Here is a 115,343-nt window from a genome sequence, read left to right as displayed (position 1 = left end):
CTGATCTTCGGCCTGCTCGCGGGCCAAGCCGTTGCGGCTCCCTATCTGCCCCTTGCGACGGATCATCGCAACGGCCAGGAGCAAACCGCCAGCAACGCCTGGTTGGAAGTGGATCTGGGCGCCTTTGAACACAATATCCAGACCCTCAAGGATCGCCTCGGCGACAAGGGCCCGCAGATCTGCGCCATCATGAAGGCCGACGCTTATGGTCATGGCATCGACCTGCTGGTCCCCTCCGTGGTCAAGGCCAATATCCCCTGCATCGGCATCGCCAGCAACGAAGAGGCGCGCGTCGCCCGCGAGAAGGGCTTTACCGGCCGTCTGATGCGGGTGCGTGCTGCCACCCCGGATGAAGTAGAGCAGGCCCTGCCCTACAAGATGGAGGAGCTGATCGGCAGTCTCGTAAGTGCCCAGGGTATCGCCGAGATCGCCCAGCGCCACCACACCGCCATTCCGGTGCATATAGCGCTCAACTCCGCCGGCATGAGCCGCAACGGCATCGACCTGCGTCTGGCCGATGCCAAGCAGGATGCGCTGGCCATGCTCAAGCTAAAGGGGATCACCCCGGTCGGCATCATGACCCACTTCCCGGTTGAGGAGAAAGAGGACGTCAAGATGGGACTGGCCCAGTTCAAACTGGACTCCCAGTGGCTGCTGGAAGCGGGCAAACTGGATCGCAGCAAGATCACCATCCACGCCGCCAACTCCTTCGCCACTCTAGCCGTGCCGGACGCCTACTTCGACATGGTGCGCCCGGGCGGCCTGCTCTACGGTGACTCCATTCCCTCCCACACCGAATACAAGCGGGTGATGGCATTCAAGACCCAGGTCGCCTCGGTCAACCACTATGCAGCGGGCAACACCGTCGGTTATGACCGCACCTTTACTCTCAAGCGTGACTCCTGGCTCGCCAACCTGCCGCTGGGCTACTCCGACGGTTATCGCCGCTCCCTGAGCAACAAGGCCTATGTGCTGATCCAGGGTCAGAAGGTGCCGGTGGTCGGCAAGACTTCCATGAACACCATCATGGTGGATGTGACGGACCTGAAAGGGGTGAAACCCGGCGACGAGGTGGTGCTGTTTGGCCGTCAGGGTGACGCCGAAGTGAAACAGGCGGATCTGGAGGAGTACAACGGCGCCCTGCTGGCGGACATGTACACCATCTGGGGCTACACCAACCCCAAGAAGATCAAACGCTGATCACGCGATATGAAAAAGGGCTCCCGCGGGAGCCCTTGTTGTTATTGCTTCATTGTCTGCCGCGCTCAAGCGGCCTTTTTACGGGTCACAAACAGACTCAGCCCCATGGATGCCAGCAGGATCAACGCAACGACACCAAGCGCAATGCCGGTCGGGATCTTGAAGATATCCAGCAGCAGCATCTTGACCCCGATAAACATCAGGATCAGCGCCAGACCGTATTTGAGCAGGGCGAAGCGATCAGCCACGCCGGCCAGCAGGAAGTACATGGCACGTAGACCCATGATGGCGAAGATGTTGGAGGTCAGCACGATGAAGGGATCCGTGGTCACCGCGAAGATGGCCGGGATACTGTCCACCGCGAAGATGAGGTCGCTCACCTCCACCAGCACCAGAATGAGCAGCAGCGGGGTGGCATAGCGCACACCGTCCCGCCAGACGAAGAACTTCTCCCCTTCCAGGGTCTCGGTCACCTTGAAGCGACGGCGCATCCAGCCCAGCAACGGGTTGTTGGCGAGATCAGGCTCCTTGTCGGCCGCCCACAGCATCTTGGCACCGGTCAGCAGCAGGAAAGCGCCGAACAGATAGAGGATCCAGTGGAACTGCTCGATAAGCCAGCTGCCCGCAAACACCATACCGGCCCGCATCACGATGGCACCCAGTACACCGTAGAGCAGCACCCGGCGCTGCAACTCGGCCGGAATGGCAAAGTAGCCGAACAGCATCAGCCAGACGAAGACGTTGTCTACTGCCAGCGCTTTCTCGATGAGGTAGCCGGTGAGGAACTCCAGCCCTTTCTGGTTGGCAATCTCACGGCCCGCGCTGTGATCGAGCCAAAGCCAGATGGCCAGGTTGAAGAGCAGGGCAACACTGATCCAGATAAGAGACCAGACACCCGCCTCTTTGAGGGACACCTTGTGTGACTTGCCGCCACCGACAAAGCGTATGTCTATCCATAACAGAACCAGCACTATGCTGAAGAAACCGGTCCACATCCACCATTCACCCATTTTCACTTCTCCCAAAAACGACAAAACCCACGACCGAGAGGCGTGGGTTTGCGTTTGGAGCAGATACACCTTGCCTCTCGGCAAGGTCTCACTTACAGCTGATTTGCATCAACTGCCCGGCTGCCGGGTGCACTGCAGGAAATGGGTGCACCGTAATGACGACAAACCGGCGAGAAGTTACTCCCCTTGTTGCGCGGATAGTAGCAGCGGTAAAAGATAACGCCAAGAGGCATCTTCACTGCCGTCAAAAATAAATCGGGGCCCCATCAAGGAGCCCCGCAAGCAGGTTCAACACATCCCCATCAGAGCGGGTCGACCTTGAGGCAGGAGACCGCGTGATCGAAGTTCCCCTCCAGTACTGGGCGGGTCTTGGCACACTCGGGGCCAGCCACCGGGCAGCGGGTGCGGAACACGCAACCGGACGGCGGATTCATCGGCGATGGCAAGTCCCCCTCCAGGATCTGGATCACCTTGTTGCGCTCCAGCTCAGGATCCGGGATTGGCACCGCAGACATCAGCGCCTTGGTGTAGGGGTGCAGCGGATTGGCAAAGATCTCCTTGCGGGTCCCCAGCTCGACGGCGTTGCCCAGATACATCACCAGCACCCGATCGGAGATATGCTTGACCACCGACAGGTCGTGGGCGATGAAGATAAGCGACAGCCCCATCTCCTTTTGCAGGGATTTGAGCAGGTTGACCACCTGCGCCTGAATGGATACGTCAAGCGCCGAGACCGGCTCGTCGCAGATGATCATCTTGGGCTCGAGGATCAGCGCCCGGGCAATCCCGATCCGCTGGCACTGGCCACCGGAGAACTCGTGGGGATAGCGGTTGACCAGGTTGGGCAACAACCCCACCTTGCTCATCATGGCGCGCACCTTCTCCTTCACCTCTTCCCGCGGCAGGTTGGGATAGAAGGTGATGAGCGGCTCGGCGATGATGTCGCCAATGGTCATGCGCGGGTTCAGAGAAGCCAGCGGGTCCTGGAAGATCATCTGGATCTCTTTACGCTTCTCGCGCAGGGCATTCTGATCGAGCTTGGTGAGATCGTCACCCAGCCACACCACCTTGCCATCGGTGGCCGGAACCAGACCGATGATGGCGCGGGCAAAGGTCGATTTGCCGCAGCCGGACTCCCCCACCACACCGAGGGTTTCACCCTCATAGAGACGCAAGGTCACGCCATCGACCGCCTTGAGATCGGACGGTTTGGCCCAAGGCCACGCCTTGCCACTCTTGATACTGAAGTGGACCTTGAGGTCAGACACTTCCAACAGCAATTTTTTGTCGGCACCCATTTAGTTGGCCCCCTTGTTCATGGCATCCGAAACCCAGTGCCAGTGGCAAAACCGCTCCCGACCGTCGTTGAACGGCTTCAGAGGCATGGATGATTGCTGGCCGCAGTTAACAGCATTCATACGCTTACCTCCTTGGCGTTGATGGCATCAGATATCCAGTGACAAGCACGCTCCCGACCGTCGTTGAACGGGGTCAGGATCGGTGACTGCTGGCCGCAAATCTCGCTCACACGGTGGCAACGCTCCTGGAAGGGGCAGCCGGTGGGCAGACGCAGCAGGTTGGGCGGATTGCCCGGGATGGTGGGCAGCACTTCCCCTTCGGTATCGAGACGGGGAATGGCGCGCAGCAAGCCTTCGGTGTAGGGGTGGCTCGGACGATAGAAGATATCGTCTACCTTGCCGTACTCCATGGTACGACCGGCATACATCACCAGCACCTTGTTGCAGATACCGGCGACCACGCCAAGGTCATGGGTGATCATGATGATGGCGGTGTTGAACTCGCGCTTGAGCTCGTTCATCAGAGTCATGATCTGGGCCTGTACGGTCACGTCGAGTGCGGTAGTCGGTTCGTCAGCGATCAGCAGTTGCGGCCGGCAGAGCAGCGCCATGGCGATCATCACCCGCTGGCGCATGCCGCCGGAAAACTCGTGGGGATACATGCCCATCCGCTTGCGTGCTTCGGGGATCTTCACCGCATCAAGCATCCGTACCGACTCTTCGAACGCTTCCGCCTTGCTCACCCCTTTGTGCAGCATCAGCACTTCCATCAGCTGATCCTGCACCTTCATGTAGGGGTTGAGCGAGGTCATGGGGTCCTGGAAGATCATGGCGATCTTCTCGGAGCGGATCTTGTTGAGCTTGGACTCCGGCAGGTTGAGGATCTCCTCACCCTGAAACTTGGCGGAACCGGTAATAATGCCGTTTTTGGCCAACAGCCCCATGATGGCAAAGGCCGTCTGGGATTTGCCGGAGCCGGACTCGCCGACGATCCCCAGGGTTTCACCCGCAGAGAGAGAAAAATTGAGGTCGTTGACCGCCACCACATTGCCGTCCGGGGTCTTGAACTCGACCCGCAGATCTTTCACATCCAGTAACTTCATATAAAAACTCCTTATCGATCTTTCGTGATGCTTTCCTGTCGATCCGATGCTCGATTAACGATCTTTCGGATCGAGGGCGTCACGCAGACCATCCCCGAGGAAGTTGAAGCAAAACAGAGTCACCACCATAAAGCAGGCGGGGAACAGCAGTTGCCAGATGGCCACTTCCATCGACTTGGAGCCTTCATCCAGCAGGGCACCCCAGCTGGTCATCGGTTCCTGAACCCCAAGGCCCAGGAAACTCAGGAAGGATTCAAACATGATCATCCCCGGCACCAGCAAGGTGGCGTAGACGGCCACGATACCGAGTACGTTCGGTACGATGTGACGGGTGATGATCTTCCACTTGGAGACGCCACAGACGTGGGCCGCCTCGATAAACTCCTTGCTCTTGAGGCTGAGAGTCTGGCCGCGCACGATCCGCGCCATGTCGAGCCAGCTCACCGCCCCGATGGCGATAAAGATGAGTGCCAGATTGCGGCCAAAGAAGGTGACCAGCATGATGACAAAGAACATGAAGGGGAAGGCGTTGAGGATCTCCAGTACCCGCATCATCAGGCTGTCGACCCGCCCGCCGATAAAGCCGGAGGCCGCGCCATACAAAGTACCGATGATGACCGCCACCATCGCGCCCATGATGCCGACCATCAGGGAGATGCGACCGCCCAAGAGGGTGCGCACGAACAGATCGCGCCCCAGACTGTCGGTTCCGAAGTAGTGACCCGCTTCCATATCCGGCGGCGACTGCATGGCGCCCCAGTCCGGATCGTCAAAGGTGTATTGGGACAAATGGGGGCCAAAGATGACCGCCAGACCGATGATGGTCAGAATGATCAGGCTGGTCAGGGCCGCCTTGTTGCGCAGGAAACGGCGACGGGCATCCTTCCACAGGGAGCGCCCCTCCACCACTTCCACTTTTTGCGCGAACGCCTCAACGGCATCGCGTTTTTCAGTTGAAACAACCATGATGAACTCCCGAATTAGTAACGGATCTTGGGATCGATAAAGGCGTAGAGAATATCGACCACAGCGTTAAAGGTGATGGTGAGGGCGCCGACCAGAATGGTCAGACCGAGCACCATGGAGTAATCACGGTTAAGGGCACCGTTGACGAACAGCTGACCGATCCCCGGCAGGCCGAAGATGGTCTCGATCACCACGGAACCTGTGATGATGCCGACAAAGGCCGGGCCCAGATAGGAGACCACCGGCAGCATGGCCGGACGTAGCGCGTGTTTCAGGATGATGTGGCGCAGCGGCAACCCCTTGGCACGGGCGGTACGGATGAAGTTGGAGTTCATGGTCTCGATCATACTGCCCCGCATGATCCGCGAGATGGCTGAGATGTAGTACATCATCATGCCGAACACCGGCAGCACCATAAACTGGATGCCACCCCCCTGCCATCCACCGGCAGGGAACCAGCCAAGATGAATACTGAAGAACAGCACCAGCAAGGGCGCCAGCACAAAGCCCGGGATCACCACCCCGGCCATGGCCGACGACATCAGCAGATAATCGATGATGGTGTTCTGTTTCAGTGCCGCTATGGTGCCGAAGGTGACCCCCAGCAGCACGGCGAAGAAGAAGGCCGTTGTCCCGATCTTGGCGGAAACAGGCAGCGCCTGACTCACCAGATCATTGACGGTGAAATCCTTGTATTTGAAAGAGGGGCCTAAATCACCCTGCACCAGGTTGCCCAGGTAAGTGAGATATTGCATGCCAATGGGTTTGTCGAGACCATATTTGGCCTCGATATTGGCGATGACTTCGGGGGGCAGTGAACGCTCGCTGGTAAAGGGGTTACCCGGGGCGAAACGCATCATGAAGAAAGAGACAGTGATCAAGACCAGCAGAGTCGGGATCGCTTCCAATAGCCGTTTAAAAATGAATTTCAACATAGACATTTCCTGTCCTGTACTGCTTCCAAATGGTCGCGGTTGTAATAAAGGCCCGCCGTCCGGCGGGCCCTGCTTGTTATGCGACTTGTTGCTTTAAATCAGTGAGCAATGATGTACATATCTTTGCTGTAGAGGTTATCCAGCGGGTTGGCCGGATAGCCACCCACATAGGATTTCACCATGCGCGGAGTAACGTATTGATAGATAGGGGCGATCGGCATGTCCTTGGCAAGGATGGCCTCAGCCTGGGCATATATCTTGTTGCGGGCCACATCGTCAACCTGATCGCGAGACTCATCCATCAGCTTGTCATACTCCGGATTGGAGTACTTGCCGTCGTTGGTGCCGTGGGTGGTCTGCATCAGATCCAGCATGGAGGAGGCTTCGTTGTAGTCAGCGTTCCAGCCGGCACGAGCTACTTCAAACTGCCCCTGTTTCTTGGTTTCCAGGTAAGTTTTCCACTCCTGGTTGACCAGGCTCACCTGCACACCCAGCTTCTTCCACATGGAGGCCACGGCCACGGCCACTTTCTTGTGGTTGTCGTCGGTGTTGTAGAGCAGTTCGAGCTTGAGCGGCTTGCTGGCATCGAAACCGGCTTCTTTCAACATGGCTTTCGCTTTGGTATCACGCTCGGCCTGGGTCATCTTCGACCAATCGGCGACCACTGGCTTGAAACCATCCACATAGTCTGGGGTCAGACCGTAAGCCGGAGTCTGGCCCTGACCCATTACCTTGTCGGCGATCACATCACGATCGATGGCGTAGGAGAGCGCAGTACGGACACGCACATCGTCAAACGGTTTGTGCTTGAAGTTGAATTGGTAATAGTAAGTGGACACCAAGCCGGTCACCTTCAGCTCATTCGGGTAATCCTTCTTGAGCTGCTTGAAACGTTCGATAGGAGTGGTGTAAGTCAGATCCACCTCACCCGCCAGATAGCGGCTCAGATCGGCGTTGGTAGACTGGATCGGCAAATAGACCACTGTATTGATCACTGTCTTGCCGTCGTCCCAGTAATTCTTGTTGCGCTCAAGCTCTATCCGCTCGTTGACCACCCATTTCTTCAGCACATAGGCACCATTGGATACCATGTTCTCCGGCTGGGTCCACTTGTCACCAAACTGCTCGACTACCTTTTTCGGTACCGGATAGGTGGTGGTGTGGGAGAGCATGCTGACGAAGTAAGGGATGGCTTTCTCAAGCTGCACTTCGAAGGTGTAGTCGTCGGTCGCCTTCACACCCAGCGTATCAGCGGGTTTCTTGCCAGCGATAATATCGGTGGCGTTGGCGATAGTCGGCATCTCCAGATACCAGGAATAAGGAGAGGCTGTCTTCGGATCAACGGCACGCTGGAAAGCAAAAACGAAATCGTGGGCAGTGACCGGGTCACCGTTGGACCACTTGGCATCTTTGCGCAGATGGAAGACGTAGTGCTTGTTATCCTTGGTTTCCCAGGATTCTGCTACGCCAGGCAGTACTTCACCTTTGGGACCAGAAAGTACCAGACCCTCGAACAGGTCACGAAGAATATTGGATTCGACCGTTCCTTCGGTCTTGTGCGGGTCAAGGGTCGCAGGCTCGGAGCCGTTGCCTTTTACCAGTTGCTGGACTTCAGCCAGCTTGGTTCCCGCCGGGACATCGGCAGCCTGAGCCACATTGACGCCACCAAACAGTGCAGCCACCAGCAATGTGTTAATCATTGTTTTTTTATGAGTCATTTCCCTACTCCAACAAGAACATTCCATGCGTTTTTTAAAGTGACGGGGTTAAAACCCGCTCCCAGCATAATTCCCTGCCAATTCCGATAATGCAACAGATATTGTCAGGGTAATCGTCATTTTCTGGTCAAAAAATCAGCTAGCACGCGCTTTTTCAGTATTAAAACACCAACAAAACGCTCATTTTTCACACAAACGACCGATTCTAGAAAAGACCGGGCAAAAAGCAACCAATAAAAAGCCGGTCACGAGGACCGGCTTTCATAAAGCGGAGCTGGCTCACATCAGACTGGGGAAAACCCCCTTGATACCGGCCACCATGATCTCGATACCGAGCGACATCATGATAAGACCCATGATACGGGTCACCACGTTGATGCCGGTGTTGCCCATGATCTTGAACAGCAGCGGCGCGGCGCGAAAGATGAGCCAGGAGCAGAAGGAGAAGACAACGACAACCACTGACATGCCGAGCAGCTGCTGCCAGTGACTCTGGCTGGCGTAGACAATCACCGAGGAGATGGCACCGGGGCCTGCCATCAGCGGCAGCGCCAACGGCACCACGGCGATAGACTCGCGCACCGCCAGTTCACCCTTCTCCTGTTTGTTGTGCTTCACTTCGCCCAGCTTGCCCTGCAGCATCGACCAGGCAATCAGGGTAATCAGCGACCCACCGGCGATCCGGAACGATGCCAGCGAGATGCCAAAGCCATCGAGGATCAGCTGCCCCATATACATGGAGACCAGCAGGATCACCATCACCGCGATATTGGCGGTGGTATTGGTTTTCATCCGCTCGGCCTGGGTATGGTGGCTGGTCAGGCTGACAAACACCGGCAACAAACCAAGCGGGTTGATAATTGCGAACAAACCGACAAAAAACTTCAGATACAACGAGACGTCAATTGCTGCCATAGGCGCCTTCCAATAGAGTTTCGGGCCCAGCGGGCCAGTCCATTAATTTCGTGCGTAAATTTACATCATAGCCAGAGCGGGCACCAATCAAATAATCTCACCATTTTGAGGGTTTTTTAGTTAGTTCATCTAATGCATCCGCGCTAATTGGCATAAATCGATGCCAAAAGCCCTTTCTACCGCCCGACACGCGTCAGAAAAGTGAGCGCAAACCTGTTTAATCATGACCAGAGAGTCCGACGATGACTGACCGAATGACCTAGCGACTCGAGAGAATCCAGGCTTTGCCTTCCCACTATTTCAGGCCAGATATCACGTCATTGACTCGGCAAAAGAGCCACAATGCAAAAACCGGGAAAGCGGGCAGAAATGGCGTCCTCGGGGAATAAAGCGGATTAGTCATGGATTAAAACAACAATCATTTTCGCAACAAACGCTGGAATTAAGTGCGTTTGTCGGTGATTTTGAAACCAATTCACTCATATTTGCTAACCTATACCGCCAAAATAGCTCTGCAATCCTATGTTTAATTGCAATTAACCACTTGATAAATGTGGTTTATTACCTTGCATTAACAAGTCTCTCACCTTTCCCTTTGATGCACATTCCGATAACATCAGTCAAACAAGGATTGTGAAATAAAATTTCTTTTGTTCTTTTGTTACACATGATCCAGATCAAGTTTTTCTGAGTCAGCCCCGCTCTATAATCGACTCAGAAAGCGATTTAGTAAGGCATGTGAAAAAGCTGTTGCAATGATACCGTCTTGACAGGGCGACTATAATTGCCGGGCATTGCCAACGTCTTACTAAACAGTTTTCAAATAATCAGGAGATAAACATGGCAGTAACCAATTTGGCTGAACTGGATGCACTGGTCGCCCGCGTTAAGGAAGCCCAGCGTGAATTCGCCAGCTTCTCTCAAGAGCAGGTAGACAAGATCTTCCGTGCCGCCGCCCTGGCCGCCAACAACGCCCGTATCCCCCTGGCCCAGATGGCCGTGGAAGAATCCGGTATGGGTATCATCGAAGACAAGGTTATCAAGAACCACTTCGCCTCCGAATACATCTACAACAAGTACAAAGACGAGAAGACCTGCGGCATTCTGAGCGAAGATGATCAGATGGGTACCATCACCATCGCCGAGCCGGTAGGTATCATCTGTGGTATCGTTCCGACCACCAACCCGACCTCTACTGCGATCTTCAAATCCATGATCGCACTCAAGACCCGCAACGCCATCATCTTCTCCCCGCACCCCCGTGCCAAGAACTCCACCAATACCGCTGCCAAACTGGTACTGGATGCAGCTGTTGCAGCTGGTGCACCGAAAGACATCATCGGCTGGATCGACCAACCGTCTGTTGAGCTCTCCAACGCCCTGATGAAGCACGAAGACATCAACCTGATCCTGGCTACCGGTGGCCCGGGCATGGTGAAAGCAGCCTACTCCTCCGGTAAGCCTGCAATCGGTGTGGGTGCCGGTAACGTACCTATCGTTATCGACGAAACCGCCGACGTGAAGCGTGCCGTTGCCTCCATCCTGATGTCCAAGACTTTCGATAATGGCGTGGTCTGCGCTTCCGAGCAGGCAGTCATCGTTGTTGATGCCATCTACGACCAGGTTAAAGAGCGCTTTGCATCCCACAAGGGCCACGTGCTCTCCAAAGAAGATGCTGACAAGGTACGTAAAGTCATCCTAATCAACGGTGCCCTGAACGCCAACATCGTTGGCCAGCCAGCCACCAAGATTGCCGAGATGGCAGGCGTGACTGTACCGGCTGATACCAAGATCCTGATTGGTGAAGGCGTCAAGCTGTGTGCAGAAGATGAGTTTGCTCACGAGAAATTGTCCCCGCTGCTCGGTATGTTCCGTGCTAGCAGCTTCGAAAACGCCGTTGATATGGCCTGTGACATGGTCAACATCGGTGGTATCGGCCACACCTCCGGTCTGTACACCGACCAGGACCGCAACGCTGACCGCATCAAGTACTTCGGCGACAAGATGAAGACCGCGCGTATCCTGATCAACACTCCGTCTACCCAAGGCGGTATCGGTGACCTGTACAACTTCGCAATGGCTCCGTCCCTGACCCTGGGTTGCGGCTCCTGGAGCGGTAACTCCATCTCCGAAAACGTGGGTCCGAAGCACCTGATCAACAAGAAGACAGTCGCAAAACGGGCAGAAAACATGCTGTGGCACAAACTTCCGAAATCCATCTACTTCCGTCGTGGTTCCCTGCCGATCGCTCTGAGCGACCTGGAAGGTAAAAAGCGTGCCATGGTCGTGACCGACCGCTTCCTGTTCAACAACGGCTACGCCGATGAACTGGTCAGCTTGCTGAAAGCACAGAATATGGAAGTGGAAGTGTTCTACGAAGTAGAAGCTGACCCGACCCTGGCTGTGGTTCGCAAGGGTGCCGAGATGGCCAACTCCTTCAAACCGGACGTTATCCTGGCGCTGGGCGGTGGTTCACCGATGGATGCTGCCAAGATCATGTGGGTGATGTACGAGCACCCGAACACTGCGTTCGAAGATCTGGCCATGCGCTTCATGGACATCCGCAAGCGTATCTACAAGTTCCCGAAAATGGGCGTGAAGGCCGAACTGGTCTGTATCACCACCACTTCCGGTACCGGCTCTGAAGTCACTCCGTTTGCGGTAGTAACCGATGAAGTGTCTGGTCAGAAGTATCCGCTGGCTGACTACGAGCTGACCCCGAACATGGCCATCGTTGATGCCAACCTGGTCATGGGTATGCCGAAGTCCCTGTGTGCCTTCGGTGGTATCGATGCCGTGACTCACGCCATGGAAGCCTATGTTTCCGTACTGGCTAACGAGTACTCCGACGGCCAGGCGCTGCAAGCCCTGAAAATGCTGAAAGAGTACCTGCCGTCCAGCTACCAGAACGGTGCCAACGACCCGATCGCTCGTGAGAAGGTGCACAATGCTGCCACCATCGCCGGTATCGCGTTCGCCAACGCCTTCCTGGGTGTGTGCCACTCCATGGCTCACAAACTGGGTGCCGAGTTCCACATTCCGCACGGTCTGGCTAACGCCCTGCTGATCAGCAACGTCATCCGCTACAACGCGAACGACAACCCGACCAAGCAGACTGCGTTCTCCCAGTACGACCGTCCGCAGGCTCGTCGTCGTTACGCCGAAGTCGCTGACCACCTGGGTCTGACTGCTGCCGGTGACCGCACCGCCGCCAAGATCGAGAAGCTGCTGACCTGGCTGGACGAGCTGAAGGCTACCCTGGGTATCCCGGCCTCTATCCGCGAAGCTGGCGTGACTGAAGCTGACTTCCTGGCCAAGGTTGACCAGCTGGCGATCGAAGCTTTCGATGACCAGTGCACCGGTGCCAACCCGCGCTACCCGCTGATCAGCGAGCTGAAGCAGGTTCTGCTGGACTCCTACTACGGTCGTCCGTTCACCGAAGCCGCTCCGGTAACTGCTGCCCCGGTTGAAGCCAAGGTTGAAGGCAAGAAGAAATCCAAGGCCTGATAACCGGTCCTGAGATAACAAGCCCGCGCACTGCGCGGGCTTTTTTTATCTGCCACTTGCCACTAATCACAGCCATCATCTCCCTGCCGATTGCGCTAGTGCAGCCCCTAACTTCCCAACCAACTCGCCCCAGCCAATCCGTTATCGGCAGCCCAACCTGTGACTCAGCATTGATGCCCTCGGTGATAACAAGAGCACGCTCCATCACCTCCTATCCCCTACCCGCAACGAATTACCCTGACGGGCAGATGTGAGCAGTCAACGCCATCTCAAGAGCTATGGGTGTGATAAACAGGATAAGCGGAGCCTCGCTAACACAACGCAGCAGAACTGCCGACTGGCATACGTGCAGGGCCAACCTACTGGCAGGGACAGATTAATGATAATTCGCGGAGAAAGCGGGAAAGATTGTAAGTGAAGAGAGTTGTAGCACCGGTTGCGCAACCGACACATCAGCAGTTGCCACGATGCAAAGATAAAAAAATGGCAGCCATCAGGCTGCCATCGGGAGAGCACAATTCAGCGATCAGAGGGTCGCAGCGACTTCATCGGAGATTGAGCCGTTGTGGTAAACCTCTTGCACGTCGTCCAGATCTTCCAGCATGTCGATCAGACGCATCAGCTTGGGTGCAGTTTCTGCATCCAGCTCCGCTTCGGTGGAGGGGATCATGGTCACTTCGGCGCTCTGGGCCTTGAAGCCGGCAGCTTCCAGACCATCCAGCACGGTACCGAAGTCGTTCGGGGTGGTGTACACCTCGATGGTGCCATCCTCTTCGGTGACCACGTCATCGGCGCCCGCTTCCAGCGCGGCATCCATCAGGGCATCTTCGTCTACGCCCACGAAGGTCAGCAGACCTTTCTTGCTGAACAGATAGGCGACGGAGCCGTCGGTACCCAGGTTGCCACCGCACTTACTGAAGGCGTGGCGCACTTCGGCAACAGTACGGTTACGGTTATCGGTCAGGCACTCTACCATCACCGCAGAGCCAGCCGGGCCGTAACCTTCGTACACGATGGTCTCGAGCTGTTCGCCATCGCCACCACCGGCGCCACGCTGAATGGCACGGTTGATGGTGTCGCGGGTCATGTTGTTGGTCAGGGCGGCAGTCACCGCAGCACGCAGACGCGGGTTGTTGGCCGGATCGGCATCACCCAGACGCGCGGAGGTAGTGATTTCGCGGATCAGCTTGGTGAAGATCTTGCCACGCTTGGCGTCCTGAGCGGCCTTGCGGTGTTTGATGTTGGCCCATTTACTGTGACCTGCCATAGAGACTCTCCGTTATTTTTTAAATGTCAGTAACACTGATCATGACTAACCCAAGGGAAACACAGAGGCCGCACGGCGGCGGCCTCCGGTGCCGGTATCGGCTTACTCGTCGCCCTTGACGGTGGTTGCAATCGCCAGCTCACCCAGTTGGGCTGCGTTGGCAAGGCTGGGGGCGTCTGTCATCAGACAGGCGGCCGCGGTCGTTTTCGGGAAGGCGATGACGTCCCGAATGTTTTCGGTGCCGGTCAGCAGCATGCTGAGACGGTCCAGACCGAAGGCCAGACCGGCGTGCGGCGGGGTACCGTACTTCAGGGCATCCAGCAGGAAGCCAAACTTCAGACGCTGCTCGGCCGGGGTGATACCCAGGATGTCGAACACGGTGGACTGCATCTCGCTGTTGTGGATACGGACAGAGCCGCCACCCACTTCGTAGCCGTTGATCACCATGTCGTAGGCGTTGGCGTAAGCACCCACCGGGTTGGCTTTCAGCTCGGCCGGGCTCATGTTGCTTGGCGCGGTGAACGGGTGGTGCATGGCGGCCAGACCACCTTCACCATCTTCCTCGAACATCGGGAAGTCGATGACCCACAGCGGTTTCCAGCTGTTCTCCAGCAGGCCCAGATCGCGACCCACTTTCAGACGAAGGGCGCCCATGGCATCGCAGACCACTTTCTTGCTGTCAGCGCCAAAGAAGATGATGTCGCCGTCGGCAGCGCCAGTACGAGCCAGGATCTCGCGCACGATGGCGTCAGAGAGGAACTTGGCAACCGGAGACTGCACGCCTTCGATACCATTGGCCGCTTCGTTGACCTTCATCCAGGCCAGGCCCTTGGCACCGTAGATGCCGACAAACTTGGTGTATTCGTCGATCTGCTTGCGAGAGAGCTCGGCACCGCCCGGGACTTTCAGGGCAGCCACACGGCCTTTAGGATCGTTGGCGGGGCCCGCGAACACGGCGAACTCGACAGCAGTCAGCAGATCAGCCACATCAACCAGCTCCATTGGCAGACGCAGGTCCGGCTTGTCGGAGCCGTAGCGACGCATGGCTTCGTCGAAGGTCATGATCGGGAAGTCGCCCAGATCCACGTTCAGGATGTGCAGCCACAGTTTGCGGATCATCTCTTCCATCACTTCACGCACTTGCGGCGCAGTCATGAAGGAGGTCTCCACGTCGATCTGGGTGAATTCTGGCTGGCGGTCGGCACGCAGGTCTTCGTCACGGAAGCACTTGACGATCTGGTAGTAGCGATCGAAGCCGGACATCATCAGCAACTGCTTGAACAGCTGGGGTGATTGCGGCAGAGCGTAGAACTTGCCCTTGTGCACGCGGCTCGGCACCAGATAGTCACGGGCACCTTCCGGGGTGGCCTTGGTCAGCATCGGGGTCTCGATATCGAGGAAGCCGTGCTCGTCCATGAAGCGGCGTACGAAGGCGCTGGCCTTGGCACGGGTCTTCAGGTACTTGGCCATCTCGGGACGACGCAGATCCAGGTAGCGATACTTGAGGCTGATCTCTTCGCTGTTGACCTGATTGAAGTCCAGCGGCAGCGGCTCGGCACGGTTGATGATGTTGAGTTCGTGGGCGAACACTTCGATGGCGCCAGTGGCCATGTCGCTGTTGCGCTGGGACTCGGGACGGGTGCGCACCACGCCGGTCACCTGGATGCAGAACTCGCCGCGCAGCTCGGAGGCCAGGGCGAACGCCTCCGGCTTGTCCGGATCGAAGAACACCTGAACGATCCCTTCCCGGTCGCGCATATCGATAAAGATCAGACCGCCGAGATCACGACGACGATGAACCCAACCGCACAATGTAATGGTCTGCCCTGCATGGGCCTCATTGACCTGTCCGCAATAGATAGAGCGCATGGACTTCTTCCTTCGAAATTGTAGAGAGACGGTTAACCTTGGGCCGCCGGGCACGACTGGCAAGCACCGTCTGTCTCACAGCTGGCCAGATTCTTTTTCTTACCCGGTTTGAAATCAGTCTCGTACCATCCGGTTCCCTTGAGCCGGAAGCCTGCCGCCGATATCAGCTTGACCAGATTCGGCTTGCTACAGGCCGGACAGTCGGTCAGGGGGGCATCGGAAAGCTTTTGCAGTTTTGCCAATTCATGGCCACAGACGTCGCAACGATATTCGTAGATAGGCATGGGTCACAAGAAATTGAAAAACAAAAGGGCTGGCATTATAGAGGAAAACCCCCTTTTGGGTAAAATGGCCAGCAGCCTCCTTTCGCCAGTTTTTTGCACTCGATGGCAAAAAGCGGGCAAAAAATCGGCACGAATGCACCAAGAGCGAAGAGAATAGCCATCATGAGCCTCTATTTGGGCCTGCCGCAGTGGTCCCACCCCAGCTGGCCCGGCCAGTTGCTGGGCCTTGGCGCCAAGCCTGCCGAACACCTCGCCCACTACGCGACCGTCTTCAACTCGGTGGAGGGTAACACCACCTTCTACGCCCTGCCGACACAGGACACGGTACAGCGCTGGGCCGATGCGGTGCCTAATCACTTTCGTTTCAACTTCAAGTTTCCGCAAACCATCAGCCACCAAAGCGATCTGGTGAGCGCAGACAAGCAAGTCGCCGACTTTATTCGTCTGCTCGCGCCACTACACGACAAGCTGGGGCTGCTCACTCTGCAGTTGCCCGCCCGTTTCGGGCCACAGGGGCTGGCCAGACTGGCGGCCTTCATCGATCGGCTGCCGCGGGAGTTTCGCTACGCCCTCGAAGTGCGTCACCCCGACTTCTTCGCCAAGGGGGAGGCCGAGCGGGCATTGAACCGGCTGCTGATGGAACAGGGAGTGAACCGGGTGATGCTCGACAGCCGGCCACTCTTCTCGGTGCCAGCAACCACGCCAGCCCTTGTCGATGCCCAGGGCAAGAAGCCACGCCTACCGGTACATCTACTGGCCACCGCCAACGCTCCTATGGTGCGCTTTATCGGCCTGCCGGATCCGGCGGCCAATCACCCCTTCCTGCCCAGCTGGCTCCCCCACTGGCGCCAGTGGCTCGCGGAGGGGAAAGACCTCTACCTCTATATACATACTGCCGACAACGCCCAGGCACCTGAGCTGGCCCGTCAGATCACCCGCTTGCTGGAGCAGGAGATGGCCCCCTGGCCGGGGGAAAACGATCGCGCACGGCAGGGAGTGCTGCGCTTTTAGCCAACCCATTCTGCGGCCATCGTTTCGCTGCAAAAAAAGTGCTTTTTTGTGGCGTGGCAAGCCCTGGCGTCAAGACAAACGGCCATCAATCCTCTACACTACCGCCCCAAGTAAGGGTCCGGAACATGGCCCGTACGAACAGGACAGGTCCAAAGGATTTCACGACCAGCCACCCCGTTCGTAAACAGGTGATAAATCTACTCTGATGGGTGTCACCCAACGACTCAATTGAACAATACAGCCGGGTGATGTCCCGACTGTCAGGCTGCGCCAGCATGCATACCAAAGATCAAATTTTTGCCGCCCCGATCGCCCGATTGGGTGACTTCTGTTTTGACGAACAGGTCGTCGACGTGTTTCCCGATATGATCCAGCGCTCGGTGCCGGGTTACAGCAACATCATCTCTGCCATCGGCATGATGGCTGCCCGCTACGCCCAACCCGAGAGCCGACTCTATGATCTCGGCTGCTCACTGGGCGCCGCGACCCAGGCGATGCGTCGCCATGTCAGCCAGCCCGGCTGCCGCATCACCGCGGTGGATCTCTCCCATCCGATGATTGAGCGCGCCCGCGCCCACCTCTCCGGTTTCAAATCCGAGGTGCCGGTGGAGCTGGTGGAAGCAGATATCTGCGACATCGAGATCGAGAACGCCTCCGTGGTGGTGCTCAACTTCACCCTGCAATTTGTCGAACCAGAGAAACGGGCCGCCCTGATCCAGCGCATTCACGATGGGCTGCGCTCGGGCGGGATCCTGATCCTGAGCGAAAAGTTCCGCTTCGAAGATGAACCGGTCAACGAGTTGCTCATCGATCTGCATCTCGACTTCAAGCGGGCCAATGGCTACAGCGAGCTGGAGATCAGCCAGAAACGCACTGCCCTTGAGAACGTGATGCGCACCGACAGCCTGCCGGTGCATCAGGCACGCCTGCGGGATGCCGGTTTCGTCCATCAGGATCTCTGGTTCCAGTGCTTCAACTTCGGCTCCATGATTGCCATCAAATCCAGCGACGCCCAGCCATGATCGACTTTGCCAATTTCTATCAACTGATTGCCAAAAACCGGCTGAGCCACTGGCTGCATACCCTGCCAGCCCAGCTGCACGCCTGGCAACATGACAACCAGCATGGCGACCTGCCGCGCTGGAATCGCGCCCTCAACAAGCTGCCGCAAGTGGCTCCCGGCAACATCGAGCTGAAAAGCCGGGTCGAGATTGGCTCGGCCGAGAGCCTTGGCGAAGGTGAGCGCAAGAAGGTCGAGAGCCTGCTGCGCCACTTCATGCCCTGGCGCAAGGGGCCGTTCACCGTGCACGGCATCCATATCGATACCGAGTGGCGCTCTGACTGGAAGTGGGATCGGGTGCTGCCCCATATCAGCCCGCTCGAAGGCCGTTATGTGCTGGATGTGGGCTGCGGCAGCGGTTACCACCTCTGGCGCATGGTGGGTGAAGGGGCTCGGCTTGCAGTCGGCATCGACCCGAGCCCGCTGTTCCTCTGCCAGTTCGAGGCCATTCGCCACTTCGCAGGCAATGATCAGCGCGCCCACCTGCTGCCGCTCGGTATTCAGGAGCTGCCGGAGCTGCGTGCCTTTGACACCGTCTTCTCCATGGGGGTGCTCTATCACCGCAAATCCCCCATCGAACATATCGAGCAGCTGCGCAATCAATTGAAAGATGATGGCGAGCTGGTGCTGGAGACGCTAGTGATTGATGGCGGGGTCAACGACGTGCTGATGCCCACCGACCGTTACGGCAAGATGCGCAACGTCTGGTTTATTCCCTCAAGCCGCGCCCTCAAGCTGTGGGTCGAGCGCTGCGGCTTCACCGACGTGCGGATAGTAGACGAGAATATGACCAGCACCGACGAACAGCGTCGTACCGACTGGATGATTAATGAATCCCTGAGTGACTATCTGGATCCAGACAATCCGGCACTCACGGTAGAAGGACACCCGGCGCCGAAACGTGCCGTACTGATTGCCCGCAAGGCCAAAGACTAGCCGGTGGCGCTTGTGGAAGTTACACTGACCCAATTCCAGGAAGCACAGTTAAATGAATGACATGAAAAGCAAATTAAAAGGAATGACCCTGCTCTCCCTGCTTAGTCTCGGCGGGTGTGTCAATATGGAAAAAGCGCCTCAGGTCCCTGCTCTGACGCTGGCCGAGCTTCGTAGCGAGCTGAGCCAGAGTGAGCAGCGCCTGCAAACATCCATGGAACAGCAACAGAAGCAGTATGTGCAGCAACAGCACCTGCTGGTTCAGCTCAACACAGATGTCACCAATATGAAAGAGTCCGTCAAGCAAGTAGACCACAAGCTCGCCACCCTCCCCTCCGAGCCGCCCAAGCCGATGTCCATCCCCACCGAGAAGTGCCCGGCCCCCAATCAGGGTCACACCATCGATGGCAAACTGATGGTCGGTGAAGCCGAGTGGATCTGGGTTGATGCGGCCAACGACGCCTTCCAGGCGCGGGTCGATACCGGAGCGACCACCTCCTCCATCAGTGCGCAGGAGATCACCATTTTCGAGCGCAACGGCAAAAACTGGGTGCGCTTCTTCCTGAGCCATCAGGAAGTGGACGACAAGATCCAGATCGAAGCGCCGCTGGTACGCCATGTGCGGGTGCGTCAGGCCTCTGCCGACGATCTGGACCGCCGTCCGGTAGTGCGTCTGGCCGTGCGCATTGGCGACATGACCGAGAAAGCCGAATTTACCCTGAAAGACCGTAGCGACATGACCTTCCCTGTGCTGCTGGGTCGCGAATTTTTGAAAGACATCGCCGTGGTTGATGTGGCCCGCGAATATATCCAACCCAAACCCAAGCTCAAGGATGTGAAATAATCCATGGTTTCCCGTAAGCCGTTCTATTTGCTGGTAGCCCTGCTGTACATTGTCGGCCTGGGGATGACGATCTATCACCATATCGCGTTGGATGTGCCGCTGACGCCCGGTGAAAAGCGCCAGATCTGGTCCATCGAAGCCAAGCTGGAGTTTGAGGCGACCGGTGAGCCGGTGATCGCCTCCCTGGCCATTCCGGGCACCCAGCCCGGTTTCACCCTGATGAACGAGAACGCCGCCAGCCCCGGCTACGGCCTCTCCTTTGTCGAGAAAGATGGCGATGCCCGTGCCGAGTGGTCCATCCGCACCGCCTCTGGCCGTCAGGAGCTCTATTACCGCGTCGACATGATGGCGGATGCCCACGCCAAACCGGCCGCCAATCCGCAGCCGCCTGCCATCGAGAAGCAGATCGAGAGTGAGCCTTATGCCACCGCGATGAAACAGATCCTCGAGCGGGCGCAGGAGCGCTCTGCCGATGGCTACACCCTGACTCGCGAGATCATCAAGGAGATCGAGAAGCAGGAGCAGAATGCCGAGCTGCTGAAAAAGCACAAGAGCCGCGCCAACCTGATCGCCGAGCTGCTCAACAATGCTGACGTCCCCACCCGCGTGGTGCATGCCCTGAATCTGGAAGATGGCCGCCGTCGTCAGGAGCTGGTGGATTACCTGCAGGTATTCAACAGCCCGACCGACTACAAGCTGTTCAACCCGCAAACCGGTGAACAGGGCCGTCCGGCCAACCTGCTGCTGTGGGAATACAACTCCGGCGCCCTGCTGGACGTGACCGGTGGTCACAACTCCCGTGTCAGCTTCTCGATGATCGAGCAGGAGCAGCCGGTTAGCGTGGCACTGGCGCAGAAGTTCGAAAAATCAGAGATGATGAACTTCTCCATCCACAGCCTGCCGCTGGAAGAGCAGACCCTGTTCAAGGGCTTGCTGCTGATCCCGATCGGCGTGCTGATGGTGGTGTTCCTGCGGGTTCTGGTGGGGATCAAAACCTCCGGTACCTTTATGCCTGTGCTGATCGCGGTCGCCTTTATCCAGACCTCGCTGGTCACCGGTCTCATCGGCTTCCTGCTGATCGTCGGCACCGGTCTCATCATCCGCTCCTATCTGTCGCGGCTTAACCTGCTGCTGGTCGCCCGAATATCGGCCATCATCATCATGGTTATCTCGATGATCGGTATCTTCTCCGCGTTCGCCTTCAAGCTGGGGCTGACCGACGGTATGAAGATCACCTTCTTCCCGATGATCATCCTCTCCTGGACCATCGAACGGATGTCCATCCTGTGGGAAGAAGAGGGCCCGAAAGAGGTGTTCCGCCAGGGTGGTGGCTCTCTGCTGGTTGCCGTCATCGCCTATCTGGCCATGGATAACGAGCTTATTCGTCACCTCACCTTCAACTTCCTCGGCCTGCAGCTGGTGCTGATGGCGACCGTGCTGTTGATGGGTAACTACACCGGCTACAAGCTGAGCGAACTGAAGCGCTTCAAGCCGCTGGTGGACGAAATGAAATCTGGCGTCACCCCGGGTAAGGACAAGTAACCGATGTGGTTCTGGGAAAAATACACAACCCCGTGGAGCCTGTCCCAATCAGGCATCCTCGGCATGAACAAGCGCAACCACTCCTATATCAGCCGCTACAATCCGCGCAGCCTCTATCCGCTGGTGGATGACAAGCTGCAGACCAAGCAAATTGCGCTGGATGCAGGGGTCACCGTGCCTGAGCTGATCGGTACCATCCGTGCCCAGCACGATGTGGGTCGCATCACCGAGCTGGTAAAAGATTGGCCGGGCTTCTGCATCAAGCCGGCCCGTGGTTCGGGCGGCAAGGGGATCCTGGTGATCCTGCGCCAGGAAGATGGCCTCTTCTACAAGCCCAACGGCAGCGCCTCCAACGGTCAGGATCTGGAGCGCCATGTCTCCAACATTCTGGCGGGGCTCTATTCGCTCGGCGGCAAGCCAGACGTGGCACTGGTCGAAGGCCTCATCAACTTTGATGATGTGTTCGACGGCTACTCTTTTGAAGGGGTACCCGATGCCCGGGTGATCATCTTCAAGGGGTTCCCGGTGATGGCGATGATGCGCCTCTCCACCGCAGCCTCCGATGGCAAGGCGAACCTGCACCAGGGCGCCGTGGGGGTGGGTCTGTGCCTGCGTACCGGTCGTGCCCTGCGGGCGGTGCAGTTTGGCAATCCGCTGCGCCACCATCCGGACACCGGCCTCGATCTCTATGAGCTCAAGGTGCCCCACTGGGATACCCTGCTCACCCTGGCCGCCTCCTGCTACGAGATGTCGGGTCTGGGTTATATCGGTACCGATATGGTGCTGGACAAGTTCCGCGGCCCCATGCTGCTGGAGCTCAACGCCCGTCCGGGTCTTGCCATCCAGATCGCCAACGGTCGCGGCCTGGTGCCCAATCTCAAGACCATCGAGAAGCTGGGGCAGGTGAAGATGAACGTGGATCAGCGGGTCAATTTCGCCAAGGATCACTTCGGGATCTTTGAGGAATAACACCTCCGCTTGTGAACTGAGCGCGCCTATGGCGCGCTTTTTTTATGGCGATTGTCTGTCGGCATATCCCCCCACCCAGCCATTCGGATCAGCACCTCATTTCGAAACAACGAGTACGCCAGCGAACAGCTGCTTGGAATAGCGATGGAGCGAGAAAAGTGTGACCGGCGATATCAGGGGGATAGATGACTCACAGGTATAAAAAAACCGGCGCCAAGACGCCGGTTCTTCAAGGAGAGTACAACTCGATTACAGGGAGTCAGCGTTCTCGGACAGGTACTTGGCAACGCCGTCCGGAGAGGCTTGCATACCTTTTTTGCCTTTTTCCCACTGAGCCGGGCACACTTCGCCGTACTCTTCGTGGAATTGCAGGGCATCGACCATGCGCAGCATCTCGTCGATGTTGCGGCCCAGCGGCAGATCGTTGACAACCTGGTGACGAACGACACCGTTCTTGTCGATCAGGAAGGAGCCACGGAACGCCACGCCGGCTTCCGGATGCTCAACGTCATAGGCTTTGCAGATTTCGTGTTTCACGTCGGCGATCAGCGGGTACTTGACCTGACCGATACCGCCATCTTCCACTTTGGTGTTGCGCCATGCGTTGTGGGAGAACTGTGAATCGATGGAAACACCGATCACTTCCACGCCACGCTTCTGGAACTCTTCATAGCGGTGATCGAAGGCAATCAGCTCGGACGGGCAGACGAAGGTGAAATCGAGCGGATAAAAGAAGACAACGGCAGCTTTGCCTTTGATGTGGGATGACAGGTTGAATGAATCAACGATCTCGCCATTACCCAAAACAGCTGCGGCGGTAAAATCGGGTGCGGGACGGCCTACCAATACCATATTCAATTCCTCTTTATGTGAAGTGAACAATCCGGTGAGGATTGGGCTACCTAGAGCCAAGTCCATCTAATTCAAGCGACAAACTATAGACCCGGTGGTAGATTAGTTAAATCAAATTAAATAGATAGCATTAATCGGGTTTTTCTATGCAACGTTGGCCCAGCCTCAAACAGCTGCAATATCTGGTCGCTCTCGATGAGCACAAGAACTTCAACCGCGCCGCCAAGGCCTGTCATGTCAGCCAGTCGACCCTGAGTACCGGGATCCAGACGCTGGAGGACATGATGAACCTGCAACTGGTGGAGCGGGACCACAAGAGCTTCATTATGACCCCGGTCGGCATGGAAATCGTCGAGCGCGCTCGCAATTTGCTCTCCGATGCGCGGGATCTCATGGAGCTCGGGCAACATCAGGGCGGCGTGATGCAGGGGACGGTACGTCTTGGCTGCATTCCCACCATCGCCCCCTTCCTGCTGAGCAAGCTGCTGAAAGAGTGCAGCAAAACCTATCCTGACCTCGAATTGTTGCTGCGTGAAGACACCACCAGCAATCTGCTCAAGCAGCTGGAACAGGGTCAGCTCGACTTGCTGATCCTCGCCCTGCCCATCGAGATCGGTGGATTTCACTGCAAGACCGTCGGCCAGGATCCGTTCCACATGGTGATGCCCGCCAGCATGGCGGCCGGTCTGCATACCCCGTTCGACTACAAGGAGCTGCCCAACCAGAGCATCTTCCTGCTGGAGCGGGAGCACTGCCTCACCGAGCACGCAGTGAGCGCCTGTCGCCTGCGGGACAAGAGCAAGATCAACCCGTTCGCCGCCACCAGCCTGCACACCCTGGTACAGATGGTGGAAGCGGGTCTTGGCACCACCTTCCTGCCGCAGATGGCCATCGATGCAGGCATTCTTGCCAACTCCGATCTGGTGGCCATCCCGCTGCCGGGAGAGACCTCCTATCGCGAAATCGGGTTGGTCTGGCGCCCCAGCACCACCCGGGTGCAGACCTTCTACAAGCTGGCCGAGCTGCTTAAACCGCTGATCAGCCACAACGAGTGACAACAAACGCCAGCCCTCGGGTTGGCGTTTTTCAGTTCCCCACCACATTTTTCCTCTCGGAGACTAGGTCTGGAGCCAGATCCTTGTTTATGATGGAAAAGTTGTCGCGCCCCCTACCGCCAAAACGATTTGGCAGGATATGGCGTTCGATAAATGTCTCGTTTGGTAGACCTGTCCGTGGAGAGAGCCCGATGTATCGCAAGCTGCTGCTATCCCTGCTGACTCTGCTGCTGGCCGCCTGTTCCAGCACGCCGGAGCCGCCTCCGGCCCCCCGGCAGAGCAGTGCCTTTGATGGCTTCTACCAACAATGGCGCGGTGTTCCCTACCGCATGGGCGGCGCCAGCCGTGCCGGGCTAGACTGCTCCGCCTTCACCCAGCTCGCCTACAGTCAGGTGCTGGGCTTCAACCTGCCAAGAACCACCGAATCTCAGGCCAGCATTGGCAAACCGGTGGATCGCTACCGGCTGCAACACGGGGATCTGGTCTTCTTCAAAACCGGCTGGCAACAGTACCATGTGGGGGTCTACACAGGTGCCGGCGAGTTTATTCACGCCTCCACCAGCAAGGGAGTGATCCGCTCCCGCCTCGACAACGTCTACTGGAACAGTCGCTACTGGCAGGCACGTCGGGTGACCCAGTAGCCGCTCAAACGCCTGCTTGCGGCACAAGTTGCGTGCCGATACTCTCCGTCAATCCCTGTCGCGATGTCGGGACACACAACCCGCGCTTATAACTCAATTGGACCCAAAGCCTGCATATCACACCATTTTGTGATAAGGTGGTGGCCAATTTTTAACACTTTTGCCTTTTTCTCATACGCTCTCTGTCCTGATTGACAACACGCGCGGCGACAACAAGCAGCGCGCGGCGAAAGTGGAGTGTGGCGCAACACTGCCGGACGGGTGTCCCACAGCTGCAGTATCAAGGGTTAAATAGATAAGGAGATCGTGCAATGAAACAGTATCAAAGCTGGCTGGGGCAATACCTGATGAGTCGCCGTGACGGTGACCACGCCATGGCATGCGAGATGGCGAGTTCCATCTGCGAGTTCTGGCAGCAGCAGGGTGATGAAAACGAACTGGACAAGTGGCAGCAGATTTACCAGAACCATCTGGAAAAGACCACCTGATCCCGACCGTTGCCTTGCTGCCAGCCACGGTTGGCAGCAAGGCTATTCCGCTGACACTCTCCCCTATTTCCCGCCATGTTAAACCGCTACCTCCGTTAACTCGCATGTTGCCGCCGCCATTTTGTTCTCTCGCCTGACAACAGCGGCTCATTCCATCTCGGCAGCCATTTCCTGCGCCCAGTCGATAAAGGCCTGGATCTTGGGACACGCCCGATTGGGCAGGGTCGCCATGTAATAACGCTGCTCGCACTTGATCTCCAGCCCGGCAAAAGGGGCCACCAGCTCGTTGCGTGCCAGTCGCTTGCTCACCAGATTCTTGCGCCCCATGGCGATCCCGGCGTGATTCATGGCGGCGATGATGGCGAGATCCGAGCGATCAAAACCCATGCTCAGCTGGCATGCCTCGAGGCTGACCCCGGCGTGGCGAGCCCAGCTGCTCCATTCGTCGGTATCCGAGTCAAATCCCCATGCCTGCCGATCATGAAGCAGACGGCACAAGGACAAGTTGGCGGGATTACCGACAAGCCTGTGCTGCTCGGCATATGCCGGGCTGCAGACCGGCAGCATGTACTCATCCATCAGCGGGTGGATGGCAAGCCGCTCCGGACTCTTCTCATCGAAATAGAGGGTCAAATCGATGCCATAACCATGCAGGTTGATGTTCTCGTTGCCGGTGATGATATTGAGCTCGATCTGCGGATGCAGGCGGGAGAAATCCGCCAACCTGGGCACCAGCCAGCACTGGGCGATGGAGGGACGCGAATAGATGGTCAGGGTACCGGAGAGCTCCTGATTCTTGATCTCCAGGATCTCCTGATTGATGAACTCCAGCGAGGATTTGAGCGCCCAGAACACCCGCTGCCCATCCGCCGTCAGTACCACCTTGCGGTGAAAACGCTCAAAGAGCTTGAACCCCAGCTCCTCTTCCAGCGCGCTGATCCGGTGACTCACGGCACTGGGACTCAGCGACAATTCATCAGCTGCCATGGCAAAGGATCCGTGGCGGGCGGCCGCCTCGAAGGTGTGCAACTTGGCCAACTGGTAGCCGCTCAACAGCTTGTTGCGCGATATGTAATTATCCCCGTTATACATTCATCCCCCTCTTCGCAATGGCCGCCGATGATACACCCACAGGCCACTTTCAGGATGAAACCAAAAGACCCAAAGAGTGTGATTTCGATAAATTGTGACCAATGTAGCGCTCTTGCATCACCTCGGCTCACCCAAGTGGTCGATTTCATCATTTGTCAGCCCCGCCTCATTTTCATTCAATAAGCGCATAAACAATCACACACAACAGATGTCGAGGCGCAGTATGAGTTCAGAGGTATGGGTCATCGCTACCTTGCTAAGTAGCATCGTTCTTATCGTGGTCACCATAGTGAAGGGCAAGGTGCATCCTTTCCTTGCCCTGCTGCTGGCTAGCTTCTATGTCGGCACCCTGATGGGGATGGAGCCCCTCAAGATGGTCAGCGCCATGGAAGATGGCATTGGCGGCACGCTAGGCTTTCTCGCCGCCGTCATCGGTCTTGGCACCATACTCGGCAAGATGATGGAGGTGTCAGGGGCGGCGGAGCGCATCGGCCTCGCCCTGCAGAAATGCCGCTGGCTCTCGCCACAGGTCATCATGGTGCTGGTGGGTCTGGTGTGCGGCATCACCCTGTTTGTCGAAGTCGGGGTGGTGCTGCTGATCCCGCTCGCCTTCTCTATCGCCCGCAAGACCAGAACCTCGCTGCTGACCCTGGCCATTCCGCTCTGCACCGCCCTGATGGCCGTGCACTGCATCGTACCGCCCCACCCGGCAGCCCTCTACGTCACCAATCAGCTGGGCGCCGATGTGGGATCCGTCATCGTCTATGGTCTGGCGGTCGGGCTGTTTGCCTCGCTGGTGGGCGGTCCGCTGTTCCTCAAGCTGCTGGGTAACCGGATTCCATTCAAGGAGGTACCCGCTGCCTTTGCCGACATCAAGGCCCGCGATGAAGCAACTCTCCCGACCTTAAGCGCCTCGCTCTTCACCGTGCTGCTGCCCATCCTGCTGATGCTGGCCAAGACGGTCGCCGAGCTCAACATGGATCACGCCAGCCACCTCTATACCGTGCTGGAGTTTATCGGCAACCCCATCACCGCCATGTTCATTGCCGCCTTCACCGCCTACTACGTGCTGGGGATCCGCCAGCAGATGAAGATGGAGGGACTGCTTAACAAGACCGAGGAGTGCTTCTCCTCCATCGCCAATATCCTGCTCATTATCGGAGCGGGCGGCGCCTTCAACGGCGTACTCAAGGCGAGTGGGCTGGGCGACTCTCTGGCCACTATCCTCTCCCAGTTGGATATGCACCCGATTCTGCTGGCCTGGCTGGTGGCTATCGTGCTGCACGCCGCCGTGGGCTCCGCCACCGTCGCCATGATGGGCGCCACCGCCATCGTCTCCCCCATCATGGTGCACTACCCGAACATCAGCCCGGAGATCATGACCCTGGCCATCGGCTCCGGTGCCATTGGCTGCACCATAGTGACTGACTCTCTGTTCTGGCTGGTCAAGCAGTATTGCGGCGCCACCCTGAACGAAACGCTCAAGTACTACACCACCGCCACCTTTGTCGCCTCCCTGATGGCGCTGGCCGGTACCTTCTTGCTCTCCTTTATCGTGTAACAAGACCGAGAACACTATGAAAAACATCGACGTCCAACAGCTCACTGCGCAATTTCCACTAGTGCAATCCCTGATCGCGCTTGAGCCAGTCACCTGGTTCAACCCCAACACCACCACTCTGGCTGCCGGTCTGCCCTATGTGGGGCTCGATAACCGCAATGTGGCGGACGCTTCCGCTCGGCTGGCCCGCTTCGCCCCCTACATGTGCGAAGCCTTCCCCGAGACCCGCGCCAGTAACGGCATTCTGGAGTCCGAGATCGCCGCTATTCCGGCGATGCAGGCTACGCTCAACCGGCGCTACGGGGTTGAGGTCACCGGTCGACTGCTGCTGAAAAAAGACAGTCACCTGCCCATCTCCGGCTCCATCAAGGCGCGCGGCGGTATCTACGAGGTGCTGGCCCATGCCGAGCTGCTGGCCATCAAAGCCGGTCTGCTGCGAGAAGAGGATGACTACAGCAAGCTCTTTAGCGAGGAGTTCCGCCAGTTCTTCAGCCAGTACAGCATCGCGGTAGGCTCCACCGGCAATCTTGGCATGTCCATCGGCATCATGAGCGCCAAGCTGGGCTTTACCGTCACCGTCCACATGTCGGCCGACGCGCGGGAGTGGAAAAAACGCAAACTGCGTGAACATGGCGCCATCGTGGTCGAATATGCCGAAGATTACGGGGTTGCGGTGGAACAGGGGCGCAAAGAGGCCGAGCGCGATCCCAACTGCTTCTTTATCGATGACGAGAACTCCCGCACCCTGTTCCTCGGCTACTCGGTGGCGGGCGAGCGGGTGAAAACGCAGTTCGACCAGATGGGCATCAAGGTGGATGCCGACCACCCGCTGTTCGTCTACCTGCCCTGCGGCGTGGGTGGCGGCCCGGGCGGCGTGGCCTTTGGTCTCAAGCTCGCGTTCGGAGACAACGTCCACTGCTTCTTCGCCGAGCCCACTCACTCCCCCTGCATGTTGCTGGGGGTCCACACCGGATTGCATGATGCCATTGCGGTGCAGGATCTGGGCATCGATAACCTCACCGTAGCCGACGGCCTCGCTGTAGGTCGCGCCTCCGGCTTCGTCGGCCGCGCCATGGAGCGGTTGCTGGCGGGCTTCTACACCCTGAGCGATCAGGAAATGTATGACCTGCTCGGACTGCTGGCGCGCGATGAGCAGATCAAACTGGAACCCTCGGCGCTGGCCGGTATGGCTGGCCCTTGGCGCGTAGCGGCAGATCCGGCATGGCAAACTGCGCAGGGACTGGACGCTGCGACCATGGCCCGCGCCACCCATCTGGTGTGGGCCACTGGCGGTGGCATGGTGCCCGCCGAGGAGATGGCAAAGTACCTGGCCAGCGCCAAGATCTAGGCTGTTTCGCCACATTTATCTGCAAATCAACCCGCCATCACGGCGGGTTTTCTGTTGTGGGAACAAGGGGATGGGGCTGTTCTGTCGCAGTCCATGGCGACAATTTCCCCAAGTTGGTCAGTTTGTGCTAAAATGGCGCTCATTTTTTGACATCTCGCGTCACGTTCGCCGCCAGATTGCCCATCGGGCTCTCTGCCCGGGTCGTGAATTTGCACCATCATGCCTGATGATGTCCCCCCCTGGATGAGCCGACAGGCTCCCGTCACGGTGGGCACCCTCAAGGGCACATGAGATAAGGAGATCGGGTAATGAAACAATATCAAAGCTGGCTGGGAGATTATCTGATGAGTCGACGTGACGGAGATCACGCGATGGCTTCGGAACTTGCCAACACCATCTGCGCCTTCTGGAAGGCCCAGGGTGATGAAGCAGAAACCAGCAAATGGCAGCAACGCTATCAGCAACACGTAGAGCAGGCGCAGTAAGCCCCTTCACTCTTTCGCGATAAAAAAACCGGCGCACATGGCGCCGGTTTTGCGTTTCTGGCAAGCAGCAGATTACATCTGCTCGATCATGTCCTGAGCAAACTGGGAGCAGGAGCGCAGGGTGGCCCCTTCCATCAGACGCTCGAAGTCATAGGTGACGGTCTTGTTGCGGATCGCCGCTTCCATCCCCTTGATGATGAGATCGGCCGCTTCGACCCAGCCCATGTGGCGCAGCATCATCTCGGCGGAGAGGATCAGGGAGCCCGGGTTGACCTTGTCCTGACCGGCATACTTCGGTGCAGTACCGTGGGTCGCTTCGAACAGGGCCACGCCGTCACCGATGTTGGCTCCCGGTGCGATGCCGATACCGCCTACCTGAGCGGCCAGCGCGTCGGAGATGTAGTCGCCGTTGAGGTTCATACAGGCGATGACGTCATACTCGGCCGGACGCAGCAGGATCTGCTGCAAGAAGGCATCGGCGATGACATCCTTGATGACGATGGTCTTGCCGGTTTTCGGGTTCTTGAAGGAGCACCAGGGGCCGCCGTCAATCAGCTGGGCACCGTACTCGTTCTGGGCCAGAGCATAACCCCAATCCTTGAAGGCACCTTCGGTGAACTTCATGATGTTGCCCTTGTGCACCAGAGTCACGGAGTCGCGATCGTTGTCGATGGCATACTCGATGGCGGCACGCACCAGACGCTCGGTACCGGCTTTGGACATGGGCTTGATGCCGATACCGCAGGACTCGGGGAAGCGAATTTTCTTCACGCCCATCTCGTTTTGCAGGAAGGCGATCACCTTGTTTGCTTCGGCGCTGTCGGCCTTCCACTCGATACCGGCGTAGATGTCTTCGGCGTTTTCGCGGAAGATCACCATGTCGGTCAGATCAGGACGTTTCACCGGGCTCGGGGTGCCGTCGTAGTAACGCACCGGGCGCAGGCAGATGTAGAGATCCAGCTCCTGACGCAGAGCCACGTTGAGGGAGCGAATACCGCCACCGACCGGAGTAGTCAGCGGGCCCTTGATGGCCACGCAATATTCACGAATGAAATCCAGGGTTTCGGCCGGCAGCCAGGCACCTTCGCCATAGACATGAGTCGACTTCTCGCCGGTATAGATCTCCATCCAGGCGATCTTGCGCTCGCCCTTGTAGGCTTTCTCGACCGCAGCATTCACCACATTCAACATGGCCGGGGTTACGTCAACACCGATGCCATCCCCTTCAATAAACGGAATGATCGGATGGTTGGGAACCTGCAGCTTGCCGTTGGCATCGACTGTGATTTTCTGACCCTGGGTCGGGATTACTACTTTGCTTTCCATCGGCATCTCCTAACTTCCGTTTGTTATCAACTTGTTTGTTGCGCGCGGCCATCTTAGCCCATTCATTTTCATAATAAAACGACAAGAAAGCATGTCAGACCAAAGAGGTAGCCACCCGCCAGTGCGCCGTCACCACGCCTTCCCGACCCAGCCCAGTTATCCCTCCAGCTCGCTGGCCACCGCCTGCGGCTGACTCAGGGAACGATACTGGGAAGGGGTCAAGCCGGTCTTCTGTTTGAACACCCGGCAGAAGTAGTTCACGTCACTGTAACCGCAGCGACTGGCCACCTCTTCAAGACGAAAACGGTACTTTTTCAGCATGAATTTGGCCCGATCGATCCGCACCCAGCTGATGTAATCGGCAAGGCGCATATGACCCTGCTCGCGAAACAGGTGGGAGAGATGGCTGGCTGAAACGTTGAAGCGGTGGGCAATGGAGTCACGGGTGATGGGACGGTGAAAGTTCTCCTGGATATAGATGCAGATCCCGTGAAAGAGCTCTGCCCCCCGTGGCCGATCCGTGGCGGACTCCAACAACAGCTGACGGGCACTCGCCAGCAGGGCCTGCAGCAGGTGATCATCGGTGGGGGAGCGACCTGGATCCTCGGTCAGTACGTTCAGCGCCGCCAAAATGTGTTCGATCACATGGCCCGCCCGCGCCATGATGCTGTGCTTTTGCACATCGAAGAAATCGGGATCTTCACGGCGCTTGCTCACCAAGCTGAACCCCAGCTGGCGTTTGCCAAACAGCAGGCTCAGCACCGAGCAGTCGGTGGTCCAGAGCGGCTTGTTCCAGCCGTTGGGGGGAATATAGAGCGCCTGCCCTGGTAACACGCTGATCTCTCTGACCCCCTCCTCCCTGTCCCAGATCTGGTTGAGATACTCGCCACTAAAGACCAGCTCGAGGCGGGGAAAGTTGACCTGATAACTGAAACTGGGTGGCACCCCCTGTTCACTGGCAAACCAGATTTGGTCAAATGGAACCTGTTCGCTCAGGGCTCCGTCGAGCAGTTGGCTGAAGATGAGAGACATGGTGATCCTGATCAAGAGAGAGGCAAGCGGTTGCGGCGCGCACGACCGCCCATGTTATAGTCCGGTCCACAGCAGTAATGCCACCCTTTTCTGCACCCGATTTTCTTCAAACTAGACGAGGCGTCCCTTATGAGCAGTAGCGATCTGCCCTCCTTTCTGTTGATGCAAAACCCGATTCAAGGCTATGACTGGGGCAGTCATGACTCCCTCACCACCCTGTTTGGCATTCCCAACCCGCAAGGCAAACCCCAGGCCGAGCTCTGGATGGGCGCCCATCCCAACGGCTGCTCCGAGGTGACGCTGGCGGGCAGTGTGCAAAAGCTCTCTTCGGTGATCGACAGGGCTCCGGCCGCCGCGCTGGGTGAGGCCACCTTCGCCCGTTTTGGCAGCCTGCCGTTCCTGTTCAAGGTGTTGTGTGCAGAGAAGGCTCTCTCCATTCAGGTGCACCCGAGCAAGGCTCAGGCCGAAGCGGGCTTTGCCAAAGAGGAGGCCGCAGGCATCGATATCAAGGCGAGCAATCGCAACTACAAGGACCCGAACCATAAGCCGGAGCTGGTCTTTGCCCTCACCCCCTATCAGGCGATGAACGGCTTTCGCGCCATTCCCGCCATTCTGGCACTGTTCGAGCGGGTCAATCTGGCGGCCATCGCCGATCTGACCGCAGCCCTTGCCGCCAGCCAGAATGAAGCAGGCCTGCAGCACTTCTTCCACCAGCTGCTGATACTGGAAGGGGCGCGCAAGGAGGAGGCGCTGGCGGGGCTGCTGACCTATGCCGCCGCCCATCAGGATGAGGAGATGTTTGCCCTTATCACCAGTCTGGCGGCCCAGTACCCGGGAGATGTGGGCCTCTTCTCGCCGCTGCTGCTCAACGTGGTGACCCTCCAACCCGGTCAGGCGATGTTCCTCGATGCCTGTACCCCGCACGCCTATGTGCGCGGCACGGGTCTCGAGATCATGGCCAACTCAGACAACGTGCTGCGCGCCGGCCTCACCCCCAAATACATCGATGTGGCAGAGCTTTTGGATTGCACCCTCTGCTTGCCCAAGCCGGACGACCAGATCCTGCTGTCCCCCCGCTGTGATGGCGCGGTACAGCACTTCGACGTGCCGGTACCTGACTTCACTTTCAGCGTCTACCCGGCTGGCGAGCATCAGCTCACCACTGCCAGCGCCGAGATCCTGTTTGCCATCGATGCAACCGTGATCCTCAAGCAGGGCGAACAGTCACTGCGTCTGGAAAAGGGGCAATCTGCCTTTATTCCTGCAGCGACTGGCAGTTATCAACTGCTGGCCGAAGGGCGGGTCGCACGCGCCGGCAACCGCTGCTAATCAACATAAGAGCCGACTCTTGTTGGAGGGGGAATATGCCTCCCCCTCCCAACAGAGCAATATGGCCTACCAGTCAAGTCCGTCTCTATCTCTACTGCACTCTTATGCCTTCCTTCAGGCATCTTGCTCTGAAGCCCATCCCTGACTGCATCCTGCCCACAACCAGCTCCACAGGTTTGTCGCCTGAGCTTGGCGCTACCCTGATGCAGATGACTGGGTCTGCTGAAACGAAGAAAATTCCAGCCTGCACAAGCAACGACGACACTCTGAGTGTCCGGCTAAAATGGAGGAAATAAAAAAACAACTCTATCCTCTACTATTTTCACCCCCTAATGAAAACTAAAACAGCGCATAGATGCATCATCATTAAATCTTTCCCCAGCTATCATCATTCGGCCTGTAAACATTTAGCACACGTAGTCATACAGAACCATTGGTAATGAAAACGAAAGGAATCTCTTTTGATTTTTCGAGATGCAGCCCTATTTTTTAGTCGTTCTATAATTTAATTCCAAGCAGACCATTCACTCTCTGTCGAAAGCAACAACTTAAGAAAAACAGTAAGATCATGATATGTAACACATTTCTCTTTGCACCATACCTTCCGTTGACGTAATCCGTAAAAAAAGCCAGGCCGCATGAACTGACAATTAAATCAATTTAAAATCAGGGTAATGAGAGATTTGATATTTATTTTTTGATATGCCAACCAAACCTCATCGCAGTAAAGAAATAGACCTTAAATACCCTCTGTGATTAAGATCTCTTTTATTTGATTTATTTTTAAGGTATCACATCTATTCGCTGCTATAAATTTCACACAAAGATCCCCTGACAAAAATAGATAAAAGAGGATATATGCTGACAAAAATGACAATTGGGCAAAAGCTGACCATGGCGTTTACCACTCTCGCTTTGTTGATGCTGGGCTTTGCCTGGTTTGCCACTTTACAACTCTCCAATATTTACCGTGACGCCAGTGAGGTCAGCGACAATATCGTTCCCTCCATCCGGGCATCCAGCCAGATGCATGTGTCCTTGCTGGACGCTCGCCGTGCCGAACTGAACATGGTGATAGATGCACTGGGCAAGGATCCCGACTCCCTCAACAGCAGCACACAGTCTTTCGAAGCGGCAAAGAGTCAGTACATGGCCGCCGAGCAACGGTATGGATCGATGCCTTTTGTGTCGGAGCGAGATCGCAACATGTTTGCAGAGCTGAAAACTGCAGCAGCCAAATATTTTTCAGCCCATGGTGACTTGGAAACAGCCATACGGCAGGGAGATATTGCCAAGATGCAGTCGCTGATCAAAAACGAATCCCGCGCAGCCCTCGAGCAGGCAGGACAGGATGGTCTGGAGCTTCGCAAGGAGAACGATCGGGTTGCCAACCTGCTGACCAAGCAGAGTGAGGCCTCCTATGAACGGGCAAAACTGCTGAGCACTACAGTCGGTGCGCTAACCTTGCTGTTCGTCGTTATTGTGGCCTGGCTGCTTATCCGGCAGATCCGCAATCCAGTGATGACCCTGCTGGAGCAGACCCGCCAGGTGGCGGCAGGCAACCTCACCAGCCAACTCGACATGAAGCAATTCTCCCATGACGAGCTGGGTAAGCTGGCTCAAGGGTTCAACGAGATGCAATCCAATCTGCGCATGCTGGTCAACGAGGTTTCCGGCTCGGTAGTGCAGTTGGGTGCGGCCGCCGAAGAGATCAGCGCGGTGGCACAGCAATCGGCCAACAACATGGGCGCCCAGCAACATGAGCTCAATCAGCTGGCCACAGCCATGAACGAGATGCAAGCCACGGTACAGGAGGTGGCCCGCAACACCAACGACGCCGCCAGCGCAGCAACGTCGGCCAGCGACACAGCCGCACAAGGCAGCGAGACCGTCAATGACTCAATCGGCAAGATTGAAAAGGTGGCTACCGCCATCGAAGAGACTGCTCTGGTGATCCGCCAGCTGGGTGATGACAGCCGAAATATCGGCATGGTGCTTGAAGTCATTCAGGGGATTGCCGAGCAGACTAACCTGCTGGCACTGAACGCGGCAATCGAGGCAGCCCGAGCCGGTGAACAAGGTCGTGGTTTCGCCGTGGTTGCAGATGAAGTCCGTACTCTGGCCAAACGAACTCAAGACTCCACTTCCCAGATCAACCACATCATCTCCGAACTGCAGCAACGTGCTAACGAAGCGGGCGTCACCATGCAACAGAGTCAGGATATGATGTCCGAGACGGTCCACACAGCTCGTGAAGCGGGAGCCTCTATTGCCGAAATAAGCAGCTCGGTTAACAGTATCTCCCACATGAATATTCAGATTGCCACCGCAACCGAAGAGCAAGGCGCGGTAAGCGAGGAGCTCAATCGCAATGTAGTCAACATCAGCAATGCCTCGGAAGAAGTGGCGACCGGAGCCAAACAAATGGCTCAGGCTTGCAACGACCTCAACCTGTTGGCAACACAACTGCAAGAGGTTGTACGCAAGTTTCGGACATAACGCCCGATTCTCCTCCCCTCATTCATCAGCTCAATAAGGCTGAAGCACTAAACAGCCCGCCATCCATAAAAGTGGCGGGCTTTGTTAAATAAGGGCTCATGCAAAACCCAAGGACACCGATGATGAACATAACAAGTGATCAGTGGAGGGATTAACTCACATCAAGAGCTGCTCTCCCTCTTTCTGATTGTTCTCTCAACGCATTTTGCCAGCACCTTCACATTTTCCACCCCCAAAGCAGCACACAAATCTCCATACCTCCGAAGGCGAAACCTTTTTGCCGCACTCATGCAAGTAGCAAGATGCATTCACAATCCATTGTTTTTATTTAAAAAAATAAAAATTCAGGTATGGATTGGCTTTCATGATGATATGCGAGCTGGGTCACATGACGACTTGCGCAGCACAAAAATCCAGTAAACGGCACATTTGTCCGATTTCGGCACCGCGCCAACGGGAGAACAATATCCAGGTCAATTGTTCCCCCCCATCATGCGGCTCGGCAACGGAGCCAGGAGAGTAATATGTTACCCACCATGACCAACGGCAGACTCATCTGCCTGGAGTTGAAGGCCACCAGCAAGGAGGCCCTGTTCGACGAGATGGCACAGATGCTGGCGCGCGATGGCGCCGTGTCTGACCAACAACAATTCGTCAAGGATATCTGGGCCCGCGAACAGCTGGACTGCACCGGCTTCGAGCAGGGTGTCGCCCTGCCCCACGCCAAGAGCAAGGCGGTCAGCCGTCCGGCCATTGCCATCGGTGTCAGCCGTCAGGGTATCGAGTACGGCGCCGAAGATGGCAAGCCGACCCAGCTGATCTTCATGATCGCCTCCCCGGATGGCGGCGCCAACCACCACATCGAAGTGCTGGCCGAGCTATCTACCCGTCTGCTGGAGCCGGGCTTTATCGAGCAGATGAAGGCCACCACCACCGTTGAGCAAGCGCTGACACTGCTCAAACAAGGCCCGAAAGAGCAAAAGCCGACCCCGGCCGCCAAACCGGCTGCCACTGCTCCGGCTGCCCCCGAAGAGCGCACCTTCAAGGATCGCCTCAACACCATGAAGCAGCACCTGCTGTTTGGTACCTCCCACATGATCCCCTTCATCGTGGCGGGTGGTGTCCTGCTCTCCCTGTCAGTAATGCTGAGCGGCAAGGGCGCCGTGCCGGAAGCGGGCTTCCTCAAAGACATGGCTACCATGGGTATCGCCGGTCTGACTCTGTTTACTGCCGTGCTGGGTGGCTACATCGCCTACTCGCTGGCTGACAAGCCGGGCCTGGCCCCGGGCATGATCGGCTCCTGGATTGCCGTTCAGCACTATCAAACCGGTTTCCTTGGCGCCATTCTGGTGGGCTTTATCGCAGGTTTCGTGGTCAATCAGCTCAAACGGATCAAGCTGCCTGACTCTATGACCTCCCTTGGTTCCATCTTCATCTATCCGCTGATCGGTACCTTCTTGGTGTGTGGCATCGTGATGTGGGGGATCGGCGCCCCGATCGCCGCCATGATGGAAGGGATGAACCACTGGCTCTCCAGCATGGCGGGCTCAGGTAAAGTGATGCTGGGTGCCATACTGGGTGGTATGACTGCCTTCGATATGGGCGGCCCGGTCAACAAGGTTGCCACCCTGTTTGCCCAGACTCAGGTCAACACCCAGCCCTGGCTGATGGGTGGTGTCGGTATCGCCATCTGTGTGCCGCCACTGGGTATGGCACTGGCCACCTTCATGTCTCCGAAGCGTTACAAGAAAGAGGAGCGTGAATCCGGTAAAGCAGCCGCCATCATGGGCATGATCGGTATCAGTGAAGGTGCCATTCCATTCGCCGCTGCTGACCCCATGCGTGTTATCCCGGCCATCGTCGCAGGCGGCATCGTCGGCAACATCACCGGCTTTATGATGCACAGTATCAACCACGCCCCCTGGGGTGGCTGGATTGTCCTGCCGGTTGTTGAAGGCAAGATGGGCTACATCCTGGGTACCATCCTCGGCGCCCTGACCACCGCCATCATCGTCAACCTGCTGAAAAAGCCAGTGAGCGAAGAAGATGACGTCACTACCACCCAAACCAGCTTCGAAGTCATTGAAGCGGAAGGGGAAGCGGACGTACTGGCCATCACTGCTTGCCCGTCTGGCGTTGCCCACACCTTCCTCGCCGCCAAGAGCCTGCAGAAGGCTGCCGCCAAGCAGGGGATCAAGATCAAGGTCGAGACCCAGGGCGCCAACGGCATCATCAACCGCATTACCGCCAAGGATGTCGCCAACGCCCGCTGCGTCATCTTCGCCCACGACGTGGCTATCAAGAACCGCGAGCGCTTCACCAATATCGAGGTCATCGATGTGAAGACCAAGGAGGCGATTCACAATCCGGAAGCACTGTTGGCCCGCACGCTGGGCAACAAGGCAAACGCCGCCTGATAGCAATCAGACCAACCAGTACAAGGGGCCCATCGCGGGCCCCTTTTCGTTGCCTGCCGAGCAACCGCATATCATCCCACCGACCAAGCCACTGATTTAAAACATATTAACCAGTCACATCACGGATCTTGGCGAGCCGTCACAGAACTGTGACGTGTAAAAAAACAGCAATTGAAGCGCTGGTCAGATCTCATGTCAAATGGCTCCGTCTACTAAACTGGATCATCACAAAAATGATAAAAATCAATAAATTGGTTCTGGCTGTTACCCTCACCCTCACTGCCACCCCCTTGCTGGCAGCCCACTGGACGTGTGGCGGCCACGTGCGCTTTGGCCTCCCCTCCGAATCGGATCAGAAGCTCTGCCGTGAAGGGTATGCGGTCGGCTACAACTACGACTACAAGGTGGCGGACTGGGTCTCCTACCGGATGACAGCCCAGAGCGCACAGGGCACAGTGCCGCGCAAGGATGCCTTCGCCGAGGACGGGGAGATCCCGGTCGCCTACCGCGCCACCCTCTCCGACTACAAGGACTCGGGCTACGACCGTGGCCATCAGGCCCCGGCGGGGGACATGAAATCGAACAAGAACACCATGAAAGAGAGCTTCCTGCTGAGCAACATGACACCGCAGGTCGGGGTGCTCAATCAGAAGGCGTGGCGCGTGCTGGAGGACAAGGTGAACAAGTGGGCAGTTTCCCGCAAGGATGTGCAGGTGATCACCGGCCCCATCTTTACCGGCTCTGAAGAGTCCATCGGTCAGGGTGTGGCGATCCCGAGCGCCTACTACAAGATCGTGATGGACCCGGCCAGACTGCAGGCCATCGCCTTTATCATGCCGCAGGAAGAGGTGCCTATCAGCCAGATCGCCGACTACCGGGTCTCGGTGCGCGAGGTGGAAGAGCAGACCCAGCTCAACTTCTTCAGCGATATGCCCGAAGAGCAGCAAGAGACGCTGGAAGCCCGCATCTCCCCGATGTGGAACTGACTACGAACACTCGCCAACAGATGGATTGACACTCCATCTGTCTTGCATCGCAACAGAGGGAGGGGGAGTCTCGCTCCCCCTGCCCTTTTCAGATGGCAGCTGACCCGTTGCGGCCACTGTTGCGGCCATTTTTGCGGCCACTAGTGTGGCATCACCCGACGACTCGCCCCGACTCACAGTTTGCCGTACCGTTCACTGGTATATTGCCTCTCTTTGGCACTAACAGACTGAATTGACGCATATTTGCCTTATCCCATCGGCCCACACGCCGGCGCACTAAGGCGCGATTCAGCCCGACAGAGGACCTTTTGATGAAACAGACCCTTCTTGCCCTCACCCTCGGCGGCCTGCTGGCGCTCTCGCCCCTCGCCCTGCAAGCGGCCGAGAGCTCGATGCAGATGGAGCACGACCTCAATACCCTGGTCAGCAAACGCCAGGCGGTGGACATGCTGCTCGGCGAAGCGCTGCAGATCTACAAGTCGCCAGCCAAGATCTCCCACGCCGGTTTTACCGCCAAGATGCCGAGCAATATGGAGCTGGTGACCGAGCGGCTGCTGGCCGCCTACCAGCTTGAACCCTACCGCACCGACCTGCTCATCTCGGCGGCCAACGCCCAGATCTACAACGGCAACCTGAGCCGCGCCATCACCTTGCTGGAGCAGGCGCAGGCCGTCGCCCCCGATGATCTCGACATCAACAGCTATCTCGCCATCTGGCAGCTGGTGAAAGGCAACAAGGAGGCCTCCCGCAGCTATCTGGCGAAAGTGGCGGATCGCAACAGTGGCCGCGCCGCCGATCTGGAGGAGATCATCGCCCGGGTGCAGCGGATCACCGCCGCCCCGCTGCAGACCGAACTGACCGAGGATCAGGTCAAGGCCAGCAGGGAGGGCAAACGCGCCATCGTCACCCTGGGCTACGCCCTCAATCCCGACGGCAGCATGGACAAGATCCTGCTGGGCCGTCTGCAAACCACCCTTGATCTGGCCAAAGCCGACCCGGAAGCGCTGCTCATCCTGACCGGCGGCGTGCCCCAGAACCGCCAGACCGAGGGCAAGCTGATGGCTGACTGGCTGGCCAACCACGGCATCGACCGCAGCCGCCTGATTGAAGAGAACTACGCCACCAGCACGGTGGACAACGCCCTCTACAGCGCCTATGCCCTCGCCCGCCACCAGATTGACTATGCGGTGCTGGTAAGCTCCGCCAGCCATGTACGTCGCGGCCAGACGGTGCTGGAAATCGCCTGCGACCAGATTGGTCCGGCCAACATCAAGGTGGCGAGCGTCAGCTACCCCGACAAGCCCCTCGAGGAGCTGGCCACCCCGAGCGAGAGCGAGCTGCTCGGCATCTACCGCGACGCCCTGCGCACCTACGGCATGTGGAGCTACCGCTCTGCACCGCTAATCGAGCGTTGATCGGCCATCAAAACGAAAAAGAGAGGGAGGCGTGATGCCTCCCTCTCTATTTATTGACCGATGATTGGCCAAGCCGCGCCCGTTAGCTGACGATAAAGCCCTGCGAGGGGGCCGCTTTGGGATCGTCACCGAAGCGGTTTGGCCCCTGCTGACCGTTGCAAACCATAAAGTAGATAAGCACCAGGGTGCCGATAATTGGGATGAGCCCGAGCAGCAGCCACCAAGCGCTGCGGTCGGTGTCGTGCAGGCGACGGGCCGCTACCGCCAGCGATGGCAGCAGCACCGCCAGCGAATAGATGGAGCTGATCAGCTCATTGTCGCCGCCGATCAGCTTGTCCACCATGCCGAGCAGCAACATGACGATGACGTTGCACAGCACGAACATCCAGTATTCGGTGCGACGGGCCCGCCCGCTGAATACCGCATATTGCTTGAGGACCGAGATATACCAGTTCATTGCGCCTCCTGAGTGGCCTTTATGCCTATGAATAAAAAAGAGAGTCGATAAAACAAGTAGTTAAGAGCTTAGCGCGATCATCTCCCCGAGTCGACAATGATGCCCGAACGTCTCCCAAACTAATCAGCTGCGGCAATCATTGACCGACCGAGCCGGAAGATAATTTGCCCTGCAACAGGGCAAATCACCCCCATCAGCGCATCACTCTCGTCACAAGCAGGAAAATGGTGCTTAATAATCCATTAGCAATCGTATGGACTCAGCGTGAGGATAGCGGTAGATTCGGCGCCCAATCCTGAACAGGATCTGTGTCTCCCTCCCATAATGAATCCACTTATTCATTACTTCTCCTAACACAGGGATAGCCATGAGTATTACACGCAGAGATTTTCTCAACGGCGTTGCCATCACCATTGCGGCAGGCGTCGCCCCCATCAATCTGCTCAAGGCTGCCGAAGGCGGCAGCACGCTGGCGGATAAAACCCTGGCCTACCCGCCCGCCCTCACCGGGCTGCGCGGCAACCACCCGGGCTCCTTCGAACCGGCCCACAGCATCGCCCGTGACGGCAAGCAGTATGACTTCGCCAATATTCCCCTTGAGGGGGAGTACGATCTGGTGATCGTCGGCGCCGGGATCAGCGGTCTGGCCGCCGCCAGCTTCTATCAGCAACTGCTCGGCGCGGATAAGAAGATCCTGCTACTCGACAACCACGATGACTTCGGCGGCCACGCCAAGCGCAACGAGTTCACCACCCCCGATGGCCTGCGTCTGGGTTACGGCGGCAGTGAATCCCTGCAATCACCGCGTTCGGTCTACAGCCCGGTAGCGCTCGGGCTGCTCAAGGCGCTGGAGGTCAACATCGACGAGCTGGCCGCCGGTTTCCAGCAGACCTTCTATCCGGATCTGGGGCTCAGCCGCGGCGTCTATTTCGACGAGAAGCACTTTGGCGTCAACAAGATAGTGAACGGGGATCCGGGCCACAACGTGGCGGATGATATCCCGCGCGATCGCCTGAACGGCCGGCCGCTGGCAGAATTTATCGGTGACTTCCCCCTCGATGATGCCGACAAGGCCGCCCTGTTGGCCCTGCACGAATCGAAGATCGACTACCTGAGCGGCATGACCCGCGAGCAGCAGGACGAGTGGGTAACCCGCAACAGCTACACCACCTTCCTGCGCGATAAAGTGGGCCTGAGCGAACGGGCGATCACTTACTTCCAGCAGCGCACCAACGACTTCCAGGCGGTCGGCATCGACGCCACCGCCTGCGCCGATGCGCGCCTCTGCGCCTTGCCGGGTTTCGACGGCCTCAATCTGACGCCGCTGGATGCCGAGGAGCAGGCGGAGCTGGACGATCCCTACATCTTCCACTTCCCCGATGGCAACGCCGGTCTCACCCGCCTGATGGTACGCAAGCTCATTCCGCAGGTGGCGCCGGGTCACACCATGCAGGATGTGGTGCTGGCCAAGTTTGACTACAGCAAGCTCGACCTGCCTGAGCACAAGGTGCAACTGCGCCTTGGCAGCACGGCGTTGCAGGCCAAAAACGTGCGCCTCGCCGACGGCAAGCCGGCGGTGGATGTCACCTATATCAAGGAGGGGAAACTGCACCGGGTGCGGGCCAAGCAGTCGATCATGGCGGGCTACAACATGATGATCCCCTACATGGTGCCCGAGATGCCGGAGCCCCAGAAGGAGGCGCTGCGCCAGAACGCCAAGGCGCCGCTGGTCTACACCAAGGTGGTGATCAAGAACTGGCAAGCCTTCGTCAAGCTGGGGGTACACGAGGTCTACTCCCCGGCAGCCCCCTACAGCCGGGTCAAGCTCGACTATCCGGTCAGCATGGGTGGCTACGAGCATCCCAAGAGCCCGGATCAGCCGATGTGCCTGCACATGGTCTATGTGCCGACCCTGCCGGGCAGCGGCCTCTCGGCACGCGAACAGTCCCGCAAGGGGCGCGCCATGATCCTCGGCATGCCGTTCGAGCAGCATGAGCAGATGATCCGCGAGCAGTTGCAGGGGATGCTCGGCAGCGCCGGTTTCAACCATGAACAGGATATCCTCGCCATCACGGTCAACCGCTGGTCTCACGGTTACTCCTATGTCACCAACACCCTGTTTGATGACGAAGCGCAGTGCGAAAAATGGATTGAACTGGGTCGCCAGCCGATCGGCAACATCACCATCGCCAACTCGGATGCAGGCTGGAGCCCCTACGCCCACGCCGCCATCGACGAAGCGTGGCGCGCCGTCAACGAGCTGGTTGCCATGAGCAAGGGAGGTGCCCAATGAGCCGCGCCCTGTCACTGACCGCCAGCGCCCTGCTGCTGGCCCTGCCCGCCCTTGCCGCCAACGCAGCCCCCGCCATGTCTGCGGGGGAATACGTGGCCAAGCTCGGCGATTGCGCTGCCTGTCACACCAGCGAAACCAGCAAGCCGCTGGCGGGCGGCAAAGGGTTCCCGACCCCCATCGGCACCGTATTTGCCACCAACATCACCCCCGACAAGACCCACGGTATCGGCAACTACAGCCTGCCGGAGTTCATCAAGGTGATGCGTGAAGGGGTGGCCCGCGATGGCCATCGCCTCTATCCGGCCATGCCCTACACCGCCTACGCCAAGATGAGCGATAAAGATCTCGAAGATCTCTATCACTACCTGATGAAGGAGGTGCAGCCGCTAGCCATCGCCAACAAGGAAAGTGACATCCCCTGGCCCCTCAACATGCGCTGGCCGCTGATGGGCTGGAACTGGGTCTACCACGATGACAGCCGCTTCACCCCGGTCGCAGGCAAAAGCGAAGAGTGGAACCGTGGCGCCTATCTGGTGCAGGGTGCCGGTCACTGCGGCAGCTGCCACACTCCGCGCGGGCTTGGCATGCAGGAGAAAGCGCTGACCGAGGCGGACCCTGTCTACCTGAGCGGTGCGGCGCTGGATGGCTGGTATGCCCCCGATATTCGCGGCAGCCGTTACAACAAGCAGGCGCTGATCGACCTGCTGAAAACCGGCCGCAGCCAGCATGAAGCGGTCGCGGGCCCCATGGGGGAAGTGATCACTCACAGCAGCCAGTATTTCAGCGACGCCGATCTGGCCAGCATCGCCACCTATCTGACCGATCTGAAAGATGAACCGGTGGCGGAGAAAGGGGCCCGCGCCTACGCCAGTGCCAGCGGCAAGGCGGACTACGCCATGTACTGCTCCACCTGTCACGGAGTCAACGGCCAGGGCAATGACCACGTCATCCCTTCGCTGGTGAACAACCGCACCGTGCTGGCGAGCGATCCGTCGAGCCTGATCAATGTGCTGCTGCACGGCGCCGAGACCCCGGTCACCCACGGCCATCTGGGTTACCACATGCCGGGCTATGGCTGGACCATGGATGACGAGCGGCTCGCCGAGCTGGTCAACACCCTGCGCGCCTCCTGGGGCAATGAAGGCACCGCCGTCAAGGCGGCGGCGGTCAAGGCCCAGCGCGAGCTGCACGGCAAGGAGTAAGGGCTGTCAGCTCTCTCTTGGCCAAGTGCCATAAAAAACGGGCCTCTACTGGAGGCCCGTTTGCTATTGATGAACCACGTTCCGGTGCTTATCCCTTGCGGGATTTTGGCCCCGGCAGTGGCGCCGTTGGCTGGCGGTAATCGCCATAGGGGAAGATATTGCGAAACCGCTGGGCCACCGGCTCGGGGATAGATCGGGAGAAGATCAGCTTGACGCCATCGCCATCACGCTGCCCCACAATGCGACCGCGCACCGTGTCGTGGCGCAGGATCTGCTTGGCATGCTCAATAAAGGCGGGTGACACCTTGCCCTGCTTGACCACTACCTTGCCGGGTGCAAGACGGATCTCGAACAGGGCGCCACGCCCTAGCTTCATCAACCACCAGATCAGCGCAATCGCCACTATCAAGGAAATCCAGGCCATCTTCATCCCTCCCAAGCTCTTGATATAAGGCAGTATAAGCGGCCGTGCGCTCCGATTGTTTGGCGCCGATCACAGCCCCCGCGTCAGCGCAATAGCGCCCCTTTACTCAGCAATCCTTGCCCCAGCCCACCAGCGTCTCGCGATAGAGCGCCAGCAAGGCTTCATCGCGCACCGCCACCCCGACCTGCTGCGGACGATAGGCTGCCCAATCATCGTGGGAGTGGCGTTTGCCATCGAACTTTTGCAGGGTGTGGCCGATGGCCGGGCCGCTGGTAATCACCCGCACCGGCCCCTCGCGCAGGGTAAAGAGGGTCGGGTCAATGACATAGGCGATGGCGGATGGATCGTGAACGTGGCAACCAGAGAGCCCCAGCTTCTCGGAGTAGAAGCGCAGGTAGAAGCGGCTGACATCCCACAGGAAGCGGCCCGGCTCCCCCGCCTTGTCCCTGAGCTCATCCAGATAGGCGCTGCTGAAGAAGCTCTGCTGAGTCACATCCAGCCCGATGATCACTACCGGCCAATCGGCGGTAAAGACCCGGTCGGCGGCATCGGGATCGTCGTGGATATTGGCTTCGGCATAGGGGGTGACGTTGCCGCGATGGCCGTTGACGCCAAAGGCTCCTCCCATCACTACCACCTGTTTCACCAGCGAGACAATCTCGGGCGCCTGTTGCAGCGCCAGCGCCAGATTGGTCAGCGGGCCGATAGTGACGAGGGTGATCTCCCCCGGCGCGGCTTTCACCGCCTCGACTATGTACTGCCATGCGGGACGGGGATCCGGAGCGATAGTCACCTCCCCCGCCTCCATGTCGCCAAAGCCGCTCGGGCCGTGGACTATGGTGGTGGGGCCGACCGGCTCGCGCAGCAGCGGGGCGGCAGCGCCTTTGGCCACATCCGCCTTCATGCCGTACTTCTGCTTGAGCCAGAGGGCGTTGCGGGTGCCATTGTCGATGGTGGCGTTACCAAAAACAGTGGTGATGGCGAGCAGCTCGATGGCGGGGTGGGCCTCGGCAAACAGGATGGCCATGGCATCGTCGATACCCGGGTCGGTATCCAGAATGATTTTATGGGTCATGAGAAATTCCTACGGTGACAAACCCTGCGACAAAAGGGAGAGTCTACCCGGCTGACGGCCCCATATCCCGGCATGGGATCACAGAGCGGGCCTTTGCTCCCGGCAGCGGGGGCGCTGCTGGCGACAATTAGCATAAAAAACGCGGCCCTGTTGCCAGCGCCGCGCCCTTTATCGTTGTTCGTTATCTGCTATCTGGCAGTGATCTGCCTGACCGGATCCTCAGTGCTTGCGGTGCCAACGCGGTGAGGTCGCCTTCTCCCCCCAGGGGGTGACGCAGGGGAGCAGAGCCCCTTCAATCACCATCTCGCTGCCCGCCAGCGCTTCGGCGATCTTCTGGTGCAGCACCCGCAGTACCTTGCCCTCGTGCTCGGCCAGAGAGTGGCCCGCGGCAAAGAATTCCGGCTGATATTGCAGTGCCAGCTTCTGGGCGAATTCGTAGGTGTTGAAGCAATCCGGCATCCGCTCAACCACATCTTCAAGCCGGGCCAACAAGCTGTTCAGTTCCCTGGTCATAGTGCTCTCTCCGTGTAGGTTAATAGCCAAAAACTACCCCTTATTAGATAAGTCACCAACGAGCAAACCACAAAAGTGTGGGGAGACACACAGTTCTCTCTTGCGTCCGGCTCATGGTGAACGGCAGACAGCTTGCCAGCTTTACATTCCGGTAACAAACAGCTAGATTTAGACCGACTAATCAGTCGGTCATTTTTCATGCGGAGAACAACATGGGTGCGGCGCAGCTTCAACACACTCCTGAGGATATCCTCGCCATCAAATTGTCCCTGCCGGATCAGCTGGCGCGGCTCAAGCGGGCAAGCCTGGCTCACCCCATGCCAACCCTGGCAGAGCGCCGGGCACAGCTGACCAAACTCAAACAGGCGTTGCTCGCCCACAAGGGGCAGCTGTGCAAGGCGCTGGCGGCAGATTATGGTCAGCGCAGCCACTACGACAGCCTGATTGCCGATGTGCTGCCCTGCATCATGCAGATCAACTACACCCAGAAGCGGCTAAAACGCTGGATGCAGCCCCACCGCCGTCACACCGGCCTGCTGCTGGCCCCCGCCAAAGTAGAGGTGCACTTCCAGCCGCTCGGGGTGGTCGGCATTATCGTGCCGTGGAACTTTCCGGTGATGCTGAGCCTTGGCCCCCTCATCACCGCCATCGCGGCGGGCAACCGGGCGATGCTGAAACTCTCCGAGTTCACCCCTCATACCAACGCCGTGCTACGCACCATGCTCACCAGCGTGTTTGACGAAAACGAGATCGCCATCATCGAAGGAGATGCCCAGATGGCGGCGGCGTTCAGCTCACTGCCGTTCGATCACCTGCTCTTTACCGGCTCCACCATGGTGGGCAAGCTGGTGATGGCCGCCGCCGCGCCCCAGCTCACCCCCCTCACCCTTGAGCTGGGTGGCAAGAGCCCCTGTCTCATCGCCCCCGACATGCCGGTCGCCACCGCGGTCGAGCGGATGATCTTCGGCAAGAGCCTCAACGCCGGGCAGATCTGCGTCGCCCCCGACTATGTGCTGCTGCCCCGTAGCGAGGTGGATAACTTTATCGCCGCCTATCGCCGCCACTTCAGCAAGCTCTACCCGCAGGGGCTCAATAGTGCTGACTACGGCGCCATCATCAACGACCGCCAGTATCAGCGCCTCGTCAGCTGGCTGGATGAAGCCGAGCAGGCGGGTGCCCAGCTCCACCCCTGTGGCAGCCCGGCCCGCGACGACCAGCGTCGCCTGCTGGTGCCCCACCTGCTGACCGGGGTGCCGGGTCAGTGTCAGGTGATGCAGCAGGAGATCTTCGGGCCACTGCTGCCGCTCATTCCCTACGACACCCTGGAGGAGGCACTCGCCTATGTGGCTGAGCGGCCCCGCCCGCTGGCCCTCTATCTGATGAGCTTCGATCCCGAGTTGCAGGCACGGGTGACCCGGGAGACCCACTCCGGTGGCATGGCCATTAACGAGAGCCTGTTTCAGGTGGCTGCCGACGATGTGCCGTTTGGCGGCATCGGCGCCTCCGGCATGGGCCACTACCACGGCCACGAGGGGTTTCTTACCTTCTCCAAGGCGAAAACCGTGCTGACCCGCGGCAAGTTCACCACCGGCTCCCTGATCCATCCCCCCTACCACAGCTGGATCCAGAAGCTGATGATGGCCTTCTTCCTGCGCTGATGGAGATGACCATGAACCAGGCTATCCCGCAGCCACAAAACATGACCGACAAGCGCCGCCAGATCCTGGATGCCGCCCTCGCCCTCTGCGCCGAAGATGGCCTGCAGGGGGCCGCCACCGCCCGTATCGCCAAGGCGGCTGGGGTGGCCAACGGCACTCTGTTCCACCACTTTCCGAGCAAGGAGGCGCTGATCCTCGCCCTCTATCAGGATGTGAAAACCCGGATGGGGAGCGCCATCCATGAAGCAGATCCCACCCTGTCGCTGTACGACCAGACCCGCCACTACTGGCAGCTGGCGATGGGGTGGATGCTCGCGCATCCCAATGAGCTCAAATTCGTGCTGGGCTTCTTTCACTCTCCGCTGCTGGCCAGACCGGCCCGCAGCCAGATCCTGAACGATGCCCTGCGCTTTCTGCCTGCCCTGCTGGCAAAGGGGCAGGCCAGCGGCGAGCTGATGCAGGCTCCCGCACCACTGTTGCTGGAGGTGTGTCAGGGCCAGTTCCTCGCCTGCGCATCACTGTTTGTCGATCAACCGGAGCTGGGAGAGGACGACTACTGGCAAGCCAGTGCGTTCGCCCTCTTCTGGTCAGCCATCTCAGGAGCCAATCCCCATGCAAACACGGATGTTTGAACCTGCGGCCGCCCTTGGCCGCCGCCTCTGGATCACCACTCTGCTCTGGGTGGTGGGTCGTACCCTCTGCCGCGCCGCCCGCACCGATGAGGCGGTACGCCGCGAATTGGCGCCGTTGCCGGACGGGTTGGCAATCCGCCTCGAAGTGGGCGGCATCGGCTACGCCATGAACATGCACAAGCAGGGTGGCCGCTGGTATCCCGGCGCGCCAGTCGCCCCTCATGCCACCATCCATCCGCTGCGGGTGCGCTTCAAGCATCCCAATATCGCCTTTCGCGCCCTGAGTTTTCGGCTCGGGGTCAATCAGGCATTTGGCGAAAACCGGCTGCTGGTGGAGGGAGACCTGACCGTTGCCATGCATCTGGTACGGGGGCTTGAGCAGTTGCAGTCCCTGATCCTGCCCGCCTTTATCGCGCGGCCGCTGCTGCGCCACTATCCCGCCCCGACCAACAAGATCGGCCGGGCCTGCAACATCTATCTGGGTCTGGTGACCGGCTAACGCGCAAGGAGCCTTGAAATGAGCCGCTATTACGATTTCTTCTGCCCGGTCAAACTGCTGGCCGGTGAACAGGCGCTGGAGCAGCTGGCCAGCGAGCTGGCCAGCCTCGGGGCCCGTCGCCCGCTGCTGCTGACCGACAAGGGGGTCAATGCTACCGGCCTTGCCACCCTGCTGGCCAATGTGCTGGCCGAAGGGGAGCTGCCGGTCGCCGCCATCTGGGACGAGATCCCGGCCGACTCTTCCACCGCCGTGGTGGAGCGGATCGCCAAACGCTATCGTGAGCTCGACTGCGACAGTCTGGTGGCGCTGGGGGGCGGCTCAGTCATCGACACCGCCAAGGCAGTCAACATTCTCACTTCCATGGGGGGGGAGCATCTGCTCGACTACTCGGGCGCCGGTTGCCTGACCCGTCCCCTCAAGCCGCTGGCGGTGGTGCCCACCACGGCGGGCACAGGATCAGAAGTGACATTGGTGGCGGTGATCAAGGATGAGGCGAGCGGGCGCAAGGTGCCCTTCACCTCCCCCTTCCTGCTGCCCCAGCTGGCGGTGTTAGACCCGCGCCTGACCCAGGGACTGCCCCTCAATATCACCGCCGCTACCGCCATGGACGCCATGACCCACGCCATCGAGGCCTTTATCGGTACCGCCAAGAACCCGGTGAGCGATGCACTGGCCCTGATGGCGGTGGAGAAGATCGCCAGCGCCCTGCCGCAAATCATCCACGACCCGCAAAACAAGCAGCTGCGGCTGCAACTGGCGGAAGGCTCCACGCTGGCTGGCATGGCATTCTCCAACTCCATGGTGGGGCTGGTGCACGCCCTCGGCCACAGTCTGGGAGCCCGCTGCCATCTGCCCCACGGGCTGTGCATGAACCTCTTTTTGCCGACCGTGCTCGACTACAACCGCCCCGAGGTGGATAGCGAGTTGGCCCGGCTGCTTTTGCCGTTGGTGGGGGCAGAGCGCTTTGCTGCCACCCCGGCCCATCAGCGGGCGGAGGCGACCATCACAGCCATTCGCACCCTGCGCGACACCTTGTGGCAAGCGGTCAAGCTGCCGCGCACCATGAGCGAGGCTGGGGTAAGCGATCGCTCGCTACTGACCGAGATCCGCGATCTGGCGATCAACGACGGTGCCCTGCTGTTCAATCGCAAGGACGCCGACCGTGAGCAGTTACTCACCCTGCTGGAGCGAGCCTGGGTCTGATCCCTCCCCTTTGCCAACACTCTTGTGCTGACACAAACGCGGTGCCCGACTCACCATCGGGCACCTTGATCTGCATCGCGATATCGATGCGCCCTCTGTCAAAGGGGGATGATATTGACCACGGGTTCTCATTATCTGTTCTATACCTTGGCTAACAGTTATGTTGTGCCGAGAGACCCAACTTTATGCCAGAGGTGCCCACCATGAGCGACATCATCCATCAGGCCAACCAGCAGCAGTTCATCTGTATGGTGGAGGGGAAAGAGTCGAGACTGCGCTACCGGCGGCTCGATGCCAAGACCATCGACGCCTACAGCACCTTCGTACCCCCCGAGCTGCGGGTGCAGGGGATTGCCGATCAGCTGGCGCGTGCCTTCTTCAACTGGACTCAGGCGGAGGGGCTCACTATAGTGCCGAGCTGCCGCTACATTGATGTCTGGTTACGCCGCAATGCCAACAACTGAACCTCTGAACACCGTCCTCGAACAGCAATTCCAAGCCAAAACAGAAGCCCTGCTGCGGGCCGATCCGCAGCGGATGGCCTGCCTGCAAGCCGCGGCCGAGCTCAATCTGCCCGACTGGGCGCTGGGGGCCGGTTTTATCCGCAATCTCATCTGGGATCACCTTCACCACAAGGCGGTGCCCACCCCACTCAACGATATCGACCTTATCTACCTCGATAGCAGCGACCCGCAAGGGCTGGCCGAAGCAGAGCACGAAGCCTGGCTCGCCAAACGGCTGCCCGGCCAGCAGTGGGAGGTTCGCAATCAGGCTCGCATGCACACTCGCCAACTGGTAGCGCCGTTTGCCAACAGCCTTGAGGCGCTGAGCCACTGGGTAGAAGTGCCCACCTGCATCGGCGTACGCCTCACCCGGGATGGCGAGTTCGAGTGGCTTGCCCCCTACGGCTTTGCCATCAACTGGTCGCTGCAAGTGAGTGCCAACCCCAGATGTCGCCAGGACAAACAGATTTTTACCCAACGCATCAAGGAGAAACGCTGGCAGGTTATCTGGCCTGACCTTCAGGTAAACTGGCTATAACCTGATTGCAATCTTTCGATAACCTTGGGCACACTAGGGGAAAAGCTGGTTGTAACTCAATGGGTTAAATAATGCGCGACTTCTTCTCTCTCGAACGCTGGCTACCGGGCCTCGCCGCCCTGCTGCAATACCAGCGCGCCTGGTTGATACCAGACCTTCGCGCCGGACTCTCGGTGGCAGCAGTGGCACTGCCCGTCGCCATCGCCTATGCAGAACTCGCCGGGGTGGGTGCCATCGTCGGCCTCTACTCCTGCATCCTACCCATGCTGGTCTACGCCCTGTTTGGCACCTCCCGCCAGCTGATTGTCGGCCCCGATGCCGCCACCTGCGCGGTCATTGCCGCCGTGGTGACGCCGCTGGCTGCAGGCGACCCCACCCGTCACTGGCAACTGGTGATGACCATGACCGCCATGACCGGCTTCTGGTGCCTGATTGCCAGCCGCTTCAAGCTGGGGGTGCTGGCGGACTTTCTCTCCCGCCCGATCCTGATGGGGCTGCTCAATGGTGTGGCCATCACCATCATGGTGGGCCAGCTCTCCAAGATCTTCGGCTTCACTTTCAGCGAACGTTACCTCATCGAGCGGATCGCCAGCGGGGCTACCTATATTACCCAAACCCATCTGCCGACCCTGGCCATGAGTCTGGTGGCTCTGCTCACCCTGCTGCTGGCCAAGCGCTACAAACCGGCATGGCCCTCCTCCATGGTGGCCATGGTGGTGACCGCTGCGCTGGTCTGGGGCTTCAATCTCGGCCAGTTTGATATCGCCACCCTGGGGGCGGTGGGTTCCGGCCTGCCCGCGTTCCAGATGCCGGAATTTCCCCCCGGTCTGATGCGGGAGCTGGTGCTGCCCGCCCTTAACCTGGCCATGGTGAGCTTCGTCTCCATGATGCTGACCGCCCGCAGCTTTGCTGCCAAAAACGGTTACGAAATCGACGCGGACAAGGAGTTTCGGGCCCTTGGCATGGCGAACCTCGCCTCCGCAGTCTCACAGGGTTTCGCCATCAGCGGCGCGGATTCACGCACCGCGGTCAACGATGCCAACGGTGGCAAGAGCCAGCTGGTCTCTATCATCGCTGCGGCGGTGATCGCCCTCATCACCTTCTATCTGACGGCGCCGCTCAAATACATTCCCACCGCCGCCCTCGGGGTGGTGCTGGTGATGGCCTCTCTGTCGCTCACCGATTTTCGCGGTCTCTGGGCCCTGCGCCACTCCGATCGATCCGCCTTCTGGCTGGCGCTGGTCACCTTTATCAGCGTGCTCACCATGGGAGTGATCCCCGGGATCACCCTCGCCGTGTTGCTGGGGCTGTTCCAGTTCCTGCGCAATGTGATGCGCCCCACCGACCAGTTGCTCGGCATGGATGACGAGGGGGTAGTACGCACCCTGGGGGACAACGAACAGGCCAAGGCGATCCCGGGTATTCTGGTCTATCGCTTCAACTCGCCGCTGACCTACTTCAATGCCCCCTATTTCAAGCGGCGGGTGCTGGCCCTGCTGGTGCAGGATCCCCGAGCCCCCAAGTGTCTGGTGATTGATGCGGTCGCCTGCTTCACCCATCAGGACATCAGCGTGATGAGCATGGTGGGAGAGCTGCACAAAGAGCTGAAACGGCGCGGCATCCATATGGTGATGGCGGGTCGCCACGGCCAGATGACTCACTGGTTAAAGCAGGCAGGCGTGCGGGTAGGCGATGAGGGGATCATCCTCTGCCCCGACATGTATCAGGCGCTGCGCCTGACCCGCTGCTATCGCGAGCCGGTGTTCAAGGATGATGCGGTGGTGGAGAGCACCACAGATGCCATCCGCTCCAACTGGCCGCAGGATGATGCCCTGCCCGACTCGGCGCGCCTCACCCTGCCAAGCGAACAGGAGGCGGGCGCCACGCCTGCCTGATCCCTTGGCACGATCCCCTGGCCGGTGCAATCCTGCACAAGGATTGCACCGGCCTTGGCCTTGGTGTTAAATGCGCCCCCAGAGGGCACTCCCCCGTGCCCTCCCAGCTGTTGGACATGCCATGCAATCTCAATCCCACGCAGGCCCGGGCACGCTCTTTGCCCTGACCTGGCCGCTCTTTATCGATCTCGCCCTGCACTTTCTGACCGGCGCCCTCAACACCTTCATGGTGGGTCACGTCTCCTATCAGGGGGTTGCGGCGCTGGCGGTCGGCAATCAGGTGTTCGATCTTGCCATCACCCTGTTCAGCTTCGTCAGCATCGGTACCAGCGTGGTGATCACCCAGTATCTGGGGGCGGGCGATCGGGAGAAGAGCCGGGTGGTGATCCACACCGCCATTGGTTTCAACCTGCTTATCGGTCTGGTAGCGGCCATTGGCGTGATGGCGGGAGCCAGCACCATGCTGGGGCTGATGAACCTGCCTGCCAATCTGATGAGCGACGGGACGCTTTACTTGCAGATCATCGGTCTCTGCCTGTTGCCGGAAGCCGCGGCCCTCTGTCTGGCGGCGACCCTGCGCGCTCACGGCCACACCCGTCAGGCGATGTATGTGACCCTGATCGTCAACCTCATCACCTTCGTCGGCAACCTGCTGCTGCTCTACGGCTGGTTCGGCCTGCCCCAGCTTGGTGTCGCCGGTGTCGCCATCAGCACGGTCGCGGGCCGACTGGTCGGCGTGGTGCTGCTGGTGTGGCTGGTAGCACGCAAGACCGGCATTCGACTGGTGGTGCGCGATATCGTCCACCCCAGCCGGGAGATGCTGGGCAAGGTGCTCCATATCGGCCTGCCGGCGGCAGGAGAGAACCTCTCCTGGATGCTGCAGTTTATGGTGGTGACAGCCTTTGTCGGACTGCTGGGTGACAAGGCGCTGGCGACCCAATCCTACTTCTTTCAGATCTGCCTGTTTATCCTGCTGTTTGGCCTCTCCATCGGCCTTGGCAACGAGATCATCATCGGCCATCTGGCGGGAGCAAGACAGTTCGATCGCGCCTATCAGCAACTGCTCAAAAGCCTCAAGCTGGGGCTGGCAGTCACCTGCGTCATCGCCGTAGCGGCGGCCCTCAATGGCCGCACCATCATCAGCCTCTTTACCGATGATGCCGACATCATTACCCAGGTGGCGCAACTGTTTCTTATCAGCCTTATCCTCGAGCCCGGCCGCACCTTCAATCTGGTGGTGATCAACGCCCTGCGGGCCACCGGGGATGCCCGTTTCCCCCTCTACATGGCGTTGCTCTCCATGTGGGGAATTGCCGTGCCACTCTCCTATTTCCTCGGTATCATGCAGGGTTATGGACTGGTCGGTATCTGGCTGGCGCTGGCCTGCGACGAGTGGGTGCGCGGTCTGGCCATGTTCTGGCGCTGGCGCAGTCGTCGCTGGCAAAACAAAATTCTTGTTGAAACAAAAGCGGAATCACAATGAAGAAGATAGGACTCTTGCTGGCTGCCATCCTGCTCAGCCCCCTGGCCATGGCGCAAACTGCCCCTGCCGCTCCCAAGGCTCAAGCCACCCAGACCTGGTATGTGGCCCCCATCGCCATCGATGAAACCAGCGACGCCCAGAAGGCGCTGACCAAGGACTTCATGGCCCAGATGATCAAGACCATCAAGATCAACGAGTACCAGACCGGCAAGGCGGTGGGCAACACCAAGAAGCCCAAGTGGCTGATCCGCACCAAGCTGATACCCGCCAGCAACGAACCACTGGTCGGCAAGAAGCACCCGCAGGGTCTCACCTACGGCAAGGGCAATCCGACCCAGGAGATCGTCGGCGAGCTGTTGATGAACGGCACCCTGGTGGCCCACATCGGCCAGGGCTGGCGCGAGCCTATCGTCCCGGGCACGCCGGTGGCTGACAAACTCTCCATCGCCAACTATCGCTACGCCATCGGAGATCAGGCCAAGTCGGCGGATCTGGAGGAGCTGGCGGCCCAGATTGGCTTTGAGGCGGGCAAGGTGATCCACCGCGACGGCAAGCCGCTGCCCGAGAAGAAAAAGAAAAAAGAGCAGGCGGACGAAGAGAAAGAGTAACGTTGCCTGCATCCATAAAAAGGGGCCACTCGGCCCCTTTTTTTGATCCTGCACCCTCACGCCAACACAGCCCCTGTTGTGACTTGTCGCACAGTTTGGCTCACCATTCAGATTGACAAATCACTTATCTTGTTTTGATTCAACAAGTTATAAATATCCCGCCGAATACTCCAAATCATTGCCCCCAAATCCGATCAGGATCACATTTATCCCCGGCACTAAGGGGTAGCTTTGGTCTTACAGGCACAATCAAACGAAACCAAGGAGGCTCCATTACATGTTCCCAGAGTACAGAGAACTCATCTCGAAACTGAAGAGCAGTGATGTCCATTTCCAGAAGAAGTTTGACTTGCACAACGACCTGGATGCGGAGATTAGAAAGTTGGAAAAGCATCACGCCAGCGACTATAGCGCCGAGGTGAGAGATCTGAAAAAACAGAAACTCAAACTGAAAGAGGAGATATACGACATCCTCAAACAACATCCACAATAGATGCCTCGAAGAATATGCGGATAAGCAATTTATCCCCCAGCCCGGCCCACGCGCCGGGCTTTTTGTTGTTTCAGTCAATTAGTTGACACCCGAGCCTACCGATCTTGCCGGTAGTTTGTTACATTTTTCCCTTGGAATTCAGGGAATAACGGTGATGATAACATGAGCAGAAAACGATCTTTTTATCATCTCTTGCTGCTTTGCCTGTTCGCATTGAGCCACCCCCTGCAGGCTCAGGAGCCTGAACTGGAGCTGTGGCACTCCCAGCAAGCCGGTTACGTGATCGACGACGTGATCGCCCGCTTCAATCAGGAGGGGAACCACAGAGTGCGGGTCACCCAAATTGAGCCGGGCAAGATCAAGGCGGATCTCCTGCTGGCAGCTCAGGCCAGGGGGCTGCCCGATCTGATGCTGATCCCCTCCGATTTTATCGGCCTCTATCGCCAGATGACCCTCGCTCCCCTCCCGGCCGAGTGGTTTTCCCCCGCGCTGATGGCCAGCGCCTTGCGTTATGTCACCCTGGATCGGCAACGCTGGGGCATGCCCATGATGCAGGGCAACCATCTGATGCTGTTTTACAACAAGGCGCTGGTCTCGACTCCGGTGACCCAATGGCAGCAACTGACTGCTATCACCCCGGCCCTCAAGGCCAAGGGGGTCTACCCCGTCAGCTGGCCCTATCACGACATGTACTACTTCGCCGCCTTTTTACACACCTTTGGCGGCTCGCCGGTGACCGAAGGGCGCATCACCCTCGACAGCCCGGCCATGGTGCAGGCACTGGAGGCCTACCGCACCGTCGCCAGCGAACAGTGGGTCGATCCCGAGTGCGACTATGACACCGCCCTCGCCCGCTTCAATGAGGGCAAGAGCGCCTACCTCATCAATGGGGACTGGGCCTTCAATGATCTGGTGAAGAACATGGGGGATAAGCTGGGCGTTGCCCTGCTGCCCCGCTGGCAAAGCCATCCCATGCACTCCATGAGCGGCGCCTACGTGATGGGAGCCTCCCGCTGGGCGATGGACGATGAGGATCGCCAGCCCGTCATCAAGGCACTGATGGCCTTTATCCAGCGTCAGGATATTCAGCAGTTCATCTATCATCAGGGGGCGCTGCTGCCGGTCAATCAGCAGGCTTTTACCGCCATCAGCCGCCGTCCCACGCCTCAGGAAAAAGTGCTGCTGGAACAGTTCACCCTCAGTACCCCCATGCCCTCCGACAGCGCCATGTCCATCGCCTGGCAAGCGATGGAGAAAGGGTTCGAGCGCTTTAAAGAGGGGATCAGTGCCGCCGACACCGCCCGCTATATGCAGCAGCTGGCCGATCAGCAGTACCGGCAGGTCAAAACACCATGAAACATCGCACCTTTCGGCTCGGCCCGACCCTCATCATCATCCTGTTCACCGTCGCCCTGCTGCCAGCGCTGCTGGCTAGCACTGTGTTGCTGATCCGTCAGCACCAGATCATCGCCCAGAGCGAGCAGTCGCAGCTGGAGCGGGCCCTCACCAGCATGACCCGCGAGGCCCGCTTTCGCAGCGAACTGATCGGCACCCAGCTCAATCAGCTCAGCCAGGATCGGGTGCTCCATCAGGCCCTCGACAACTTTCTCTTCTCCAGCCATGCCCGACTGGCACTGGCCACCTTTGTCAAATCCAACAGCCTGATCACCTCGGCCTACCTCATCGATGACAAGGGGTTGGTGGTGGAGTACATCAATGGCCAGGCCTCCCACCTCGAGTCGAGCAACCTGATGCCGCAGCTGATGGCCTGGGGCAAGACCCGCGAGGCGAAACAGGGCAAGCATCTGCTGCTGCCCGTCGATGATCCCGTGCTGGTCGACGACATGGAGCAAAACCGCAGCGGCGGGCTGGCGCTGGTAGCCCCCATCTATCGCAACCACCAGCGCGCTGGGGTGATGCAGACCCCTTCCGGCTTCGTGATGGCCATTCTCCCCTGGCGACAGATGGCCCAGTTGCTGGAACCCTATCTCAAGGGGAGCGAATATCTGGTGATCTCCCAGGGCGAGAACCGTCTCTACGAAGGGGCTCACCATAACGCCAACGCCATGGATGACAGGGAGCCAAGCAAGTTGGCGCAGCCCCTGGCCATTGGCTGGCCCCAGTTGGAGCAGGAGATCACCCCCACCATCACCCTCTACAGCTACAGCAATGACAGGGTCAGCGAGCTCAACAAATCCCAACAGCTGCTGACCGTCAGCATCGCCGTCATGTTGCTGCTGGTAGCCATCGGCTGCGTCTGGCTCACCCGCTGGCTCACCCGACCGCTGCGCTCGCTGGCCGCGCTGGTGCGCAGCTATGGCAAGGGCAATTACCAGCAACGGCAGGCGCCGCTGCGCTTTGTGGAGTACGACGAGGTGCGCCAGTTGCTGCAGGAGATGGCCAGCACCATCTCGGATCAGGTGCGGGCGCTCTATCAGCAAAATGAACAGCTGCAGCAGGCCAATAGCGAGAAAGAGGCCTTCAACCAGCGGCTGCTCGGCTTCAACGACGAACTGGAGCAAGAGGTTGCCTCGCAAACGACCGCCCTGCGCTCGGCCCTGAGCCGGGAGGAGCGCAGCCGCCATATCCTGCAATCCTGGTTGCAATTCGGTCTGCACCAGCAGCTGGATATCGATATTGCCGAGCTGGCCAGCTCCGCCCTGCTGCAACTCTCGCAGCTCTATCCTGGCCACCGCTGGGGACTGGTGATCCGCCGCGATGGCCAGCCCCACTACTCCCTGACCCAGGGGGTCGATGCCCCCTTACGGGATGCCCTGCAGGAGAAACTGGCTCAACTGATGGATGAGGAGGTCAAACACTCCGAATGCCGGTGGGATAACGCACTCTGGAAGATCATGACTCTGCCCGGTAGCCAGAGCGGCGTGCTGTTTGGCTATCTGATGGTGAGCGCCGAAGGGCTGGAGTCCGAAGACAGGGCCATCTTGCGGCTGTTTGCCAAGCAGTTGGCGGTGGGCATCGAGGGGCGCCTCTTCACCGACGAGCTGGCTCGGGTCGCCCGCACCGACAACCTCACCGGGCTGCCCAACCGGCAGGCGTTCGAAGAGGCCTTCCACCACTATCAGGCGGTGCTGGCGCGCCATCCGGAGCGTCACCTCGCCCTCTTCATGCTCGATCTCAACGGCCTCAAACGTACCAACGACCAGTATGGGCACGAGGCTGGCGACGCCCTGCTGATCCAGATGGCTCGCCAGCTGCGCACCCTCTGCCGTCAGGATGAGAAGATTTTCCGCATCGGCGGCGACGAGTTCGTGCTGCTGGCGGAGGCAGATCACCTCGCCAGCCAGCTGCTGGCAGGCAGGTTGGAGGCAAGCCAGCAGCACGCCATCGTGCAGCATGGGGAGCACAGCTTCCCGCTGCGTTTTGCCATCGGCTGGAGCAGCAGCGACCAGACCCCGCTGGCGGAGCTGAGCCGGGTGGCTGACGACGCCATGTATGCCAATAAGGCGCGCTTCTATCAGGGGCAGAGATAAAAAGCGGAGGTCTGTGGCGTTGGCGAGCCTTTCGCCAACGCCCTGATCAGCTCGCAAAAATGGCGCGCAACGCTAGACGCGGCGCGGACCATGACTAAGATAGGGGCTCTTGATGTCTCGATTTGGAAGGGAGTAGGAAATGGAGTTAGTACTTGGCCCGCTGGAAGCCCGCGTCATCGGCTGTCTGATTGAAAAAGAGATCTGCACCCCGGATCAATATCCCCTCTCCCTTAATGCACTGGTCAACGCCTGCAACCAGAAGAGCAACCGCGAGCCGGTGCTGGATCTCTCCGAGCTCGATATCCGCGCCGTGGTGGACGAGCTGATCCGCAAGCGGCTGGTGGTCAACACTGCAGGCTTCAACGCCCGGGTGCCCCGCTATCAGCACAGATTCTGCAACACCGAATTTGGCGAGCTGAAATTCAGTGCCCAGGAGCTCGGCATCGTCTGCGAACTGCTGCTGCGCGGCCCGCAAACCCCGGGGGAGCTGCGCTCGCGCACCAACCGCCTCTGCAGCTTCGATGATGTCACCGAGGTGGATGCGGTACTGACCCAACTCATCGAGCGTGGCCCCTACGTGGTCAAGCTGCCGCGCGAGCCGGGCAAGCGCGAATCCCGCTACGCCCACCTGTTTAGCGGCGAAGTGGATATTCAGGCGATGATGGATGCTGCCCCCGCCGCGGCCTATGCCTCCCCTGCCGCCGACCGTCTGAGCGAGCTGGAGCAGGAGGTAAACGAGCTCAAGAGCCGTCTCGCCGCCATGGAAGCGCGGCTGGCTGCGCTGGATGGTCAGGGCTGATCGCCTTTACCATCGCCAATCTCTATCAGGGAGCCGGGGCTGATGTCCCCGGCTCCCTGCGTTTTTTTATCGTGAGGAAGTGCACGTGATCACCCTGATTAAAGAGTCTGACCACCAGAAGATGCCCTGGAAAAACCAGCAGGGCACTACCAGCCAGATCCTCGTCTCCCCCAAGGGGAGCAGCCTTGCCAAACTCGACTTTGACTATCGACTGAGCTCGGCCCCCATCAAGAGCGCGGGCCCCTTCTCCCCCTTTCCCGGCTATCAGCGCATTTTGCTGCCGGTGAGCGGGGCAGGCTTTGTGCTCAACGGTCACCCCTACGCCACCTTCGAGGCGGCGCACTTTAGCGGCGATGAGGAGACCCACTGCGAGTTGCTGAAAAAAGAGGTGACCGATCTGGGGCTTATCTACCATCCGGATCGCATCAGCGCCAACGTGCGAGTGCTGAACCTCCCCTTCCCGCTGACCCTTACCCTCGAGCCAGAGAAGACCTACCTCTGTCACCTGCTGAGTGGCCAGCTGACCGTGCAGGACAAAGAGGTGGCCATCAACGAGACGCTGGTGGTGACAGGGGAAGAGAGCATTCACTTCGAATGCCAGAAGAAGACCGCCATCGCCTTCTTTACCCTGCAGACTAAATAGCGCAAAAGTCGGCGGTGTGCAGTCATGCCACGCCACACACAAACAGCAGAGATGAAAAAGCCGGGAAATCCCGGCTTTTGCTATTGAGGCAACCGGCTCGTGCCGGTCAGCACCTTAGTTGACCTTGAAGGAGCCCTTCATCATGGCGAAGTGGCCGGGGAAGGAGCAGAAGAAGGTGAGATCCTTGCCCGCCAGACCGTCGGTCTTGAAAGTGACGCTGCTGCTCTCGCCGCCGCCGATCAGCTTGGTGTGAGCCAGTACACGGGGATCATCCTTGGGCAGATAGCCGTTCTCGGCCCCGGCGCTCATCCCGGCAGTTGCCACGGTCTGATAGTCGGCGGTGCTGGCCAGCACCCAGTTGTGACCCATGGCGGTCACAGGCAGCTTGCCGGTGTGGTTCAGGGTGACCGTCACCTCCTTGCAGGTGGCCGGCACGCTCATCTCTTTGAGGTTGTACTGCATGGCATCATTGCCTTCAATGACCAGTGCACACTCATCCGCCAGCACGGGGGCAGCCAGGGTACTCAGAAACAGCAGGGTAATCGCCTTTTTCATCATCTTCTCCTTTGATTGGCAATGGATGGCAACGACTTGGCGGATGCGGTGAACGCTTCGCAAAGATGCCGTCTAAATCGACCTTCATTTTACTCAATTGTCTTCAATCGGCTATGGCTTTTGGCTAAAGCTGCGGGCCAGGTCACCAGACGGTGCTCTACTCGCCACTCTCTCCCTCACGGATGGACGATACGACCCGCTCCCGCCACAGGTTCAAAACTGTTTAATTTTTTCTGCCCTTTTCCCTCCGATTACCCCTATCAGGGCTCGCCCGGTGGGCGCCCCTTGGCTAAGCTAGCGCCCCGATATGAACCTTCTCCAGATGAGAGCGCCGGATGATTGCGATAACCCCCGTGGCGGCCATGCGCGGCCTGCTGCTGACCCTGCTGCTGGCGCTGGCCGGCTGCCAGCCCACCCCGCCTGCCCAGACCCGTATTCAGGGCAAGACCATGGGCACCTACTATGTAGTGACCCTGAGCGATAGCTACCCCGGTGGAGAGCCCGCCCTCAAAAGCGACGTAGAGAGCCTGCTGGCCCGGATGAACAAGGAGATCTCCACCTACGATCCGGGCTCGCTCATCTCCCGTTTCAATCAGGGGCCCGCCAATACCCCGTTTGCCATCCCGCCCGCCATGGCCATCATAGTCCAGCAGGGGATTGATGCCGGTAAGCTGACCGACGGCAAGCTGGATGTGACCGTGGGGCCTCTGGTCAATCTGTGGGGCTTTGGCCCGGACAAACGGCCGGTCAAGCGGCCCGATGAGGCAGCCATCGCCGCCGCCCGCCACAAGGTGGGCATCGACAAGCTGAGCATGACCCCGCAGGGGGATCACTTCCTGCTCGAAAAAACGATCCCGGATCTCTATCTCGACCTCTCCACCCTCGGCGAAGGGGCGGCATCGGATGAAATCGCCGCCCTGCTCGAAGGCAAGGGGGTACACAACTACCTGATCGAAGTGGCCGGAGCGGTGCGCAGCAAGGGCAACAACAGCAAGGGCTCGCCATGGAAAGTAGCCATCGTCGAACCCTCCGATCAGCCGGGAGCGTTTTCCGATATCGTCATCCCCAACGGCATGGCGCTCAGCACCGCAGGCAGCTATCGCAACTACTACGAGCTGGATGGCCAGCGTTACTCCCATATCATCGACCCCGCCACCGGCCAGCCGGTCACCCACAAGCTGGTCTCCGCCAGCGTCATCACCCCGACCGCACTGGAGGCCGATGCCCTCGATACCGCGCTGATGGTGATGGGGCCTGAAGCGGGGATGGCATTTGCCAAACAGCACCAGCTGGCGGTCTATCTCATCATCAAGACCGAACAGGGGTTCAAGGCCGAGTACACGCCGCAATTTGCTCCCTATCTGGCAGAGAAAAAACGGTGAGTTCAAGGCCCTGGCAACAGGGCCTTTTTCTTTCACTCATCGCGGGCAAAAGGCGGACAAACGGAGATGGTTCGCAATCGACAACTTGGCCAATTGCCTCTTCGGGCGCTTTGGTGGCACACTTTCTCCCATCAGCCCGTAGCGCCTCGACCCAGACAGATGCAGACACCTGAACAAGAGTCAGAAAAAAAGAGCCCAGCCAAGCCACAACGCATTCTGATGGTCAATGAGCAGCGCTCGTTTCAGGTGATGATGAAGGCGATGCTGCTCAATCTGGGTATAAGCAACATTACCTACTCCAATACCGCCGAGGATGCGCGGCGCCGCTGCCAGAAGGGCAGTTTCGACATCTATCTCATCGATTACGATCTCGGGGTTGGCGAGAATGGCCGCCAACTGCTCGAAAGCCTGCGCGACAAAGACCTGATCCCGCCCCAAAGCGTGGTGATCATGGTGAGTGGCGACAGCTCCCGCGCCATGGTACTGAGCGCGCTGGAAGCCGAGCCCGACGAATACCTGATGAAGCCCTTCTCTCAGGAGCAGTTCTCGTTTCGCTTGAAACGTGCCCTCGCCCGGCGCAACGCCCTGGCCAGCGTCTTTACCGCGCTGGCCGATGACAATCTGGCAGCCCTCATTACCGCCTGTGCCGAGCGGGCCGATGCGGTGCCCCGTTTTGCCAACTACTGCCGCTGCCTGCAGGCCGATACCCACCTCAAACTGGGTCAGGCTCAGGAGGCGCGCTCCCTGATGCGCCAGCTGCTGGCCGGGCAGGAGAACAGCTGGGCCCGCCTGACGCTGGGCAAGGCGTGCAACACCCTGGGGCTCCACGAAGAGGCGGTCAGCCATCTGCAGGCGACCCTCAAAAATACCCCGTTGATGGTGGAGGCTCACCTCTGGCTGGCGGAATCCCTGCTGGCCCTTGGCAATGACGAGCAGGCGCAGCAGGAGCTCAGACGGGCGGTGGACATCTCCCCCCAGTCTGTGCAACTCTCCCGCCGGCTGGCGGAGGTGTGCCTGCAGCGCCACGACTACGCCCAGGCCAAGGATGTACTGATGTCGCTGATCGACCTGTCGCGCAACTCCATTCACCGCACGCCCCATTATCTGGGGGCCTATATCCAGACCCTGACCCTCTACGCCCTCAACAGCAACGACAGCTACCACATCGCCAACCTGCAAAAGCAGGTCAATTCCGCCCTGTCGCGCATCCGCGACTCGTTGATGATGTCGGAGTTCAACTACCCGGTGTTCGAGCAGATCTGTCAGGCCCGGGTGCAGATTGCGCTGGGCGAGCTGCTCAAGGGCAAGAAGATGCTCTATCGCGCCAATCAGAACTGGCTCGATGAACCGGCCACCATGCCCCCCGCCCTGCTTGGCGAGACCATCCTTGCCCTCTACCAGCTCGGCGAGTTTGAATATGCCGAAAGCCTGCAAGGGCTGCTGGCGGAGGACGAAGATCGGCTGCTCACCACCTGCATTCAGGCAACCCGCGATGACAAGACGGTGCTGGAGCGGCGTCAGCGCTACCAGCAGCTCAACGATCTGGGGATCAAGGCCTATCAGAGCGGCGAGCTGGAGCAGGCCCTCGGCCATTTTCGCGAGGCCCTGCGCCGCGCCCCCGCCAATACCGGTGCGGCTCTCAACAAGATCCAGGTGCTGCTGCAACTGATGCAGAAAAACCGCAAGAGTCCGGAATTTGGTGCCGAGTGCAAAGACACCCTGGACGTGCTCGACGGCATCCCCCTCAACCCGGCCCAGCAGGAGCGTTTTCGCAAGCTGCGTCAGGAGTTCAACCAGTTCAGCTAAGACGCCGCCGCGCCCCCCTTTCCCCGCCTATGCTGAAACCAGTTCGGCAATGCGAGGGAAACGAAGATGGCGATGTGTCGTTATCTGGTGGCCGATGGCCGCCACTGCAGTGAAGAGGCTGGCGAGCACGATCTCTGCCACTGGCATGATCCCCACCATACCCATCAGGAAGCCCGCAGCGCCGAGGCGCTTGAACAGTACGTTCGCGCAGGCGGACTCTGCCACGGCCTGCAGCTGTCACGGGCCAATCTGGCGGGCCTCAATCTGGTCAACAAGGAGTCCGATCAGGGATTTTTGCTGGAGCAGTGCAACCTCTATCGCGCCAACCTGCGCGGTGGTCACCTCTACGGCCTGCGCATGAAGGGCGGCAGCCTGATGAAAGCCGATCTCAGTGATGCCAACCTCCAGTGCGCCACCCTCGATGACGTCAACCTGCTCGGCATCCGCTGGCACAACACCCGGCTCGACAACATGCAGACCGGCAAACGGGTGATGCAAGATCGCAAGGGGCGCCGCGAACGGGATCCCAAACAGGCACGCATCTGGTTCAAGGAGGCGGAAGAGACCTACCGGGATCTGCGCAAAGCCTCCGAGGCGCAGGGGATCTTCACCATGTCCGGCAACTATATCCAACAGGAGCTCACCATGCGCCGCCTGCAACTGCCGTTCTGGTCGACCCAGCGCTTCACCTCCTGGGTGGTCGATCTCTTCTGCGGCTATGGCGAGGCCCCGATGCGGGTGGTGCTCTTCTCGTTGCTGCTCATCTTTATCTGCAGCATTTTTTACTTCTTCTGCGGACTGCATTTTCAGGGCGAGCACCTCATCTACCAGCCCGGTGCCCCGCTCGAGCAAAATGCCATCTTCCTGCTCGAATGCCTCTACTACAGCGTGGTCACCTTCACCACGTTGGGGTACGGCGACTTCACTCCGGTCGGCCTCTCCAGGATCTTCGCCGCCTTCGAGGCCTTCACCGGCAGCTTTACGCTGGCGCTGTTTGTGGTGGTTTTCGTCAAAAAGATGACCCGCTGAAAACCTGTCCACGATCCTACTGCGAGGCTGTGATCAAGGCTCATGTGCTGCTCGGAATCCTCATGTATACATATACAATCCGGTTCCTGCGCTGCGCTTCACCTTGCTGACAACCTCTCGCGACGGATCGTGAACAGGTTACCAAGCCGCTGCACCAGTCACAGCCCCCGAACTTGCATCCACCGCCGATTCCTAGTCCAATAGCCACTTATAAAAATGACATGAGCATCCCGGACATGAAGATCATCTCTTTCAATATCAACGGCCTGCGCGCCCGTCTGCACCAGTTGCAAGCCATCATCGACAAGCACCAGCCCGATGTGATCGGCCTGCAGGAGATCAAGGTGCACGATGAAGCCTTCCCGCTGGCCGATGTCGAGGCCATGGGCTATCACGTGGAGTTTCACGGCCAGAAGGCCCACTACGGGGTCGCCATCATGAGCAAGCAGAAGCCGGTCAAGGTGGAGAAAGGCTTCCCCACCGATGACGAAGAGGCGCAGCGCCGGATGATCATGGCCACCTTCGAACGTGAAGACGGCTCTCTCATCAAGGTGATGAACGGCTACTTCCCGCAGGGTGAAAGTCAGGATCACGAGACCAAGTTCCCGGCCAAGCAGAAGTTCTACGAGGATCTGCAGCACTACCTCGAGACCAACCACACCCCGGACGACCAGCTGGTGCTGATCGGGGATATGAATATCTCCCCCACCGATCTCGACATCGGCATCGGCGAGGCAAACCGCAAACGCTGGCTGCGGGATGGCAAATGCTCCTTCCTGCCTATCGAGCGCGAATGGATGGAGCGACTGAAAGGGTTTGGCCTGACCGACACCTTCCGCGCCGCCAACCCCACCGAGTGCGAGCGATTCTCCTGGTTTGACTACCGCTCCAAGGGCTTTGACGAGAACCGCGGCCTGCGCATCGACCTCATCATGGCCTCCGACGCCCTCAAGGACAGCGTGACCGAGACCGGTATCGACTACGAGCTGCGCGGCATCGAGAAACCCTCCGACCACGCCCCCATCTGGGCCTGCTTCGCCTGATGCGGCGCAAGATTAACCGATGAGCCGCGACGAATTCGTAAACTGTGAAGCGGCTCGCGGTTGCCTGCGATAAAAGGGCGTAAAAAAACCATCCAGACAAGGTGCCTTATGGCACCTTATTTTTTGCAACAAGGAGTGGCTGGCGTGATACGGTTGCGAAGAGCCCTGGCCCGGGATGAACATCCCCGAAGACCCCGCCCATATCGGAAAAGTCAGACTTTTTTCGTCAATCGGCAACCCTAATTGCCACTTTGAGAAGGTTGTGTTCAAGGTTGCCGCCCTATCATCTCCCATTCCAATCATAAAGAAGTTGTTTTTTTAATCATGAAGTTAATGATGTGTATGGAGAAACATGCTGAACGCAGCAGCCGAAATCGATCCAACAGGAGTGTGATGATGAAGGTGCCCAATGCCGGAAGAGAGGTTTACAAACGCAGCTTGCTGACCCTGGCGCTGCTCAGCGGTCTGAGTGCCTGTGGCGGCGAGACGACCCAGACGGCCCAGACCATGCCCGCCGTCCCTGTGGTGGTCGCCGAGGTCAAACTGACCGATGTGCCGCTCACCACCGAGATGGTGGGAGAGACCGCCGGTTTTCGCGAGATCGATGTGCGCTCCCGAGTCAGTGGCATCCTGCTCAAGCGCACTTATGTGGAAGGCCAGCCGGTTACCGCCGGTCAGGAGCTGTTTTTGATTGACCCTGAGCCCTACAAGGTGGCGCTGGAGCAGGCCAAAGGGACCTTGGCTCAGGAGCAGGCCCGTCTCAACAAGGCCCGTGCCGATCGGGATCGCATCATTCCCCTCTTCAAGCGTCAGGTGGTGAGTCGCAAGGACTATGACGACACCATCGCCAACTACGAAGCGGCCATCGCCAGCCATCAGGCCGCTCAGGCCAAGGTGAAAGAGGCAGAGCTCAACCTCAGCTACACCCAGGTGACCGCCCCCATCAACGGCATGGCGAGCAAGAGCTCCCAATCCGAGGGGAGCCTTATCTCCACCAGCGGCGACAACGGCCTGCTCACTACCATCACCCAGTTTGATCCGCTCTACGTCAACTTCTCCTACTCGGAGCAGGATCGCCTCAACTTCGAAAACTCGGTAAAGAAAGGGGTGATTGAGGCGAAGGATGCCACCACCTGGCGTACCCATATTCGTCTGGCCGATGGCTCCCTCTACCCGGAGGCGGGCAAGCTCAACTTCTCCGATAACCGGGTCGATCCGCAGACCGGCACCATCCGTGCCCGGGCCATCTTCGACAACAAGGACGGCGTACTGCTGCCGGGCCAGTTTGTCCGCATGACCATCGATCTGGGCACCCGCAAAAACGCCATCGTGGTGCCGCCGCGCGCCATCGTCCAGTCCCAGGCTGACCGCATGGTGATGGTGGTCGATGCCGACAACAAGGTGGTGCCCCGTCCGGTGACCCTGGGCGCGGCAGTCGACTCCGGCGTGCTGATCGAGAGCGGCCTGCAGGCTGGTGAGCGCTATATCGTCGAAGGCTTGATGAAGGCTCGCCCCGGCGCCGTGGTAAAACCTGTCTCTGCCGACGAGATGAAGGCGATCACCGGCAAGGTGGTCAGCCAGTCTGCGGCCAAGTAAGGAGCCCGTATGTTTTCCAAGTTCTTCATAGAACGCCCCATCTTCGCCAGCGTGATTTCGATCATTATCGTGCTGGGCGGTTTGGCGGCGATGCGGGCGCTCCCCATCGAGCAATATCCCCAGATCACCCCGCCGGTGGTCTCGGTCACGGCGTTTTATCCGGGCGCAACCCCGGAGGTGATCTCCCAGACCGTGGCTGCGCCGCTGGAGCAGCAGATCAACGGCGTCGAGCGGATGATCTACATGCAGTCGGGGTCGGCCTCCAACGGCCAGATGAACCTCAACGTCTACTTCGAGATCGGCACCGATCCGGATCAGGCCACCATCAACGTCAACAACCGGGTCTCGGCCGCCATGGCCCAGCTGCCGGAAGAGGTGAAAAAGCAGGGGGTGACGGTCAAGAAGAAATCGACCTCCATCCTGCAGGTGGTTACCCTCCAGTCACCGAACGGCTCGTTTGATACCACCTATCTGTCGAACTACGCCCTGCTCAACATCATCGACGAGCTCAAGCGGATTCCCGGCATCGGTGATACCACCTTGTTTGGCGGTACTGACTACGCCATGCGTATCTGGTTGCGGCCGGATCGACTGGCCCAGCTCGAGCTCACCCCGAGCGACGTGATCGGCGCCATTCGCGAGCAGAACACCCAGTTCGCGGCGGGCAAGATCGGAGCCCAGCCCACCACGGCCCCCATCGACTTCACCTATACGGTGCAGACCAAAGGGCGCCTTGAGGATGTGAAGGAGTTCCAGAACATCATCGTCCGCTCCATGCCCGATGGTTCCAAGATCCGGGTGCGCGATGTCGCCCGGGTCGAGCTGGGGGGCAAGGATTATGATCTGGTCGCCCGCGCCAACGGCAAACCGGCCATCGGTATCGCCACCTATCTGCAGCCGGGCGCCAACGCCGTCGCGGTCGCCGATGCGGTACACGCCACCATGGAGCGACTCAAGGAGCGCTTCCCGCAGGATATCGAGTACCAGATCCCCTATGACACCACCGAGTTCGTGAAGATCTCCATCGAAGAGGTGGTACACACCCTGTTCGAGGCGATCGTGCTGGTATTCGTGGTGGTCTATCTGTTCCTGCAGAACTTCCGCGCCACCCTGATCCCCTGTATCGCGGTGCCGGTGTCGCTCATCGGGACCTTCGCCGGCATGCTGGTGCTGGGCTTCTCTATCAACCTGCTGACCCTGTTCGGCATGGTGCTCGCCATCGGTATCGTGGTGGATGACGCCATCGTGGTGCTCGAAAACGTCGAGCGGATCATGAGCGAGAAGAAGTGCTCCGCCAAAGAGGCCGCCATCCTCGCCATGCAGGAGGTCTCCGGTCCGGTGGTCGCCATCGTGCTGGTACTCTGCGCCGTGTTCCTGCCGGTCGCCTTTATGGGTGGCATGACGGGGGTGATGTACAAACAGTTCGCCATCACGGTCGCGGTCTCGGTCGCCATCTCCGGTCTGGTGGCACTGACTCTCTCTCCGGCCCTCTGTGCCGTGTTGCTAAAAGAGGGACACCACAAACCGGCCCGCTTCTTCGTCTGGTTCAACGAAAAATTTGACCAGCTGACCCGCGGCTATGTGCGGGGTGTGGCCTTCCTGAACCGTCGGGTGGGGGTCGCCTTTGCCATTATCGCCGTGCTGATCCTCTCCATCTACGGCCTCTTCCTGAAAGTGCCGGGCGAACTGGTACCGAACGAAGATCAGGGCTACCTCATCTCCGCCGTCATGCTGCCGGATGCGGCCGCGATGAGCCGGACCCAGGCGGTGGCGGATCAGTTCGACAAGATCGCCATGGCCAACCCCCATGTGAAGGATGTGATTACCTTCTCGGGCTTTGACATTCTCTCCAATGCCATCATCAGCAACAGCGGCATGACCTTCATTACCCTGAAGGACTGGAGTGAGCGTCAGGGGGCCGGACAGGACTCCTTCTCGCTGGCCAAGACCTTCCAGGGCTTGAGCCTGATGGGGCTGGCGGATGGCTTTGTCGCCTCCTTCAACCCGCCTCCCATTCAGGGGATGTCCACCACAGGTGGCCTTGAGGCCTATCTGCAGAACCGTGGCACCGGCAACGCCCAGGCCTTCTCAGGCGAAGTGCAGCGCTTCCTCGAAGCGGCCAAGGCGCGCCCGGAGTTTGCCAGCGTCACCAGCACCTACCGCGCCAACGTGCCACAGGTCTATCTGGATCTGGACCGCGAAAAAGCCAAGGCACTTGGGCTGCCGATCAACGCGGTGTTCGACACCATGCAGGCCACCTTCGGCCAGGTCTATGTCAACGACTTCAACCAGTTCGGCCGTACCTACCGGGTGCAGTTGCAGTCCGAGGCCGACTACCGCGCCAAGAAGAGCGACATCCGCAACGTCTATGTCCGCTCCGACAAGGGGGAGATGATCCCGCTCAGCAGTCTGGTGACGGTGCGTGATGCCACCGGCCCCGAACTGGTCGAACGCTTCAACATCTTCCAGGCCGCCAAGATCATGGCCCAGCCCGCCCCCGGCTACAGCTCGGGTCAAGCCATCGCCGCGCTGGAAGAGGTCGCCAATGAGGCTCTTGGCAACGACGCCAAGCTGGAGTGGACCGGCTCCGCCTATCAGGAGAAAGCGGCCGCAGGCAGCGCAGGCATGGCCTTTGGTTTCGGTATCGTGATGATCTTCCTCATTCTGGCCGCCCAGTATGAACGCTGGAGCCTGCCGTTTGCGGTGATCACCGCCGTACCGTTCGCCCTGTTCGGTGCCCTGATCGCCACCTGGCTGGTAGGGCTGACCAACAACGTCTACTTCCAGATCGGGCTGGTGACCCTGGTCGGCCTTGCCGCCAAGAACGCCATCCTGATCGTGGAGTTCGCGGTGATGAAGCACGAAGAGGGGATGAGCCTCATCGAGTCGGCACTGGAGGCGGCGCGCCTGCGTTTCCGTCCTATCGTGATGACCTCGCTCGCCTTCATCCTCGGCTGTGTGCCGCTGGTCACCTCCAGCGGGGCCGGCGCGGCAAGCCGTCACGCCCTCGGCTGGCCGGTCATCGGCGGCATGCTGGCGGCCACCTTTATCGCCATCTTCTTTATCCCGCTCTTCTTCCGGCTCATCATGCGCCGCTCGGAGAAACGGGCCTGACCACTGCAGTCTCGCTCACCAAGCCCCTCCCTCACGGAGGGGCTTTTTTATGTCAGTCCGTTACATCGCAAACAGATAGGCCTTCATCGCCTTGAGACGCACGGTAGCCGCACCGATGATGTCGATAAAGCCAAGCAGCGGATGGGGTTTATGTGCCGAAATCCAGGCTGAGCCGGTTGCCCCAATTGGCAGGTCCACACCGTCCGGCACCAGCATGTCGAGTACCACTGTCCGGCCATGGCTCGACATGTTGTTGCCCACATGCTGCCGTACATCCTGATCCCCCTGCGCAACACTCATCTGGGCCTCCCCCGTACCAGTAAGTACTGAGTGCACCCGTGCCCGAAAGATGCGCCCGGGATAGGCATCTACATAAAACTCGGCAAACTGGCCTGGTGCTATGTTGCGAAAACTCTGATCCGGAATGCGAAACTCCAGAAACTTGCGAGAAGTGTCGTATAGGTGCATGTTGCCGGTACGGGAACCGCTGACAATATTGACTATCGAGACCTGACCATCAAACGGAGCCCTGATCACCTTCTCTTCATTCCGTCGCTCCTGCAAGGCCAGCTCTGTCTCCAGATTCAACACCTGAGCTTCAATCGCCTGAACCTTCGCTTCACTGGCACTCAGTTGCGCCAGATCGCCATCAATTTGGGTCTGCAGCTGGTCACGGCTCTGAATACTGGCAAAGTTACCCAACTGGGTCAGCCGAGCCAATTCCTTGTGATTGAGGTTCAGTCGTGACTGGATCGCTCGCTGCTGGCTTACCTCTGACGCCACCTGGGCATGCTGGGCGTCAATCTGATAGCTCAACGCCTGAGACTTACCGTTACTCTCCCAGTCCGCAAGACTATAAATGGGCTGACCACGCGCAACGCGCTGATTATGCGCAACATAAATCTGATCTATCTGATGAAACTGGTTGATGCCTAGTAAGGGTCCCAACACCGCATGAGGTGCCTTGACCGTCGCCGAATCGGTAAAATCAACCGGAGCCAAATGGCGAGAGGTAGTCAACAAACCAAGCGCCAATAACGCGCCAATTGCGGTACTCCAAAAACCCGTTTTTAGGTTCCAAGGCAATATGTTCAGCTTGACCAGCAACCAGACGATCAGGATATAGGGCAGCAGGATCTCTTTCATGATGCCTCCCCCTCATGACGGCCACGTCGAATACCATGGCCGATAATAAGGCTCATCCGCTCGCTCAGCACATCCCAACGGGCAAAGGCGATGATGACGGCAAGCACCCACCAGGTCTTGTCGATAAACAGTCCGCACAAGGAGAGCGCAAACACCAGGGTGATATGCACCGACTCAGACACCTTGGCACGATGCACAGCGATCTCATGCAGTTGCCACAGCAGATAGACCAGATAGAGGACCACATAGAGAGTGATCACAGTAATCACCCCCATAAAGATCTCGGAATCAAGCAGTACCATGATGGCTGGCAAAGCATGGTTGAACCTGGTCGCCTCAATTGGATCGATGTGGGCACCTTTCGAGAAGAAGACAACCAGAGCGACCGTGACCAATATAAACGTCAGGCGCCAAAGCCACCGCGCTAACGCAGAGGTTGATTGTGATGACATTTGATGTTGTTCCTTGAGTAACGGATGAGCAAACAAGTGGACCTCACGATCCACCCAGCTAATAACGCGCCGGATCGGCGCGACGGCTAGGATGGAGAAGCCCCCAACCAGTGAAGGCTTGCAAGGCTCACAACTCAGAACTGGTGTTGCACACCGATGTTGAAGAAGTTCAGGTAGCTGTTGTTGTAGCTACCGGACAAGTGCGGGCGACCGATCCCGTCCTGATCCACCGGCATATCACCCAGCCAGGCCAGGGTATAGCTGGCTTCCACCTTGGTGGCTGGGCTCAACTGATAACTGGCCCCCAGACCCCAGCGCCAACCAGAACCCACCGGAAGCATCACAGTACGGTACTCATCACTCACTGCACTACTGTCATAGCCTATTCCGCTGCTCAAACGCAGTGCAGGGGTGACATCAACCTGTGCCCCCAGGCTGGCATGCCATGTATCCTTGTAATTCATATCAATGGTTTGGCTGCCCATGGCAGATGCCACACCGATATCGCCAAAACGGGACCACTGCTGCCAGTTGGCACTGGCCAGCAAGGCCCACTGGTCGTTGAGCTGGTGATAGCCACTTAGCGTAATGGTCTGCGGAATCATGATCTCGACCCCTAGACCTGCCACATCAGCACGTGGGAAGAGCTGATCTTCCAGCTCCCACTTCAGTTCGGAGAAGTAGCTCAGGCCGATACGGGAGTGCTGAGCGAGCTCGTAAAGTACCCCGAAGGAGGCGCCATACGCCCAGTCGCTATTGGAGAATTCCCGCCCTTCCCCCATCCCGGACGTCAGATCCACAGAGGCTTCCAGCGAACCATTCATGGCGATCAGGCTGGCTCCCACCGACCAATTTGAGTCAATGCGGTACGCCAGACTCGGAGCAAAGGCGATGCCGGTCAGCTTGGCCGACTGGGTATAACCACGACCATCCCAGCCATCGCCATAATCGATACCCAGACCGTGACTGCCAAAGACACCGAGACCTGCGACCCATTGATCGTCGATGGCATGAGTCAGATAGAGACTGCCGAGCGGCGCGGTCTGCAGGGCATTTCCACCGTTGTTACCGCCGTTGTCCAGATCCAGCTCAAGGTCGCCGTATACCACACCGCCATTGACCTGCAACTGGGTACCTTCCAGTTTGGTCATACCGGCCGGGTTGCTTGCGATAGTATCTGCCCCTTGGGCACGGGCGGCAGACCCTGCGTTGGCCAGCGCACTGTTGGCAGTGCTGGTCTCGTAGAGGGCAAGGCCGCCAGCCATGGCTGATGGACTCAGCAAAGCGGCAAGCATCAGCGACAGCAGTCGTGGCTGCATTTCAATACTCCTGAATAGTGAACATGGTGAGCACCCGGCAAGGTGTGCTGCTCAAAAACACGGTTTGACTCTTTGATTGTCAGCATCCGGGAGACCTGCGGCTTTATACTGCTCGCTCATGGCGTCACGGGATGGATAAGGTCGGCAAGTACTCCTGCCGCAGTCATTTATGCCGGAGCAAAAGAGTGAACCATCACGCCATCGTGGTAACTGACAGGGGCATCCTAACGGGATGAGGGGCATGCTTCATTAGGGTTGGGCATACGCAATGGTTAAGCATTGCTTAAATATCCTCCCCCCAACACAGCACCTCTATCACATCACCGGCGCCATTGACCTTCACCTCGTGGCAAGGTTTACAGTCCCGCCATCTGCTCCCTAAGGATGCCCGGATTGTCACTCACCCAGCTTGCTGCAAGATTGCCCTATGTTGCTCTGGCCCGGCTATTGCTGGCGCTGCTGCTCGTCTGCAATCTGACCCTCTGCATCAGCTGGCATGGTTCTCCCCTCTCCTCCGAGCCGACCCCAAGCAGCGCCCAATCGATGGTGATGTTCGATTCATCCATGGCGATGGCGGATGGCGATATCTCTCATGCAATGCCCGTTATGGATCACCCGGGCGATGTCATGCCCCTCTCCTGCCATCAGGGAGACGAGGGGTCAGCCATGGGCGATGAGTGCCAGATGCAGACAGGCATCAATGCCCCCTCCTTCGGCGCGATGACTCTGCTTGGGGTACTGGTCGCTCTGCTGCTCTTTCCCTTGCTACTTGGCAACAACGTCGCAGCGTCACTGCTTGATAACTGGTTGCGGGATCCCTTCCTGCGCTCCCGCGGTACTCACCCTCCCTCCTGGCCGCGCCGACATCTGATGCTGTCGGTGTTACGCCACTAGAAAGTCCTTCTCTTGCGGCACAGGCAAGCTTTAACTTGCCCGTTCTCTGCCGCCTTGCCTGACCCTGTGCCCCGGCCAAACCGGTCCGCTCACAGGGAGCCGTGCGCGCTGATACAGCTGCGCCCCGTTTGCCGCCAATCCCTTGGGTGATGCCTTGTCCATCTCCCGACCGGCGGCCTGCACAAGAGAAGACGTATTATGTCACCAGCCCACTTTTCACCGTCCAAGGTTGCTGCCTTCGCGGGCGCCTTATCCTCCTGCACTTTCTGCATGCAGACCCGCGCCGGAGGCCAGTCATGAACAAGACCATCCTGATGTCGGCCCTGCTGCTCGCCCTTGGCGCCGGTGGCGGCTACTGGGCCGCCAAACAGACCTCCGATGGCGCAAGCGCCAAAGAGAAGATGCCCCTTTACTGGGTCAACCCCATGGATCCCCGCGACAAGCGCGATGCCCCTGCCAAAGACAACATGGGGATGGACTTTATCCCCGTCTATGAGGAACAAAAAAACGGCTCACCGGGCACAGTCACCATCAGCCCCGAGATCCAGCAGAACCTGGGGGTGCGACTTGCCAAGGTGGAGAAGCTGCCTATCCACCAGCAGATCGAGACGGTGGGCTACGTCGGTTATGACGAAGATCGGCTGGAGGCGGTCAACGCCCGCATGGCGGGCTGGATCCGCACCCTCGCCATCAAGAGCGAGGGACAGAAGGTGGCCAAAGGCTCCCTGCTCTACGAGATCTACGCCCCTGATCTGGTCAACGCCCAGCACGAGTACCTGCTGGCCCTCAACACGGCCAACCCCCTGCTGCTGCGCGCCGCCGAGGGCAAGCTCAAGTCCCTGCAGGTACCGGCAGATCAAATCTCAGCCCTCAAGCGCACCCGTCAGGTGCGCGAAACCATCAGCATTTACGCCCCCAGCAGCGGTTATGTCTCCGAGCTCAAGGTGCGCGAGGGCCAGTATGTGGAGCCCGCTGCGGCGCTCTTTAACATCAGTACCCTCAAGCAGGTGTGGGTCAGTGCCGAGGTGTTCGAGCGTCAAGCCGCCCAGCTGAAAGTGGGGGATCCGGTCACCATGACTCTCGACTATGCCCCCGGTCGCAGTTGGCAAGGTAAGGTGGATTACCTCTACCCGACACTGGACGCAGCTACCCGCACCCTCAAGGTGCGACTGCGCTTTGACAACCCGGACGAGTTTTTGAAACCCAATATGTTTGCCAAGGTGAGCATTCGCACCGGGCAGGGGGAACCCCAGCTGGTGGTACCGAGCGAAGCGGTGATCCGCACTGGCAGTCAGGATCGGCTGGTGCTGGCACTGGGGGATGGCAACTTCAAGTCGGTGGCCGTCACCCTCGGCCCCCAGTTTGGCGACAAGGTCGCCATCAAGGCGGGGGTAGAGGCTGGGGATAACATCGTCAGCTCTGCCCAGTTCCTGCTCGACTCCGAGTCAGCCATCGATTCGGACTTCCAGCGCATGACGGCGGTGCGCCCCGCTCAGGTGTGGACCCAGGGCGAGGTTGAAAGCATCGATCTGGCCAACCGTACCCTGATGGTCTCCCACCAGCCCATCCCCGAGTGGCAGTGGCCCGCCATGGAGATGGAGTTCACCGTCGCCGACGGGGTCGACATCAGCAAGCTGGTCGAGGGGCAGACCCTGCACCTGCAAGTGATGCAGGAGGGGGATGAGTACCGCATCACTACCATCCATCAGGAGCAAGCGCCCGCTATCGGCGACTCAGCCAAACCCTCAGCGGATGAGATGGAAGGCATGGACCATAGCCAGCACAATATGGGAGCCCAACCATGATCCCCTCGATTATTCGCTGGTCGGTGGGCAACCGCTTTCTGGTGCTGCTATTGACCCTCATGCTTACCGCCTGGGGGCTCTGGTCGGTCAAGCAAACCCCGGTGGATGCCCTGCCGGATCTCTCCGATGTGCAGGTGATCATCAAGACCTCCTATCCGGGCCAGGCGCCCCAGGTGGTGGAAGATCAGGTCACCTACCCGCTCACCACCGCCATGCTGGCGGTGCCGGGGGCCACCACGGTGCGCGGCTACTCCTTCTTCGGCGACTCCTTCGTCTATGTGCTGTTTGACGACAACACCGACCTCTACTGGGCCCGCGCCCGGGTGCTGGAGTATTTGAGCCAAGTCGCGCCCAATCTGCCCGCCTCCGCCCGCCCCCAGCTCGGCCCCGATGCCACCGGGGTGGGCTGGGTCTATCAGTACGCGTTGGTAGACAAAACCGGCAAGCATGACCTCAGCCAGCTCACCTCGCTGCAAAACTGGTTCCTCAAGTACGAGTTGCAGACGGTTGAGGGGGTCTCCGAGGTCGCTACAGTCGGTGGCATGGAGCGCCAGTATCAGGTGCGGGTCGATCCGGACAAGCTGCGCGCCTACGGCATTCCGCTCTCCCTTATCGAGACTGCCATCAAACAGGGCAATCAGGAGACAGGCGCTTCCGTCATCGAGATGGCGGAAGCGGAGTACATGGTGCGCTCCAACGGCTATCTCAAGAGCGTCGAGGATCTGAAGCAGATCCCGCTCGGCACCAATGTGCGCGGCGCCCCGCTGCTGCTGGGGGATGTAGCAGATGTGGTCACCGGCCCCCAGATGCGGCGCGGCATCGCCGAGCTCAACGGCGAAGGGGAAGTGGTGGGCGGCATCATAGTGATGCGCTATGGCGAGAATGCCCAGCACACCATAGACGGAGTCAAGGCACGGCTGGCGGAGCTCAAGAGTAGCTTGCCGGAAGGAGTAGAGATCGTCACCGTCTATGATCGCTCCGACCTTATCCAGCGCGCTATCGACAACCTCTCCGGCAAGCTGCTGGAGGAGTTCGCCGTGGTGGTGCTGGTCTGCCTCGCCTTCCTGTTCCACCTGCGCTCGTCACTGGTGGTGGTCATTACCCTGCCCATCGCCATTCTGGTGGCCTTTATCGTGATGCACCTGCAGGGGATCAACGCCAACATCATGTCGCTCGGGGGCATCGCCATCGCCATCGGCGCCATGGTGGATGGCGCCATCGTGATGATCGAGAACGTCCACAAACACATGGAGCGGGAGGCGCTCACCGACAAGAACCGCTGGCGCATCATCACCGAGGCGAGCATCGAAGTGGGGCCTGCCATCTTCTTCTCCCTGCTGATCATCACCATCAGCTTCCTGCCGGTGTTTGCGCTGGAGGCGCAGGAGGGGCGGATGTTCCACCCCCTCGCCTTCACCAAGACCTACGCCATGGCGGCCGCGGCCGGGCTCGCCATCACGCTGGTGCCAGTGATCATGGGCTACTTCATCCGTGGCAAGGTGCTGGCGGAGCAGGCCAATCCGCTCAACCGCTGGCTGAGTCAGGGCTATGTGCCGCTGCTCAAGGCCGTGCTGGCGCGCCCGAAAACCACCCTGGCCATCGCCGCCGTGGTGACGGTGGCGGGCTTCTGGCCGCTCAAGTATCTGGGCTCCGAGTTCATACCGCCGCTCGATGAGGGGGACATCATGTATATGCCCACCACAGCGGCCAATATCTCGGTGGGCAAGGCGCGGGAGATTTTGCAGCAGACCGATAAACTCATTCGCACCGTGCCCGAAGTGCAGAACGTGTTCGGCAAGGCGGGGCGTGCCGAAACCGCCACCGACCCCGCCGACCTGGTGATGATGGAGACCAGCATCCAGCTCAAGCCCCGCGATCAGTGGCGCCCCGGCATGACCCCGGAGAAGCTCAAGGAGGAGCTCGACTCCCTCATCCGCTTCCCCGGCCTCACCAACGCCTGGGTGCCCCCCATCAAAACCCGCATCGACATGCTGGCTACCGGCATCAAGACCCCGGTCGGCATCAAGATAGCGGGGCCGGATCTCAAGGTGATCCAGCAACTCGGCCAACAGCTCGAACAGATCGTTGGCAAGGTGGAGGGCGCCTCATCGGTCTACGCCGAGCGGGTGGCCGGTGGCCGCTATGTGAAGGTGGATATCGACCGGCTCAAAGCAGCCCGCTACGGCCTCAACATCGCCGACGTGCAGGCGGTGCTCGCCACCGCGGTGGGCGGCATGGAGGTGGGCCAGACCATCGAGGGGCGCGAGCGCTATCCCATCAACCTGCGCTACCCCCAGAGCTATCGCGATTCGGTGGCGAGCCTCGAGCTGTTGCCGGTGGTGACGCCGAGCGGTGCGCGTATAGCGCTGGCGGATGTGGCACGGGTCTACATCAGCGACGAGGCCCCCATGCTGCGCAGTGAAAACGCGCGGCTCAACGGCTGGGTCTACGTCGACATTCGCGGCCGCGATATCGGCTCCTTCGTCGATGAAGCCAAGGCACAAGTCGGCAAACAGCTGGTGCTGCCGGCGGGCTACGCCCTCACCTGGTCTGGCCAATACGAGTACATGGAACGGGCCAAGGCGCGCCTCACCTACGTGGTGCCGCTCACGGTCGCCATTATCGTGCTGCTGCTCTATCTGGCGTTTCGCCGCGTTCAGGAGGTGCTGCTTATTCTCATCACCTTGCCGCTGGCGGTGGTGGGGGGGATCTGGACCCTCTGGCTGCTCGACTTCAACCTCTCGGTGGCGGTCGGGGTGGGCTTTATCGCTCTGGCGGGGGTGGCGGTGGAAACCGGCGTCTTGATGCTGGTCTACCTCAACCACGCCTGGGATGACCTCGTTGCCAGCGGCAAGCCGGACAAGGCGGGGCTGCACCGGGCGGTGATCCACGGCGCCGCCCTGCGCCTGCGCCCCAAGATGATGACGGTGGTCACCATTATCGCCGGCCTCTTGCCCATCATGTGGAGCCACGGTACCGGATCGGAAGTGATGCAGCGCATCGCCGCCCCCATGATCGGCGGCATGGTGAGCGCGCTGGTGCTGACCCTCTTGGTGCTGCCAGCGGCCTATTACCTGTGGCGCAGTCGCAGCCTTGGCAAGAGCGCGAACCCGCAATCCGAATAACCCGATTTCACGATCCATATTGACTGAACGATAAGGAAACCATCATGAACTACAAGACGCTGACCCTGACATTGCTGCTTGGCCTTGCCACCCAGACCAACCTGCAAGCCGAAGAGATGATGCACCATGAAGGGCACGAGATGAGCCAGACGGGTGAGATGAACGAACAGGCCGCAATGGTGATGACCAAGGGGGTCATTACCCGCCTCGATGAGGGGAGCGGCAAAGTCGGCATCAAGCACGAGGCGATCGAGAATCTCAAGATGCCCGCCATGACCATGGTCTTTCGAGTGGCAGATCCGGCCCAGCTCAAAGGGCTCAAGGTGGGGGATGCCATCCACTTTCATGCCGAAAGCCAGAGCGGCAAGCTCACAGTAACAGCCATCCAGCCGCAATAAACGGCTCTGGCTCGCCGAAAAGGTCACGATAGACAGTGACAACGCAAGAGGGAGGCATCAGCCTCCCTCTTCTATTGGTTAACCGCTAGTGTGCAGTGGCACTCAGCTGCGGGTTGCCAGCAACTGCTCCACATCCTCGATCACCTTGAGGGCCGCCTGCGGGCCGCCGCTGGAGGTCCAAAGCGACCCGTCCACGGCGCCAAAGCGCTTGGCCTTGATCACCGGCAACTGCTGGAACGCCGGGGTCTGCTCCGCCTGACGCATGGCATCCACCGCATCACCGCTGGCGCTCAGAGTGCCGACCACCAGCCAGTCAGCATCCAGCAAGTTGAGGGACTCCAGACTCAGCGCCGGTGAGTGGGGTGCGCCAGTACCCTGCTGCTTGCTTGGGCGTACCAGCCCCATCGACTCCACTACGCTGCTGGCAAAGGTGCCCTGATACATAAAGCTCGGCCCCTTGGGGTTCCAGCGCACGATGCTGATGCTCTCCCCCTGATGCTTGGCCAGCTTGCTGCGAGCCTGAGTCAGCCGCTCGGCATACTGCAGCAAGAAAGTATCCCCTTGCTGGTCACGGTTGAGGGTGTGGGCGGTACGGCGGAAGCTATCCTGCCACGGCTCACCCCACTTGCTGGTCACCACGGTCGGCGCGATCTCCCCCAGCAAGGTCAACAGCTCGGGACGGGTCTGGCCGGTCAGGATAAGGTCGGGCTCCAGCGCAATCAGCGACTCCAGATTGGGGCTGTCGAGATCGCCGATCACCTGGATACCCATGCCCGCCTTGTTAAGCAAATAGCGGGGCAAGGTAGGTTGGCCACGGCCATTGACGGCGCCGATGGGGGTCAGCCCCAGGGTCAGGGTGCTGTCGAGTTCGAGCTCGCTCAGCACCACCACCCGCGTTGGCTGGACTGGCACCTGCACCTTCTGGCCAAACGCATCGGTCACTTCACGCATCTCCTGCGCCTGAACCAGCGGCGCGGCCAGCATCAGGATGGCTGCTGCCAGGACTGCAAAACGCTTCATCATCTCACTCCTTCTCGTTGCACGGCCCGGATAATCGGCCGCGTGAATACACTCGGTGGGCCCACAGAGCAGGCCCATATGACTCAACTCGCCGAACGCAGGGTGCGGCCATGTTCGTGGCGACGGGGCACGATAATGGGCGCCCCATCGCCGGGGGCATGCAGAATGTCAACACTGGTCTGGTAGAGCCGGTCGATTAGATCCTTGGTCACCACCTCCCGGGCCGGGCCAATGGCAGCAATGGTCCCCTCGCCGATGGCGATCAGCTCGTCACAGTAGCGGGACGCCATCGCCAGATCGTGGATCACCAGCAGCACGGTTTTGCCCTCGGCGGTGATGCGATGGATCGCCTCCATCACCTCGGTCTGGTGACCGATATCGAGGGCACTGGTGGGCTCGTCGAGCAGCACCATGTCGCTGTCCTGCGCCAGGATCATCGCAAGCCACGCCCGCTGCGCCTGCCCGCCGGAGAGGGACGCGGCGCTCTGCTGCCAGATGCTTTCAAGCTGCATTCGCTCGCAGGCGCTGCGCACCATACGGGCATCCTCTTCGCCCCACTGATTGAACCAGCCCTGATGGGGGTGACGGCCATACTGCACCAGCTGCTCCACCAGAATGCCGGCAGGCAGGGTCGGCCGCTGGGGCAGATAGGCGAGCTCCCGCGCCAGCCCCTTCATGGGGTAACTGGAAAGCGGCTTGCCCTTGAGCAGGATCTCGCCGCGTTGGGCTTTCATCTGGCCGGATAGCAGCTTGAGCAGGGTCGATTTGCCGCAACCGTTGGGGCCGACGATCCCCACCAGCTTGCCCCTCGGCACGCTGAAAGAGATGTCCCGCAAAATGGGGGTCTGCTGATAGGCGAAATGGAGGCGATTTACGGTGAGCGTCATCAGTCAGCCCTCTGGCGATCGTTAACGAGAAGAAACAGCAGCAACAGGCCGCCGAGAATACGGGTCATGATGCCGGTCGCCACCTCGTGAGGGCTGGCCAGCACCCGGACCAGGGTATCGCTGGCAAGCAGCAGCAAGGCGCCGCTGAGTGCCGCCAGCCAGAGCGGCACTACCCGGTCTTTCACCAGCCAGGAGGCAAGAATGGGGGCCGCCATGGCGATAAAGACCACGGGCCCGCCGATGGCGGTGCCGAGCGCCGCCACCAGAATGGCCTGCGCCAGAATGCCCAGTTGTACCCGATCGCCGTTGACGCCAAGCCCTCTGGCCATCTCGGGGCCAAAGCGCAGCACCGCCAGCGAGCGGGAGAGATAGACGATCCACGGGCAGAGCACCAGCAACAGGATGGCAATCGGGGTGATAGTGCTGTAACCCACGGCGATAAAGCTGCCCATATTCCACAGATAGAGGGAGCTCAGGTGCAGGAGGGCCTGGGTGGACATCACGAACTGGCCGAGCGCCTCGAACAGCTCGGAGAGGCCGATGCCGATCACCACGAACAGATAGCCCTGCTCGCCCGGTTTGCGGCAGAGGGCATAGAGCACCAGCGCCGCGAAGATGGCGCCGATGGGGGCTGCCCACCAAGGCCAGCTGCCCACGGTCAGGTAGAGGGAGAAGACGATGATGGCCAGAGAGGCACCGTTGTTGACCCCCACCATGTCGGGTGTGGCCAGCCGGTTGCGAACCAGAGTCTGCACCAGACAGCCGGAGAGCCCCATGGCCGCCCCCGCCACCACCACCCCAAGGATACGCGGCAGCCGGATCTTGAACAGGGTGAGCTGCTCAAGCCGCGTCCCCTCCCCCAGCAGGGTGTTGACCACCCCGGCAAAGCCGAGCTTGCCGCCGCCAACGCTCAGGGCCAGCAGAGCAAGCGCCAGCAACGCCACGGCCAGCAGTGCCAGCCAGCGCCAGCTGGGCAGATGGATCAGCACAGAGCGGTTGCCGGCCCGCAGGCAGAGCATATCGGTAGGTGTATGCATCAGCCCCTCACTTGACGGTCAGCAGGGTACGAAAGCCCCCGCGGTGGACAATAGCGATCAGCACAGGTGCACCGATCAGGGCCAGAATAACCCCGTTTGGCAACTCGAACGGCTGGATCAACCAGCGCGCCAGAATGTCGGCCAACAGCAGAAACAGCATGCCGAACAGGGCGGAGAAACAGACCTGCACCGACAGCTTCACCGGCTCTACCAGTCGGCCACAGTAGGCGGCCAGAAAGCCGACAAAACCGATGGGGCCGGCGATGGCGATAGCACTAGCGGTAAACAGGGTGGCGGCCAGCAGCACGCCAATTCGCACCCGGTTTGGGCGGATCCCCAGCGCCTGGGCCTGACTGTCCCCCATCTGCATCAGGGTCAGCTGGCGACAGAGCAGCAAGGTGATGACAAACGCCGCCAGCACGAAGGGCAGTACGGCAATGATGGCATCGAGATTGGCCGCCGACAGGGAGCCGAGGTTCCAGAAGCGGTACTGCTCCAGCACCATCTTGTTGGAGAGCAGCAAAAAGCTGGAGAAACCGCCGAAGGTGGCGGAGAGCGCCACCCCGACCAGAATCAGCTTGAGGGGGTTGGAGCGGCCAATCATCAGGCCGAGCCCCAGTACAATCACGTTACCCAGCAGCGCGCCGAGTCCGGCCCAGAGCAGATAGCCGTAGGCGGACTCCACCCCGAACCAGGTGAGCCCCACCACCAGCGCAAAGACGGCCCCGGCGTTGACCCCGAGCAGACCGGGCTCCGCCAGCGGATTGCGGGTCGCGCTCTGCAACAAGGAGGCCGCCAGAGATAAAGAGGCGCCGACCACCATGGCGCAGAGGGTGCGCGGCAGTCGCAAGGTATTGAGCACCATGGCGAGCTTCTCGTCGCCAGCCCAGCGGGCATCCCCCATCAGGTAGCCGAGTATCTCGCGGGCACCATAGACGCCCGCACCGGTGGCGAGCGAAAGAGAAAGCAGTATGAACAGGAGGAACAATCCCAGCCAGAACAGCGAGGTCTGGTCTCTAAACACCCTTTAACTCCTTATGGTGGCAATGCGCATGTTGTTGACATACATGTAATTGAAATAAAAGCCGTCACCCGAGGTGATACCGTGGCAACAACGGAAGCCCGCCAATGCGGGCTCCCGTTCAACCGTTACAGCTTGTAGGCCACACCAGCATAGACAGTACGCCCGTCGAGAATTTGATCGGCCTCGGTGGCAACCCAGTCACGCTTGGTATTGGTCAGGTTGTTGAGTCCGAACTTCAGATCCAGTGCCCAAGTGGCGTTCCAGACTGCCCCGACATCCAGGGTGTGGAATGCGGCGGTGGTCTCATAGGTGGTGCCGCTCATGCGCGGAACCGGAAGGATCTGGCTGCCGGTGTAGTTCCAGCCGAGCTGGGTACTCAGGCTCTCGATGACCTGCCACTCCAGCTTGGCGTTGGCGGTATGCTCCGGCGTCCGATAGAGATCCTTCCCGCTGGTCTTGTCTTCCCCGTCGATCAGGGTGACGTTGCTGGAGAGGGTCAGGGCATCGGTAATATCAAACCAACCACTCAGCTCCACCCCCTTGATGCGGGCCTTGCTGACGTTCTGATAGGTCATCACCGCCGGACGCCAGGTGGAGGTCCATGCCTCGCTCTGGATCTTGTCCTTGATATCGTTGTGGAAGGCGGTAACCCCGGCGCCCCAGAACGAACCATCATAGGCGGTGCCCAGCTCGTAGCTGACGGCGGTTTCCGGTTTCAGATCCGGGTTGCCCACCACGGCGCAGCGACCGCGACAGGCGGTTACCGCATAATCCGGGTTGGACTGGGCAATAGTCGGCGCCTTGAACGCCTTGCCAATCCCGCCCTTGACCACCCAGTTGTCCGTCAGGCTGTAGAGGGCATAACCACGGGGGCTGAACTCGGTGCCATAGGTCTCGTGGTGATCGACCCGGCCACTCAGGGTCAACGCCAGATCGCCAAAGCCAAACTCATCCTGCAGATAGAGCGCGCTCTGGTTGACGCTGACATCCCCCCCCTTGAGGTTGACGTTATGCTTGAGTTCGGTGATGCGGTACTCGGCACCGCTGGTCAGCAGGTGGCTGCCCAGATTACCGCTCAGCTGGCCATCGAAGGTGTGGTTGGTCTGGCTCACATCGCCGCTGGTCTTGCTCAGCGCCGTCATCAGTTCGGAGTCGTCAAACAGGTCAACCTGCTCGAAGGCATAGCCGACCCGGCTGTCGAACTGATCCCAACGGCCGACGTGGGTGGCGTTGAGTCCCAGTCGTTCCATCTGCTGGATGTTGCGCGGCGTCTGGCCGTAGTTGTTCCAGTGGGCCTCGCGATCGTCTTTGGCGTAGTTCATCCCTACATCCAGATCCTGACGATCATCGATCAACCATTTGACGTTGGAGAGGATCCCCAGCTTTTCACGCTGCTCGATGGCATCGGCCTTGGGGTTGATGCTCTGCTCGCTCTGCCAGGCATCCCTGTGGTTCCCTTCCACCACCAGGTTGGCCAGCAGCTTGTTGTCGATCAGCGCCCCGCCCACATAGGCGCTCGCCTTGTTGATATCCCCTCCGTGACCGTCGGTGGGGTCACTGAAGGTATAGGTGGCCGCCGCTTCAGTCTTCTCCCCGGGTTGGCGCAAGATGACATTGACCACCCCACCCAGCGCATCGGCACCGTAGAGGGAGGAGATGGGGCCACGGATCACTTCGATACGCTCGATGGCCGCCATGGGGATGGCGGAGAGATCGAAATCATTGCCATAACCGGAGGTAAGAGCATCGCGGGAGCTGATACGCCGGCCATTGACCAGCAACAGGGTGTAATCCCCCTCCAGCCCGCGCAACTTGATCTCGCTGCGGCCGTAGCTGGTAGCAGGGCTGATATTGACCCCCGGCAACTGTTTCAGAGCGCCGGTCAGATCATTGACATTGAGCTTGTCGAGCTCGGCCCGAGTCACCACAGAGACGCTGGCCGGGGCGGTCAGCTCGCTGTGCCGGGTTTTACTCGCCGTCACCACCATAGTTTCATGAGCGGTGACAGGCGCAGTCCCTTGGGCCAGAACTGGCAGGGCAAAAAGGGATAACACCAGCGGATGCACTGCAAATCGTCGGGATGATGTACGCATCATCAACACTCCACATAAAACAATCAGGGCCAACACCACCGACATCCCTGTCTGACCTCGCCAGACCCGGTGCAAAGTGATGGAGTTCATTGGCATGAACAGTCGTCCATGCCCCATCACCCCGAACATCAGTGCATTACGGCAGGCCCTGCATTGTGCTATGCCACTCGCAGCCATCAATAACAAAAGCGCCGTACCGACTGACATCGGGACGGCGCAATACTAAATGCAAATCATTTTTATTTGCAAGCGTGAATCAGGTATTCTTTCGCATCCGCTTAATTATCCATCACATCGTGACGGGTCTGGTGATAGGCCTCTTCACTCTTGCCCCGGCGCCAGTACGGCACGGCGTAGAGCGACTGGCGATCCACCTCGAGCACAGACCGAAAATGGCGGCGCAGCGGCAGCACCAGCGCCTCTTCCCCACCCAGCCAGAAGAAGCCACCATCGCGCACCAGCGGCAGAGCAATCACATGATCCAGCAGGCCGCTGGACTCGGGCTCGCCGACAAACCAGTGACAGCGAACCCCGACCGGCAGCGTCAACGGCTGAGCATCGGCCTGATCCGGCACCAGAATCGCAATTTCCCCTCTGGCATCGGCAGGCATCACCTCACACATCGCCATGATGGCGGGCAAGGCGGTGAGATCCCCTACCAGACAGTAGTGATCGGCCGGTTGCAGCATGGGGTTGGGACCACCCGGCCCGGAGAGGATTACCTTATCCCCCGGCTTGGCATGGGTAGCAAAGGCGCTGGCGGGCCCACCGTCACCGTGCAGCACGAAGTCGATATCAATTTCCTGCTCATCACGGCGAAACGCACGGATGGTGTAGGTGCGGATCACCGGCTTGTCAGCCGGGTCACTCCAGCGCGGGCCGCTCGGGGTCATGGCAGGCAGCACCGGCTCTACCTGATGGGGCTGGGCCAGCATCACCTTGATATGGGCCCCACCACAGGTAAAGGGATAGTCAGCCAACTCGCTGCCACCAAAGGTGATGCGACGCAAATGGGGGGTGATCTGGGTAATGGCTTTGACAGTCAGCAGACGGGGGCGATTGGGAGGCAGAGATGGGGACACGATGGGGCTCCTCGTTGAGTGTGTCGCCCATGCTACACGCAAATAGGAATTACTATCAAATAAGATTACTTCTCGTCTAATAGCTACAAGCTGGATTCAAACATCCCCAACCACTGGCATACACACCCCAATCCAGACATAGGCTTTATGCACGCTAGCTCCATGATTGGGCAAAGAAAGCAGCCGGACAACGCCACAGTCACAAAGGGTTCCATTTGCTTATTTCGACCATAGTTTTTCGAGATCAAATTTTATTTCCCAATAAGTTTCCTATCCTTAGTGAAGCAGTTAATGTAAGCACAGGATGCCAAACAGGATTGTATGATGGATGACCAGATCCTGATTATTGATGATGACGATCTCTCCCTCCCCGACGCACAGCAAGCGGGCTGGAAGGTGATGATTGTTGACGATGAGCCTGAAGTGCATCGCATCACCAAAATCACCTTGAACAAATTCGAGTTTGACAATCGCCCCATCGATTTTCTGCATGCCTATTCCGCGGCACAGGCCAAAGAGTTGCTGGCCACCACCCCGGACGTTGCTCTGTTGCTGCTGGACGTGGTGATGGAGGTCGACCACGCCGGCCTAGATGTCGTCAAATACGTCCGTGAAGACCTGCAAAACAAGATGGTACGTATCGTGCTGCGTACCGGCCAGCCCGGCCAGGCGCCGGAAGATGACGTGGTCACCAACTACGACATCAACGACTATAAGGATAAAACCGAGCTCACCTCCCAGAAGCTGCGCACCCTGCTGCGGGCCAGCCTGCGCTCATATCGGGATATCCGCACCCTGGAGAGTAACCGTCAGGGGCTGGAAAAAGTCATCGAAGCCTCCAAGGGGATCTTTGAGAAACGGGCCTTGCGCCAGTTTGTCGAAGGCGCCCAGGAGCAGCTCAGCGCCCTGCTCCATCTGGGGGAAACCCAGATATACGACGTCAAGCAATACGCCTATGAGGTGAAGGATCAAGTATTGGAGCCCCTGCTCCCCGGCCATCCCGCCATGCTCCTTACAGAAGCGCCGGAGATCCTGCGCCAGGCTATGAGCAAGCGCAGCAACGTCTATAACGCCACCCAGATGGTGCTCTACTGCCAGAATCCGCGCCACCACCTGCTGTTCCACATCGAGACCACCCGCCAGCTCAGCCAGATCGATACCAGTCTGCTGACCCTGTTTACCGAAAACATCATAGTGGCGCTGGAGAATATCCGGCTCAATGAGGTGATCGCCGACAACCAGCGGGAGATCATCTATCGCATCGGCGAACTGGTCGAAACCCGTTCCAAAGAGTCAGGGCTGCACGTCAAGCGGGTCGCGCTCTATACAGAACAGTTCTGCCACCTGATGGGCATGAGCGAAGAGCAGAGCGAGCTGGTGAAACGTGCCTCGCCGCTCCATGACATTGGCAAGGTGGGAATTCCCGATGCCATCTTGCACAAGCCGGGCAAGCTGACACCGGAAGAGTGGGAGATCATGAAAACCCACGCCCAGCTCGGGCAGGATATGCTCTCCGGCAGCGATCTGGCGCTGTTTCAGATTGGTGCCACCATCGCTGGCAATCACCATGAGAAATGGAATGGCAGTGGCTATCCCCGCGGTCTGAAAGGGACGGATATTCCGCTGGAGGGGCGGATTGTGGCGCTGGCTGACGTGTTCGATGCCCTGGGTTCGGATCGCTGCTACAAGAAGGCGTGGCCGCTGGACAAGGTGCTGACCCTGATTGAAGAGGAGAAGGGGCAGCATTTCGACCCCCAGCTGGTCGAGCTGATGATGGCCAATCTGGACAAGTTCCTCGAGATCCGCGAGCAGAACAAGGATGTCTATATCGGCGAACACTGATAGCCAGCATGTTCTGTTTATGAACTAAAAAAAACCGCCCTGCTTATCAGGGCGGTTTTCTATATCTGGCATCACGTCACTTCAGAGCGAGAAGTACGAGGGTTACTGCTCTGGCAGATTGAGATCCAGCTTGGCAGCAGGTTGTCCGGCTTGCTGGTTCTCGGCCTGCGCAGCGGCCAGAGCACGCTTCAGGGCACGCCGTTTTTGTATCACCACAAACCCGACCCCACCCAATACCGCCAGCAGCACACCACCACCCGCCAATGCCCAGATCAGCCAGCCCATTTCCTCCTCTGCCGGAGCTTCATGGGTCGCCTCGGCACTGGAGGCCGGTGCGGCGGCCGACACCACCTCTACAGGAGGCGGCGGTGGCGGAAAGACATTGAAGGTTTTCACCGGCAACTCGATTTTCAGCTCACGGCCGAGGCGAGTGGTGCCATAGAGGGTTGCTTTCACCTCATGCTGACCGACCTCCTTGATGTTGGAGAGATCGATATCAAGCTTGGGATCGCTGGCGGTCTCGCTGAACTCGTAGAGGCCGCCCACATTGCTGGTCACACTCCCCTTGACAACCACGGAAGCGGGATCCAGCTCATCACGGTCGATTAGCAGTGAGAGCTTGGCACCCAGCTCATCCGAAGGCGGCGACAAGTTATAGCTGAACGGATAGGGGTAAAGCAGCACATCCTGATAACGGGCACGGACAAACACCTGATTGCCCGTGCTGAACATGGCGCGGTACTTGCCACCGGGAATATCCTGCAGCGTCACTTCCGCCGTCATGATGCCATCGCCCGGTACCTCATCTAGCCCCTTGCCATCATCGCGATAGTGGCCAAGTACTTGATCCAGCACGACCTCTTTCTTATCGGCATCGCTGAACGATTGCAGCTTGACGGTCATGCCAAGATCAGAGAGATAGTATTTATCTTTCGGCGGCTGGCCATTGATCAGCAACCACGCCTTGAGCTTGACCACCTCTCCCTGATAGAGCTGCATCGGCAGGGCGGCGATATCGAGCCGGATATCGGAGAGAATGCGCACCCGGTTATCGGGATCCACATCGCCAATCGCCTGCCAGGGGCCCGGCATGGGATTGCGCAGGGTAATGAGATCATGCTCCGGCAACGCCAGCCAACCCACATCTGCGGGTTTGACCTTGCCCACGTAAAGCTTGCTGCCATCGGGGCGAACCAGGATCACGGACGGGGTGCCCGGCTTGCGCTTGATGATGAAGGTTATCTCCTTAACCCCATAATCGATGCGAAAGCGGTTATCCAGCAGCGGGATGTCGGAGGGAGCAAACACTTCGGTCGCCGTCGCCCCCAGCGAGAGCAACAGCAGCAGACCGGCACACCACTTGCTCATTGCCGCCACAGACAACTTCCTCCCTTCTTCTGTACCAGATCCAGTCTCGCCTCGTGCAGGGCCTGAACCTCGGTGCTGGCACGCACCACCTTGAGGGCGGGTCGGTTGCTCTCCAACCGGCGAATGCTGGTGTCCTGATTGTTTTCGTTTTCGTTGCTCTCGGTGGCCAGATTGAGTTTGGTCTGGCCGCCGGTCATCAGCAGGTAGACGTCCGCCAGGATCTCCGCATCGAGCAGAGCCCCGTGCAGGGTACGGTGGGAGTTGTCGATACCGTAACGATCGCACAGCACATCCAGGTTGTTGCGCTTGCCGGGGAAGAGATCCCGCGCCATCGCCAGGGTATCTGTGATGGTGCAGATATCCGCCGTCTTGAAGTTGAGTCCGAGCTTGCTGAACTCGTAGTCCATGAAGCTCACGTCAAACGGTGCGTTGTGAGCGATCAGTTCGGCGCCGCGAATGAACTCGAGGAACTCGTCGGCGATCTGGCTGAACGACGGTTTGTCACGCAGAAACTCGTCGGTGATACCGTGCACCTGGATCGCTTCCGGGTCGACCAGACGATCAGGCTTGATATAGACGTGATAGTGGTTACCGGTCAGCTTGCGGTTGATCACCTCCACACAGCCGATTTCGATAATGCGGTGCCCCAGATAGACAGGGCCGCCCGCCGTATTCATACCTGTGGTTTCAGTATCCAGAATGATCTGGCGATTCAGTTGGGGTGTGTTCATGATCCAATCTATGTCAAACTTCGGCTTTACTTACTCGCTAGTTTACCCCAAGCCTCATGTTAAAACAGATTGATTGCTCATGTTAAAACAGATTGATGTCTATACCGACGGCTCCTGCCTCGGCAATCCGGGCCCGGGCGGTTACGGGGCCGTGATGGTCTACGGCAAGCACCGCAAAGAGATTTCCGCCGGATTCAAGTTGACCACCAATAACCGGATGGAGCTGATGGCCGCCATCATGGGGCTGCGCACCCTCAACGAACCGTGCAAGGTGCGCCTCACTACCGACAGCCAGTATGTCCGCCAGGGGATCACCCAGTGGATCATCGGCTGGAAGAAGAAAGGGTGGATGACCGCCAACCGGCAACCGGTCAAGAACGTCGATCTCTGGAAGGAGCTGGATGCGGAAGTGGGTCGCCACCAGATTGAGTGGCTCTGGGTGAAGGGTCACTCCGGCCACCCGGAGAACGAACGGTGCGACGAGCTGGCCAGAGAGGCCGCCTGCGGCAAGGATCTGGCCGAGGATACCGGCTACCAGCCCTGACGGGCCATTCCCGGTGTGGCGAGGGACTTTGGCAATTGCCAGCGCCGCCTCACCGGGATCAGTGGAAAGCGCCGTTTACGTGCCGCAATCACGTATACCGATGCAAACGCCCTGCAATAATCCCGTCCGATACTCTCCCGCCACCAACTGTGCCAGCTCTGTTTCCCCATAAACGAGTAACCAAAGCGCTCGTCGAACATCACCTCACATCCTAGCAGATGCAGCCAGTCCGTCACCCGCCCCGGGGTGAACATCCGTGCCGACCAGGGCATTCTGCGCCGCAAGAACGGCACACAGTGACCGATCCCGACCAGACTCATGGGGTTATAGCCACTGATGATCAGCCAGCCATCGTCGGTCAGCACCCTTTCGGCTTCGCGCAACACCTGATGGGGATCGGCAGAGAAATCGAGACAGTGAGCCAGCAGGCAGGCATCGACGCTGCCGGTCCGTACCGGTAGATCGAGGGGGTCGCCATACATGTCGAGCAGCCGCCCGCCGGGGGCAACCCCGATCTGGTGACGAATGGAGGAGCGTTTGCAGGAGAGTTCAGCGCTCAGAGCGCCAATTTTCAGCAGATGATACCCAAACAGATTGGGGCACCAGTTGTCGAGCCGATCCTGGATCTCGGCCGCCACCCAGTCACCCATAGGCAATGCAGACCAGCTGGTCGGGATCTCGATTTGTTGTTCGGTACGTGCCACCTGCATAATAGGGCTCAACTCGGGGTTTCGAACGCCATCCTGTTATATAAGATACCCTCCCTAAAGAGAAGCAGACTCATGTATCCAGTGATCACAGTTCCAGCCTTTAATGACAACTACATCTGGTTGATCCGCCACGAAAATCACTGCCTGGTGGTCGATCCGGGCGATGCCGCACCCGTGCTGGAGCGGCTCGAGGCATTGGGTCTGGTGCTCGATGCCATCCTGCTGACCCATCACCATCACGACCATGTCGGGGGTGTCACCGACCTGCTTGCCCACTTCCCCCACGCCCGGCTCTATGGCCCCAAACTTGACCCGATGCCGGATCACCACGGTCAGTGGCTGGAAGATGGCGATCAGATCAACTGGCACGGCCTCGCCCTCGAGGTGATCCATGTGCCCGGGCACACTCGCGGCCACATCGCCTACCACGGTAACGGCATGCTGTTTTGTGGCGATACCCTCTTCTCGGCCGGTTGTGGCCGCCTGTTTGAAGGGACGCCGGAGCAGATGTACCACTCGCTGCAACGACTCGCCGCCCTGCCCGATGAGACACTCATTTATTGTGCCCACGAGTACACCCTCTCCAACCTGCGTTTTGCCTATGCGGTCGAACCGGACAACCCGGCGATCCGCCGCCAGATCGGGCTGATCAGCAAACTGCGGCAACAAGGGCTGCCAAGCCTGCCAACCCGGCTGGGTGACGAACGCACTTTCAACATTTTTCTGCGCTGCGAACAGGATTCAGTGAAATTTTCTGCTGAAAAGCATGAGCTAAAATGCGTGGAAAATCCGGTAGATACCTTCACCATCCTGCGTCAGTGGAAGGACGTTTTTTGAACAAACCTTGATCAGGGGGCCATTGCCCCTTATGATGCGAGCTGTTTTTCCTAAAAATGACCGGAACGAGATGAAGGTACGAACGGCCTTATTGGCAGCGCTGTTGCTCAGCGGCTGCCAAAACCTGAGCCATCAGGATGACCGGGCGCTAACGGCAATCGAGCCGATCAAGTCCCCCCAGGTCAAGAAAAAAGCGCATAAAAAACACTCTTCCCATTTCCTGTTTGGCGATGAACAGCTGGACGAAATGGAAGATACGGACAATCTGTGGGTGCGTATCAGCGATGATATGCAACTGGAAACTCCGGACAATCCGCGCATCCGCCAGCAACGTGAGTGGCTGTTGCGCAATGATAAGCATCTGGCGACCATTGCCAGCCGGGCTGAACCCTACCTCTATCTGATGGTAGAGGAGATTGAACGGCGTGAGCTGCCAATGGAGCTTATTACTGTCCCGATGATCGAGAGCATGTTTGATCCTCATGCCCGATCCCGCAGCAATGCCGTCGGACTCTGGCAGTTTGTGCCAGCGACAGGCAAAAACTTCGGTCTGCGCCACGACAACTGGTATGACGGACGGCGCGATGTGCTGGCCTCCACCAATGCGGCGCTCGACTATCTGGAGTACCTGAACCGCTTCTTTGACGGTGACTGGCTGCAAACGCTGGCCGCCTACAATGCCGGTGAAGGTCGGGTGCGCAACGCCATCCAGCGTAACCAGCGCGCAGGCAAACCGACCGACTACTGGTCGCTCGATCTGCCCCGGGAAACCCGGATGTATGTGCCGAAGATCCTCGCCATGGCTGACATGATCAGCAATGCGGACAAGTACAATATCCAGTTGCCGGTGCTCGCCAACGAACCGAAGCTGCGAGTGGTGGAGACCGGCAGCCAGATCGATCTGAATGTGGCCGCCCAACTGGCAGGTCTGCGCACGTCACAGCTCAAGGAGGTCAATCCGGCCCTGAGCCGTGGTGTGATGTCGCCCCGTGGTCCTTACCGCCTGCTGGTACCGGTAGAATATGCCGATACCCTGGAGCTGGCACTGGCCGATCTGCCCAAGAGCGAGCGTATTCGTACCCGCTCCTATCAGGTCACCAGTGGCGATACCCTGTCGCGCATTGCCCAGAATCATGGCGTCAGCGTGAACGAGCTGAAGCTGGCCAACAATCTGCGCAGCAACAACCTGCGTCGCGGTCAGCAACTGGTGATCCCGACCCACGGTCAGGTCAGCAGCAAGGCCAGCTCCGCCAGCAAACCGCAACAGCTGGCAAGCCGTGGCAGCAGCCAGAAGGCCAAAGTCAGTTACAAGGTGCGCTCGGGTGACAACCTGTGGAGCATCAGCCAGGCACACGGCGTCTCCCACGAAGAGCTCGCCAAGTGGAATGGTCTGAATGCCAAGTCGGCGCTCAAGCCAGGCATGAAGCTGGTGGTCTATCCCAAGCAAGGGAAGAAGAGCGACAAATCGATGGTGTATCAGGTTCGCCGTGGCGACTCCATCTCCTCCATCGCGGCTCGCTTCCAGGTGGCCATCAACGATGTGATGCGCTGGAATCAGCTGGATAAAGGGGATTACCTCAAGCCCGGTCAGGAGCTGACCCTGTTTGTGAAGAACAACAGCTAAGCCTCACCGCTTGAACCCGATAAAAAACGGGGCCAGTCATCTGACTGGCCCCGTTTTTTATTACTGCGGCTAACCGCTGCTGTGTCTGAGCCGCCGACTAAAACAAACAATGGCTTGGCGCCGCCTGCGGATGCATCACCACTCTGCAGGCAAAACTATCACCGCTATTCCCAGAGCCTTGTCGGCACCACCATCAGCACGGTGCGCTGACCGATCGCCACATTGGCATTGGGGAAGACCACCGCCTCACGCGGCTTCTCGACGATGTAGCGCAGCTCGCCATCCTCGGCCAGCACGAACCCTTGGGGGAATTCGGTGAAGTTGTCGACATCGCTGGCGAACAGGAAGCGAAAGTCCGCCGATTTTTTGGTGATCACCCGATCGATGGCAAACAGGGTGAAATCATCCGCCCGCCACGGCTCCAGTGCCACCTCATCCTGAGTGACCAGCTCCTGCAGCGCCTGACGGGTTTCGATAAAGCGGGTCATGTCGTTCTCACCAAACGGGCGCACCTTGCCCAGCTCCACCGTAAAGGCGTGGGCACCATGCTGGCGGGAGCTGTAGTAGCTGAAGGTCGTGGTCGGGCTGGCGGAGAGCAGTATGGTACGCACCCCGCAGGCGCCGAGGAACTGCACCTGCTCGCGGCAGTGAGGCCGCTCGTGGGGGAAGGGGTAGACGGCAAACTTCTCGTGGCGCGAACCGCGAATGGCGGTGTGCAGGTCGTAGTGGTAACGGGGACGAGCCGGATCGGCAAAGAAGCGGCTCACATACTGCTCAAGGCGCATGGCGCGGATCCGCTCCCGATTGCACAGCCCCTCCCCCTTGCTGTGTGCTCCGGAGAAGAGCCGGTTCATGTTCTCCTCCACCTCCCGCAGCCCCAGATTCATCGCCGCCGGATTGCCAAACAGGAACAGCACCCGATGGCGGGCGCTCAGCTCGCCTGAGAGCAGACGACTCAGCAGCTGGTTGCAGATCTCGATGGGAGCGGTCTCGTTGCCGTGGATGCCGCAGGAGAGGACGATATCCTTGCGTCCTCCCGGCTGGTCGTCCGTGCCACTGGCAGGCTCCAGACAGAGCACGCCCGTATCCCAGACGCTGACCCGCGCACCATCGGGCAGGGCAAATTCAAAGGGCTCAAGCTGCCACTCATGGCTACGGGTCAAGGTCAAAAAATCGTGCTGGGGAATCATCCGTCTCACCCTCTCGCTCTGGAATACTATGGCCGGATTATACGCAAGGCATCGCGGCTTAAAATCGTTTTTTAAACAAATTCAAACATTAACGATACAAGTGTGATAACAATCGAACGACGACAGCAATGGCAGTAGCAATGTGGAATAAAGAGGAGAGGAAAAAGGACCAACAAATAACAGGGGGAAAACGGGGGATATAAAACAGACAATGACAGACTTGGCGGCCGGGCGCCACGGGGCAGAACAGCAAACGACTCATCAGAAAAACAAGGCATCCATGCCCGGCAGATCAACCACGCCAGAACGGCTTGGTGGTCTCTTGATAACGGTCAGCTTCGTTCAGGCCGATATCTTTGAGCAGGTACTCGGGCAGCTCGGAGAGCTGGCGACGGCTGCGGCTGCGCTCCAGCCAGGTCAGAACGGTCATTTTAACGCGAGCAACCAGATTCAATTGGCTGGAATGCTGGTAACCGGTTTCGGTATAAGTCATGTTGGCCATGATGTGGCTCCTCTGAATATTTGTTTACGCACTGGGCTTTATTTGATGCGCAAAGCTTAGTCAGGGAGCAGGGCCGACTCAATTGACGAATTTTGATACGTTACATTAGGAAAACTAATAGTAAAAAACTGACTGATACAATTTTAATACTTTGATTTATAAAGAATAATTAAGTCACTATTCGACCATCAACGGCCCGCAGCATATTGTGCTGCATGGCACCACCTTACATATGCAATTTACCGCATTGCCTATGCACTCGCCAATGGATGCGCCATTGGTGGCAACCCCGTCATTACATTCGATTGTTAATTTGTCGATCTCTTTACGATCTTAAATTAACATCATGAAACATAAAACAAACTTACTTTTCCTCCCGCGCAGCTCCCTCGATGACGACCCGAAAACGCCCCTCTTGGCGCGCAACCGGCATACTGGTATGGTTATTTATACAGTAGTTTATTCCCCTGCCCTGACGCCATCGTTTATGCCGTCAGCGGCGGATGAAACCACAGGATCATCGATGGATACCTTTACCCCGACCGCCGCCCTGCGTCAACAGATGGCCGCCATTGAAGCCGCTCTCAACCAGCTGGCCGATCTGCTTGGCCAGCTCGACCTGCAGGAGGCCCATGTCTATCCTCTCCCCCCAGTTGCACAGGGGGAAGAACACGACCCGATCGAGCAAATTGAGGTGGGCTATCTCAACGGTGAAGCCGCGCTGGCGGCCACCCTCGCCGCCTATCAGGACCACAGCGTCCGCCCCGGCTGCTCCACCAAGGCGACTCATCGGCTGCCCGGCTGGTTGCGCTTTCCTGCCGCCGCAGCCCCCTTGCTGCAACCGCTGATCGACCAAATCAACCAGCGCAAGCTCGATTTCAAAGCGCTGGTACAGCAGGCGGGGGGACGGGACGAGAAGTTCGAGCTGGTACATACCGCCCTGCCCGGGGTGATCACCCTGCAGGTCTACCGCAAACTGACCCTGTTGGCGGGGGAGCTGCAATCCCTCGGCTTTACCTGGGCTGACAAGCAGACCATCAATCGTCTCAGTCGCGAGCAGGTGCTGGAGATGCTGGAGCGCAGCCGCCGCTATATACCGGCCCTCTCCAACAACGAGGAGTGGAGCAAAATGGTGGATCAGGAGGTGTACGACATTCGCCGTCTGCCCGCCGATGCCGAGCTGCGGATCCGCCGCCCGGTCAAGACTCACCCGATGATCAACCTGCTCTGGCTGGAGCGCACCCCGCGCAAGCAGCAGATCAAGGCGAGCCTGCCTCTGCTGCTCTGCTCGGATACCCCGCCTGCAGTCACCCATCTGGGCAACTATCCCCCCAAGAGCCGGCAGGCGCGGCGAGATCGCAAGATTGGCGGCGAGCCCATCATCGAGCGGCTGCACCTCTATCTCTATCAGGGGTGACTTGATCAGGGATAGCTGGTTCATGGATAACTGCGCCGCCTTGCCGCGATAAACGAGTACCCCATATCTGCGTCCCAAACGAGAAAGGGGAGAACATCTCTGGATGTTCTCCCCTTTTCTGTCTCGATAGGCGGTATGAAAGGTGGCGCCGCCAATCAGCCCATCAGCAGGGCCCGCAGGCTCTCCACATCCAGCCCGCGCACCTCGGACTGGCCGCTCAGCAACCCATCGGCCAGCGCCCGCTTCTCGTCGTGCAGGGCGACAATCTTCTCCTCCACCGTCTGCTCGCACACCAGCCGGTACACGGTCACCGGCTGGGTCTGGCCCATCCGGTGCGCCCGATCGCTCGCCTGATCTTCCACCGCCGGGTTCCACCAGGGATCGAGGTGCAGCACGGTATCGGCCTGGGTGAGGTTGAGGCCGGTCCCCCCTGCCTTGAGGCTGATGAGGAACAGCGGCACTTCCTCATGACGAAAACGCAGGATGGAGTCCTGACGGGACTTGGCGGAGCAGCCCCCATCCAGATAGCAGTAATCCCAGGATTTCTGCTCGATGCGGGCTCGCAGCAGGCTCAGCAGATCGACAAACTGGCTGAACACCAGCACCCGATGACCACCGTCGATCGCCTCTTCCAGCAGGGCCATCGCCTCGTCCAGCTTGCTGCTGGTTTGCGACCACTCGGGCATCACCAGCTCCGGCGAGCAGCAGAGTCGGCGCAGCCGGGTCAGGCCACTCAGCACATGCATCAGGGCGCGACCATCGGCGCTTTGCACCTGCTGCACCACTTCCCGCCGGGTCGCCTCGTAGAGCTGGCGCTCTTCGGGGGAGAGGCTGATGTGGTGAATGATCTCGGTCTTGTCCGGCAGCTCGGTCAACACCTGCTGCTTGAGACGACGCAGGATAAAGGGGCTGATCACCGCCCGCAGCAGCGCCATGTGCTGGGGATCCTTGACCGCCTTGCCAAAGCGGCGCTTGAACTCGCCAAGGCTGCCGAGCAGCCCCGGGTTGATAAAGGTAAAGAGACTCCACAGCTCCCCCAGATGGTTTTCGATGGGGGTGCCGGAGAGGGCGAGGCGAAAATCGCCTTCGAGCTGGAACAGCAGCTTGGCGCGCTGGGTACCGGCGTTTTTGATCTGCTGCGCCTCATCGAGCACCATGCTGGACCAGCGGCGCGCCTTGAGCGCCTCCGCCAGACTGCCGAGCATGCCGTAGTTGATGAGGATCACCTGCCCCGCTTTGGCCTCGCGAATGATCCCCTCCCGCTCGGCCGGATTCTCGAACACCACCACATCCAGTTCGGGGGCGAAACGGGTCACCTCCTCCTGCCAGTTGGTGACCACTGACTTGGGCACCACCACCAGCGCAGGGCCAAGGTGCTGGCGCATGCGCAACACAATCAGCGCCTGCAGCGTCTTGCCCAGACCCATGTCATCGGCCAGACAGGCACCAAAACCGTGATGGGCCAGGGTCGCCATCCAGCGCACCCCCTCTTTCTGATAGTCCCGCAGGGAGGTAAGCAGCTCGCCCGGGCAATCGACCTCCTGCTGCCACTCCTGCTGCAGGGATTGCCACGCCGCATCCCCTTCGGTGGTAATGACCGAGAGCAGGCGAGTGAGCGGATAGGCCAGCTTGTTGTTTATCCGCTGCTCTTCATCGAGCATGGCCCCCAGCATGGTGAGCCGTTCCACCAGCTTGTCGCTCAGCATCAGGCTGGTCTTCTCGTCGAGCTGAACGGTGCGCTGCCCCGGGGTCATCTGGCGCAGAATAAGGCGCAGATCGAGGATCTGGTGCTCATCAAGCGCCAGTGCCCCTTCGACCTGGAACCAGTCCTGCCGCCGCTCGATGCGCAGGCTCAGGGCCGCTTCATCGAGGCTCTTGAGGCGGGCGCTGTCCTGATGCCAGTGAATGACCACACCGGCATCCACCAGCTCGGGCAGGGCATTGACCAGCGCCAGCGCCTGTTCCCCCTGCAGCAGCCACTCGCTGCCGGGCAGGCCGATGGGCAATTGATTGCGCAGCAACTGGGCCTGCACCTTCTCGGCCGCGAGATCCCGCTGCCAATAGTGGTACGCCTTGATCCCCTGCCGCACGATCGCCTCCCCTTTGCCAAGGGGCTGGGGCGGCAGATCCTCAAAGCGGGTCACCAGCTTGACCGACAGCTGACCATCCTGCCAATCCAGTTGCACCGAAGGAATGCCCGGCCAGGGAGCCAGTTCGGCGTTGCCGCTAAGCCCCGCAACCTGACTGTGCCAGGGCAACTCGGGAATGGCGTCCAGGGTGCGTTGCAGCTCGGCCAGCCCCTCGGCGGGCAGCAGCGGGATGGATTCGAGCGCTGGCAAGCGGTCGAGCAGCGGCTGCGGGGTGAGGATCAGCTGCCACAGATCCTGCGCCAGCGGCATGATATGGGCCCCGCGGGCGGCCGCATCGGGGCAGAGCTGCGCGCTCATCCCCTGTTCGGTGGCCACCACCTGCAGCAGGGGGGCGCTGATGGCCAGTTGCAGCTTTTGCCCCTTGGCGTTGAACAAACGGGGGTGATCGGCCAGCGGCGCCCAGACATCCCGCGGCAGTCGTCCCATCACCCGTGGCAGGGTGCGGACCAGTGCCCAGTCGTGCTCATCGAGCATGGCGGCATACTGGGTAGAGAGCAGGGCCGGATCGACCCGGCGACCGGCGGTCCACTCCCCCTTGGTGCTCAGCTTCTGGATCTTGCACTCCAGCTCGGGGCCATCGGCATGGAGCAGCCACACCAACCGCTCCTGCGGCTTGCGTACGCCACTGGCGCGGCCCAGCCCCTGCAACCAGTTGAGCCAGCTGGCAGAGGCCGCGGTTTTGTCCTCGTCCCCGTCATCATCCTGCTCGTCACTGCCCTCTTGCGCACTCTCCTCACTGCCGCGCAGTTGGCACAAGGGTGCCCCTTTGGCCACCTCGCCCAACAAGATGCGCAGCAGATCCTGACAAAAGGCCATCAGGCGATGATGGGGCTCGGCATCGAGCAGATGGGAGAGATCCCACTTGTGCAACATGGCCACCTGCGGGCTCTGGGCACCGTGACGGGCCAGCGCGCATAGATCGAGCCAGAGATAGCCCCAGTGGAGCTCCTCCACCGGCAGCTGCAGGGTATCGAACAGGCCGACCGCCTGACCGTGGCGATCGCCCGCCCACTGGCTGAGCAGGTCGGCAAGCAGGGGGAACTGGCCAGTCAGGCTGCGCTGCCACTTCTTGCGCTGTTCGCTGGCGATGACGGGGTCGGCCTGCTGCAACCAGCCAAGCCAGAGCAGGGCGCTGAATGAACGGGGCCACTGGCCCGCCTCACCCTCATCGGTTGCCTGCCACTGGCCCAGCGCGGTGAGCAGTCGCTCGCCAAGCGGGCCGCTCTGGCTCTGCTGGGCCAGCGCCTGCAGGGCTGGCCAGCCGGGGGCGGCATCCTTGTCCTCGCCGGTTGGCGATGTGCTCTCGCCATCCCCGCAGAGCCAGCGCCACTCCGCCTCGAACGCTTTGGCCCTGGCCTGCACCTCGGGAGCGCAACGCACCAGCGCATTGGCCAGCGGCCAGCGCTCTTCATAGGGGGCATCGAGCAAGAGTTGCAGCGAGAAGTGCTCCAGCAACATTTGCTGCCAGGCGGGGCTGGAGCCCGCCAGCAACTGGTTAGCGTCCGGGGTATCGAGCAGGGTCAGCAGATCGCTGGCCGAGAAATAGGTGGGGATCTCCCCCGCCTTGCCGCGGCAGAGCTCGCGCACCACCGCATGGGTAAGATCCTGCCCGGTCAATGAGGGCACCCGGCTCCAGTCCGGCGCCGGGCAGAGACCGGCACGCACCCCCAGGATCAGCGCCAGCGTCCCCTCGGCGGTCAGGCTCCACTGCTGCTCCCCGCGCAATCTGACCAGCCCCGCATCCTGCAGTCGGGTCAGTTTATCGATCAGGGCATGGCCTATCGCCAGTTGTTCTTGCAGCAAACGGGTACTGGCAACGCGCTGCAATTGCAGGGTGGCGAGCAGGGCATAACTATCCGAAGAGAGGGTGGACGCAGACATCAAGACTCACGGGCAAGTGCAAAAGCGGAATTTTAACGGTAAAGCGCCAGCGGCTCGACCCTTTACCGTGAAATAACTCAAAAAAAAACGGCCATCCATGATGACCGTCGAAAGTAACGAAGGAAATAGCCGGATCATCCGGTTACCTCCCACAGCGGGAAAATCGGGAGCGCTAGCCCCTAATTCGTGGAGCCAATGCTAGAGGTTGGCGCCCGAAAAAGCTTTGAAGCGGATCACAGTTGAAAAGGATTTCTGAAAACGGTTTCAATTTTTGACGGCTAAAAACCATGATTTCGCGCCAAATGAGCCATGTCCCAACCCCTCCAGCTCACCCGGCAAAGCGGTGAAAACCCTTATGACAGTCGCTTGTCGAACGCCCCTGTGCGGGCAGCTGTCAGCTGTATAGCTTCATCAGAACCTGCCGCCCCTAGGCTAGATTTCAGGGCCACCGGACATGGCCGAGATGGGCCAGGAGAGCACGAATCGGCTCCCTCCCCGCCCGGTAGCTTGGCAAACCGCGCTGCCACCGTGCGCCTCGGCAATCGCCTTGACCACTGCGAGTCCGAGCCCGCTACCGCCGCTCTTGCGCGAGCGTGATGGATCTCCGCGACGAAACGCATCGAAGATACAGGCGGCGATCTCCTCGCTGATGCCCGGCCCCTCATCTTCCACACTCAGGACGCACACACTCTCCGAGCGATGCAGCCGCACGGTCAGCAGGCCCGGCAGCGCGTGCTTCTGGGCATTTTCCAACAGCGCCATCAGAGCCTGACGGATACGAAACAGATCGCAGCAAACATGAAGTTCGCTATCGAGCTCCCGCTGCAACACAAATCCGCTCGCCGCCAGAGGGCTGGCAAACGCCTCAAGCACCACGGCAAGCTCGTCGGCCAGCCTGACCTCGGTCCGCTGCAACTCCAGATGGCCGCTGTCGTTGAGGCTCAATACCCGCAAATCCTCGATCAGGTGATTGAGCCCCTCCACCTGACGCAGCAACCCCTCGAAGAGTTCGCTGCTGGGAGGAAATACCCCTTCGGCCAGCCCCTGCAAGCGGCCACGCAAAATGGTGACGGGAGTGCGCAACTCGTGGGCAATTGCGGCATTCCAGAACTCCCGCTCGCGGGTCATGCTCTGCAACCGCTCGGCCATGGCGTTGAAGTCACGCACCAGTTGCGCCGTCTCCCCGATCGCCTGCTCATCCTCCGGCACACGGGCATCGAGTTTGCCCTCGGCCACCTCGCGCAGGCTGGTTGCCACCGAGTTGAGGGGAGTCAGGATGCGGCGAGAGAGGCGCACCGCCACGTACAGCGCCATCCCCAATGCAATGAGAATGGTGGAGCCGATCCAGATCATCTCGACTCTGGAGGGCACCCAGGTCTCGGAGATGCTGCCCGGCACAAACGCCACGGCGATGCCATAAAACACATAGGTGCCGATCACCGCGAGGGAGATGATACCAAGCGTCATCAGCCCCAGGGAGCGGATGATCTGCCTGCGAAGGCCGGGCGCCGATTTCATGCATCGCCCCCGAAGCGATAGCCAACGCCCCAGACACTGGCGGGGACCCCCTGAATGCCGTGTGTCTCCAGTTTTTTGCGCAACTTGCTGATGTGGCTATCCACCGTACGCTCCTGGGTATCCCCCTCCGGCAAGCAGTGAGTCAGCAGTTCGGCGCGGCTGAACACCCGTTTCGGCGCCCGCATCAAAGAGGCGAGCAACTTGAACTCGGTCAGGGTCAGCTCCAGCACCTGCTGCTGGTCATCGTGGAAAATGCTGGCCTCGTGGCTCTCCAGATCGATCTGAAACTGGCCGACCCGCAGCACATTCGCCGTGGCCGGCTTTACGGCCCGGGTGCGCCGGAGCACGGCCTGCACTCGCGCCACCACTTCGGCCGGATTGAAGGGTTTGACCACATAGTCATCCGCCCCCATGCGCAGCCCCATCAGCTTGTCGAGATCCTGATCGAGGGCGGTCAGCATGATCACCGGCGTATCGCCGCGCGCCCGGATCTCGCTGAGCACCTGCCAGCCATCCAGTTGCGGCATCTGCACATCCAGCAGCAGGAGATCGGGTTTGAATGCCTGATGCATGGCCAGCGCTTCACGGCCATCGGCGGCGTGCAGGGAGCGCAAGCCATGACGTTGCAGGTAAGCGGCGAGGATGTCGGCGATCTCGGCTTCATCCTCTGCAATCAGTACCAGTGACTGGCCCGCCGGGCTGGCGGAAGCATTGAGATGGGACATAGTCGGACTCGAAAAAAGGTGGCGTTGAACTTTATCATCGCCTCCATGGATTCTCCACAAAGCCTCGAATCATTCGCAATAGCCCCTCGCCATAATGGCCGCTCGATGCACTCTCCGGTCACATCACACCGGAGAGACGGTTTAACGAGGTGAGTGGATGATGTTTGTCAAACAGCGGTATGCGGGCGCCCTGCTCGCCGTCATTGCCGCATTCGGGTTAGCGGGTTGCGATGTCGCGCCGCAAGAGCAGGAGGCTCCCGCCCCTCCTCAGGTGTCGGTGCTGACATTGACTGGTCGGGAGCTTGTCATCAGCGAGGATCTGCCCGCCCGGGTAGCGGCACTGCGCAGCGCCGACATTCGCGCCCAGATCAGCGGTATCGTGCAGCGCCGCCTGTTCGAACAGGGCGCAGAGATCAGCGCAGGTACCGTGCTGTTCCAGATAAACCCGGCCCCCTTCAAGGCCGATGTCGACAGCGCCGCCGCCGCATTGCAACGGGCCGAGGCCGTGCTGGCCCGCGCCCGCATCCAGATTGACCGCCTGAAGCCGCTGCTGCGCACCGACGCCATCAGCCGCCAGACCTATGACGATGCGATCTCCCAGCGGGATCAGGCGGCCGCCGATGTAGCCCAGGCCAGGGCGACTCTGGCCCGGCACCAACTGAACCTGCAATTTGCCAGCGTGGAAGCCCCCATCGCCGGACGTATCGATCAGGCGCTGGTGAGTGAAGGGGCTCTGGTGTCGCCAACCGATGCCACCCCCATGGCCCGGATCCAGCAGATTGATCAGGTCTACGTCGATGTGCGTCAACCGGCCTCGGTGCTGGAATCCCTGCGCCAGCAGGCTGGCTCAACGGCACCGGAATTGGCGGTGGAGATCCTCGGCAGCAATGGCACGCCGCTGGGGATGCAGGGGCACATCCTCTTCTCCGGCATTGAGGTCGATGCCGGAACCGGCGATGTGCTGCTGCGGGTGCTGGTGGATAACCCTGAGCGGCGCCTGTTGCCCGGCCTCTATGTGCAGGCGCGCATCCCCCGTGCCCGCTATGCCAACGCCCTGACCGTGCCCCAGCAGGCGGTAGTTCGCACCTCGGGTCAGACCAGCGTGTGGGTGGTGGATGGCCAGGGGCAGGCACAGCTGGTTCAGGTCAATACCGCTGAACTGGTGAATAACCAGTACCGCATCGCGTCCGGGCTCAGTGCCGGGCAACAGGTGGTGATCGAAGGGATCGACCGTCTGACCCCGGGGGTTCAGGTCACAGCTTCCCCCTGGCAAGCACCCGCTGTCAGCCAACCGGCTGACGGTGGCATTCGCTGAATCGGAGAGTTATCCATGCCGCAGTTTTTTATCCATCGCCCGGTGTTTGCCTGGGTGATCGCCCTGTTCATCGTGCTGGCAGGGGTCATCGCCATCCCCAAGCTCCCCATCTCCCGCTATCCCTCGGTGGCGCCGGTGTCGGTGACCCTCTATGCCACCTATCCGGGCGCCACACCGCAGACCCTGAACGATGCGGTGGTGAGCCTTATCGAGCGCGAGCTGTCGGGAGTGAAGAACCTGCTCTACTTCGAGTCCTCTGTGGACGCCTCGGGCAGCGCGCAGATCACTGCCACCTTCAAGCCGAGCACCGATCCGGAGCTGGCCCAGATGGACGTGCAAAACCGCATCAAGGCGGTCGAACCTCGCTTGCCACAAGCGGTGCGGCAAACCGGCCTGCAGGTAGAGTCAGCCTCATCCGGCTTTCTGATGATGGTCGGCATGACCTCACCGGATGGCCGCTTCGATGAAGTTGCCCTCAACGACTACATGGCACGCAATATTGTGCAGGAGCTGCGCCGCATCGACGGGGTAGGACGAGTGCAGCTGTTCGGCGCCGAGCAGGCCATGCGCATCTGGGTAGATCCGGCCAAACTCGCCGCCTACGGGCTGACCATCGGCGAGGTGGCACAGGCCATCGAGCAGCAGAACATCCAGATTGCACCGGGACGTCTCGGTGACGAGCCCGCCCTGCCTGGCCAGCGCCTGACGGTTCCCCTCACGGTTCAAGGGCAGCTGACGACCCCCGAGGCATTCGCCGCCATCGTGCTGCGAGCCGGTGGCGATGGCGCCAAGCTGGTGCTGGGTGATGTCGCCCGGGTCGAGCTGGGGGCGCAATCCTACGCCTTCTCCAACCGGGAGAACGGCGTGGCCGCCACCAGCGCCGCCATCCAGCTCTCCCCCGGCGCCAACGCCGTGCGTACCGCCGATGCGGTGCGCACCCGTCTCGCCCAGCTCGCCCCCACCCTGCCAGCGGGCATGGCCTATTCGATACCCTTTGACTCGGCCCCTTTCGTCAAGGTCTCCATCGAAAAGGTGATCCACACCCTGCTGGAAGCCATGGTGCTGGTGTTTCTGGTGATGTTTCTCTTCCTGCAAAACCTGCGCTACACCCTGATCCCGGCCATCGTTGCCCCCATCGCTCTGCTTGGCACCTTCGCGGTGATGCTGCTGGCCGGTTTTTCGATCAACTCCCTCACCATGTTCGGCATGGTGCTGGCCATCGGCATCATAGTCGACGACGCCATCGTGGTGGTGGAGAACGTCGAGCGCCTGATGGCCACCCGAGGGCTCTCGCCCAGGGAGGCGACCTCGCAGGCCATGAAGGAGATCACCGGGGCGGTGATCGGCATCACCCTGGTGCTCACGGCGGTGTTCCTCCCCATGGCGTTTGGCAGCGGCTCAGTGGGGGTCATCTACCAGCAGTTCACCCTGTCGATGGCGGTGTCGATCCTCATTTCGGCCTTCCTCGCCCTGACCCTGACGCCCGCGCTCTGCGCCACCTTGCTGCGCCCGGTCAGTCCGGATCATCATGAGAAACGCGGCTTCTTCGGTGCCTTCAACCGGGCTTTCGAGCGGTTCACGGCAGGCTACGGTGCGCGGGTAACCCGGCTGGTCGGGCGCAGCGGACGGATGATGGCAACCTTTGCCGCCCTCTGCGCCGCGCTGGCCATCGGCGCCGCCCAGCTGCCCTCCTCTTTCCTGCCGGATGAGGATCAGGGCTACTTCATGACCTCCATCCAGCTGCCGACCGGCGCCACCAGCGAGCGTACTCTTGAGGTGGTCAAGGCCTTCGAGGCTCACGTCGCCTCTCGCGAGGCGCTGGACACCAACCTGGTGGTGCAAGGCTTCAGCTTCTCCGGCGCAGGCCCCAATGCCGCCATGGCCTTCACCATGCTGAAAGATTGGGATCAGCGTCATGGCGCCACGGCAGCCGAAGAGGCAGAGCTGGCACAAGCGGCTATGGCAAATATTCCTGAAGGCACGGTAATGAGCCTGCTGCCGCCCGCCATCGACGAGCTGGGCACCGCCTCCGGCTTCACCCTGTTCCTGCAAGACAGGGCCAATCGGGGGGAAGCCGCGCTGCTGGCCGCTCAGGCCCAACTGCTGGAACTGGCCGCCAACAGCCAGGTAGTCAGTGATGTGTATCCCGACAATCTGCCTCCCGGCGAGAGCATTCACCTCGAGATCAACCGACAGAAGGCCGAAGCCATGGGACTCTCGTTCGCCAGCGTAAGCAGTACCCTGTCGGCCGCAATGGGGTCGCTCTACGTCAACGACTTCCCCAACGGCGGGCACATGCAGCAGGTCATTCTGCAGGCCGACGCGTCGGCGCGCATGCAGCTCGATGACGTGCTCGGTCTGCGGGTGCGCAATGCCAGCGGCGGCATGGTCCCCTTGCGGGAGGTGGTGACACCGGAATGGCACGAATCGCCGCAACAGATGATGCGCTTCGATGGCTTCCCTGCCGTGCGTATTGCCGGAGGGGCAGCGCCCGGCATCTCCAGCGGAGCGGCGATGGCGGAGATGGAGCGTCTGGTGGCGCAATTGCCGCCAGGCTTCGCATTGGCCTGGACGGGACAGTCGTTGCAAGAGCGCCAGTCGGCCGAGCAGGCCCCCCTGCTGATGCTATTGTCGGCGCTGGTGGTCTTCCTGGTGCTGGCGGCACTCTACGAGAGCTGGTCGATCCCGCTCTCCGTGATGCTGGTGGTGCCGCTGGGCCTGCTCGGTGCCGTCGCGGCCGTGATGCTGCGCGGCATGCCCAACGACGTCTTCTTCAAGGTGGGCATGATCACCATCATCGGTCTGTCGGCCAAGAACGCCATCCTCATCGTGGAGTTTGCGCGCCAGTTGCACAGCGAAGGGCGCTCACTGCTTGATGCGGCTGTCACTGCTGCCCGCCTGCGCCTGCGCCCCATTCTGATGACGTCGCTGGCCTTCACCCTCGGGGTGGTGCCCTTGATGCTCGCCAGTGGCGCCAGCGCGGAGACCCAGCACGCCATCGGCACCGGCGTGTTTGGCGGCATGATCAGCGGCACCCTGCTGGCCATCTTCTTCGTGCCGGTCTTTTTTGTCTTCATCATCGGGGCGCAGCAGCACCTGCACTCCAGGCAGGCACGGCGAGCATCCAACAGCATTAATCCGGCTCGATGACCACAGATACACAGTCAGCTGGATAATTCCTCAGCACATCACCAAAAGAAAAAGCCCAACCTGCTAAACAGGTTGGGCTTGGCATGTGGCGGAGAGACAGCCCGCCTGAGTCACATCCAACCAAAACCAGCCACATCCTACATATCCAATTACAATCAGCACCTTACAGTTAAAGCCGTCCAAAACAGTCCGACTATAAATGACTCTATCTCGCACTAAATGGCACAATGGATGGCATAGTCAATGGCATGCCACATTCTCAAGGAATCTTCCCTAATGGCACTTCTTACCGATACCAAAGCACGTAATCTCAAGCTGGGTGACAAAGCGATTGCACATGGTGGCGTAACAGGCCTTGCACTTCATCCGTCAACGGCTAAAGGCCGTGGCAACTGGGTGCTTCGTTATGTCAGCCCAGTGACCGGCAAACGCAGAAATGCGGGGCTTGGTTCTTACCCCGAAATATCCATAGCCGATGCCACCAAGCAAGGACAGAAGATGCGAGAGCAACTCGCCAATGGCCTTGACCCACTCGAACTCAAACGTGCTGAAGAGAGCAAACCCGCTATCCCAACTTTCGAGGCTGCTGCTCGGGAAGTTCATTCCAAACTGCTACCTGGATGGAAAAACCCCAAACACGGCAAACAGTGGATCTCGACGCTCGAGCAGTATGCATTCCCCATGATTGGCCAGTACTCCATCTCTGCCATCACTCCTGCACAGATCGCTGAGGTCTTAATGCCGATCTGGTTGGAAATCCCTGAAACTGCTAGCCGTGTGAAACAACGGCTGCATGCGGTAATGGCTTGGGCTTGGGCGCATGGTCACTGCCAAGCAAATCCGGTCGATGTCGTGAGTCACTTGCTCCCGCTACAGCCCAGTAAAGCCGTGCGTAAAGAGCATCAACCTGCCATGCCCTGGCGTGATATTCCTGCCTTTGTTCAGCTGCATTTGAGAACGGCCCAACGTTATGATGTAACACGCTTAATGCTGGAGTTCTTGATCCTGACGGCTTGCCGCTCAGGTGAAGTGAGAGCCATGAAATGGTCAGAGGTAGATCTGGAAGCAAAGATCTGGACCTTGCCAGCAGAACGCCATGAAGGCCAAACATATGCATCGCGTCCCGTTATCTATTCGCGCTGTTGAGATCCTGATGGGATTGCAGGGGTTGCATAATGAATTGGTCTTCCCTTCACCACGCGATCAGGTCCCCCTATCAGATATGGTACTAACAACATTTTTACGACGGGTAAAAGCGCCAAGCTCTACTCCTGGCCGTCTGGCAACAGCACATGGCTTTCGTTCCAGCTTTCGGGACTGGTGCAGCGAGCAGGGCTATGCGCGGGATCTTGCTGAACGAGCGTTAGCTCACACAGTACAAAACAAAGTAGAGGCGGCATACCACCGCACTGATTTGCTCGATCAGCGGCGTCCTATGATGGATGCGTGGGCTGAGTTTGTGGCAGGTTATTTGCCAACTGAATAAGAAGAAAGCGGCCAAATGGCCGCTTTCTTCTATGTTCTTTTTTAGCTTTTTTTCTTGGCGGGCGATGACATCTTGCCAAACCAGTGCTCAGAGAGTTTCTGCGCTTGTTTGACTTCCGGCTTGGTCATAGCTGCTTCCAGCTCATCACGAGCCTGCACGGCTTCTGGCATCCCTTCTGTTGCCGCCATAGATAACCAGGCATAGGCATGTACCCGGTTGCGCGGAGCCCCCAGTCCCTCTTCACGCATGGTTCCCATCCGGTATTGCGCCATACGATCACCTTGTTGGGCTGCCTGGCGATACTGCTTGAGTGCCAGTGCGTAATCCTCTTTGCCACCTTGCCCCAGACGCAGCATTTCACCGTAGGTGTACTGTGCGAGAATGTGCCCTTGTTGAGCTGCCTTGGCATAACTGGCTCTGGCCTGATCCAGTTCACCTTGCTTATGCTGTAGCTTCGCCAGCTCAAACAATGCCTTTGGTACGCCACCGTCAGCAGCCCGAGTTAACCAGTGGATCTGCTGTTCCCGGTCTACCTGCTGCAAGCTCAGTTGGTACTCGGCTTCATGGGAGCCGTGCCCGGCGGCCAGCTCCAGCCAGTAGCGGCCCAAGGCAGGGTCTGTTGGAACTTGTTCCCCTGCCAGATAAGCCATCCCTAGCCAAAGCTCTGCCTCGGCAGAACCCGCATTGGCAGCGCGCTGATAGGTAGCAAAAGCATTGGTGGGGGTGGCCTGTTTGGCTTGCTGTAGCAAAGCGTCCGGTTGCTGCTGAGCCGCCGCCTTGTCGTTCCAACGCTGGGCGAGGTCTGGTCGTTTGACTACCCCTTTACCTTGCGCATATCGCTCACCCAGCAGGTACTGGGCATCACGGTTACCCAGTTCTGCGGACCGCTCAAGCCACTTGATGGCATCCGTATCGGCCCCCGGTTGGGTGCTGTACCAGCGGGCCAGTACCAGCTGAGCGTCAGCATGATCCTGCTTAGCAGCCTGCTCGAACCAATTGAGGCAGTCACTCGCCAGCTTGCCTTGATGTTGCTCCTGGCACATCACCCCCAGCCGATAGCTGGCGTTGGTGTTGCCAAGGCGCGCAGAGCGCTGCCACCACTGGTTGGCAAGCAGCGGATTTTTGGGCTCCCCGAGCCCGGCCTGATACCAGTCCCCCACTTGCCAGGCGGCGCTGGCGCGGATCTTTTTATCGGCTGCTAAAGGGCCAGACTGTTCAGCGGCCTGCTGCATCCAGTGCATGGCATTGGGGTAATCGGGCTGGCTCGCCAGCCGTCTGGCCAGCTCATACTGGGCGCGGCCATCCCCCTGCTTTGCAGCTTGGGATAGCTCGGCATCAGTGCGTGGCGCCGTGGCTGAGCAGGCGGTTAAGATGCTGGCGGTCAGTGCCAGCCATAGGGCTCGATGGGTCATGAGAAAATTCTTCGCAGAGTGAAAAGTGACGGATGGGGCACTCGATATGCTACACGGCTACCTGATAGGCACAAAGCTGAGGAAGGTGCGAATAAGTCATTTAACAAGAAGCAATATCATCATAACCCATTGACATTGAATGACTAAATTCAAAGCCCAGTTGTGAACTGAGCACTTATTCGCACCTTCCCTTACTCTGGCATCTGACGTATGAGTCAAAAAATAAACATCTTCAGAGACGGATATATCAAAAGTGGCGCTTTGTTATGTAAGCGCCTCTTAATTAAGTTACAAATAATCTACATGAATGATACTTCTGCAGGACCGATCTTAATTACATCGGTATTATCAACCTTAACACCAATCCCGTGCTCTGAATCACCATCCCAATTGAAGACAAACCCATACTTTCTTTCTTCATCATGAAATGAATACACTTTTATCAATTTGAAACAAACACTTTCAGAATGGTATTTTCTTTTTATATACTCGGATATTGATTCATTAACTTTCGAGTTCATCTCTCGCTGATTGTCACGAAGATAATAAATATCCATGAGAAACTTATCATTAATCTCATAGGTCTCGAGATTTACAACCTGAATAGGGTCATCTAAAAATGACTCCAATATAATATCACAGCAAATACCTTCGTCACATTCATAAAAATCAATAGCATCCATTGCTATCTCCGATAATATTTCATTGCATTGTTCAAGAATGGCTACAGTTAACTTTTCCGTTAAAAACCGGCGCAATGCCGGTTTAATGGTATAAACCTATAGATACTGGACGCGAGTAATGGCAGTCAACGCTGACACCTCCCGCTCCTTGCCGATGCGCCGACCAAAGGTGTCATAGCGGTATTGATTGGGCCCTATCTGGCTGACCCGGCCCGCGGCGTCATAACGGCACAAGGGCTCGGCCTGCGCCTGCTGGCTGGATAACGGTTGCCCATCGCTGGGCAGAATATGGGAGAGCTCGCAGAGGTTCAGCTCGCTGTCATAGCCAAACAGCCGGGCCTGACGCTCGTGGCCGCGCTTGCTGCGCTCGGCCACCGCCTGACCGTTGCCATTGAGCTTCCAGCCCTATTCACACCAGTGGCTGCAAAAAAACACCGGCAATATGCCGGTGTAAAGTGATAACTGGAGCAATATAAACTAGATAATGTACACATTGCCTCTACTATCTAATATCGAGAAAATCATCATTATCCATGTAATAATTGAGGGCCTCAACGAAAGCTGATACTTGAGGCTCGTTTATCTGTGAAATGACATTGTTTATAACATCAATAAACTGCTCACCATAATAACACAGCTCCAAATCATTTTTTATAACATCACTTGGGAAAACATCCTCTCCTTCTGCCCCCTCTTGTGGATACTCATCAATAAAACAAAGGGAGTTGGATTCGAGGGGCTTCATGGAGTCCTTCGAATATAAACAAAAAAAGGAGCCTTGGTCAAAATCTCTGTTCTTTATGGCAAGAATAAGATCCGACAACTTGATATAAGATTTCATTTTAACTTGCATTTTTTCTCTCCTGTTGCACCGTCCAGCTTTCCTGTTCTCCCTTCTTTACCGCCCCCCCATATATCCCGCCCACCTTTACCAATAGGATGATAAATACCATGATTTGCTGAATGATCGCCTCGATCAACCAAGACGAGCCTATTTACATCTTCATGATGGTGCCATGTCATGCCTGCTGGGCTTGTTGACATGTTACCCGACTTAGACCATTCGGAAAGTTCAGGATATCGGCTAAACATATCTTTTCTATATGCATGGTCAGTTTCTAACCTTGACAAGAGCTCTTTATTAGCCTGTCTAAATTGAACGCTCTCACTTGCGTATCTATTCGCAGGATCTACCTGATGGTCATGGAATATGTGATATTTACCGTTGTTAGGCCTTGTAGCCAACCCCAGCGGATCAACCCACTCTAACGGGTTATGCACATACCCCTGTGGCCTCAGCCCTCCAGCAAAACCTATCGGGTCTGACGAGATATATTGCCCCAACTCAGGATCAAAGTAACGGTGCCGGTTGTAGTGCAGCCCCGTCTCCTGGTCATAAATCTGACCCTGATAGCGCAACTCACAGTAGGTCTCTTCGTTGGCTGCATCCCCAAGGAAGCGCCTGAGCGGTCGAGGGATGGCATCAGCGCGATAGTTGCCCCACAGCCGCTGTTCACCACGCCAGATAATGTCACCGGCTTCGCTGCACAGCTCGCGGGCGGTGCCCGCCACATCCGTCACGATGTAGTGCAGACGCTCGCCCTGCTCACCAGCTTCCCATTGGGCCAGCGGCCTGAAGCTGCCCGGCTCATAGACCCACTGCACCTGACGGGCGGCGTTGCCATCGGCCCGGTAGCTTTGTTGCTGCACCAGCTGGTCACCGTCCCAGCGATAGTGGACGCGGGTTATCGCGGTGAGTTGGCTCACCTGCCCCTCCCGCTCCTTGCCGATACGCCGACCAAAGGGGTCATAGCGGTAACGCCAGCGGCTGCCATCGGGCAAGATGACCCGTTGCAGGCGGTCAAAGCCATCCCACTCAAATTGAGTGGTCTGAGGCCGGAAACCGGGGCGTGATACCACCTTCTCACTGAGCCGTCCGCACTTGTCGTAGCGGTACTGATTGGGGCCTATCTGGCTGACCCTGCCCGCTGCGTCATAACGGCGCAGGGGCTCGGCCTGCGCCTGCTGGCTGGACAGCGGTTGCCCATCGCTGGGCAGAATATGGGAGAGCTCGCAGAGGTTCAG

At 59.2% G+C, this 115,343-nt stretch carries 96 protein-coding genes (1 of these 96 running past the window's edge); 54 read left to right on the top strand and 42 right to left on the bottom strand.

All coding sequences use genetic code 11. The annotated features are described in order from the left end of the window. Window positions 1-1,200: the 3' portion of an alanine racemase gene (gene alr, locus AB5Y83_RS19035; protein ID WP_368175764.1), read on the top strand. The gene continues 27 nt to the left of window position 1, outside the view; 1,200 of the gene's 1,227 nt are visible here — the last part of the coding sequence; its start codon lies beyond the left edge, outside the window; the stop codon is at window positions 1,198-1,200. A gap of 65 nt (window positions 1,201-1,265) precedes the next feature. On the opposite strand, the gene AB5Y83_RS19030 is transcribed toward alr, so the two are convergent. From AB5Y83_RS19030 to AB5Y83_RS18995, 8 genes are all read right to left on the bottom strand, one after another. Next, entirely contained in the window at window positions 1,266-2,210 is a 945-nt protein-coding gene (locus AB5Y83_RS19030) for a TerC family protein (RefSeq protein ID WP_005353134.1), read from the bottom strand. Window positions 2,211-2,512: 302 nt separating this feature from the next. Further along, on the bottom strand, window positions 2,513-3,508 hold the full coding sequence (gene oppF, locus AB5Y83_RS19025; protein WP_005337666.1) for a murein tripeptide/oligopeptide ABC transporter ATP binding protein OppF: 996 nt from the start codon (window positions 3,506-3,508) through the stop codon (window positions 2,513-2,515). Beyond that, the gene (locus AB5Y83_RS19020) at window positions 3,509-3,628 is read right to left on the bottom strand and encodes an oligopeptide transporter ATP-binding component (RefSeq protein ID WP_108541290.1); all 120 of its coding nucleotides are present in this window, start codon (window positions 3,626-3,628) and stop codon (window positions 3,509-3,511) included. Continuing rightward, window positions 3,625-4,611 carry an ABC transporter ATP-binding protein gene (locus tag AB5Y83_RS19015; RefSeq protein ID WP_042056506.1) on the bottom strand — a complete coding sequence of 329 codons (987 nt, stop codon included), beginning with the start codon at window positions 4,609-4,611 and terminating at the stop codon, window positions 3,625-3,627. Before AB5Y83_RS19015 ends, AB5Y83_RS19020 begins: the two co-directional genes overlap by 4 nt. A gap of 54 nt (window positions 4,612-4,665) precedes the next feature. Then, window positions 4,666-5,577, bottom strand: a complete 912-nt coding sequence (gene oppC, locus AB5Y83_RS19010) for an oligopeptide ABC transporter permease OppC (protein ID WP_005337670.1) — start codon at window positions 5,575-5,577, stop codon at window positions 4,666-4,668. A gap of 14 nt (window positions 5,578-5,591) precedes the next feature. After that, the gene (oppB, locus tag AB5Y83_RS19005; protein ID WP_005337672.1) at window positions 5,592-6,512 is read right to left on the bottom strand and encodes an oligopeptide ABC transporter permease OppB; all 921 of its coding nucleotides are present in this window, start codon (window positions 6,510-6,512) and stop codon (window positions 5,592-5,594) included. 98 nt (window positions 6,513-6,610) lie between these two features. Next, window positions 6,611-8,230: an ABC transporter substrate-binding protein gene (locus tag AB5Y83_RS19000; RefSeq protein WP_120413955.1), complete on the bottom strand. Its 1,620-nt coding sequence runs from the start codon at window positions 8,228-8,230 to the stop codon at window positions 6,611-6,613. A 279-nt stretch (window positions 8,231-8,509) separates the two neighbouring features. After that, on the bottom strand, window positions 8,510-9,145 hold the full coding sequence (locus tag AB5Y83_RS18995; RefSeq protein WP_005337678.1) for a YchE family NAAT transporter: 636 nt from the start codon (window positions 9,143-9,145) through the stop codon (window positions 8,510-8,512). An 840-nt stretch (window positions 9,146-9,985) separates the two neighbouring features. On the opposite strand from AB5Y83_RS18995, the gene adhE reads away from it, so the two are divergent. Beyond that, the gene (gene adhE, locus AB5Y83_RS18990; protein ID WP_019446648.1) at window positions 9,986-12,652 is read left to right on the top strand and encodes a bifunctional acetaldehyde-CoA/alcohol dehydrogenase; all 2,667 of its coding nucleotides are present in this window, start codon (window positions 9,986-9,988) and stop codon (window positions 12,650-12,652) included. A gap of 526 nt (window positions 12,653-13,178) precedes the next feature. Here the strand turns inward: adhE and AB5Y83_RS18985 are convergent. From AB5Y83_RS18985 to AB5Y83_RS18975, 3 genes are all read right to left on the bottom strand, one after another. Next, window positions 13,179-13,919 carry a YebC/PmpR family DNA-binding transcriptional regulator gene (locus AB5Y83_RS18985; RefSeq protein WP_005337681.1) on the bottom strand — a complete coding sequence of 247 codons (741 nt, stop codon included), beginning with the start codon at window positions 13,917-13,919 and terminating at the stop codon, window positions 13,179-13,181. Window positions 13,920-14,021: 102 nt separating this feature from the next. Beyond that, complete coding sequence (gene aspS / locus AB5Y83_RS18980) at window positions 14,022-15,788, bottom strand: aspartate--tRNA ligase (RefSeq protein ID WP_005361614.1); 1,767 nt, start codon at window positions 15,786-15,788, stop codon at window positions 14,022-14,024. Window positions 15,789-15,820: 32 nt separating this feature from the next. After that, window positions 15,821-16,072: an FmdB family zinc ribbon protein gene (locus AB5Y83_RS18975; protein WP_005337686.1), complete on the bottom strand. Its 252-nt coding sequence runs from the start codon at window positions 16,070-16,072 to the stop codon at window positions 15,821-15,823. Between the two features lie 162 nt (window positions 16,073-16,234). On the opposite strand from AB5Y83_RS18975, the gene AB5Y83_RS18970 reads away from it, so the two are divergent. The 6 genes from AB5Y83_RS18970 (at window position 16,235) to AB5Y83_RS18945 (ending at window position 22,431) form a co-directional block, all read left to right on the top strand. Beyond that, window positions 16,235-17,083 (top strand): DUF72 domain-containing protein, encoded by an 849-nt coding sequence (locus tag AB5Y83_RS18970; protein WP_021230618.1) that lies wholly within the window; start codon window positions 16,235-16,237, stop codon window positions 17,081-17,083. A gap of 275 nt (window positions 17,084-17,358) precedes the next feature. After that, window positions 17,359-18,105 (top strand): carboxy-S-adenosyl-L-methionine synthase CmoA, encoded by a 747-nt coding sequence (cmoA, locus tag AB5Y83_RS18965; RefSeq protein ID WP_368175763.1) that lies wholly within the window; start codon window positions 17,359-17,361, stop codon window positions 18,103-18,105. Next, window positions 18,102-19,079 (top strand): tRNA 5-methoxyuridine(34)/uridine 5-oxyacetic acid(34) synthase CmoB, encoded by a 978-nt coding sequence (cmoB, locus tag AB5Y83_RS18960; RefSeq protein WP_181223684.1) that lies wholly within the window; start codon window positions 18,102-18,104, stop codon window positions 19,077-19,079. The genes cmoA and cmoB overlap by 4 nt, the downstream gene beginning before the upstream one ends. A 52-nt stretch (window positions 19,080-19,131) precedes the next feature. Next, window positions 19,132-19,920, top strand: a complete 789-nt coding sequence (locus tag AB5Y83_RS18955) for an ATP-dependent zinc protease (RefSeq protein ID WP_368175762.1) — start codon at window positions 19,132-19,134, stop codon at window positions 19,918-19,920. A gap of 3 nt (window positions 19,921-19,923) precedes the next feature. Beyond that, window positions 19,924-21,462 (top strand): inactive transglutaminase family protein, encoded by a 1,539-nt coding sequence (locus tag AB5Y83_RS18950; RefSeq protein WP_005337699.1) that lies wholly within the window; start codon window positions 19,924-19,926, stop codon window positions 21,460-21,462. Window positions 21,463-21,465: 3 nt separating this feature from the next. Then, complete coding sequence (locus AB5Y83_RS18945; protein ID WP_182963588.1) at window positions 21,466-22,431, top strand: alpha-L-glutamate ligase-like protein; 966 nt, start codon at window positions 21,466-21,468, stop codon at window positions 22,429-22,431. 249 nt (window positions 22,432-22,680) lie between these two features. Here the strand turns inward: AB5Y83_RS18945 and AB5Y83_RS18940 are convergent, their stop codons facing one another. Then, window positions 22,681-23,283, bottom strand: a complete 603-nt coding sequence (locus tag AB5Y83_RS18940) for a peroxiredoxin C (protein WP_368175761.1) — start codon at window positions 23,281-23,283, stop codon at window positions 22,681-22,683. A gap of 146 nt (window positions 23,284-23,429) precedes the next feature. On the opposite strand from AB5Y83_RS18940, the gene AB5Y83_RS18935 reads away from it, so the two are divergent. The 3 genes from AB5Y83_RS18935 (at window position 23,430) to AB5Y83_RS18925 (ending at window position 25,467) form a co-directional block, all read left to right on the top strand. After that, a complete protein-coding gene (locus tag AB5Y83_RS18935; RefSeq protein ID WP_005337702.1) occupies window positions 23,430-24,338 on the top strand; it encodes a hydrogen peroxide-inducible genes activator in 909 nt (302 codons plus the stop codon). A 191-nt stretch (window positions 24,339-24,529) separates the two neighbouring features. After that, on the top strand, window positions 24,530-24,979 hold the full coding sequence (locus tag AB5Y83_RS18930) for a C40 family peptidase (protein ID WP_005337703.1): 450 nt from the start codon (window positions 24,530-24,532) through the stop codon (window positions 24,977-24,979). 311 nt (window positions 24,980-25,290) lie between these two features. Continuing rightward, window positions 25,291-25,467 (top strand): hypothetical protein, encoded by a 177-nt coding sequence (locus AB5Y83_RS18925; RefSeq protein ID WP_005337704.1) that lies wholly within the window; start codon window positions 25,291-25,293, stop codon window positions 25,465-25,467. A gap of 147 nt (window positions 25,468-25,614) precedes the next feature. On the opposite strand, the gene dsdC is transcribed toward AB5Y83_RS18925, so the two are convergent. After that, entirely contained in the window at window positions 25,615-26,559 is a 945-nt protein-coding gene (dsdC, locus tag AB5Y83_RS18920) for a DNA-binding transcriptional regulator DsdC (RefSeq protein ID WP_236367363.1), read from the bottom strand. Window positions 26,560-26,782: 223 nt separating this feature from the next. Between dsdC and dsdX the strand changes: the two genes are divergently transcribed. From dsdX to AB5Y83_RS18905, 3 genes are all read left to right on the top strand, one after another. Next, a complete protein-coding gene (gene dsdX, locus AB5Y83_RS18915; RefSeq protein ID WP_368175760.1) occupies window positions 26,783-28,120 on the top strand; it encodes a D-serine transporter DsdX in 1,338 nt (445 codons plus the stop codon). Window positions 28,121-28,136: 16 nt separating this feature from the next. Further along, window positions 28,137-29,468 carry a D-serine ammonia-lyase gene (locus AB5Y83_RS18910; RefSeq protein WP_368175759.1) on the top strand — a complete coding sequence of 444 codons (1,332 nt, stop codon included), beginning with the start codon at window positions 28,137-28,139 and terminating at the stop codon, window positions 29,466-29,468. Between the two features lie 308 nt (window positions 29,469-29,776). Next, entirely contained in the window at window positions 29,777-29,953 is a 177-nt protein-coding gene (locus tag AB5Y83_RS18905; protein WP_005337712.1) for a hypothetical protein, read from the top strand. 72 nt (window positions 29,954-30,025) lie between these two features. Here the strand turns inward: AB5Y83_RS18905 and icd are convergent, their stop codons facing one another. Both icd and AB5Y83_RS18895 read right to left on the bottom strand, forming a co-directional pair. Then, complete coding sequence (gene icd / locus AB5Y83_RS18900; RefSeq protein ID WP_042083919.1) at window positions 30,026-31,279, bottom strand: NADP-dependent isocitrate dehydrogenase; 1,254 nt, start codon at window positions 31,277-31,279, stop codon at window positions 30,026-30,028. A 156-nt stretch (window positions 31,280-31,435) separates the two neighbouring features. Further along, entirely contained in the window at window positions 31,436-32,311 is an 876-nt protein-coding gene (locus AB5Y83_RS18895; RefSeq protein ID WP_164979925.1) for an AraC family transcriptional regulator, read from the bottom strand. 129 nt (window positions 32,312-32,440) lie between these two features. Here AB5Y83_RS18895 and manA point away from each other — a divergent pair, with 129 nt between their 5' ends. From manA to AB5Y83_RS18870, 5 genes are all read left to right on the top strand, one after another. After that, window positions 32,441-33,640, top strand: coding sequence for a mannose-6-phosphate isomerase, class I (gene manA / locus AB5Y83_RS18890; RefSeq protein ID WP_368175758.1), 1,200 nt, complete (start codon window positions 32,441-32,443; stop codon window positions 33,638-33,640). An 858-nt stretch (window positions 33,641-34,498) separates the two neighbouring features. Then, window positions 34,499-36,139 (top strand): methyl-accepting chemotaxis protein, encoded by a 1,641-nt coding sequence (locus tag AB5Y83_RS18885; protein ID WP_368175757.1) that lies wholly within the window; start codon window positions 34,499-34,501, stop codon window positions 36,137-36,139. 524 nt (window positions 36,140-36,663) lie between these two features. Then, the gene (locus AB5Y83_RS18880) at window positions 36,664-38,556 is read left to right on the top strand and encodes a PTS fructose transporter subunit EIIC (protein ID WP_368175756.1); all 1,893 of its coding nucleotides are present in this window, start codon (window positions 36,664-36,666) and stop codon (window positions 38,554-38,556) included. Between the two features lie 233 nt (window positions 38,557-38,789). Further along, the gene (locus tag AB5Y83_RS18875; RefSeq protein ID WP_368175755.1) at window positions 38,790-39,542 is read left to right on the top strand and encodes a DNA/RNA non-specific endonuclease; all 753 of its coding nucleotides are present in this window, start codon (window positions 38,790-38,792) and stop codon (window positions 39,540-39,542) included. A 311-nt stretch (window positions 39,543-39,853) separates the two neighbouring features. Then, entirely contained in the window at window positions 39,854-40,957 is a 1,104-nt protein-coding gene (locus AB5Y83_RS18870) for a YdcF family protein (protein WP_019446636.1), read from the top strand. Window positions 40,958-41,039: 82 nt separating this feature from the next. Here the strand turns inward: AB5Y83_RS18870 and AB5Y83_RS18865 are convergent, their stop codons facing one another. After that, on the bottom strand, window positions 41,040-41,414 hold the full coding sequence (locus tag AB5Y83_RS18865; RefSeq protein ID WP_005337730.1) for a DUF805 domain-containing protein: 375 nt from the start codon (window positions 41,412-41,414) through the stop codon (window positions 41,040-41,042). Window positions 41,415-41,781: 367 nt separating this feature from the next. On the opposite strand from AB5Y83_RS18865, the gene AB5Y83_RS18860 reads away from it, so the two are divergent. Together AB5Y83_RS18860 and AB5Y83_RS18855 are read left to right on the top strand one after the other, a co-directional pair. Next, window positions 41,782-43,707, top strand: a complete 1,926-nt coding sequence (locus AB5Y83_RS18860) for an NAD(P)-binding protein (protein WP_368175754.1) — start codon at window positions 41,782-41,784, stop codon at window positions 43,705-43,707. Then, window positions 43,704-44,909, top strand: a complete 1,206-nt coding sequence (locus AB5Y83_RS18855; protein ID WP_127005789.1) for a cytochrome c — start codon at window positions 43,704-43,706, stop codon at window positions 44,907-44,909. Before AB5Y83_RS18860 ends, AB5Y83_RS18855 begins: the two co-directional genes overlap by 4 nt. An 88-nt stretch (window positions 44,910-44,997) precedes the next feature. Here AB5Y83_RS18855 and AB5Y83_RS18850 read toward each other — a convergent pair whose 3' ends face one another. From AB5Y83_RS18850 to AB5Y83_RS18840, 3 genes are all read right to left on the bottom strand, one after another. Next, complete coding sequence (locus AB5Y83_RS18850) at window positions 44,998-45,333, bottom strand: DUF3634 family protein (protein WP_005353195.1); 336 nt, start codon at window positions 45,331-45,333, stop codon at window positions 44,998-45,000. 106 nt (window positions 45,334-45,439) lie between these two features. Then, a complete protein-coding gene (locus AB5Y83_RS18845; RefSeq protein WP_005337734.1) occupies window positions 45,440-46,408 on the bottom strand; it encodes a nucleoside hydrolase in 969 nt (322 codons plus the stop codon). 219 nt (window positions 46,409-46,627) lie between these two features. After that, window positions 46,628-46,921, bottom strand: coding sequence for a hypothetical protein (locus AB5Y83_RS18840; RefSeq protein ID WP_005353197.1), 294 nt, complete (start codon window positions 46,919-46,921; stop codon window positions 46,628-46,630). 212 nt (window positions 46,922-47,133) lie between these two features. On the opposite strand from AB5Y83_RS18840, the gene AB5Y83_RS18835 reads away from it, so the two are divergent. The 14 genes from AB5Y83_RS18835 to AB5Y83_RS18770 all read left to right on the top strand — a co-directional run bounded on the left by AB5Y83_RS18835 (window position 47,134) and on the right by AB5Y83_RS18770 (window position 61,366). After that, window positions 47,134-48,579 (top strand): coniferyl aldehyde dehydrogenase, encoded by a 1,446-nt coding sequence (locus AB5Y83_RS18835; protein ID WP_021230685.1) that lies wholly within the window; start codon window positions 47,134-47,136, stop codon window positions 48,577-48,579. Between the two features lie 11 nt (window positions 48,580-48,590). Further along, on the top strand, window positions 48,591-49,211 hold the full coding sequence (locus tag AB5Y83_RS18830) for a TetR/AcrR family transcriptional regulator (protein WP_139460657.1): 621 nt from the start codon (window positions 48,591-48,593) through the stop codon (window positions 49,209-49,211). Beyond that, a complete protein-coding gene (locus AB5Y83_RS18825; RefSeq protein WP_005361659.1) occupies window positions 49,192-49,710 on the top strand; it encodes a hypothetical protein in 519 nt (172 codons plus the stop codon). The genes AB5Y83_RS18830 and AB5Y83_RS18825 overlap by 20 nt, the downstream gene beginning before the upstream one ends. A gap of 18 nt (window positions 49,711-49,728) precedes the next feature. Further along, a complete protein-coding gene (locus AB5Y83_RS18820) occupies window positions 49,729-50,913 on the top strand; it encodes an iron-containing alcohol dehydrogenase (RefSeq protein ID WP_164536457.1) in 1,185 nt (394 codons plus the stop codon). A 203-nt stretch (window positions 50,914-51,116) separates the two neighbouring features. Continuing rightward, the gene (locus AB5Y83_RS18815) at window positions 51,117-51,377 is read left to right on the top strand and encodes a GNAT family N-acetyltransferase (protein ID WP_005337747.1); all 261 of its coding nucleotides are present in this window, start codon (window positions 51,117-51,119) and stop codon (window positions 51,375-51,377) included. Continuing rightward, a complete protein-coding gene (locus AB5Y83_RS18810) occupies window positions 51,364-51,954 on the top strand; it encodes a nucleotidyltransferase family protein (RefSeq protein WP_368175753.1) in 591 nt (196 codons plus the stop codon). The genes AB5Y83_RS18815 and AB5Y83_RS18810 overlap by 14 nt, the downstream gene beginning before the upstream one ends. A 71-nt stretch (window positions 51,955-52,025) precedes the next feature. Then, window positions 52,026-53,849: a SulP family inorganic anion transporter gene (locus AB5Y83_RS18805; RefSeq protein WP_368175752.1), complete on the top strand. Its 1,824-nt coding sequence runs from the start codon at window positions 52,026-52,028 to the stop codon at window positions 53,847-53,849. Window positions 53,850-53,970: 121 nt separating this feature from the next. Then, window positions 53,971-55,332: an MATE family efflux transporter gene (locus AB5Y83_RS18800; RefSeq protein WP_368175751.1), complete on the top strand. Its 1,362-nt coding sequence runs from the start codon at window positions 53,971-53,973 to the stop codon at window positions 55,330-55,332. Beyond that, window positions 55,329-55,940, top strand: coding sequence for a hypothetical protein (locus AB5Y83_RS18795; RefSeq protein ID WP_005337761.1), 612 nt, complete (start codon window positions 55,329-55,331; stop codon window positions 55,938-55,940). Before AB5Y83_RS18800 ends, AB5Y83_RS18795 begins: the two co-directional genes overlap by 4 nt. 277 nt (window positions 55,941-56,217) lie before the next feature. Continuing rightward, window positions 56,218-56,433: a YdcH family protein gene (locus tag AB5Y83_RS18790; protein ID WP_005337763.1), complete on the top strand. Its 216-nt coding sequence runs from the start codon at window positions 56,218-56,220 to the stop codon at window positions 56,431-56,433. 162 nt (window positions 56,434-56,595) lie between these two features. Next, on the top strand, window positions 56,596-57,789 hold the full coding sequence (locus AB5Y83_RS18785) for an extracellular solute-binding protein (protein WP_043821302.1): 1,194 nt from the start codon (window positions 56,596-56,598) through the stop codon (window positions 57,787-57,789). Further along, entirely contained in the window at window positions 57,786-59,924 is a 2,139-nt protein-coding gene (locus tag AB5Y83_RS18780; RefSeq protein WP_368175750.1) for a diguanylate cyclase, read from the top strand. The genes AB5Y83_RS18785 and AB5Y83_RS18780 overlap by 4 nt, the downstream gene beginning before the upstream one ends. Before the next feature lie 139 nt (window positions 59,925-60,063). Then, entirely contained in the window at window positions 60,064-60,723 is a 660-nt protein-coding gene (locus tag AB5Y83_RS18775; RefSeq protein WP_108541993.1) for a YceH family protein, read from the top strand. Window positions 60,724-60,808: 85 nt separating this feature from the next. Next, window positions 60,809-61,366, top strand: a complete 558-nt coding sequence (locus AB5Y83_RS18770) for a HutD family protein (protein ID WP_368175749.1) — start codon at window positions 60,809-60,811, stop codon at window positions 61,364-61,366. Window positions 61,367-61,480: 114 nt separating this feature from the next. On the opposite strand, the gene azu is transcribed toward AB5Y83_RS18770, so the two are convergent. Then, entirely contained in the window at window positions 61,481-61,921 is a 441-nt protein-coding gene (azu, locus tag AB5Y83_RS18765) for an azurin (RefSeq protein ID WP_005337768.1), read from the bottom strand. Between the two features lie 335 nt (window positions 61,922-62,256). Here azu and AB5Y83_RS18760 point away from each other — a divergent pair, with 335 nt between their 5' ends. From AB5Y83_RS18760 to AB5Y83_RS18735, 6 genes are all read left to right on the top strand, one after another. Next, the gene (locus AB5Y83_RS18760; RefSeq protein ID WP_368175748.1) at window positions 62,257-63,303 is read left to right on the top strand and encodes an FAD:protein FMN transferase; all 1,047 of its coding nucleotides are present in this window, start codon (window positions 62,257-62,259) and stop codon (window positions 63,301-63,303) included. A 159-nt stretch (window positions 63,304-63,462) separates the two neighbouring features. Further along, window positions 63,463-65,109: a tetratricopeptide repeat protein gene (locus AB5Y83_RS18755; RefSeq protein ID WP_368175747.1), complete on the top strand. Its 1,647-nt coding sequence runs from the start codon at window positions 63,463-63,465 to the stop codon at window positions 65,107-65,109. A gap of 66 nt (window positions 65,110-65,175) precedes the next feature. Next, complete coding sequence (locus tag AB5Y83_RS18750; protein WP_069555464.1) at window positions 65,176-66,138, top strand: ion channel; 963 nt, start codon at window positions 65,176-65,178, stop codon at window positions 66,136-66,138. A gap of 236 nt (window positions 66,139-66,374) precedes the next feature. Further along, complete coding sequence (gene xthA, locus AB5Y83_RS18745; protein ID WP_005353222.1) at window positions 66,375-67,181, top strand: exodeoxyribonuclease III; 807 nt, start codon at window positions 66,375-66,377, stop codon at window positions 67,179-67,181. Window positions 67,182-67,577: 396 nt separating this feature from the next. Continuing rightward, entirely contained in the window at window positions 67,578-68,777 is a 1,200-nt protein-coding gene (locus AB5Y83_RS18740; protein ID WP_335818854.1) for an efflux RND transporter periplasmic adaptor subunit, read from the top strand. Window positions 68,778-68,786: 9 nt separating this feature from the next. Further along, complete coding sequence (locus AB5Y83_RS18735) at window positions 68,787-71,891, top strand: efflux RND transporter permease subunit (RefSeq protein ID WP_368175746.1); 3,105 nt, start codon at window positions 68,787-68,789, stop codon at window positions 71,889-71,891. Between the two features lie 60 nt (window positions 71,892-71,951). Here AB5Y83_RS18735 and AB5Y83_RS18730 read toward each other — a convergent pair whose 3' ends face one another. The 3 genes from AB5Y83_RS18730 to AB5Y83_RS18720 all read right to left on the bottom strand — a co-directional run bounded on the left by AB5Y83_RS18730 (window position 71,952) and on the right by AB5Y83_RS18720 (window position 74,808). Next, the gene (locus AB5Y83_RS18730) at window positions 71,952-73,037 is read right to left on the bottom strand and encodes an HlyD family secretion protein (RefSeq protein ID WP_368175745.1); all 1,086 of its coding nucleotides are present in this window, start codon (window positions 73,035-73,037) and stop codon (window positions 71,952-71,954) included. After that, window positions 73,034-73,339: a hypothetical protein gene (locus AB5Y83_RS18725; protein WP_021231217.1), complete on the bottom strand. Its 306-nt coding sequence runs from the start codon at window positions 73,337-73,339 to the stop codon at window positions 73,034-73,036. The genes AB5Y83_RS18730 and AB5Y83_RS18725 overlap by 4 nt, the downstream gene beginning before the upstream one ends. Before the next feature lie 284 nt (window positions 73,340-73,623). Then, complete coding sequence (locus tag AB5Y83_RS18720; RefSeq protein WP_368175744.1) at window positions 73,624-74,808, bottom strand: OmpP1/FadL family transporter; 1,185 nt, start codon at window positions 74,806-74,808, stop codon at window positions 73,624-73,626. A gap of 393 nt (window positions 74,809-75,201) precedes the next feature. On the opposite strand from AB5Y83_RS18720, the gene AB5Y83_RS18715 reads away from it, so the two are divergent. From AB5Y83_RS18715 to AB5Y83_RS18700, 4 genes are all read left to right on the top strand, one after another. Continuing rightward, window positions 75,202-75,702 carry a hypothetical protein gene (locus AB5Y83_RS18715; RefSeq protein WP_368175743.1) on the top strand — a complete coding sequence of 167 codons (501 nt, stop codon included), beginning with the start codon at window positions 75,202-75,204 and terminating at the stop codon, window positions 75,700-75,702. 296 nt (window positions 75,703-75,998) lie between these two features. Continuing rightward, window positions 75,999-77,507, top strand: a complete 1,509-nt coding sequence (locus tag AB5Y83_RS18710) for an efflux RND transporter periplasmic adaptor subunit (RefSeq protein ID WP_368175742.1) — start codon at window positions 75,999-76,001, stop codon at window positions 77,505-77,507. Then, window positions 77,504-80,632: an efflux RND transporter permease subunit gene (locus AB5Y83_RS18705; protein ID WP_368175741.1), complete on the top strand. Its 3,129-nt coding sequence runs from the start codon at window positions 77,504-77,506 to the stop codon at window positions 80,630-80,632. The genes AB5Y83_RS18710 and AB5Y83_RS18705 overlap by 4 nt, the downstream gene beginning before the upstream one ends. Window positions 80,633-80,676: 44 nt before the next feature. Beyond that, the gene (locus tag AB5Y83_RS18700) at window positions 80,677-81,030 is read left to right on the top strand and encodes a copper-binding protein (RefSeq protein ID WP_139433515.1); all 354 of its coding nucleotides are present in this window, start codon (window positions 80,677-80,679) and stop codon (window positions 81,028-81,030) included. Between the two features lie 102 nt (window positions 81,031-81,132). Here AB5Y83_RS18700 and AB5Y83_RS18695 read toward each other — a convergent pair whose 3' ends face one another. The 6 genes from AB5Y83_RS18695 to AB5Y83_RS18670 all read right to left on the bottom strand — a co-directional run bounded on the left by AB5Y83_RS18695 (window position 81,133) and on the right by AB5Y83_RS18670 (window position 88,173). Next, window positions 81,133-82,050 carry an ABC transporter substrate-binding protein gene (locus AB5Y83_RS18695; protein WP_368175839.1) on the bottom strand — a complete coding sequence of 306 codons (918 nt, stop codon included), beginning with the start codon at window positions 82,048-82,050 and terminating at the stop codon, window positions 81,133-81,135. A gap of 83 nt (window positions 82,051-82,133) precedes the next feature. Then, window positions 82,134-82,937, bottom strand: coding sequence for an ABC transporter ATP-binding protein (locus AB5Y83_RS18690; protein WP_368175740.1), 804 nt, complete (start codon window positions 82,935-82,937; stop codon window positions 82,134-82,136). After that, window positions 82,937-83,974 carry a FecCD family ABC transporter permease gene (locus AB5Y83_RS18685; protein WP_368175739.1) on the bottom strand — a complete coding sequence of 346 codons (1,038 nt, stop codon included), beginning with the start codon at window positions 83,972-83,974 and terminating at the stop codon, window positions 82,937-82,939. The genes AB5Y83_RS18690 and AB5Y83_RS18685 overlap by 1 nt, the downstream gene beginning before the upstream one ends. A 7-nt stretch (window positions 83,975-83,981) precedes the next feature. Next, window positions 83,982-84,998: a FecCD family ABC transporter permease gene (locus AB5Y83_RS18680; RefSeq protein WP_368175738.1), complete on the bottom strand. Its 1,017-nt coding sequence runs from the start codon at window positions 84,996-84,998 to the stop codon at window positions 83,982-83,984. A gap of 125 nt (window positions 84,999-85,123) precedes the next feature. Next, on the bottom strand, window positions 85,124-87,091 hold the full coding sequence (locus tag AB5Y83_RS18675; protein ID WP_368175838.1) for a TonB-dependent receptor: 1,968 nt from the start codon (window positions 87,089-87,091) through the stop codon (window positions 85,124-85,126). Window positions 87,092-87,369: 278 nt separating this feature from the next. Then, window positions 87,370-88,173: a siderophore-interacting protein gene (locus AB5Y83_RS18670; RefSeq protein WP_005337809.1), complete on the bottom strand. Its 804-nt coding sequence runs from the start codon at window positions 88,171-88,173 to the stop codon at window positions 87,370-87,372. A 324-nt stretch (window positions 88,174-88,497) separates the two neighbouring features. Between AB5Y83_RS18670 and AB5Y83_RS18665 the strand changes: the two genes are divergently transcribed. Continuing rightward, entirely contained in the window at window positions 88,498-90,015 is a 1,518-nt protein-coding gene (locus AB5Y83_RS18665) for an HD domain-containing phosphohydrolase (RefSeq protein ID WP_021231227.1), read from the top strand. Between the two features lie 102 nt (window positions 90,016-90,117). Here the strand turns inward: AB5Y83_RS18665 and AB5Y83_RS18660 are convergent, their stop codons facing one another. After that, window positions 90,118-91,383, bottom strand: a complete 1,266-nt coding sequence (locus AB5Y83_RS18660; RefSeq protein WP_181221661.1) for a TIGR03503 family protein — start codon at window positions 91,381-91,383, stop codon at window positions 90,118-90,120. Next, the gene (gene dnaQ, locus AB5Y83_RS18655) at window positions 91,380-92,114 is read right to left on the bottom strand and encodes a DNA polymerase III subunit epsilon (RefSeq protein WP_021231229.1); all 735 of its coding nucleotides are present in this window, start codon (window positions 92,112-92,114) and stop codon (window positions 91,380-91,382) included. Before dnaQ ends, AB5Y83_RS18660 begins: the two co-directional genes overlap by 4 nt. A 79-nt stretch (window positions 92,115-92,193) precedes the next feature. Between dnaQ and rnhA the strand changes: the two genes are divergently transcribed. After that, the gene (gene rnhA, locus AB5Y83_RS18650) at window positions 92,194-92,658 is read left to right on the top strand and encodes a ribonuclease HI (protein WP_005353268.1); all 465 of its coding nucleotides are present in this window, start codon (window positions 92,194-92,196) and stop codon (window positions 92,656-92,658) included. On the opposite strand, the gene AB5Y83_RS18645 is transcribed toward rnhA, so the two are convergent. After that, window positions 92,646-93,368 carry a methyltransferase domain-containing protein gene (locus AB5Y83_RS18645; protein WP_005361718.1) on the bottom strand — a complete coding sequence of 241 codons (723 nt, stop codon included), beginning with the start codon at window positions 93,366-93,368 and terminating at the stop codon, window positions 92,646-92,648. The genes rnhA and AB5Y83_RS18645 overlap by 13 nt on opposite strands. A 72-nt stretch (window positions 93,369-93,440) precedes the next feature. Between AB5Y83_RS18645 and gloB the strand changes: the two genes are divergently transcribed. Together gloB and AB5Y83_RS18635 are read left to right on the top strand one after the other, a co-directional pair. Further along, window positions 93,441-94,205: a hydroxyacylglutathione hydrolase gene (gloB, locus tag AB5Y83_RS18640; RefSeq protein WP_201948199.1), complete on the top strand. Its 765-nt coding sequence runs from the start codon at window positions 93,441-93,443 to the stop codon at window positions 94,203-94,205. Between the two features lie 70 nt (window positions 94,206-94,275). Next, a complete protein-coding gene (locus AB5Y83_RS18635) occupies window positions 94,276-95,829 on the top strand; it encodes a LysM peptidoglycan-binding domain-containing protein (RefSeq protein WP_368175737.1) in 1,554 nt (517 codons plus the stop codon). Window positions 95,830-95,993: 164 nt separating this feature from the next. Here AB5Y83_RS18635 and astE read toward each other — a convergent pair whose 3' ends face one another. Both astE and AB5Y83_RS18625 read right to left on the bottom strand, forming a co-directional pair. Continuing rightward, window positions 95,994-97,019, bottom strand: a complete 1,026-nt coding sequence (astE, locus tag AB5Y83_RS18630; protein ID WP_368175736.1) for a succinylglutamate desuccinylase — start codon at window positions 97,017-97,019, stop codon at window positions 95,994-95,996. A gap of 292 nt (window positions 97,020-97,311) precedes the next feature. Then, the gene (locus AB5Y83_RS18625; RefSeq protein ID WP_005337823.1) at window positions 97,312-97,521 is read right to left on the bottom strand and encodes a DUF1127 domain-containing protein; all 210 of its coding nucleotides are present in this window, start codon (window positions 97,519-97,521) and stop codon (window positions 97,312-97,314) included. Between the two features lie 523 nt (window positions 97,522-98,044). Here AB5Y83_RS18625 and AB5Y83_RS18620 point away from each other — a divergent pair. After that, on the top strand, window positions 98,045-98,938 hold the full coding sequence (locus AB5Y83_RS18620; RefSeq protein WP_368175735.1) for a DNA replication terminus site-binding protein: 894 nt from the start codon (window positions 98,045-98,047) through the stop codon (window positions 98,936-98,938). A gap of 155 nt (window positions 98,939-99,093) precedes the next feature. On the opposite strand, the gene AB5Y83_RS18615 is transcribed toward AB5Y83_RS18620, so the two are convergent. The 3 genes from AB5Y83_RS18615 to AB5Y83_RS18605 all read right to left on the bottom strand — a co-directional run bounded on the left by AB5Y83_RS18615 (window position 99,094) and on the right by AB5Y83_RS18605 (window position 105,212). Next, window positions 99,094-102,969, bottom strand: a complete 3,876-nt coding sequence (locus tag AB5Y83_RS18615) for an SNF2-related protein (RefSeq protein WP_368175734.1) — start codon at window positions 102,967-102,969, stop codon at window positions 99,094-99,096. A 432-nt stretch (window positions 102,970-103,401) separates the two neighbouring features. Next, window positions 103,402-104,487 carry an ATP-binding protein gene (locus AB5Y83_RS18610; RefSeq protein WP_139441174.1) on the bottom strand — a complete coding sequence of 362 codons (1,086 nt, stop codon included), beginning with the start codon at window positions 104,485-104,487 and terminating at the stop codon, window positions 103,402-103,404. Next, window positions 104,484-105,212, bottom strand: a complete 729-nt coding sequence (locus tag AB5Y83_RS18605; RefSeq protein ID WP_100645512.1) for a response regulator — start codon at window positions 105,210-105,212, stop codon at window positions 104,484-104,486. The genes AB5Y83_RS18610 and AB5Y83_RS18605 overlap by 4 nt, the downstream gene beginning before the upstream one ends. Window positions 105,213-105,369: 157 nt before the next feature. Here AB5Y83_RS18605 and AB5Y83_RS18600 point away from each other — a divergent pair, with 157 nt between their 5' ends. The 4 genes from AB5Y83_RS18600 (at window position 105,370) to AB5Y83_RS18585 (ending at window position 111,163) form a co-directional block, all read left to right on the top strand. After that, window positions 105,370-106,527 (top strand): efflux RND transporter periplasmic adaptor subunit, encoded by a 1,158-nt coding sequence (locus tag AB5Y83_RS18600; RefSeq protein WP_139441176.1) that lies wholly within the window; start codon window positions 105,370-105,372, stop codon window positions 106,525-106,527. Between the two features lie 15 nt (window positions 106,528-106,542). After that, the gene (locus AB5Y83_RS18595) at window positions 106,543-109,677 is read left to right on the top strand and encodes a multidrug efflux RND transporter permease subunit (protein ID WP_368175733.1); all 3,135 of its coding nucleotides are present in this window, start codon (window positions 106,543-106,545) and stop codon (window positions 109,675-109,677) included. A gap of 276 nt (window positions 109,678-109,953) precedes the next feature. Then, complete coding sequence (locus tag AB5Y83_RS18590; RefSeq protein WP_234880021.1) at window positions 109,954-110,823, top strand: integrase arm-type DNA-binding domain-containing protein; 870 nt, start codon at window positions 109,954-109,956, stop codon at window positions 110,821-110,823. Next, entirely contained in the window at window positions 110,774-111,163 is a 390-nt protein-coding gene (locus AB5Y83_RS18585) for a hypothetical protein (RefSeq protein ID WP_234880020.1), read from the top strand. The genes AB5Y83_RS18590 and AB5Y83_RS18585 overlap by 50 nt, the downstream gene beginning before the upstream one ends. 41 nt (window positions 111,164-111,204) lie before the next feature. Here the strand turns inward: AB5Y83_RS18585 and AB5Y83_RS18580 are convergent, their stop codons facing one another. The 5 genes from AB5Y83_RS18580 to AB5Y83_RS18560 all read right to left on the bottom strand — a co-directional run. Beyond that, window positions 111,205-112,575 carry a tetratricopeptide repeat protein gene (locus AB5Y83_RS18580; RefSeq protein WP_368175732.1) on the bottom strand — a complete coding sequence of 457 codons (1,371 nt, stop codon included), beginning with the start codon at window positions 112,573-112,575 and terminating at the stop codon, window positions 111,205-111,207. A 299-nt stretch (window positions 112,576-112,874) separates the two neighbouring features. After that, window positions 112,875-113,258: a hypothetical protein gene (locus tag AB5Y83_RS18575; RefSeq protein ID WP_021229977.1), complete on the bottom strand. Its 384-nt coding sequence runs from the start codon at window positions 113,256-113,258 to the stop codon at window positions 112,875-112,877. Between the two features lie 96 nt (window positions 113,259-113,354). Then, entirely contained in the window at window positions 113,355-113,633 is a 279-nt protein-coding gene (locus AB5Y83_RS18570; protein WP_139748295.1) for a hypothetical protein, read from the bottom strand. A gap of 127 nt (window positions 113,634-113,760) precedes the next feature. Beyond that, complete coding sequence (locus tag AB5Y83_RS18565; RefSeq protein ID WP_204787765.1) at window positions 113,761-114,003, bottom strand: hypothetical protein; 243 nt, start codon at window positions 114,001-114,003, stop codon at window positions 113,761-113,763. Window positions 114,004-114,095: 92 nt separating this feature from the next. Further along, on the bottom strand, window positions 114,096-115,343 hold a 1,248-nt coding region (locus AB5Y83_RS18560; protein WP_368175731.1), incomplete at its 5' end, for an RHS repeat-associated core domain-containing protein.

The sequence above is a fragment of the Aeromonas sp. R5-4 genome (assembly GCF_040908215.1).
Lineage (GTDB): Bacteria > Pseudomonadota > Gammaproteobacteria > Enterobacterales > Aeromonadaceae > Aeromonas > Aeromonas veronii.
The sequence above is the reverse complement of the archived record's forward strand: the minus strand, read 5'-3'. Positions and strand labels throughout refer to the sequence as shown.

Coding starts and splice junctions, on each gene's coding strand:
- AB5Y83_RS18675 (WP_368175838.1), bottom strand. CDS start 87,091: ATGCGTACATCATCCCGACGATTTGCAGTGCATCCGCTGGTGTTATCC.
- AB5Y83_RS18625 (WP_005337823.1), bottom strand. CDS start 97,521: ATGGCCAACATGACTTATACCGAAACCGGTTACCAGCATTCCAGCCAA.
- AB5Y83_RS18910 (WP_368175759.1), top strand. CDS start 28,137: ATGAAAAACATCGACGTCCAACAGCTCACTGCGCAATTTCCACTAGTG.
- AB5Y83_RS18690 (WP_368175740.1), bottom strand. CDS start 82,937: ATGACGCTCACCGTAAATCGCCTCCATTTCGCCTATCAGCAGACCCCC.
- AB5Y83_RS18760 (WP_368175748.1), top strand. CDS start 62,257: ATGATTGCGATAACCCCCGTGGCGGCCATGCGCGGCCTGCTGCTGACC.
- AB5Y83_RS18575 (WP_021229977.1), bottom strand. CDS start 113,258: ATGGATGCTATTGATTTTTATGAATGTGACGAAGGTATTTGCTGTGAT.
- AB5Y83_RS18895 (WP_164979925.1), bottom strand. CDS start 32,311: ATGTCTCTCATCTTCAGCCAACTGCTCGACGGAGCCCTGAGCGAACAG.
- AB5Y83_RS18790 (WP_005337763.1), top strand. CDS start 56,218: ATGTTCCCAGAGTACAGAGAACTCATCTCGAAACTGAAGAGCAGTGAT.
- AB5Y83_RS18935 (WP_005337702.1), top strand. CDS start 23,430: ATGCAACGTTGGCCCAGCCTCAAACAGCTGCAATATCTGGTCGCTCTC.
- AB5Y83_RS18750 (WP_069555464.1), top strand. CDS start 65,176: ATGGCGATGTGTCGTTATCTGGTGGCCGATGGCCGCCACTGCAGTGAA.
- oppC (WP_005337670.1), bottom strand. CDS start 5,577: ATGGTTGTTTCAACTGAAAAACGCGATGCCGTTGAGGCGTTCGCGCAA.
- gloB (WP_201948199.1), top strand. CDS start 93,441: ATGTATCCAGTGATCACAGTTCCAGCCTTTAATGACAACTACATCTGG.
- AB5Y83_RS18805 (WP_368175752.1), top strand. CDS start 52,026: ATGCGCGACTTCTTCTCTCTCGAACGCTGGCTACCGGGCCTCGCCGCC.
- AB5Y83_RS18660 (WP_181221661.1), bottom strand. CDS start 91,383: ATGAGCAAGTGGTGTGCCGGTCTGCTGCTGTTGCTCTCGCTGGGGGCG.
- AB5Y83_RS18950 (WP_005337699.1), top strand. CDS start 19,924: ATGGTTTCCCGTAAGCCGTTCTATTTGCTGGTAGCCCTGCTGTACATT.
- AB5Y83_RS18970 (WP_021230618.1), top strand. CDS start 16,235: ATGAGCCTCTATTTGGGCCTGCCGCAGTGGTCCCACCCCAGCTGGCCC.
- AB5Y83_RS18975 (WP_005337686.1), bottom strand. CDS start 16,072: ATGCCTATCTACGAATATCGTTGCGACGTCTGTGGCCATGAATTGGCA.
- AB5Y83_RS18830 (WP_139460657.1), top strand. CDS start 48,591: ATGAACCAGGCTATCCCGCAGCCACAAAACATGACCGACAAGCGCCGC.
- oppF (WP_005337666.1), bottom strand. CDS start 3,508: ATGGGTGCCGACAAAAAATTGCTGTTGGAAGTGTCTGACCTCAAGGTC.
- AB5Y83_RS19000 (WP_120413955.1), bottom strand. CDS start 8,230: ATGACTCATAAAAAAACAATGATTAACACATTGCTGGTGGCTGCACTG.
- icd (WP_042083919.1), bottom strand. CDS start 31,279: ATGGAAAGCAAAGTAGTAATCCCGACCCAGGGTCAGAAAATCACAGTC.
- AB5Y83_RS18815 (WP_005337747.1), top strand. CDS start 51,117: ATGAGCGACATCATCCATCAGGCCAACCAGCAGCAGTTCATCTGTATG.
- dsdX (WP_368175760.1), top strand. CDS start 26,783: ATGAGTTCAGAGGTATGGGTCATCGCTACCTTGCTAAGTAGCATCGTT.
- AB5Y83_RS18810 (WP_368175753.1), top strand. CDS start 51,364: ATGCCAACAACTGAACCTCTGAACACCGTCCTCGAACAGCAATTCCAA.
- AB5Y83_RS18870 (WP_019446636.1), top strand. CDS start 39,854: ATGAAACAGACCCTTCTTGCCCTCACCCTCGGCGGCCTGCTGGCGCTC.
- AB5Y83_RS19020 (WP_108541290.1), bottom strand. CDS start 3,628: ATGAATGCTGTTAACTGCGGCCAGCAATCATCCATGCCTCTGAAGCCG.
- AB5Y83_RS18845 (WP_005337734.1), bottom strand. CDS start 46,408: ATGACCCATAAAATCATTCTGGATACCGACCCGGGTATCGACGATGCC.
- astE (WP_368175736.1), bottom strand. CDS start 97,019: ATGATTCCCCAGCACGATTTTTTGACCTTGACCCGTAGCCATGAGTGG.
- dsdC (WP_236367363.1), bottom strand. CDS start 26,559: ATGTATAACGGGGATAATTACATATCGCGCAACAAGCTGTTGAGCGGC.
- AB5Y83_RS18840 (WP_005353197.1), bottom strand. CDS start 46,921: ATGACCAGGGAACTGAACAGCTTGTTGGCCCGGCTTGAAGATGTGGTT.
- AB5Y83_RS19030 (WP_005353134.1), bottom strand. CDS start 2,210: ATGGGTGAATGGTGGATGTGGACCGGTTTCTTCAGCATAGTGCTGGTT.
- AB5Y83_RS18645 (WP_005361718.1), bottom strand. CDS start 93,368: ATGCAGGTGGCACGTACCGAACAACAAATCGAGATCCCGACCAGCTGG.
- azu (WP_005337768.1), bottom strand. CDS start 61,921: ATGAAAAAGGCGATTACCCTGCTGTTTCTGAGTACCCTGGCTGCCCCC.
- AB5Y83_RS18620 (WP_368175735.1), top strand. CDS start 98,045: ATGGATACCTTTACCCCGACCGCCGCCCTGCGTCAACAGATGGCCGCC.
- AB5Y83_RS18835 (WP_021230685.1), top strand. CDS start 47,134: ATGGGTGCGGCGCAGCTTCAACACACTCCTGAGGATATCCTCGCCATC.
- AB5Y83_RS18615 (WP_368175734.1), bottom strand. CDS start 102,969: ATGTCTGCGTCCACCCTCTCTTCGGATAGTTATGCCCTGCTCGCCACC.
- AB5Y83_RS18925 (WP_005337704.1), top strand. CDS start 25,291: ATGAAACAGTATCAAAGCTGGCTGGGGCAATACCTGATGAGTCGCCGT.
- AB5Y83_RS18600 (WP_139441176.1), top strand. CDS start 105,370: ATGATGTTTGTCAAACAGCGGTATGCGGGCGCCCTGCTCGCCGTCATT.
- AB5Y83_RS18700 (WP_139433515.1), top strand. CDS start 80,677: ATGAACTACAAGACGCTGACCCTGACATTGCTGCTTGGCCTTGCCACC.
- AB5Y83_RS18880 (WP_368175756.1), top strand. CDS start 36,664: ATGTTACCCACCATGACCAACGGCAGACTCATCTGCCTGGAGTTGAAG.
- AB5Y83_RS18730 (WP_368175745.1), bottom strand. CDS start 73,037: ATGAAAGAGATCCTGCTGCCCTATATCCTGATCGTCTGGTTGCTGGTC.
- xthA (WP_005353222.1), top strand. CDS start 66,375: ATGAAGATCATCTCTTTCAATATCAACGGCCTGCGCGCCCGTCTGCAC.
- AB5Y83_RS18605 (WP_100645512.1), bottom strand. CDS start 105,212: ATGTCCCATCTCAATGCTTCCGCCAGCCCGGCGGGCCAGTCACTGGTA.
- AB5Y83_RS18940 (WP_368175761.1), bottom strand. CDS start 23,283: ATGGTATTGGTAGGCCGTCCCGCACCCGATTTTACCGCCGCAGCTGTT.
- AB5Y83_RS18635 (WP_368175737.1), top strand. CDS start 94,276: ATGAAGGTACGAACGGCCTTATTGGCAGCGCTGTTGCTCAGCGGCTGC.
- AB5Y83_RS18885 (WP_368175757.1), top strand. CDS start 34,499: ATGCTGACAAAAATGACAATTGGGCAAAAGCTGACCATGGCGTTTACC.
- AB5Y83_RS18740 (WP_335818854.1), top strand. CDS start 67,578: ATGAAGGTGCCCAATGCCGGAAGAGAGGTTTACAAACGCAGCTTGCTG.
- dnaQ (WP_021231229.1), bottom strand. CDS start 92,114: ATGAACACACCCCAACTGAATCGCCAGATCATTCTGGATACTGAAACC.
- manA (WP_368175758.1), top strand. CDS start 32,441: ATGAGCAGTAGCGATCTGCCCTCCTTTCTGTTGATGCAAAACCCGATT.
- oppB (WP_005337672.1), bottom strand. CDS start 6,512: ATGTTGAAATTCATTTTTAAACGGCTATTGGAAGCGATCCCGACTCTG.
- AB5Y83_RS18735 (WP_368175746.1), top strand. CDS start 68,787: ATGTTTTCCAAGTTCTTCATAGAACGCCCCATCTTCGCCAGCGTGATT.
- aspS (WP_005361614.1), bottom strand. CDS start 15,788: ATGCGCTCTATCTATTGCGGACAGGTCAATGAGGCCCATGCAGGGCAG.
- AB5Y83_RS18820 (WP_164536457.1), top strand. CDS start 49,729: ATGAGCCGCTATTACGATTTCTTCTGCCCGGTCAAACTGCTGGCCGGT.
- AB5Y83_RS18955 (WP_368175762.1), top strand. CDS start 19,132: ATGAATGACATGAAAAGCAAATTAAAAGGAATGACCCTGCTCTCCCTG.
- AB5Y83_RS18565 (WP_204787765.1), bottom strand. CDS start 114,003: ATGAAGCCCCTCGAATCCAACTCCCTTTGTTTTATTGATGAGTATCCA.
- AB5Y83_RS18850 (WP_005353195.1), bottom strand. CDS start 45,333: ATGGCCTGGATTTCCTTGATAGTGGCGATTGCGCTGATCTGGTGGTTG.
- adhE (WP_019446648.1), top strand. CDS start 9,986: ATGGCAGTAACCAATTTGGCTGAACTGGATGCACTGGTCGCCCGCGTT.
- AB5Y83_RS18610 (WP_139441174.1), bottom strand. CDS start 104,487: ATGAAATCGGCGCCCGGCCTTCGCAGGCAGATCATCCGCTCCCTGGGG.
- AB5Y83_RS18685 (WP_368175739.1), bottom strand. CDS start 83,974: ATGCATACACCTACCGATATGCTCTGCCTGCGGGCCGGCAACCGCTCT.
- AB5Y83_RS18855 (WP_127005789.1), top strand. CDS start 43,704: ATGAGCCGCGCCCTGTCACTGACCGCCAGCGCCCTGCTGCTGGCCCTG.
- AB5Y83_RS18595 (WP_368175733.1), top strand. CDS start 106,543: ATGCCGCAGTTTTTTATCCATCGCCCGGTGTTTGCCTGGGTGATCGCC.
- AB5Y83_RS18705 (WP_368175741.1), top strand. CDS start 77,504: ATGATCCCCTCGATTATTCGCTGGTCGGTGGGCAACCGCTTTCTGGTG.
- AB5Y83_RS18725 (WP_021231217.1), bottom strand. CDS start 73,339: ATGGTACTGCTTGATTCCGAGATCTTTATGGGGGTGATTACTGTGATC.
- AB5Y83_RS18780 (WP_368175750.1), top strand. CDS start 57,786: ATGAAACATCGCACCTTTCGGCTCGGCCCGACCCTCATCATCATCCTG.
- cmoB (WP_181223684.1), top strand. CDS start 18,102: ATGATCGACTTTGCCAATTTCTATCAACTGATTGCCAAAAACCGGCTG.
- AB5Y83_RS18785 (WP_043821302.1), top strand. CDS start 56,596: ATGAGCAGAAAACGATCTTTTTATCATCTCTTGCTGCTTTGCCTGTTC.
- AB5Y83_RS18695 (WP_368175839.1), bottom strand. CDS start 82,050: ATGAAGCGTTTTGCAGTCCTGGCAGCAGCCATCCTGATGCTGGCCGCG.
- AB5Y83_RS18825 (WP_005361659.1), top strand. CDS start 49,192: ATGCAAACACGGATGTTTGAACCTGCGGCCGCCCTTGGCCGCCGCCTC.
- AB5Y83_RS18710 (WP_368175742.1), top strand. CDS start 75,999: ATGAACAAGACCATCCTGATGTCGGCCCTGCTGCTCGCCCTTGGCGCC.
- AB5Y83_RS18795 (WP_005337761.1), top strand. CDS start 55,329: ATGAAGAAGATAGGACTCTTGCTGGCTGCCATCCTGCTCAGCCCCCTG.
- AB5Y83_RS18995 (WP_005337678.1), bottom strand. CDS start 9,145: ATGGCAGCAATTGACGTCTCGTTGTATCTGAAGTTTTTTGTCGGTTTG.
- AB5Y83_RS18665 (WP_021231227.1), top strand. CDS start 88,498: ATGGATGACCAGATCCTGATTATTGATGATGACGATCTCTCCCTCCCC.
- AB5Y83_RS18755 (WP_368175747.1), top strand. CDS start 63,463: ATGCAGACACCTGAACAAGAGTCAGAAAAAAAGAGCCCAGCCAAGCCA.
- AB5Y83_RS19015 (WP_042056506.1), bottom strand. CDS start 4,611: ATGAAGTTACTGGATGTGAAAGATCTGCGGGTCGAGTTCAAGACCCCG.
- AB5Y83_RS18865 (WP_005337730.1), bottom strand. CDS start 41,414: ATGAACTGGTATATCTCGGTCCTCAAGCAATATGCGGTATTCAGCGGG.
- rnhA (WP_005353268.1), top strand. CDS start 92,194: ATGTTAAAACAGATTGATGTCTATACCGACGGCTCCTGCCTCGGCAAT.
- AB5Y83_RS18800 (WP_368175751.1), top strand. CDS start 53,971: ATGCAATCTCAATCCCACGCAGGCCCGGGCACGCTCTTTGCCCTGACC.
- AB5Y83_RS18580 (WP_368175732.1), bottom strand. CDS start 112,575: ATGACCCATCGAGCCCTATGGCTGGCACTGACCGCCAGCATCTTAACC.
- AB5Y83_RS18945 (WP_182963588.1), top strand. CDS start 21,466: ATGTGGTTCTGGGAAAAATACACAACCCCGTGGAGCCTGTCCCAATCA.
- AB5Y83_RS18585 (WP_234880020.1), top strand. CDS start 110,774: ATGAAGGCCAAACATATGCATCGCGTCCCGTTATCTATTCGCGCTGTT.
- AB5Y83_RS18860 (WP_368175754.1), top strand. CDS start 41,782: ATGAGTATTACACGCAGAGATTTTCTCAACGGCGTTGCCATCACCATT.
- AB5Y83_RS18590 (WP_234880021.1), top strand. CDS start 109,954: ATGGCACTTCTTACCGATACCAAAGCACGTAATCTCAAGCTGGGTGAC.
- cmoA (WP_368175763.1), top strand. CDS start 17,359: ATGCATACCAAAGATCAAATTTTTGCCGCCCCGATCGCCCGATTGGGT.
- AB5Y83_RS18930 (WP_005337703.1), top strand. CDS start 24,530: ATGTATCGCAAGCTGCTGCTATCCCTGCTGACTCTGCTGCTGGCCGCC.
- AB5Y83_RS18775 (WP_108541993.1), top strand. CDS start 60,064: ATGGAGTTAGTACTTGGCCCGCTGGAAGCCCGCGTCATCGGCTGTCTG.
- AB5Y83_RS18720 (WP_368175744.1), bottom strand. CDS start 74,808: ATGCAGCCACGACTGCTGTCGCTGATGCTTGCCGCTTTGCTGAGTCCA.
- AB5Y83_RS18905 (WP_005337712.1), top strand. CDS start 29,777: ATGAAACAATATCAAAGCTGGCTGGGAGATTATCTGATGAGTCGACGT.
- AB5Y83_RS18875 (WP_368175755.1), top strand. CDS start 38,790: ATGATAAAAATCAATAAATTGGTTCTGGCTGTTACCCTCACCCTCACT.
- AB5Y83_RS18985 (WP_005337681.1), bottom strand. CDS start 13,919: ATGGCAGGTCACAGTAAATGGGCCAACATCAAACACCGCAAGGCCGCT.